Source organism: Pseudomonas sp. NPDC090208, from assembly GCF_044746785.1.
GTDB lineage: Bacteria > Pseudomonadota > Gammaproteobacteria > Pseudomonadales > Pseudomonadaceae > Aquipseudomonas.
The window spans coordinates 1-115,343 of the sequence record NZ_JBIVCU010000007.1; the positions used below are offsets into that span (position 1 = coordinate 1).

At 62.0% G+C, this 115,343-nt stretch carries 97 protein-coding genes (1 of these 97 running past the window's edge); 14 read left to right on the forward strand and 83 right to left on the reverse strand.

Going from position 1 to position 115,343, the window contains the following annotated elements; translation table 11 throughout:
- Positions 1 to 156 precede the first annotated feature (156 nt).
- The 52 genes from flhB to ACIPL0_RS13685 all read right to left on the reverse strand — a co-directional run bounded on the left by flhB (position 157) and on the right by ACIPL0_RS13685 (position 60,989).
- A complete protein-coding gene (gene flhB / locus ACIPL0_RS13430) occupies positions 157 to 1,296 on the reverse strand; it encodes a flagellar biosynthesis protein FlhB (protein ID WP_400597410.1) in 1,140 nt (379 codons plus the stop codon).
- A 1-nt stretch (position 1,297) separates the two neighbouring features.
- Complete coding sequence (gene fliR / locus ACIPL0_RS13435; RefSeq protein WP_400597409.1) at positions 1,298 to 2,083, reverse strand: flagellar biosynthetic protein FliR; 786 nt, start codon at positions 2,081 to 2,083, stop codon at positions 1,298 to 1,300.
- Positions 2,084 to 2,090: 7 nt separating this feature from the next.
- Positions 2,091 to 2,360 carry a flagellar biosynthesis protein FliQ gene (fliQ, locus tag ACIPL0_RS13440; protein ID WP_400597408.1) on the reverse strand — a complete coding sequence of 90 codons (270 nt, stop codon included), beginning with the start codon at positions 2,358 to 2,360 and terminating at the stop codon, positions 2,091 to 2,093.
- Between the two features lie 25 nt (positions 2,361 to 2,385).
- Complete coding sequence (gene fliP, locus ACIPL0_RS13445; RefSeq protein ID WP_400597407.1) at positions 2,386 to 3,129, reverse strand: flagellar type III secretion system pore protein FliP; 744 nt, start codon at positions 3,127 to 3,129, stop codon at positions 2,386 to 2,388.
- Entirely contained in the window at positions 3,129 to 3,656 is a 528-nt protein-coding gene (gene fliO / locus ACIPL0_RS13450) for a flagellar biosynthetic protein FliO (protein ID WP_400597423.1), read from the reverse strand. The genes fliP and fliO overlap by 1 nt, the downstream gene beginning before the upstream one ends.
- A gap of 60 nt (positions 3,657 to 3,716) precedes the next feature.
- The gene (gene fliN, locus ACIPL0_RS13455) at positions 3,717 to 4,184 is read right to left on the reverse strand and encodes a flagellar motor switch protein FliN (RefSeq protein WP_400597406.1); all 468 of its coding nucleotides are present in this window, start codon (positions 4,182 to 4,184) and stop codon (positions 3,717 to 3,719) included.
- Positions 4,185 to 4,245: 61 nt separating this feature from the next.
- Entirely contained in the window at positions 4,246 to 5,214 is a 969-nt protein-coding gene (gene fliM / locus ACIPL0_RS13460) for a flagellar motor switch protein FliM (protein WP_400597405.1), read from the reverse strand.
- Between the two features lie 9 nt (positions 5,215 to 5,223).
- Entirely contained in the window at positions 5,224 to 5,733 is a 510-nt protein-coding gene (gene fliL / locus ACIPL0_RS13465; RefSeq protein WP_400597404.1) for a flagellar basal body-associated protein FliL, read from the reverse strand.
- Positions 5,734 to 6,062: 329 nt separating this feature from the next.
- A complete protein-coding gene (locus tag ACIPL0_RS13470; RefSeq protein WP_400597402.1) occupies positions 6,063 to 7,526 on the reverse strand; it encodes a flagellar hook-length control protein FliK in 1,464 nt (487 codons plus the stop codon).
- Positions 7,527 to 7,606: 80 nt separating this feature from the next.
- Positions 7,607 to 7,996 (reverse strand): Hpt domain-containing protein, encoded by a 390-nt coding sequence (locus tag ACIPL0_RS13475; protein ID WP_400597401.1) that lies wholly within the window; start codon positions 7,994 to 7,996, stop codon positions 7,607 to 7,609.
- Between the two features lie 30 nt (positions 7,997 to 8,026).
- Complete coding sequence (locus ACIPL0_RS13480) at positions 8,027 to 9,736, reverse strand: SpoIIE family protein phosphatase (protein ID WP_400597399.1); 1,710 nt, start codon at positions 9,734 to 9,736, stop codon at positions 8,027 to 8,029.
- Entirely contained in the window at positions 9,736 to 10,038 is a 303-nt protein-coding gene (locus ACIPL0_RS13485; protein WP_400597397.1) for an STAS domain-containing protein, read from the reverse strand. Before ACIPL0_RS13485 ends, ACIPL0_RS13480 begins: the two co-directional genes overlap by 1 nt.
- A gap of 1,612 nt (positions 10,039 to 11,650) precedes the next feature.
- Positions 11,651 to 12,100, reverse strand: coding sequence for a flagellar export protein FliJ (fliJ, locus tag ACIPL0_RS13490; RefSeq protein ID WP_400597396.1), 450 nt, complete (start codon positions 12,098 to 12,100; stop codon positions 11,651 to 11,653).
- A gap of 6 nt (positions 12,101 to 12,106) precedes the next feature.
- Positions 12,107 to 13,462, reverse strand: a complete 1,356-nt coding sequence (gene fliI / locus ACIPL0_RS13495) for a flagellar protein export ATPase FliI (RefSeq protein ID WP_400597395.1) — start codon at positions 13,460 to 13,462, stop codon at positions 12,107 to 12,109.
- Positions 13,452 to 14,267: a flagellar assembly protein FliH gene (fliH, locus tag ACIPL0_RS13500; RefSeq protein WP_400597393.1), complete on the reverse strand. Its 816-nt coding sequence runs from the start codon at positions 14,265 to 14,267 to the stop codon at positions 13,452 to 13,454. Before fliH ends, fliI begins: the two co-directional genes overlap by 11 nt.
- Before the next feature lie 15 nt (positions 14,268 to 14,282).
- Entirely contained in the window at positions 14,283 to 15,299 is a 1,017-nt protein-coding gene (gene fliG, locus ACIPL0_RS13505; protein ID WP_400597392.1) for a flagellar motor switch protein FliG, read from the reverse strand.
- Positions 15,292 to 17,067: a flagellar basal-body MS-ring/collar protein FliF gene (gene fliF, locus ACIPL0_RS13510; protein WP_400597390.1), complete on the reverse strand. Its 1,776-nt coding sequence runs from the start codon at positions 17,065 to 17,067 to the stop codon at positions 15,292 to 15,294. The genes fliG and fliF overlap by 8 nt, the downstream gene beginning before the upstream one ends.
- Before the next feature lie 14 nt (positions 17,068 to 17,081).
- Positions 17,082 to 17,411 (reverse strand): flagellar hook-basal body complex protein FliE, encoded by a 330-nt coding sequence (gene fliE, locus ACIPL0_RS13515; RefSeq protein ID WP_400597388.1) that lies wholly within the window; start codon positions 17,409 to 17,411, stop codon positions 17,082 to 17,084.
- A gap of 304 nt (positions 17,412 to 17,715) precedes the next feature.
- Positions 17,716 to 19,143, reverse strand: a complete 1,428-nt coding sequence (locus tag ACIPL0_RS13520) for a sigma-54-dependent transcriptional regulator (protein WP_400597386.1) — start codon at positions 19,141 to 19,143, stop codon at positions 17,716 to 17,718.
- Positions 19,140 to 20,351: a sensor histidine kinase gene (locus tag ACIPL0_RS13525; RefSeq protein ID WP_400597385.1), complete on the reverse strand. Its 1,212-nt coding sequence runs from the start codon at positions 20,349 to 20,351 to the stop codon at positions 19,140 to 19,142. The genes ACIPL0_RS13520 and ACIPL0_RS13525 overlap by 4 nt, the downstream gene beginning before the upstream one ends.
- 140 nt (positions 20,352 to 20,491) lie before the next feature.
- A complete protein-coding gene (locus ACIPL0_RS13530) occupies positions 20,492 to 21,967 on the reverse strand; it encodes a sigma-54 dependent transcriptional regulator (protein WP_400597383.1) in 1,476 nt (491 codons plus the stop codon).
- A 169-nt stretch (positions 21,968 to 22,136) separates the two neighbouring features.
- The gene (gene fliT, locus ACIPL0_RS13535; RefSeq protein ID WP_400597381.1) at positions 22,137 to 22,433 is read right to left on the reverse strand and encodes a flagellar protein FliT; all 297 of its coding nucleotides are present in this window, start codon (positions 22,431 to 22,433) and stop codon (positions 22,137 to 22,139) included.
- Between the two features lie 12 nt (positions 22,434 to 22,445).
- Positions 22,446 to 22,841 carry a flagellar export chaperone FliS gene (fliS, locus tag ACIPL0_RS13540; protein ID WP_400597380.1) on the reverse strand — a complete coding sequence of 132 codons (396 nt, stop codon included), beginning with the start codon at positions 22,839 to 22,841 and terminating at the stop codon, positions 22,446 to 22,448.
- Positions 22,842 to 22,963: 122 nt separating this feature from the next.
- Positions 22,964 to 24,388, reverse strand: a complete 1,425-nt coding sequence (gene fliD, locus ACIPL0_RS13545; protein WP_400597379.1) for a flagellar filament capping protein FliD — start codon at positions 24,386 to 24,388, stop codon at positions 22,964 to 22,966.
- 77 nt (positions 24,389 to 24,465) lie between these two features.
- On the reverse strand, positions 24,466 to 24,846 hold the full coding sequence (locus ACIPL0_RS13550) for a flagellar protein FlaG (protein ID WP_400597378.1): 381 nt from the start codon (positions 24,844 to 24,846) through the stop codon (positions 24,466 to 24,468).
- A gap of 72 nt (positions 24,847 to 24,918) precedes the next feature.
- A complete protein-coding gene (locus ACIPL0_RS13555; RefSeq protein WP_400597377.1) occupies positions 24,919 to 25,767 on the reverse strand; it encodes a flagellin domain-containing protein in 849 nt (282 codons plus the stop codon).
- A 292-nt stretch (positions 25,768 to 26,059) separates the two neighbouring features.
- Positions 26,060 to 26,908, reverse strand: a complete 849-nt coding sequence (locus tag ACIPL0_RS13560) for a flagellin domain-containing protein (RefSeq protein WP_400597376.1) — start codon at positions 26,906 to 26,908, stop codon at positions 26,060 to 26,062.
- Between the two features lie 287 nt (positions 26,909 to 27,195).
- The gene (locus ACIPL0_RS13565) at positions 27,196 to 27,456 is read right to left on the reverse strand and encodes a hypothetical protein (RefSeq protein WP_400597375.1); all 261 of its coding nucleotides are present in this window, start codon (positions 27,454 to 27,456) and stop codon (positions 27,196 to 27,198) included.
- On the reverse strand, positions 27,453 to 28,748 hold the full coding sequence (locus ACIPL0_RS13570) for a motility associated factor glycosyltransferase family protein (RefSeq protein ID WP_400597374.1): 1,296 nt from the start codon (positions 28,746 to 28,748) through the stop codon (positions 27,453 to 27,455). The genes ACIPL0_RS13565 and ACIPL0_RS13570 overlap by 4 nt, the downstream gene beginning before the upstream one ends.
- Before the next feature lie 85 nt (positions 28,749 to 28,833).
- Positions 28,834 to 29,766 (reverse strand): ketoacyl-ACP synthase III, encoded by a 933-nt coding sequence (locus tag ACIPL0_RS13575; protein WP_400597373.1) that lies wholly within the window; start codon positions 29,764 to 29,766, stop codon positions 28,834 to 28,836.
- A gap of 1,842 nt (positions 29,767 to 31,608) precedes the next feature.
- Complete coding sequence (gene pseI, locus ACIPL0_RS13580) at positions 31,609 to 32,661, reverse strand: pseudaminic acid synthase (protein ID WP_400597372.1); 1,053 nt, start codon at positions 32,659 to 32,661, stop codon at positions 31,609 to 31,611.
- The gene (gene pseG, locus ACIPL0_RS13585) at positions 32,654 to 34,156 is read right to left on the reverse strand and encodes a UDP-2,4-diacetamido-2,4,6-trideoxy-beta-L-altropyranose hydrolase (RefSeq protein ID WP_400597371.1); all 1,503 of its coding nucleotides are present in this window, start codon (positions 34,154 to 34,156) and stop codon (positions 32,654 to 32,656) included. Before pseG ends, pseI begins: the two co-directional genes overlap by 8 nt.
- Entirely contained in the window at positions 34,153 to 34,854 is a 702-nt protein-coding gene (pseF, locus tag ACIPL0_RS13590; protein ID WP_400597370.1) for a pseudaminic acid cytidylyltransferase, read from the reverse strand. Before pseF ends, pseG begins: the two co-directional genes overlap by 4 nt.
- Positions 34,851 to 35,471: a pseudaminic acid biosynthesis-associated methylase gene (locus ACIPL0_RS13595; protein WP_400597369.1), complete on the reverse strand. Its 621-nt coding sequence runs from the start codon at positions 35,469 to 35,471 to the stop codon at positions 34,851 to 34,853. Before ACIPL0_RS13595 ends, pseF begins: the two co-directional genes overlap by 4 nt.
- A complete protein-coding gene (gene pseC, locus ACIPL0_RS13600) occupies positions 35,464 to 36,651 on the reverse strand; it encodes a UDP-4-amino-4,6-dideoxy-N-acetyl-beta-L-altrosamine transaminase (RefSeq protein ID WP_400597368.1) in 1,188 nt (395 codons plus the stop codon). Before pseC ends, ACIPL0_RS13595 begins: the two co-directional genes overlap by 8 nt.
- Positions 36,648 to 37,649 carry a UDP-N-acetylglucosamine 4,6-dehydratase (inverting) gene (gene pseB / locus ACIPL0_RS13605; protein ID WP_400597367.1) on the reverse strand — a complete coding sequence of 334 codons (1,002 nt, stop codon included), beginning with the start codon at positions 37,647 to 37,649 and terminating at the stop codon, positions 36,648 to 36,650. The genes pseC and pseB overlap by 4 nt, the downstream gene beginning before the upstream one ends.
- A gap of 24 nt (positions 37,650 to 37,673) precedes the next feature.
- Entirely contained in the window at positions 37,674 to 40,616 is a 2,943-nt protein-coding gene (locus ACIPL0_RS13610; RefSeq protein WP_400597366.1) for a TIGR00180 family glycosyltransferase, read from the reverse strand.
- Positions 40,617 to 40,673: 57 nt separating this feature from the next.
- A complete protein-coding gene (locus ACIPL0_RS13615; protein ID WP_400597365.1) occupies positions 40,674 to 41,408 on the reverse strand; it encodes a cephalosporin hydroxylase family protein in 735 nt (244 codons plus the stop codon).
- Entirely contained in the window at positions 41,401 to 42,498 is a 1,098-nt protein-coding gene (locus ACIPL0_RS13620) for a class I SAM-dependent methyltransferase (RefSeq protein ID WP_400597364.1), read from the reverse strand. Before ACIPL0_RS13620 ends, ACIPL0_RS13615 begins: the two co-directional genes overlap by 8 nt.
- Positions 42,488 to 43,354 carry an NAD-dependent epimerase/dehydratase family protein gene (locus ACIPL0_RS13625; RefSeq protein WP_400597363.1) on the reverse strand — a complete coding sequence of 289 codons (867 nt, stop codon included), beginning with the start codon at positions 43,352 to 43,354 and terminating at the stop codon, positions 42,488 to 42,490. Before ACIPL0_RS13625 ends, ACIPL0_RS13620 begins: the two co-directional genes overlap by 11 nt.
- Positions 43,351 to 44,574 carry a methyltransferase domain-containing protein gene (locus ACIPL0_RS13630; protein WP_400597362.1) on the reverse strand — a complete coding sequence of 408 codons (1,224 nt, stop codon included), beginning with the start codon at positions 44,572 to 44,574 and terminating at the stop codon, positions 43,351 to 43,353. The genes ACIPL0_RS13625 and ACIPL0_RS13630 overlap by 4 nt, the downstream gene beginning before the upstream one ends.
- Positions 44,571 to 45,131 (reverse strand): dTDP-4-dehydrorhamnose 3,5-epimerase family protein, encoded by a 561-nt coding sequence (locus ACIPL0_RS13635; RefSeq protein ID WP_400597361.1) that lies wholly within the window; start codon positions 45,129 to 45,131, stop codon positions 44,571 to 44,573. Before ACIPL0_RS13635 ends, ACIPL0_RS13630 begins: the two co-directional genes overlap by 4 nt.
- Positions 45,128 to 46,213 carry a CDP-glucose 4,6-dehydratase gene (gene rfbG, locus ACIPL0_RS13640; protein WP_400597360.1) on the reverse strand — a complete coding sequence of 362 codons (1,086 nt, stop codon included), beginning with the start codon at positions 46,211 to 46,213 and terminating at the stop codon, positions 45,128 to 45,130. The genes ACIPL0_RS13635 and rfbG overlap by 4 nt, the downstream gene beginning before the upstream one ends.
- Positions 46,195 to 46,968 (reverse strand): glucose-1-phosphate cytidylyltransferase, encoded by a 774-nt coding sequence (rfbF, locus tag ACIPL0_RS13645; protein WP_400597359.1) that lies wholly within the window; start codon positions 46,966 to 46,968, stop codon positions 46,195 to 46,197. The genes rfbG and rfbF overlap by 19 nt, the downstream gene beginning before the upstream one ends.
- 1,818 nt (positions 46,969 to 48,786) lie before the next feature.
- On the reverse strand, positions 48,787 to 52,401 hold the full coding sequence (locus tag ACIPL0_RS13650; protein WP_400597358.1) for a glycosyltransferase: 3,615 nt from the start codon (positions 52,399 to 52,401) through the stop codon (positions 48,787 to 48,789).
- A 123-nt stretch (positions 52,402 to 52,524) separates the two neighbouring features.
- Complete coding sequence (locus tag ACIPL0_RS13655; RefSeq protein WP_400597357.1) at positions 52,525 to 54,120, reverse strand: flagellar hook-associated protein 3; 1,596 nt, start codon at positions 54,118 to 54,120, stop codon at positions 52,525 to 52,527.
- 13 nt (positions 54,121 to 54,133) lie between these two features.
- Entirely contained in the window at positions 54,134 to 56,185 is a 2,052-nt protein-coding gene (gene flgK / locus ACIPL0_RS13660) for a flagellar hook-associated protein FlgK (protein ID WP_400597355.1), read from the reverse strand.
- 10 nt (positions 56,186 to 56,195) lie between these two features.
- On the reverse strand, positions 56,196 to 57,473 hold the full coding sequence (gene flgJ / locus ACIPL0_RS13665; protein ID WP_400597354.1) for a flagellar assembly peptidoglycan hydrolase FlgJ: 1,278 nt from the start codon (positions 57,471 to 57,473) through the stop codon (positions 56,196 to 56,198).
- Positions 57,474 to 57,483: 10 nt separating this feature from the next.
- Positions 57,484 to 58,596 (reverse strand): flagellar basal body P-ring protein FlgI, encoded by a 1,113-nt coding sequence (locus ACIPL0_RS13670; RefSeq protein WP_400597353.1) that lies wholly within the window; start codon positions 58,594 to 58,596, stop codon positions 57,484 to 57,486.
- Between the two features lie 13 nt (positions 58,597 to 58,609).
- Positions 58,610 to 59,323: a flagellar basal body L-ring protein FlgH gene (gene flgH / locus ACIPL0_RS13675; RefSeq protein ID WP_400597352.1), complete on the reverse strand. Its 714-nt coding sequence runs from the start codon at positions 59,321 to 59,323 to the stop codon at positions 58,610 to 58,612.
- A gap of 88 nt (positions 59,324 to 59,411) precedes the next feature.
- Positions 59,412 to 60,200: a flagellar basal-body rod protein FlgG gene (flgG, locus tag ACIPL0_RS13680; protein WP_400597351.1), complete on the reverse strand. Its 789-nt coding sequence runs from the start codon at positions 60,198 to 60,200 to the stop codon at positions 59,412 to 59,414.
- 48 nt (positions 60,201 to 60,248) lie between these two features.
- On the reverse strand, positions 60,249 to 60,989 hold the full coding sequence (locus tag ACIPL0_RS13685) for a flagellar basal body rod protein FlgF (protein WP_400597350.1): 741 nt from the start codon (positions 60,987 to 60,989) through the stop codon (positions 60,249 to 60,251).
- A gap of 272 nt (positions 60,990 to 61,261) precedes the next feature.
- Here ACIPL0_RS13685 and ACIPL0_RS13690 point away from each other — a divergent pair, with 272 nt between their 5' ends.
- On the forward strand, positions 61,262 to 61,441 hold the full coding sequence (locus ACIPL0_RS13690; RefSeq protein WP_400597349.1) for a hypothetical protein: 180 nt from the start codon (positions 61,262 to 61,264) through the stop codon (positions 61,439 to 61,441).
- Between the two features lie 888 nt (positions 61,442 to 62,329).
- Here the strand turns inward: ACIPL0_RS13690 and ACIPL0_RS13695 are convergent.
- The 7 genes from ACIPL0_RS13695 to ACIPL0_RS13725 form a co-directional block, all read right to left on the reverse strand.
- Positions 62,330 to 64,063 carry a flagellar hook protein FlgE gene (locus ACIPL0_RS13695; protein WP_400597348.1) on the reverse strand — a complete coding sequence of 578 codons (1,734 nt, stop codon included), beginning with the start codon at positions 64,061 to 64,063 and terminating at the stop codon, positions 62,330 to 62,332.
- A gap of 417 nt (positions 64,064 to 64,480) precedes the next feature.
- Positions 64,481 to 65,809: a flagellar hook protein FlgE gene (gene flgE / locus ACIPL0_RS13700; protein ID WP_400597347.1), complete on the reverse strand. Its 1,329-nt coding sequence runs from the start codon at positions 65,807 to 65,809 to the stop codon at positions 64,481 to 64,483.
- A gap of 28 nt (positions 65,810 to 65,837) precedes the next feature.
- The gene (flgD, locus tag ACIPL0_RS13705; protein ID WP_400597346.1) at positions 65,838 to 66,536 is read right to left on the reverse strand and encodes a flagellar hook assembly protein FlgD; all 699 of its coding nucleotides are present in this window, start codon (positions 66,534 to 66,536) and stop codon (positions 65,838 to 65,840) included.
- A 15-nt stretch (positions 66,537 to 66,551) separates the two neighbouring features.
- Complete coding sequence (gene flgC, locus ACIPL0_RS13710; RefSeq protein WP_400597345.1) at positions 66,552 to 66,995, reverse strand: flagellar basal body rod protein FlgC; 444 nt, start codon at positions 66,993 to 66,995, stop codon at positions 66,552 to 66,554.
- Between the two features lie 3 nt (positions 66,996 to 66,998).
- Positions 66,999 to 67,406 carry a flagellar basal body rod protein FlgB gene (gene flgB, locus ACIPL0_RS13715; protein ID WP_400597344.1) on the reverse strand — a complete coding sequence of 136 codons (408 nt, stop codon included), beginning with the start codon at positions 67,404 to 67,406 and terminating at the stop codon, positions 66,999 to 67,001.
- A 1,141-nt stretch (positions 67,407 to 68,547) separates the two neighbouring features.
- Positions 68,548 to 69,375 (reverse strand): protein-glutamate O-methyltransferase CheR, encoded by an 828-nt coding sequence (cheR, locus tag ACIPL0_RS13720; RefSeq protein ID WP_400597343.1) that lies wholly within the window; start codon positions 69,373 to 69,375, stop codon positions 68,548 to 68,550.
- 38 nt (positions 69,376 to 69,413) lie between these two features.
- The gene (locus ACIPL0_RS13725; protein ID WP_400597342.1) at positions 69,414 to 70,346 is read right to left on the reverse strand and encodes a chemotaxis protein CheV; all 933 of its coding nucleotides are present in this window, start codon (positions 70,344 to 70,346) and stop codon (positions 69,414 to 69,416) included.
- A gap of 75 nt (positions 70,347 to 70,421) precedes the next feature.
- Between ACIPL0_RS13725 and flgA the strand changes: the two genes are divergently transcribed.
- The 4 genes from flgA to ACIPL0_RS13745 all read left to right on the forward strand — a co-directional run bounded on the left by flgA (position 70,422) and on the right by ACIPL0_RS13745 (position 73,090).
- Entirely contained in the window at positions 70,422 to 71,183 is a 762-nt protein-coding gene (gene flgA / locus ACIPL0_RS13730; RefSeq protein ID WP_400597341.1) for a flagellar basal body P-ring formation chaperone FlgA, read from the forward strand.
- Positions 71,184 to 71,433: 250 nt separating this feature from the next.
- Positions 71,434 to 71,751 (forward strand): flagellar biosynthesis anti-sigma factor FlgM, encoded by a 318-nt coding sequence (gene flgM, locus ACIPL0_RS13735; RefSeq protein WP_400597340.1) that lies wholly within the window; start codon positions 71,434 to 71,436, stop codon positions 71,749 to 71,751.
- A gap of 49 nt (positions 71,752 to 71,800) precedes the next feature.
- Positions 71,801 to 72,268, forward strand: coding sequence for a flagella synthesis protein FlgN (locus tag ACIPL0_RS13740; RefSeq protein WP_400597339.1), 468 nt, complete (start codon positions 71,801 to 71,803; stop codon positions 72,266 to 72,268).
- Between the two features lie 81 nt (positions 72,269 to 72,349).
- Positions 72,350 to 73,090 (forward strand): flagellar brake protein, encoded by a 741-nt coding sequence (locus ACIPL0_RS13745; protein ID WP_400597338.1) that lies wholly within the window; start codon positions 72,350 to 72,352, stop codon positions 73,088 to 73,090.
- A 225-nt stretch (positions 73,091 to 73,315) separates the two neighbouring features.
- On the opposite strand, the gene ACIPL0_RS13750 is transcribed toward ACIPL0_RS13745, so the two are convergent.
- Together ACIPL0_RS13750 and ACIPL0_RS13755 are read right to left on the reverse strand one after the other, a co-directional pair.
- Positions 73,316 to 74,266, reverse strand: a complete 951-nt coding sequence (locus tag ACIPL0_RS13750) for a GlxA family transcriptional regulator (RefSeq protein ID WP_400597337.1) — start codon at positions 74,264 to 74,266, stop codon at positions 73,316 to 73,318.
- 108 nt (positions 74,267 to 74,374) lie between these two features.
- Positions 74,375 to 75,121 carry an SDR family oxidoreductase gene (locus tag ACIPL0_RS13755; RefSeq protein ID WP_400597336.1) on the reverse strand — a complete coding sequence of 249 codons (747 nt, stop codon included), beginning with the start codon at positions 75,119 to 75,121 and terminating at the stop codon, positions 74,375 to 74,377.
- 236 nt (positions 75,122 to 75,357) lie between these two features.
- On the opposite strand from ACIPL0_RS13755, the gene ACIPL0_RS13760 reads away from it, so the two are divergent.
- Positions 75,358 to 75,810, forward strand: a complete 453-nt coding sequence (locus ACIPL0_RS13760; RefSeq protein WP_400597335.1) for an SDR family NAD(P)-dependent oxidoreductase — start codon at positions 75,358 to 75,360, stop codon at positions 75,808 to 75,810.
- A 190-nt stretch (positions 75,811 to 76,000) separates the two neighbouring features.
- Here ACIPL0_RS13760 and ACIPL0_RS13765 read toward each other — a convergent pair whose 3' ends face one another.
- The 5 genes from ACIPL0_RS13765 to ACIPL0_RS13785 form a co-directional block, all read right to left on the reverse strand.
- The gene (locus ACIPL0_RS13765) at positions 76,001 to 77,473 is read right to left on the reverse strand and encodes an MFS transporter (protein ID WP_400597334.1); all 1,473 of its coding nucleotides are present in this window, start codon (positions 77,471 to 77,473) and stop codon (positions 76,001 to 76,003) included.
- A 54-nt stretch (positions 77,474 to 77,527) separates the two neighbouring features.
- A complete protein-coding gene (locus ACIPL0_RS13770; RefSeq protein WP_400731545.1) occupies positions 77,528 to 78,772 on the reverse strand; it encodes a glutamine synthetase family protein in 1,245 nt (414 codons plus the stop codon).
- 240 nt (positions 78,773 to 79,012) lie between these two features.
- Complete coding sequence (locus ACIPL0_RS13775) at positions 79,013 to 79,735, reverse strand: TylF/MycF/NovP-related O-methyltransferase (RefSeq protein WP_400597333.1); 723 nt, start codon at positions 79,733 to 79,735, stop codon at positions 79,013 to 79,015.
- A complete protein-coding gene (locus tag ACIPL0_RS13780; protein WP_400597332.1) occupies positions 79,732 to 80,598 on the reverse strand; it encodes a hypothetical protein in 867 nt (288 codons plus the stop codon). The genes ACIPL0_RS13775 and ACIPL0_RS13780 overlap by 4 nt, the downstream gene beginning before the upstream one ends.
- Before the next feature lie 123 nt (positions 80,599 to 80,721).
- On the reverse strand, positions 80,722 to 81,747 hold the full coding sequence (locus tag ACIPL0_RS13785; RefSeq protein ID WP_400597331.1) for an AraC family transcriptional regulator: 1,026 nt from the start codon (positions 81,745 to 81,747) through the stop codon (positions 80,722 to 80,724).
- 193 nt (positions 81,748 to 81,940) lie between these two features.
- Between ACIPL0_RS13785 and ACIPL0_RS13790 the strand changes: the two genes are divergently transcribed.
- A complete protein-coding gene (locus ACIPL0_RS13790; protein WP_400597330.1) occupies positions 81,941 to 83,125 on the forward strand; it encodes an acetyl-CoA C-acyltransferase family protein in 1,185 nt (394 codons plus the stop codon).
- Positions 83,126 to 83,139: 14 nt separating this feature from the next.
- Positions 83,140 to 83,991, forward strand: coding sequence for a 3-hydroxybutyryl-CoA dehydrogenase (locus ACIPL0_RS13795; RefSeq protein WP_400597329.1), 852 nt, complete (start codon positions 83,140 to 83,142; stop codon positions 83,989 to 83,991).
- A gap of 251 nt (positions 83,992 to 84,242) precedes the next feature.
- Here the strand turns inward: ACIPL0_RS13795 and ACIPL0_RS13800 are convergent, their stop codons facing one another.
- The 10 genes from ACIPL0_RS13800 to ACIPL0_RS13845 form a co-directional block, all read right to left on the reverse strand.
- Positions 84,243 to 86,624 carry an RND family transporter gene (locus ACIPL0_RS13800; protein WP_400597328.1) on the reverse strand — a complete coding sequence of 794 codons (2,382 nt, stop codon included), beginning with the start codon at positions 86,622 to 86,624 and terminating at the stop codon, positions 84,243 to 84,245.
- 27 nt (positions 86,625 to 86,651) lie between these two features.
- Entirely contained in the window at positions 86,652 to 87,638 is a 987-nt protein-coding gene (locus ACIPL0_RS13805; protein WP_400597421.1) for a WD40/YVTN/BNR-like repeat-containing protein, read from the reverse strand.
- Positions 87,639 to 88,089: 451 nt separating this feature from the next.
- Positions 88,090 to 89,055 carry an omptin family outer membrane protease gene (locus tag ACIPL0_RS13810; RefSeq protein ID WP_400597327.1) on the reverse strand — a complete coding sequence of 322 codons (966 nt, stop codon included), beginning with the start codon at positions 89,053 to 89,055 and terminating at the stop codon, positions 88,090 to 88,092.
- Positions 89,056 to 89,959: 904 nt separating this feature from the next.
- On the reverse strand, positions 89,960 to 92,626 hold the full coding sequence (gene pepN / locus ACIPL0_RS13815; protein ID WP_400597326.1) for an aminopeptidase N: 2,667 nt from the start codon (positions 92,624 to 92,626) through the stop codon (positions 89,960 to 89,962).
- 16 nt (positions 92,627 to 92,642) lie between these two features.
- Complete coding sequence (locus ACIPL0_RS13820) at positions 92,643 to 93,473, reverse strand: DUF2797 domain-containing protein (RefSeq protein WP_400597324.1); 831 nt, start codon at positions 93,471 to 93,473, stop codon at positions 92,643 to 92,645.
- Complete coding sequence (locus tag ACIPL0_RS13825) at positions 93,470 to 93,730, reverse strand: YeaC family protein (protein WP_062380693.1); 261 nt, start codon at positions 93,728 to 93,730, stop codon at positions 93,470 to 93,472. The genes ACIPL0_RS13820 and ACIPL0_RS13825 overlap by 4 nt, the downstream gene beginning before the upstream one ends.
- 29 nt (positions 93,731 to 93,759) lie before the next feature.
- The gene (locus ACIPL0_RS13830; protein ID WP_400597323.1) at positions 93,760 to 94,632 is read right to left on the reverse strand and encodes a rhomboid family intramembrane serine protease; all 873 of its coding nucleotides are present in this window, start codon (positions 94,630 to 94,632) and stop codon (positions 93,760 to 93,762) included.
- Positions 94,629 to 95,600, reverse strand: a complete 972-nt coding sequence (locus tag ACIPL0_RS13835; RefSeq protein ID WP_400597322.1) for a metallophosphoesterase — start codon at positions 95,598 to 95,600, stop codon at positions 94,629 to 94,631. The genes ACIPL0_RS13830 and ACIPL0_RS13835 overlap by 4 nt, the downstream gene beginning before the upstream one ends.
- The gene (locus ACIPL0_RS13840; RefSeq protein ID WP_400597320.1) at positions 95,600 to 96,490 is read right to left on the reverse strand and encodes an NAD(+) kinase; all 891 of its coding nucleotides are present in this window, start codon (positions 96,488 to 96,490) and stop codon (positions 95,600 to 95,602) included. The genes ACIPL0_RS13835 and ACIPL0_RS13840 overlap by 1 nt, the downstream gene beginning before the upstream one ends.
- Before the next feature lie 94 nt (positions 96,491 to 96,584).
- Positions 96,585 to 97,304 carry a DUF3592 domain-containing protein gene (locus tag ACIPL0_RS13845; RefSeq protein WP_400731543.1) on the reverse strand — a complete coding sequence of 240 codons (720 nt, stop codon included), beginning with the start codon at positions 97,302 to 97,304 and terminating at the stop codon, positions 96,585 to 96,587.
- A 993-nt stretch (positions 97,305 to 98,297) separates the two neighbouring features.
- On the opposite strand from ACIPL0_RS13845, the gene ACIPL0_RS13850 reads away from it, so the two are divergent.
- A complete protein-coding gene (locus tag ACIPL0_RS13850; RefSeq protein WP_400597419.1) occupies positions 98,298 to 99,281 on the forward strand; it encodes a DUF1853 family protein in 984 nt (327 codons plus the stop codon).
- On the opposite strand, the gene ACIPL0_RS13855 is transcribed toward ACIPL0_RS13850, so the two are convergent.
- The 5 genes from ACIPL0_RS13855 to ACIPL0_RS13875 all read right to left on the reverse strand — a co-directional run bounded on the left by ACIPL0_RS13855 (position 99,244) and on the right by ACIPL0_RS13875 (position 106,952).
- Positions 99,244 to 100,542, reverse strand: a complete 1,299-nt coding sequence (locus ACIPL0_RS13855) for an arsenic transporter (RefSeq protein ID WP_400597319.1) — start codon at positions 100,540 to 100,542, stop codon at positions 99,244 to 99,246. The genes ACIPL0_RS13850 and ACIPL0_RS13855 overlap by 38 nt on opposite strands.
- On the reverse strand, positions 100,542 to 101,747 hold the full coding sequence (locus tag ACIPL0_RS13860; protein WP_400597318.1) for an MFS transporter: 1,206 nt from the start codon (positions 101,745 to 101,747) through the stop codon (positions 100,542 to 100,544). The genes ACIPL0_RS13855 and ACIPL0_RS13860 overlap by 1 nt, the downstream gene beginning before the upstream one ends.
- Positions 101,748 to 102,026: 279 nt before the next feature.
- Positions 102,027 to 103,367, reverse strand: coding sequence for an MFS transporter (locus tag ACIPL0_RS13865; protein WP_400597317.1), 1,341 nt, complete (start codon positions 103,365 to 103,367; stop codon positions 102,027 to 102,029).
- A 277-nt stretch (positions 103,368 to 103,644) separates the two neighbouring features.
- A complete protein-coding gene (locus ACIPL0_RS13870; protein WP_400597316.1) occupies positions 103,645 to 104,565 on the reverse strand; it encodes a 1-aminocyclopropane-1-carboxylate deaminase/D-cysteine desulfhydrase in 921 nt (306 codons plus the stop codon).
- 347 nt (positions 104,566 to 104,912) lie between these two features.
- Positions 104,913 to 106,952 carry an FAD-dependent oxidoreductase gene (locus ACIPL0_RS13875; RefSeq protein WP_400597315.1) on the reverse strand — a complete coding sequence of 680 codons (2,040 nt, stop codon included), beginning with the start codon at positions 106,950 to 106,952 and terminating at the stop codon, positions 104,913 to 104,915.
- A gap of 263 nt (positions 106,953 to 107,215) precedes the next feature.
- Between ACIPL0_RS13875 and ACIPL0_RS13880 the strand changes: the two genes are divergently transcribed.
- Complete coding sequence (locus ACIPL0_RS13880; RefSeq protein ID WP_400597314.1) at positions 107,216 to 107,965, forward strand: creatininase family protein; 750 nt, start codon at positions 107,216 to 107,218, stop codon at positions 107,963 to 107,965.
- Between the two features lie 702 nt (positions 107,966 to 108,667).
- On the opposite strand, the gene ACIPL0_RS13885 is transcribed toward ACIPL0_RS13880, so the two are convergent.
- Complete coding sequence (locus tag ACIPL0_RS13885) at positions 108,668 to 109,564, reverse strand: LysR family transcriptional regulator (protein ID WP_400597418.1); 897 nt, start codon at positions 109,562 to 109,564, stop codon at positions 108,668 to 108,670.
- Between the two features lie 140 nt (positions 109,565 to 109,704).
- On the opposite strand from ACIPL0_RS13885, the gene ACIPL0_RS13890 reads away from it, so the two are divergent.
- The 3 genes from ACIPL0_RS13890 (at position 109,705) to ACIPL0_RS13900 (ending at position 113,037) form a co-directional block, all read left to right on the forward strand.
- Positions 109,705 to 110,814 carry a Gfo/Idh/MocA family protein gene (locus ACIPL0_RS13890; protein ID WP_400597313.1) on the forward strand — a complete coding sequence of 370 codons (1,110 nt, stop codon included), beginning with the start codon at positions 109,705 to 109,707 and terminating at the stop codon, positions 110,812 to 110,814.
- 54 nt (positions 110,815 to 110,868) lie between these two features.
- Complete coding sequence (locus tag ACIPL0_RS13895; protein WP_400597312.1) at positions 110,869 to 111,954, forward strand: alkene reductase; 1,086 nt, start codon at positions 110,869 to 110,871, stop codon at positions 111,952 to 111,954.
- A gap of 90 nt (positions 111,955 to 112,044) precedes the next feature.
- Complete coding sequence (locus tag ACIPL0_RS13900; protein ID WP_400597311.1) at positions 112,045 to 113,037, forward strand: zinc-dependent alcohol dehydrogenase family protein; 993 nt, start codon at positions 112,045 to 112,047, stop codon at positions 113,035 to 113,037.
- Positions 113,038 to 113,257: 220 nt separating this feature from the next.
- Here the strand turns inward: ACIPL0_RS13900 and ACIPL0_RS13905 are convergent, their stop codons facing one another.
- Positions 113,258 to 114,367, reverse strand: coding sequence for an alkene reductase (locus ACIPL0_RS13905; protein ID WP_400597310.1), 1,110 nt, complete (start codon positions 114,365 to 114,367; stop codon positions 113,258 to 113,260).
- A 422-nt stretch (positions 114,368 to 114,789) separates the two neighbouring features.
- Here ACIPL0_RS13905 and ACIPL0_RS13910 point away from each other — a divergent pair, with 422 nt between their 5' ends.
- Positions 114,790 to 115,343: the 5' end (the start) of a carbon-nitrogen hydrolase family protein gene (locus tag ACIPL0_RS13910; RefSeq protein ID WP_400597309.1), read on the forward strand. 598 nt of this gene lie beyond the right edge of the window; only the first 554 of its 1,152 coding nucleotides appear in the window; it begins with the start codon at positions 114,790 to 114,792; its stop codon lies beyond the right edge, outside the window.

Genomic DNA, 115,343 nt, shown 5'->3' on the forward strand with positions numbered 1-115,343 from the left:
AGTAACTCGCCGTCAGGCGAAACAGGCTGCGTTAGCAGACTCAGCAATCAAAATGACACACCGCGTGCACAGGTTTTACGACGACTTCGTCGCCGCTCGCAGGGCAAGCCAGCTCCTACAGGTCCACGAAACCCCGGCTGCGTCAGCAAGCCTACCTTACGAATCCCGCCTCAAATCCGGCGGGATCGGCAGGTTGTCGCTCAGCGGATCAGGCCGCTTGCCGCGTCCGGCGCGGAACTGGCGGATCTGGTAGACGTAGGCCAAAACCTGCGCCACCGCCAGGTACAACCCCGCCGGAATCTCGTGCTCCAGCTCTGTGCTGTAGTAGATCGAACGCGCCAGCGCAGGCGACTCCAACAGTTGAATCTGATGCTGCGTGGCAATCTCGCGGATCTTCAATGCAATGAAGTCAGTACCCTTGGCCAGCAACACCGGCGCCCCGCCCTTGTCCGGGTCGTACTTGAGCGCCACGGCATAGTGCGTCGGGTTGGTGATGACCACGTCGGCATCGGGAATCGCCGCCATCATCCGCCGCTGCGACATCTCGCGCTGCAACTGACGAATCCGCTGTTTGACCTCTGGCCGACCTTCATTGTCCTTGTGCTCGTCGCGCACTTCCTGCTTGGTCATCAGCAACTTGTTATGGGCTTCCCACAACTGCACCGGCACGTCCACGGCCGCGATGATCACCAGACCGAACGCCATCCACAGCGTGCTCCAGCCCACCAGTTGAAGACTGTGCACCACCGCCATTTCCAGCGGCTCATGGGCAATCGATATCAGGTCGGCCTTGTCCTTGTTCAGCACCACCAGCGCCACGATCAGCACGATGAAGAACTTCGCCAGCGACTTGAGCAGTTCGATGATCGCCTTGAACGAGAACATGCGCTTGATGCCCGCCGCCGGGTTCAGACGGCTGAACTTGGGCGCCATGGTGCCGGCGGCGAACAACCAGCCGCCAAGGGAGATGGGGCCGATGATCGCTGCCAGGGTCAGCGCCACCAGCAATGGCGTCACCGACAGCAGCGCCGCCTTGCCCGAGACCATCAGCATCAGCCCCATGCTGCGCTCGTCGAGCAGCGTCTCGCGGGTGATGGTGAAGTTGTCCCGCATCAGGTGCATCATCATTTCCGCCATGGAACCGCCGAATGCCAGCAGCCCGGCAGCGCCGACGATCATGATGATGACGGTGTTGAGTTCCTTGGACCGGGCGATCTCGCCCTTCTCTCGCGCCTCTCGCTTGCGCTTGTCCGTGGGGTCTTCTGTCTTGTCCTGACCGCTCTCGCTTTCTGCCATGTCAGCGCGCCTTGACCATTTCCTTGAGCAACTGCAGGGCGTCGACCGCCAGCGGTTGATACTGGTTGAGGATGTCGCCCAGGGAGATCCACAGAATCCCCATGCCCAGCACCAGGGTCAACGGGAAACCGATGGAAAAGATGTTCAGTTGCGGCGCGGCGCGGGTCATCACGCCCATGGCAATGTTGACAACCAGCAGCGCGGTGATCGCCGGCAGCACCAGCAGCAGCGCAGCGCCCAGCACCCAGCCCAGGCGCAGCACCAGCCCCCAGAAGTTGGCGGTCATCAGGCCCTCACCCACCGGCAGCGTGGTGAAGCTTTCGATCAGCACCTCGAAAACCACCAGATGGCCGTTCATGGCCAGGAACAGCAAGGTCACCAGCATGGTGAAAAACTGCCCGATCACCGCCACCGAGACGCCGTTGACCGGGTCGACCATGGACGCGAAGCCCATGCCCATCTGGATCGCGACGATCTGCCCGGCGATCACGAACGCCTGAAAGAACAATTGCAGGGACAGGCCCAACGCGGCGCCGATGAGGATCTGCTGAGCGATCAGCAGCAGCGCGCTGAGGTCCAGCGCGTGAACGGACGGCATCGGCGGCAGGCTCGGCGCCACCACCACGGTGATCGCCAGCGCCAGGTACAGGCGCACCCGCGTCGGCACCAGGGTCGTGCCGAACACCGGCATGGTCATCAGCACCGCAGCGATGCGAAACAGTGGCAGCATGAACGCCGCCACCCAGGTGCTGATCTGTGTGTCGGTCAGCGCCAGCACAGGTTCCATGGACAGATCAGCCGATGACTTGAGGGATGCTGGTGTACAGCGAAATGATGTATTCCATGAAGGTGCGCACCAGCCACGGACCGACCACGATCAGCGTCACCAGCATCACCAGCAGGCGCGGCAGGAAGCTCAGGGTCTGTTCGTTGATCTGCGTGGCGGCCTGGAACATCGACACGATCAGGCCGACCACCAGACTCGGCACCACCAGAATGGCGACCATGCAGGTGGTCAGCCACAGCGCTTCGCGAAACAGGTCGACGGCGACTTCCGGGGTCATGCTGCGCACTCCTCGTCAAACAGGTTCATACGCCACCGAAGCTGCCGGCCAGCGTGCCGATGATCAGCGCCCAGCCGTCCACGAGGACGAACAGCATGATCTTGAACGGCAGGGAAATGATCAGCGGCGACAGCATCATCATACCCATCGCCATGAGCACGCTGGCCACCACCAGGTCGATGATCAGGAACGGGATGAAGATCATGAAGCCAATCTGGAACGCGGTCTTCAACTCGGAGGTGACGAACGCCGGGACAATGATGGTCAACGGCGCCGCATCCGGGGTCGGGATGTCGGTGCGTTTGGACAGGCGCATGAACAGATCGAGGTCGCTGGAGCGGGTCTGCGCCAGCATGAAGTCCTTGATCGGCACTTCGGCCTTGGCCACCGCATCCTGCGCGGTGAGTTTTTCCGCGAGGTACGGTTGCAGGGCGTCCTGATTCACTCGGTCGAACACCGGGGCCATGATGAACAGGGTCAGGAACAGCGCCATGCCGGTGAGGATCTGGTTCGACGGCGTCTGCTGCAGGCCCAGGGCCTGACGCAGGATCGAGAACACGATGATGATCCGCGTGAAACTGGTCATCAGCATGACGAACGCCGGGATGAAGCTCAGCGCGGTCATGATCAGCAGGATCTGCAGACTGACCGAGTATTCCTGCTGGCCGTTGGCGCCGGTGCCCAGCGAGATCGCCGGGATCGACAGCGGATCGGCGGCCAGCGCCATTGGCGCCGCCAGCATCAGCAGGAGGGTCAAAACGATGCGCATCAGTTCTTGTCCTTCTGACCCGGATTGCCGAGGCCTTTGCCAGCCATGCCTTTGTTGCCCAGCGCTTCCATCAGGCGCCGGGCGAATTCCGGCGTGGCGTTCTGGGTTTCCGGCACGTCGACCGGCTCGTTCATCACATGCAACGCGGTGATGCTGCCGGGGGAGACGCCGAGCAGCACCTGCTCTTTGCCGACCTGCACCAGCACCAGCCGGTCACGCGGCCCGAGCGCGCGGGAGCCGACCAGTTCGATGACCTGATTGCCCGCAGGCCCTGCGCGCTGAACCCGGCGCATCAGCCAGCCGAGCACGAAAATCAGCCCGACCACCAGCAACAGGCCCAGCACCAATTGCAGCAATTGACTGCCGACGCCGCTGCTCAGCGCACTGCCGACCGGCGGCACCACGACGGCTTGTGTCGCGGGTGCCGCCGCCGTGACGGCAGGTGCAGCAGCGGGAGCAGCAGCCGTCACAGCCGGAGCAGCAGGCGCAACCGTCGTTGCCGCCGGGGCTGCCGGATCGGCGGCCATGACCACGTCCGACAGCGCCAGCAGCGCCCATCCCGCCAGGCCTTTCATCAACCGCCTCACTCAGCGCAGCTTCTTGATACGTTCACTCGGGCTGATCACGTCGGTCAGACGGATGCCGAACTTCTCGTTGACCACCACTACCTCGCCGTGGGCGATCAGGGTGCCGTTGACCAGCACGTCCAGCGGCTCGCCGGCCAGACGATCGAGCTCGATCACCGAACCCTGGTTGAGTTGCAGCAGGTTGCGGATGTTGATGTCGGTGCTGCCCACTTCCATGGAAATCGACACCGGGATATCGAGGATCACGTCCAGGTTCGGACCGTCCATCGCCACCGGGCCATTGGTTTTCGGCACGCTGCCGAACTCTTCCATGGCCATGCGATTGCCGACGGCGTTGTTGCCGGCATCGGCGGCGAGCAGCGCGTCGATGTCCGACTGACCACCCTCTCCGGATTCACCCAGGGCCGCAGCCCACTCGTCGGCCAGTGCCTGATCGTCGGTGGAGTTCATTTCGTTTTCATCAGCCATGGTTGTCCTCGGCGAGCATTGATTCGTTTACGCAGTACATGGAGTTGCTGACGGCAAACGGTCAGCGGCGTTCTATCGGTTCGATGACCTGCAGGGCCAGATTGCCCTTGTGCGAGCCGAGCTTGACCTTGAACGACGGTACGCCGTTGGCACGCATGATCAGGTGATCTTCCATTTCCACCGGGATCACATCGCCCGGGGACATGTGCAGGATGTCGCGCAGTTTCAGTTGACGACGGGCCACGGTCGCGCTCAGCGGCACGGCCACGTCCATGACGTCCTGTTTGAGGGCGTTGACCCAGCGCTCGTCCTGATCGTCCAGGTCCGACTGGAAACCGGCGTCGAGCATTTCCCGTACCGGCTCGATCATCGAATACGGCATGGTCACGTGCAGATCGCCGCCGCCGCCGTCCAGTTCGATATGGAAGGTCGACACCACGATGGCTTCGCTCGGGCCGACGATGTTGGCCATGGCCGGGTTCACTTCCGAGTTGATGTACTCGAAATTGACTTCCATGATCGCCTGCCAGGCTTCCTTCAGATCGATGAAGGCCTGATCCAGCACCATGCGCACCACGCGCAGTTCGGTCGGGGTGAATTCGCGACCTTCGATCTTGGCGTGACGGCCGTCACCGCCGAAGAAGTTGTCCACCAGCTTGAACACCAGCTTGGCGTCGAGGATGAACAGCGCGGTGCCGCGCAGCGGTTTGATCTTGACCAGGTTCAGGCTGGTCGGCACGTACAGCGAGTGCACGTATTCGCCGAACTTCATCACCTGCACGCCGCCCACCGCCACGTCGGCGGAACGACGCAGCAGGTTGAACATGCTGATACGGGTGTAACGGGCGAAACGCTCGTTGATCATTTCCAGGGTCGGCATGCGTCCGCGGACGATGCGGTCCTGGCTGGTCAGGTCATAACTCTTGACGCTGCCCGGTTCGATAATGCTTTCGGTCTGCACCAGACCATCGTCCACGCCATGCAGCAGCGCGTCGATTTCATCCTGGGACAGCAGGTCTTGCACGGCCATGTCGTGGTCCTACTGCAGTACGTAGTTAGTGAAAAGCAACTGTTCGATGACGCTCTTGTTCAGTTCCTTCTGGCCGACTTCCTGAACCACCGCAGCGGCTTTCTGACGGAGCATTTCCATGCCCACCGGCGTTGCGATGGCATCGAACGGCTGACCGGCGAACATCATCACCAGGTTGTTGCGGATGACCGGCATGTGCACTTTCAGCGCTTCCAGGTCGGCGTGATCACGGGCCAGCAAGGTGATGCTGACCTGCATGTAGCGCTGGCGACCGTTGACGTTGTAGTTGACGACGAAAGGTGGCGTCAGCGGCTCGAAGATCGCCTCTTTCTTGACGTTCACCGCCTCGGCGGCTGCCACGGCCGGATCAGGCTTGCTCTCGGCCTTGTGCATGATGAACCAGGTCGCACCGACCGACAGACCGATAGCCAGCAACAGACCGACCACCACGAGGATGATGATCTTCAGTTTGCCTTTCTTCGCCGGGTCTTTAACTGCTGCGTCGTCGCTCTTCGCCATGCCAATAATCCGTCACTATCCAGAGGGTTCGATGTTGCGTGACAGAGGGTGAGCAAGGTGTGTGCCAGAACGGCTGAGACGAGGTAAAGATGCCTGTAGCAGCATGGCTTGCCAGCGGCGGCGTCAGTCAGACCGCTACCGCCGGCAAGCCGGACTGCTACGGATCAGGTTATGGCTGCTTTTGATTCTGGCCGAAGGCCGTGGGAGCCGGCTTGCTGGCGAATGCACTGCGCCAGCCGCCATCATGAGTGACTGCCCCACCGCCTTCGCCAGCAAGCCGGCTCCTACGCCCCGGGGACGCACGCAAGAGCCGGGAAACAGTCACGGAATCAGGCGTAATAATCGACCGCGCTGGAACCCACCACGGTCAGTGGTGCGCTGGCCGCTGCGGTGGCGGCATCCACCGGGGCGCCGTCGGCGATCAGGTCGCTGCCGCCGACACCGTTGGCGCTGCCGCTGCCATTGCCGCGCTGGCCGTCACCACCGGACTGCTGCTGGGCCTGTTGCTGCCAGCCGCGGGACTGGTCGGAGACGTTGACGTCGACCTGGCCCATGCCCTGCTGAACGAAGGCATCGCGCAGGCGTGCCATCTGGCTTTCCAAGGCATCACGCACGCCGACGTGGGCGCTCATGAAGGTGACCTGGGTCTGCTGGTCCGCCGCCATATTGACGCGAATGTCCAGACGCCCCAGTTCTGCTGGCTGCAGCTGGATATCGGCCTGCTTGAGGTTCTGGCTGGACAGGTACATCACGCGGTTGACCACGCCTTCGGTCCAGCCGTTCTGGTTCATCGCCAGAGGCTGATTGAGCAGCGGCGTGGCAGGCGTCGAGGCCGGCTTGGCCTGGGCTGCCTGAGACAGCGCCGCCAGACGCTCGGCGAAGTTGTCGACACGGGTGTCGCTGGTGGCGCCCTTGACGTCTTTCAGGCCGTCAGCGATCAGGCCACCAAAGGCCTTGTCGCCACCGCCTTCTGTGGTGCTCTTGTCCACCGGCTGGTCGCCCAGCGCGGCGAGATTACCCGCCAGCATCTGCGCTGGATCGGCGTCGGCGTCCTGCTTGCCGGTGGTCTTGCTCGCGTCGGTGGTAGTCGCAGTATTTTTCGCCGTCTGCTGCGCCTTGTTTTCCAGGGCGAACTGCACGGCGGTCAGGCCATCCAGCGGGTCAGCGTGAGGGTCGAAGCTGTCGTCGACCGCCTCGGTCGCATCAGTCGGCGCCTGCACGACCGGCAACGGAACCACCGACTGCTGGGCACTGAGCAAGGTGGCCGGATCCACCGCCACCTGCTGCTCGACCACGGTCGGCGCAGGTTCAGGGGTCGGCGTGGTGGCGACCAGTGTCGGGTCCACGGTCGGATCTTGCGGCGCGCTCTGGGTGTCGGTCACCAGCGTGTCGACCTGCGACGAATCGCTGGACGCATCGGCACTGTCGGTGCTGTCGTCGGTGTCGTCGTCGCTGTCGTCTTTATCCGTGCTGTTGTCGGATTTATCGGCCTTGCCGTTGACCTGCCTGGCAGGCAAGCCATTGCCGTTATCGGCAACCTTCTTGTCATCGGCGGCAGACGACTGGCTGGCGTCGGCCTTCTTGTCCGCTGTCGAACTCTTGGCGCTGGCGACTTTTGTCGGCGCGTCATCGGTCGCAGGCGACTTCGGCGTGGCCTGCTTGGCGAACACGCTGGAGAAGCTGGAAGCCTTGTCCTTGACCGGGTCTGGGGCCTTCGCCGCCGGGGTGGAGGCGGACTTCTGCGCTTTGGCAGTGGCCAGCGCCGTCAGTAAGGGATTGTTGGCAAGGGCCATTTTGATCTCCGCAAGAGCACGATTGCACAGAGACTTAGCAAATGGCGGGCCAGTTCTGCAAAAACCGGCATGGGAGGGATTCAGTGGCGGGTCAGGCTGCGTTGCAGTTCGGCATGGAACACCACGTGGACCAACTGGTATTCGTCGTCGATGGCGCGGATCAGCACAGCGGCCTGTGTGGCGTTCGGCACCGCAGTGCGGGCGAGGTCTTCAAGCTGCCGACACAGGTCGGACAACGGCCCTGCACCCATGTTGGCGCTGCTGCCCTTGAAGCTGTGGGCCAGCATGCCCAACTGCTGCCACTGCTCAGCCGAACCCGGCAGGGTGTCAGGCGCGGCAAGGAACTGCCGGAGGTCGTCGACGCGTTTTTCCGAGTCCTTGATGAACACATCCAGCAAGACCGGGTATTCGCCTTCCATTACGTCACGCAAGGTACTCAGCACAGTGCTGTCCACATGGTCGTTCGACACTTGTTCACTCCCTTGATCAAGAACGGCGAATTATGCCAGAGCCTCCCAGGCAAATTCCACGCGCGCGGTGCGGCCATCCGCCGACCAGTGCGATTCATCACACAGCTGACGGACCAGGCAAAGCCCGCGTCCCGACAGCTCATTCACGGCCTGCGGGCGCGCCAGCACCGTTTCGGCGTCGAAACCGGCCCCGCTGTCCTGCACCTTGACCACCAGACGCCCGCCGCTGCCTTCCGGCACCACCTGGAAATCCAGCCGCACGAAACCGTCCTGCAATGCATCCAGACGCTCGGCGCGCTGCTGGTAATACCGGGCGAAGCCTTCGGCATCGCGCTTGAGCGAAGAATCGAGGCCGAGCACACCGTGTTCCAGCGCGTTGCTGTACAGCTCGGTCAGGACGATATACAGATCGCCACTTTGCAGGCGCAGGCCGTGTACCTCCTGCAGCAGCTGCAACAGGTACGGCAGCGGGTTGAAGCGCTTAAGGGTCGCGCCACGGAATTCGAACGCGGCGCACCAGTCCAGCGGGCTGGAGTCACCGCTGTCGGTGTAGATCACCGAAGGCGGCCCGAGTTGTTCCGGCTCGCGGTACACCACTTCGACCATGCTCACGTCATCCCGCGCCTGCCCGCGAAAACGCGCCAGCGCCCACTGCACTTCTTCGATCAGCAGCGCCGGGTTACGGTTGCCGACCAGCACGTTCTGCAAGCGCCGAGTACCGAACAGCTCACCGTTTTCGTCGGCGCTGTCGACCACGCCGTCGGACAGCAGAAACACCCGATCGCCGGGGCCGAACGGATAGACCTGGGTTTTCACATCGAAACTACCCGCGCCCAGCACCCCCAGCGGTACATGACTGGACACCAGCGGCGTGTGTTCACGGCCGTCGCCGTGGAGCAGATAACCATCCGGCAAACCGCCGTTCCAGACCTCCAGCAACTGCTGCTTGAAGTTGACGCACAGCAACGTCGCGCAGCAGAACATGTCTACCGGCAGGATCCGTTTCAGCTTGGCGTTCATCTCACGCAGGGTTTCCGCCAGACCATAGCCCTTGGCGGTCATGCCGTAGAACACCTCGGCCAGCGGCATCGCCCCGACCGCTGCCGGCAGGCCGTGGCCGGTGAAGTCGCCGAGCAGCAGGTGCATGTTGCCGGAAGGCGTCCAGGCCGCCAGGAGCAGGTCGCCATTGAACAGCGCGTAAGGCGATTGCAGGTAGCGGATGTTCGGCGCACTGAGGCAGCCGGAGTGGGCCACCTGATCGAACACCGCCTTGGCCACGCGCTGTTCGTTGAGCAGGTATTTGTGGTGACGGGCGATCAGGTTGCGCTGCTGCAGCACGGTTTCCTGCAACAGGCGCAGGCGGTTCATGGCATTGATCTTCGCGGCCAGTACCACCTGGTTGTAGGGTTTCGCCAGAAAATCGTCGCCACCGGCGTCCAGACAGCGGGCCAGGCCTTCGTCTTCGCTCAGCGAGGTCAGAAAGATGATCGGCACCAGCGATTCGCCGGCCAGCTCCTTGATTCGTCGGGCCGCTTCGAAGCCGTCCATCACCGGCATCATCGCGTCCATCAGCACCAGTTGCGGGCTGAATCGCTCGAACACCTCCACGGCTTCGGCGCCGTCGCTGGCGGTGAGCACTTCATGGCCCTGACGGCTGACGATGGCGGACAGCAGCATGCGGTCGCTGGCATTGTCGTCAGCGACCAGAATGAGCAGGCGCTCGGGTGACGTGACCGACATCAGCCGATCTGGAAGAGTTTGGAGAAGTTGGAGATGGCGAGAATTTTGACGACCTCGGCGCTGCAGTTGACCAGTCGCACATCGGCACGATCGCCGCCGGCGTGATCGCGCAGCAGCAGAAGCATGCCCAGCGCCGAGCTGTCGAGATACGTGGTGCCATGCAGATCGACGACAAAACGCTGCGCGTCGTCAACGCCTTCGTAGGCTCCGCGGAAGTCCTGATGCGCCGAAAAATCGAAGCGCCCCCGAATATTGATGGTCAGTTGCTGCCCGTCGGAAGAACGCTCGGAGGTTACTGACATAGCAAATCCCTTGTATGAAACGTCGTCGAACGCTGTGAGTTTTAGCACTGCTTGTGCGGCGCGGCAAATGGAAGGTGATGAGTCATGGGTGAAAAACGAAACATGCCGCGCTTCTGCGCGGGGTATTGCATCCGTGTAGGATGCTGGCTTGTCCTGCGACCGGCTGTAGGAGCTGGCTTGCCCTGCGACCGGCGACGCAGTCGTCGTAAAACCTGTGCATGCGGTGTGCCTGATGTATTGCTGGTCTGCTGACGCAGCCTTGTTTCGCCTGACGGCGAGTTACGCGGCCCCTTGTAGGAGCGTGGCTTGTCCCGCGACCGGCGACGCAGTCGTCGTAAATCCTGTGCATGCGGTGTGCCTGATGTATTGCTGGTCTGCTGACGCAGCCCTGTTTCGCCTGACGGCGAGTTACTTGGAAAAGCCCCAAGTAACCAAGGGCTCTTTACCCCGCCATACGGTGCCTCGCCTTGGCTCGGCATGCCCTCACTCCGGCGACGCTTCGTGGGCACTCCGCGAATGGGCCATCCATGGCCCACGCGGCTCTCGCGACATCCTGTCGCTCGGCCCACTGCGCATCGCCTGCGTTCGGCCTTCTGGGACGGGGCCCCAAAATCAAAAGCTCGCCGAGGCGACCGACCGGTCGGCCTGGCTCTGAATCAACGCGTGCCTGCATGACAGATTGCGGATTTTTGTGGGAGCGGGCTTACCCGCGAAAGCGGAGGGTCAGGCGATGCGGCATTGTCTGCACTGACGCCATCGCGAGCAGAGCTCCCTCCCACGGTTTTTGTAGTGTTTGGTGAATTCGGGCATGGCGCCAAACCTGTAGGAGCTGGCTTGCCTGCGAAAGCGGTGGGTCAGGCGATGCGGCATTGACTGGACTGACGCCTTCGCGAACAGAGCTCCCTCCCACGGGTTTTGTGGCGTTAGGTGAATTCAGGCATGGCGCCAAACCTGTAGGAGCTGGCTTGCCTGCGAAAGCGGTGGGTCAGGCGATGCGGCATTGTCTGAACTGACGCCTTCGCGAGCAGGGTTCCCTCCCACGGGTTTTGTGGCGTTAGGTGAATTCAGGCATGGCGCCAAATCTGTAGGAGCGGGCTTGCCCGCGAAAGCGGTGGGTCAGGCGATGCGGCATTGTCTGAACTGACGCCATCGCGAGCAGAGATCCCTCCCACGGTTTTTGTGGTGTTTGGTGAATTCAGGCATGGCGCAAAACCTGTAGGAGCTGGCTTGCCTGCGATAGCGGTGGGTCAGTTAATTCGGCACTGACTGGACTGACGCCTTCGCGAGCAGAGGTCCCTCCCACAAGGGGTTAGTGGAGGCCTCGACGTTTTCCGCATACCCACAAATCCCCGCAGCTGTCCGGTTTGCCGTTGATTCTGGCCGCAGGCCGTGGGAGGGATCCGAGGTTACGAGGGTCGCGAAAGCGATGTGTCAGGCAAACCACTTTCGTCCGGCCTCCTGACGTCCGATCCATCCTCCCACAGGGAATTTGCAGTGGTTTCGCAAAGCAGGTTGGCTCACCGAAATCCTACAACCATCACAAAACCCCTGTGGGAGGGAGCTCTGCTCGCGATGGCGTCAGCACGGGCAAACGATGATGAATGAACCTGGCTCAGAACGCTTCATGCCGCGGCAAGCGCTGGGACAGTTCGTCGAGCAGTTTCTGTTCGCGCTTGTCTTCCAGTGCGCGGGCTTCGTCGATGTAGCGCTGCACCAGCTTGCGCAGGCCTTCGACGCGGGCATAGGCCTTTTGCCATTCGCCGCGGGATTTGTTGAGGTTGTTCTGGTGCCAGACCAGGCTCTGGCGCTGTTGGCTGACTGCCGTTTCCAGCTGGTTGAGGAAGCGCTGGTAGTTCATCAGCCACTGGCCGGAGACGCCGTGGGCGCCTTTGTCGATCCACTGTTGCTGGTAGTCGGAGCGGAATTTCTCCAGTTCGGCAAGTTTGCCCTCGGCCACCCTCACCTGCCCCTGGAAATGACCGAGGCGCTGGGCAGCGGTCTTTTCCGCGCTTTCGGCCATGTCCACCACTGGCGCCAGACGCGCCGCTCGACTCTGTGCCATGGCCTATCAGCCGCCCGCCGGGTTGAAGATCTTCGCCAACTGCGCTTCGCTGCTCTGCATGCTTTCGTTGTCATGCAGACCCTGACGCAGGTACTGCACCAGTTGCGGTTGCAGGGCGATGGCGGTGTCGGTTTCGCGGTCGCCGCCGGCCACGTAGGCGCCAACGCTGATCAGGTCGCGGCTCTGCTGATAACGCGACCACAATTGCTTGAAGTACTGCGCCTGGACCATGTGTTGCGGCCCGACCACAGACGGCATGACCCGGCTGATCGAGGCTTCGATGTCGATGGCCGGGTAATGCCCCTCCTCCGCCAGCCGCCGTGACAGCACGATGTGGCCGTCGAGCACGCCCCGTGCCGAGTCGGCAATCGGGTCCTGCTGGTCGTCGCCTTCGGACAGCACGGTGTAGAACGCGGTGATCGAACCGCCACCGGCTTCGGCATTACCGGCACGTTCGACCAGCTTCGGCAGCTTGGCGAACACTGACGGCGGATAACCCTTGGTCGCCGGCGGTTCGCCGATGGCCAGGGCGATTTCCCGCTGGGCCTGGGCGAAACGGGTCAGCGAATCCATGAGCAACAGGACGTTCTTGCCCTTGTCGCGGAAATATTCGGCGATGCGCGTGCAGTACATGGCGGCGCGCAGGCGCATCAGCGGCGCATCGTCCGCCGGCGAGGCGACGACCACGGAACGCTTGAGGCCTTCTTCGCCGAGGATGTGCTCGATGAATTCCTTCACCTCGCGGCCCCGCTCGCCGATCAGGCCGACGACGATGATTTCAGCTTCGGTGAAGCGGGTCATCATGCCCAGCAGCACACTCTTGCCCACGCCGGTACCGGCGAACAGGCCCAGACGCTGGCCGCGCCCCACCGTCAACAAACCGTTGATGCAGCGAATGCCGACGTCCAGCGGCTGGCTGATCGGGTCACGCTTGAGCGGGTTGATGGTCGGGCCGTCCAGCGGTACCCAGTCTTCGGCCTTCATGCCGCCCTTGCCGTCCAGCGGACGACCGGCGCCATCAAGCACGCGACCGAGCATGGTCATGCCCATGGGCAGGCGGCCGGTGTCCGGCAGCGGCACCACGCGGGCGCCCGGGGCGATGCCGGCGACGCTGCCGACCGGCATCAGGAACACCTTGCCGCCGGCAAAGCCCATGACTTCCGCTTCGACCTGCACCGGGTGCTGGCTGTCGTCGTTGATCACCACGCAGCGGCTGCCCATGGCAGCGCGCAGGCCTTCGGCTTCAAGGGTCAGGCCAACCATGCGCAGCAGGCGGCCTTCGACCACCGGTTGCGCAGGCAGCTCAATGGCGTCGGCGTAGGTGCTCAGGCGCTTGCCGAAGCTGGTGCGCTCAAGACGCATGGGTGACGTCCGCTTTCTGGCGGACCTCTTCGGCGCTCTTGATCGCCGCGTCCAGATCGACGCTGACGTCCGGCAACGCCGGGTGCAGCGCCTGTTCGTGCAACTGGTCGAACATCTTCGCCAGCGCCACGCTGATGCGGGTTTCGACGCTGGCATCGATGCGGCTGTGTTCGGTTTCGACGCGGCAACCGCCCGGCTGCAGGGTGTCGTCTTCGAGAATCCGCCAGTTTTCTTCGTGGCGGTCACGCAGCGCCTTCACCTGGGCGAAATCCTGAGAGTTGACCAGGATGCGCACGTTGTTGGCGCCCATCGGCAGCATGCGCAGGGCATCCTGCAGCACCTTGCCGATCTGGCTGGAGTCGGTTTTCAGTTCGCGCTGGATCACCTGCCGGGCGACATGTTCGACCAGCATGATCAGCGACTTTTCGATCTGTGCGTCCTGCTCGGCAATCGGCTCCAGCAGATGGCCCATCAGGGTTTCCAGGCCTTCCAGCTTGGCCGCCAGCGCGACTTCAGCTTCCTGGCGAACCTTGAGCTGGGTGCTGTGGAAGCCCTCTTTCTCACCGATGGCGAAGCCTTCGTTGTAAGCGTCCTGGCGGATGCTTTCCAGCTCTTCCAGGGTCAGCGGCTGGACTTCTTCCAGCGGCACTTCTTCGCTTTCCACCGGCTCCGGTTCTTCGATCACCGGTTCCGGTTCGGGCTCTTCCACATGCGGATCGAAGCTGGGCAATGCCCAGACATCGAGACCGCTGACATCCCGGGCGCGGATGAGGTCGCTGTGCCCTTCTTTATCGGAGCTGAACATCGACTGCACCTGCCGTTAAATCATTTCCTCGCCACCTTTGCCGCCGAGAACGATCTCCCCGGCCTCCGCCATACGACGGGCAATGGTGAGAATCTCTTTCTGTGCAGCTTCCACGTCGCTGACGCGAACCGGGCCTTTGGCTTCCAGGTCGTCGCGCAGCAGTTCGGCGGCACGCTTGGACATGTTCTTGAAAATCTTTTCCTTGATCGCGTCGTCCGAGCCCTTGAGTGCCAGTACCAGCACGTCGGAGGAGACTTCGCGGAGCAAGGCCTGAATGCCACGGTCGTCGACGTCGGACAGGTTGTTGAAGACGAACATGAGGTCTTCGATCTGCGTCGACAGGTCTTCGTCCACTTCGCGGATGGAGTCCATGAGCTGGCCTTCGATCGAACTGTCGAGGAAGTTCATGATGTCCGCCGCACGCTTGATACCGCCCAACGTGGTACGCGAGGTGTTGGCATTGCCCGAGAACTGCTTCTCGAGAATCTGGTTCAACTCTTTCAGCGCCGCCGGTTGCACGGTGTTCAGCGAGGACACGCGCAGGATGATGTCCAGCCGGACCTTGTGGTCGAAATGGCTGAGCACTTCACCGGCCTGGTCGGCGTCCAGATAGGCGACGACGATGGCCTGGATCTGCGGGTGCTCGTAACGAATGACGTCGGCGACCGCGCGCGGTTCCATCCACTTGAGGCTGTCCAGACCGCTGGTGTTGCCACCCAGCAGGATGCGGTCGATCAGGCCGTTGGCCTTGTCTTCGCCCAGGGCCTGAGTGAGCATCTTGCGGATGTAGCCGTCCGAGCCGATGCCCACGCCGGTCTGGTCGCCGACCAGATCGACGAACTCGCCCATCACCTGCTCGACCTGTTCGCGGTGCACATTGCGCATCTGCGCCATGGCCACGCCGACACGCTGGACCTCTTTGGGGCCCATGTGGCGCAGGACTTGTGCGGCGTCGGTCTCACCGAGGGTGAGCAACAGGATCGCAGCCTTATCAACGCGGGTCAGTTTGACCGCTGCACGACTTTCACTCATCTGTGTTGATCCACTCTTTTACGACCTGAGCCACACGAGCCGGGTCTTCAGCCACCAGGCTCTTGATTGCGTTGAGCTGCGCGTCATAACCCTCGGTCGGGCTCGGCAGCAGGATGCTTTGCGGGCCACCCAGGCTTACCCGGTCATTGGCCAGCTCGCCGTCCAGACCGACCATGCCGCCGAGTTCGACGTCACCGTCCTGACGGCCTTTCGGATTGGTGATGCTCTTGAGCACCGGACGCAGCACGCCGAACACCAGCACCAGGATGAAGATCACACCCATGGCTTGCTTGATCAGGTCCCAGAACCACGGTTGCGAGTAGAACGGGATGTCCGGAATCACTTCGCCACGGTCGGCCGAGAACGGCACGTTGATCACGCTGACACTGTCGCCACGGCTGGCATCGAAGCCCACGGCGTCCTGCACCAGACGGGTAAAGCGCGCCAGTTGGTCGGCGGTCCACGGCACCATGGTGGTTTCACCGTTGGCCGGGTTGACCTTGACCTGATCGTCAACCACCACTGCCACCGACAGGCGATTGATCTTGCCCTGCTGTTGCTTGGTGTGGCTGATGGAACGGTCCAGCTCGAAGTTCTTGGTCGACTGGTTACGCTTGTCCTGCGGATACGGCGCCAGCATCGGCTGGCCGGTGGCCGGGTCCATGATCTGCTGACCGTTGGCGTCCAGCAGCGGTTGGCCTGGGGCGATCGGACCTGCGGCACCGCCGGCGGCACCACCGGTGGTCTGCGGCGCGGTGGCCGGGCCTGGAGGCTGGTTGCTCAGCGCGCCGGGAACACCTTGCGGGCCGCTGCTGCTGGAGCGTTGTTCGTTGGTGGTCTGCTCGCTGCGCAGGGCCGGTTGATCCGGGTTGAAGCTTTCGGCGGTGGACTCGACCGCGCTGAAGTCGACGTCGGCCGACACTTCTGCCTTGTAGCGGTCGTTGCCCAGCACCGGTTGCAGGATGTTCTGCACACGCTGGGTCAGCATGCTTTCCATGCGACGGGTGTAGTCGAACTGCTTGCCGGCCATGGTCAGTTCGGAATTTTCCGCCTGATCGGACAGCAGGTTGCCTTTCTGGTCGACCACGGTGACCTGGGATTTGGTCAGTTCGGGAACGCTGGTCGCCACCAGATTGACGATGGCAGCCACCTGACCTGGCTCAAGGGTGCGACCGGCGTACATTTCTACCAATACCGAAGCGGTCGGCTTGCGGTCGTCACGGACGAACACCGAGCTCTTTGGAATGGCCAGATGTACACGGGCAGCCTTGATGTTGTTCAGTGCAGAGATGGTCCGCGCCAGTTCGCCTTCCAGACCACGGCGATAGCGCGTGGCTTCCATGAACTGACTGGTGCCCAGGCCCTGATCCTTGTCGAGGATCTCGAAACCGACGTTGCCGTCGTTCTGTGCGATGCCGGCGCCGGCCAGCTTGATGCGGGCACGGGCCAGGTCTTCGGACTTGACCAGCAGCGCGCCGGAATTCGGTTCGACGGTGTATGGAATGTCGGACTGAGCCAGAGTGTCCATCACCTGTTTGGTGTCCATGCCCGACAGGCTGCCGTACAACGGCTTGTAGTCCGGCTGTTGTGACCAAAGCACGACGGCAAAACCAATCGCCACGCTGGCCGCCAGACCGACCATCAGGCCGACCTGCCGCAGCATGGTCATCTCGGACAGATTTTGCAGGAACGCCAGACCGAACATCGGTGGTTTGCTTCCTGTCGCACCCGCTTTGGCAGGTACGTTCTCGGCGACGGCTTCAGCCATGACTTAAATCGTCCTCAAACCGGCATTTGCATGATGTCTTGGTACGCCTGAACCAGCTTGTTGCGTACCTGGGTCAAGGCCTGAAACGAGACGCTGGCTTTCTGCGAGGAAATCATCACGTCGGTCAGGTCCACGCCGCTCTTGCCCATTTCAAAGGCGTTGGCCAGTTGGTTCGACGCCTGCTGGGTGTCGTTGACCTTGTTCACTGCCATGCCGAGCATGTCGGAGAAGCTGGTCGCCCCTGCCTGCTCCGGGGCATCGATGGCTTTCGGCTTGGCCATGGCGTCCATCTGCATGGCGCGCATGTCCAACATCAAGCGATTAAATTCAACACCTTGGCTCATGGACTTCTCTCTCAAATGGGCCGCAAATTTTTGACACCGATTCAGCGGTTACCCATGTATTAGCAACAACGGTGCCAGACCAATGGCGGCACAGTGCCACCTTTTCATGAAAGTATTCGGATGGGTACAGATCCGTACCGCACGCAAGAAACCTGTAGGAGCTGGCTTGCCCTGCGACCGGCTGCGCAGCAGTCGTAAATCCGTCAAACGCGGTGTGTCTGATATGGCCAATGCGCATGGATTTACGACTGCTGCGCAGCCGGTCGCAGGACAAGCCAGCTCCTACAGATGAGCGCAGGGCGTATCAGGACGCGAACAGATAACCCTCGACATCCATCCCCGCATCACGCATCTGCGCCAACTTGTAGCGCAATGTACGCGGGCTGATACCCAGGCGTTCGGCGGCTTCCTTGCGGCGGCCGCGCTCGGCACGCAGGGTGTCGATGATCAGCTGAAACTCGCGGCGACGCAGGTCTTCGCCCAGAGCGCCAGCCACCTCGCTGCCCGCGATGTCGAATGACGCCTCCGCAACAGCCGGGGTTGTCGGCAGCGATGGCTGAATCTGAAGCGGTGCCGCTGCCACGGGCGCTGCGGCGAAGGTCACGGGACCGGCCAGGCAGAAATCCTCGGCCTGAATCACCCCGCCCTGCTGCAGGATCAGCGCCCGCTGCACGGCGTTGTCCAGTTCGCGCACGTTGCCCGGCCAGCTGTATCCGATCAGACACTGTTGCGCCTCGGCAGACAGCCGCACCGGGGCATGCTTCATTTTATTGACGTGACGGGCGAGCAAACGCTCGGCCAGCGGCAGAATATCGGCGGGTCGTTGACGCAGCGGATGCCAGGCCAGCGGAAACACCGACAGGCGATAGAACAGGTCTTCACGGAAACGCCCCGCCGCCACTTCACCGGCCAGATCGCGGTTGGTGGTCGCCAGCACGCGGATATCCAGCTCGATCGGCTTGCGCGCGCCGACCCGCTCCACTTCCCGCTCCTGCAACACCCGCAGCAGCTTGGCCTGCAGGCCCATGGGCATTTCCGAAATTTCATCGAGCAGAATGGTGCCGCCGTCGGCCTGTTCGAACTTGCCCGGCTGGGCCGCAATGGCGCCGGTGAACGAGCCCTTCTCATGGCCGAACAGCGTGGCTTCGAGCATATTGTCGGGAATCGCCGCGCAGTTGATGGCAATGAACGGCTTGCCAGCCCGTGGCGACTGCTGATGAATGAAACGCGCCAGCACTTCCTTGCCGGTCCCGGACTCGCCGGAAATCAGCACGGTGGAATCGCTTTTCGCCACCCGCGTCGCCAAGTTCAGCAGTTGCACGCTGGCCGGCTCGACCGCGATGGGCCCCTCGCCGTCCGCTGGGCCAAGCCGCCCCAGCGCATGGCGGGCGACCAGCGCCAGCAGCGCCTTGGGCTCGAAGGGCTTGACCAGATAATCCGCAGCGCCGTCGCGCATGGCCTGCACCGCGCGCTCGACCGCACCATGGGCGGTCATCAGCAGCACCGGCAATTGCGGATAGCGGCTGCGCAGTTGAGCCAGCAATTGATGGCCGTCCATGCCGGGCATGTTGACGTCGCTGATCACCAGGCTGAACGACGTCTGCGCCGCAGCCAGCAGCGCATCTTCCGCCGAGCCGACAGCCTGATAGTCATGCCCGGCCAGCTCCAGCGTGTCGCCCAGCGCTTCACGCAGGGAACGGTCGTCTTCGACCAGCAAGACCTTGATCGTCATGGCTGACCACCTGCTGCGCCAGCCTCTGGAACCAGAGGCAGGGAGACAACCGCACAGGTGCCACGCCCCGGACGCGAACGGAATTGCACCTGCCCTTGGTGAGCGCGCGCCACCGCCGTGACCACCGCCAGACCCAGACCGGTGCCGGTGGTCTTGGTGGTGAAGAACGGTTCGCCGATACGCGCCAGCGCCGCAGCGTCGATGCCGCTGCCGTTGTCACTGACGCACAGCCGCAGGGTATTGCCGCGACCATACGCATGAATTTTGACGCGGGCATTGGCCGCGCTGGCCTGCACCGCATTTTCGATCAGATTGAGCAGCGCACCGACCAGCGTGTCGCGGTTGCACAGCAACTCGCCGTCCAGCGCATCGCACTGCCAGCGCACCGTCACATCGCGAACATGGGTCTGCGCCGCCGACTCCAGCGCCTGCACCAGACCGGCCGGGCTGACCCGGTCGGTCAGCGGCAGCTCGCCACGGGCAAACACCAGCATGTCGCGCACCTGATGCTCCAGCTCGTGCAGACGCTCTTTCAGACGCCCGGCAAAACGCTGCTGGGTTTCCACGTTCAGCGCCTGCTCGGTCAGGTGACTGGCGTAAATCATCGCCGCCGACAACGGCGTACGAATCTGGTGGGCCAGCGAAGCGACCATACGGCCCAGCGAGGACAGCCGCTCGTGACGCGCCAACTGGCTCTGCAGCTGGCGGGTTTCGGTCAGGTCGTTGAGCAGCACCAGCTGCCCCGGTTCGGCATCCAGCGAACGGGTGGAGATCGACAGACGACGACCGTCTTTCAGGGAGATTTCATGGCCGTCGTCTTCCCGTGGCGCGAAGCAGCGGGTGATGACGTGGCGCCAGAGCATACCGATCAACGGCTCGCCGAGCAGGTCTATGGCCGCCGGGTTGGCTTCGCGGACCACGCCGGTACCGTCGATGACGATCACGCCGCCGGGCAGCAGGTCGAGCAGGTTCTGCAGGCGATTGGCCAGGCGTTCCTTCTCCGCCAGTTCCTGCATGCGCTGGGCGCTGACCACCGCCAGCTCACCCTTGAGTTCGGTGACCCGCGCTTCCAGCAGGCTGTAGGAATCAGTCAGTTGCGCCGACATCTGATTGAACAGGGCGAATGCCTGCTCCAACCCTTGTCGACTTTCCAACTCCGGGGACGACTGCACTTGCGAACCTTCTGTCGAAACAGGTCCGGAAGACATCTGAGCGGCCTGGGGCATAGTTGATCTCTCGCATGACGAACCGTCAGTTAAACGGTGTGTTGCAAGAGACTTAGCAATCCCCGTGCCGAAAAAAAACCGCTGAAAAATCAGCGGTTTGTTTTTGACGCGTCAATCGGGTGTCACTCGTCGCCCTGGTCATCGCCTTCGCGACGGCTCATGCCGTACTTGCGCATCTTCTCCACCAGCGTGGTGCGGCGGATACGCAAACGTTCAGCTGCACGGGCAACGATACCGTTGGCATCGTCCAGAGCCTGCTGGATCAGGCCCTGCTCCAGACCACCGAGGTAGTCCTTGAGGTCCAGACCTTCCGGCGGCAGCATCGCGCTGTTGGCGAAGTTCGGCGTATGGCCGTTGATGGCCACGCGCTCTTCCAGATCGCTGCGCAGGCTGTCCACCAATTGCTCGTCTTCGTCATCGACGTACCGGAATTTCTTCGGCAGCTCGGCCACGCCGATCACCCCGTACGGGTGCATGATCGCCATGCGCTCCACCAGGTTGGCCAGCTCGCGGACGTTGCCCGGCCAGCCGTGACGGCACAGCGACATGATGGCGGCCGAGTTGAAGCGGATCGAACCGCGCTTCTCGTGCTCCATGCGCGAAATCAGCTCGTTCATCAGCAGCGGAATGTCTTCCACCCGCTCACGCAGCGGCGCCATCTCGATCGGGAACACGTTGAGGCGGTAGTACAGGTCTTCGCGGAAGCCACCGGTCTCGATCATGTCTTCGAGATTCTTGTGAGTGGCTGCGATGATGCGCACATCAACGCTCTGGGTCTTGTTGCTGCCCACGCGCTCGAAGGTACGCTCCTGCAGGACGCGCAGCAGCTTGACCTGCATCGGCAGCGGCATGTCACCGATTTCATCGAGGAACAGCGTGCCACCGTTGGCCAGCTCGAAACGCCCGGCCCGGCTGGTGATCGCACCGGTGAACGCGCCCTTCTCGTGACCGAACAGTTCGCTTTCCAGCAGCTCGGCCGGGATCGCACCGCAGTTGACCGGTACGAACGGCGCGTCGCGACGCTTGGAATGGTAATGCAGGTTACGCGCGACCACTTCCTTGCCGGTACCCGACTCGCCGAGGATCAGCACGCTGGCGTCGGTATCGGCCACCTGCTGCATCATCTGGCGCACGTGCTGGATGGCACGGCTGGTACCGACCAGGCTGCGGAACAGGTTGGGTTCGCGCTGGCGACCACGCTCACGGGCCTGGTCGTACATTTCGCGATAGACCTGGGCGCGGTGCAGGGAGTCCAGCAGTTTGCTGTAGCTGGGAGGCATTTCGACGGTGGACAACACACGTCGACGCAAGTCTTCGGACAGTTCGCCCAAAGAATTTTCGCCCATTACCAGAACAGGAAGGAACTCATCCCATGCAGCGATGGTCTTAAGCAGCCCTTGAAGACTGCCCGGGGCATTGATGGTGCCGACCAGCACGCAAAGGACTTCCCGCGTGGACGCCAGAGAACCGACAACTTGCTGCCAGTCAGTACTGGAGCAGGACAGGTTCTCGTCGCCGAGGAAATTCAGAATGACCGCCATGTCACGGCGGCGCTGGCTATCGTCATCGATCAGCAGAATCTTGATTTCACGCCACATGCAATAGCAACTTCCCTAGTCAACTCGATGCCCATTCAGGGGCAAGCTTGGCCTTGTATGGTCCGCAGAGACGCTACAACAACCAGAAATTAGTGAACATCACTAGTTAAGTCAAAAAACCGTACACAGTCAATTTTATGGCGCACATTTTTTTTCGTTCAACCGAGCGTCAACCGAACAGATGGTAAACCTTTGCCGCGCTTTTCGCTCGCTGGATCTGCGACATTTCATCGACAATTGCCTGACGCTCTCCTACAGCAATATCTATCAGTTGCCGATAGACACCCAACAACTCTTCCAGATTGCTGCGTAACTCGGGCTCATCGTCGCTCGCCTCACGAATGACTTCGTCGACGCAGGCACGGCAGGCCAGATCGAGCTTGCCGATCGCCTCCCAGTCGCGCTGAGCCAAGGCATCGACCAAGGCTTCGCGGGTTTCTTCGATTCGCTTGAGTGCAGCACTCATGGTGTTCTCCTTTTACAGCGCTGGCGGTTGATCGCCAATCGCATCCCAACCTTCCTTGACGGTGGTCAACAGACCGGTGACTTCGTCGAGAATTTTCGGGTCGGTCTTGATGTTGGCTTCCGCCAGACGCTTCATCATGTACATGTACAGGTTGTCGACATGGGCCAGGGCTTCACCCTGCTTTTCCATGTCCAGACCTTCACGCAGACCACCGACGATCTCGATGGCCTTGCCGATCAGCGTACCCTTGGCCGAAATATCCTTGCGCTCGATGGCACCCTTGGCCTGGGCAATACGGTCCAGGCCGGCTTCCATCAGCATCTGCACCAGACGGTGCGGCGTGGCCACGGCGGTCTGGGCATGTGAGTTGACCTTCTGATACTGCCGAAGGGCTGCCATTCGATTCATGTTCTTACCTCGTACAACTCGAAGTTCGTATATTCAGGGTATCGACACAGCCTTGCAAAACTTTAAGGCCAGATGCCAAAAACCCGGCACTCTGGCCGGGTCTTTGTTTTCACGCTCAGGCGTCAGCTCGACTTCTGCGCATTGAGCGAATCGAAGAACGAAGTGATGCTGCTGGCAGACGCTTTCAGCTGGCCGACCAGCAAGTCCATGGCGTTGTACTTGGCGGTCAGGCTCGCGGTCAGGGTTTCGACGCGCAGGTCCAGCGCAGCCTGTTGATCCTGCAGATCGTTCTGTTGGGTGGTCAGGCTGGATTTGCGGGTGTCGAACATGCCGCCGGTCTGGGTGAACGGGTCCAGCGCCGAGTTCATCCGCGCCAGCAGGCCGTTGGTGTCGGTGGTGCCACTGAACATCTGCTGCACGTCACCGGCCAGGCCCTTGTCCATCGCTGCCTTGAACTTGGTGTCATCCAGCGACAGCGTACCGTCGGTCTGCGAGGTGGTGATGCCCAGCTGCGACAGCACCGACAGGTTACCGGCGGCGCCGGTGGTGACCAGCTCGTTGCGCATCGCCGACAGGATCGAACGCGGCATCGAGTCGCCAGTCAGTGCAGCCGGGGTCACGGTGGCACCGGTGTCCGGGTCGGGCGTCGAGCTGATGGTGGCCTTGGTCACGGTCGACACAGCGGACACCACGGCGTTGTACGCGGTGATGAACGACTGCAGCGAGGTTTTCAGGCCGTCGGTGTTGGTGGTGACGTTGACCGTGGAGGTGCCTGGAGCTACCAGGTTCATGGTCATGCCACCCACCGTCGAATCCAGCTTGTTACTCTTGCTGGTGATAGGCATGCCGTTGATGGTCAGGGATGCATCGATAGGCTGAGTACCGACATAACCAGCAGAGGTCGCAGAAGTCGTATCCAGTTTGGTATTGGCATTAATGGTGAAGCCGGTGATATCACTACTGGTCGTGATATCCGAACCCGCACCAGTAATGGTCGAGCCCAGCACCAGACGCGAGCCATTGGCATCAGTGATGATGTTGGCGCTGATATTGGTGCTGTCGGTATTGGCGTTGATCTGCTTCATCACCGACGACAGCGTTGCGCCGCTCGGAATGGTGTAGCTGGTGGTAATGCCATTTTGAGTGATGCTCAGGTTACCACTCGGAATGGCACTGCTGGCGCCGCCGGAAAAGGCAGCGGTAGCGACACTGGAACTGGTCGCGATCTTGTCGACGACGATGGTGTAGTTGCCCGGCACCGCGTTGTTGTCAGAGGTGACTGTCAGCGCGTTTTCATTGGACGACTTGGCCGCATAGCCATTGAACGCAGGATTGTCCTTGTCACCCAGGGTTTTCAGCGCAGTCTGAAACGCAGCCACAGCCGACTGCAGGGTACCGATCCCGGACAGTTTGGTGGTGACTTGTTTGGTCTGCGTGGTGATCTGGGTCTGCTTGGCCAGCTTGTCGGCATTGACCAGCGCAGTAACGATGTCTCCGATCGCCAGGCCCGATCCGAGGCCGGTGGACGGAGTGATTGGACTAGCCATGTGTATCTCCCTTCAGTTTGAGTCGGTCTTTTGACAACAGCGTGGCTCAAAAGAACCGCGTTCACGTTTCATGCCACTTAGACTTTTGCGTCGAACAGCAGGCTGTGCGCATTCTGCAGGCTGTCGGCAATTTTCAATGCCTCAGCCGACGGCAACTGCCGCACCACTTCGCCGGTTTCACTGGCAATCACTTTAACGACGACTTTCCCGGACGCCTCGTCAATCGAGAACTCCAGGTTACGCCGTACCGACTGAACGAATTTCTGGATTTCCTGCACAGCGGCTTTCAATGCCTTATCGTGATCTTCAGGATTGGAATCCTTTTGGGTCGCCGTGTCCGTTTTGGCAGCGGGCTGCGTTTCGGAAACGACTTGAGGTGCCACAGCCGGCTTTTCCGCGACCACTGGCACCGGTTGCACCGCTGTGTAAGACAAGTTCAGCTTGGCGCTCATGTCCATGTCCACTCACCTCTCAAGTGAAAAAGCGGGAGAGTACGCAAGCACACTCCCCCGCCAAACTTCAATCCGAGATTACTGAAGCAGTTTCAGTACAGCGGATGGCAGTTGGTTAGCCTGGGCCAGAACAGCGGTGGAAGCCTGTTGCAGAGTTTGCTGTTTGGTCAGGTTAGCGGTTTCAGCTGCGAAGTCGGTGTCTTGTACACGGCCTTGTGCAGCAGTGGTGTTTTCCACGATGTTCTGCAGGTTGGAGATGGTGCTCGACAGACGGTTTTGAGCAGCACCCAGGTCAGCACGGGTAGCACCGATTTTAGCGATTGCTGCGTCGATTGCAGTGATCGCGTTGTCGATGTTGCCGCTGAAGTTGGCGCTGGTACCGGAGATCGCGATGGTACCGCTGCCAGCCGACAGGGAAGCGGAGTCAAACTTGCTGCTCAGCACGATGTCGATGTGGTTCGCGGAACCAGTGTCAGCACCGACTTGCAGAGTCATGGTACCGGCCGAACCGTCCAGCAGGTTTTTGCCGTTCAGGTTGGTCGAACCAGCGGTACGGTCCAGTTCCGATTGCATTTGCGAGAATTCTTTCTGCAGTGCGTCACGGTCAGCCGAGCTGTTGGTACCGTTACGGGCCTGAACAGCCAGTTCACGCATACGCTGCAGGATGTTGGTCGATTCTTGCAGAGCGCCTTCAGCGGTCTGAGCGATCGAGATACCGTCGTTGGCGTTCTTGATAGCTACAGTCTGACCACGGATTTGCGAAGTTTCGCGAGTGGCGATCTGCAGGCCGGCGGCGTCGTCTTTAGCGCTGTTGATTTTCAGACCGGAAGACAGGCGAGTCATCGAAGTCGAAAGAGCGTCCGAAGCACGGTTGAGGTTTTTCTGAACGGCCAGGGAAGTGGTGTTGGTGGTAACGGTTAAAGCCATGATGAATTCCTCGTTAGTTGGGTGCTGCGGCTATCCGGCCCTGGCAACTGCCGGTGGTGGCCTAGAGAACCTTCGTAATGTTTATCGTCGTATCTGCAAGGAGCTTGAGGGCTTTTTGAAAATTTTTTGCCACCAGAGCGCCACCCCTGCTTTTGACGGGGGATACCCAGCTTTTCGGCGCAAACCGCCCAAGCTTTAATCACCTGATCAAGCCCTTGATTCCCGGGCTTTTTTAGCCGGACGCGCCACTCGACGCGCCCGGCTCACGCCTTCGCCATAGACGAAAAAAACGTTATTGCAGCAGTTTCAACACCGCCGACGGCAACTGATTGGCCTGCGCCAGGATCGCCGTGGAGGCTTGCTGCAGGGTCTGCTGCTTGGTCAGCTCGGCGGTTTCGGCGGCGAAGTCGACGTCTTGAACGCGACCTTGCGCTGCCGTGGTGTTCTCCACGATGTTCTGCAGATTCGCGATGGTGCTCGACAGGCGATTCTGCGCAGCACCCAGATCCGCACGTGTGGCACCAATCACGGAGATGGCGACGTCGATTGCGGTGATCGCGTTATCGATGTTGTCGGCGAAGTTGGCACTGGTGCCGGAAATGGCGAGCGTACCGCTACCCACCGCGAGGGAAACGGAGTCGAATTTGCTGCTCAGCACCATATCGATATGGTTGGCAGACCCCGTATCGGCGCCCACCTGCAGGGTCATCGAACCGGCAGTACCATCCAGCAGATTCTTGCCGTTCAGGTTGGTGGAGCCCGCGTTGCGATCAAGCTCGGCCTGCATCTGCACAAACTCTTTCTGCAGTGCGTCACGGTCAGCCGAACTGTTGGTGCCGTTCCGGCCCTGAACAGCCAGCTCGCGCATACGCTGCAGAATGTTGGTCGACTCTTGCAAGGCACCTTCGGCAGTCTGGGCGATCGAGATACCGTCGTTGGCGTTTTTGATGGCCATCATCTGACCGCGAATTTGCGATGTTTCGCGGGTTGCAATCTGCAGACCCGCCGCATCGTCTTTGGCACTGTTGATGCGCAGGCCGGAGGACAGACGAGCCATGGAAGTCGACAAGGCGTCGGACGCACGTCCAAGATTTTTCTGAACGGCCAGCGAGGTGGTATTGGTATTAACGGTTAAAGCCATTTTCGAGATCCTTCTTTGATAAAAAAATGCAGGCTCTCGTTAACCGGGGAAGTCCATTTCTCCCGCGGAACCTACAGTTTCGTTATCGTCGAAGGGACAGTCGGCTTTAACCCACAAAGCCATTCAAATCAGAGAGATACCCGACAGATGACGGGGTATTTCAGCGCTAACCCATTCATATTCCAGCACTTTGAAAAAACATGAAAAAACGGCCCGAAAGGACCGTTTCAACTCCACCGTTTCAATTTGCGTGTCAGACGTTTCTTCAATTAACGCCAAACTGGAAATCAACTTTCCGCACACAATCCCACAAACTCAACGTCCAGCCAGTCGGCCAGTCCGATCCAGTCTTGCCGCTCCTGGCATTGCAGGATTTCGCTCAAGACGTGGGTCCACTGCGCCTGTTCCGCTGCCGGACGGGTGCTGATTAATGGCATGGCAGCGTCGATGATCTCGACCATGTTCAACGCCGCTTCGATGTCGCGACCCAGACGGAACAGGTGGGCGCAGTGTTGCGCATCTTCAATGAGGTGAGCGTTGGCGGTCATGGCGCTGTCCATTGCGGGTCGAATTCGGTGCCGGCGATCAGTGCGCCGTCGCGGCTGGTGTTGAAGAACTGCACGTCGGGATGCCGGGCGATGTAGCGCTCCAGCTCGATCAGGTAGCTGCGGAAATTGAGCTGGGTCTTGACCTTATTGCCATGGCCGTCGCGCACCCAGTGACGGGCGATGTTCGCCCCCGGGCCGAGGTCGCCGTCCTGCCAGCCGGTGTGGGTCTTGTCGCCTGGAAAGGCGAAATCAGCGCCGAACAGGGTGATGCGCGAGGCGCCCATTTTCACCGCCAGATCGATGGCCGGATGAATCACACTACCGGCCACATGAAGTGACGCCCGCGGAATCTCCTGACGGATCTGTGCGTACATCGGGCTCGATGAATACGCCACGTAGCGCGGCCCCTGCCAGGCCTCCAGCATCGCAGCGTCCTGGCGCGGCAGATAGACCAGCGCGATACCGGCGGAGTTATCCGGCGGCAAGTGGCGGGAGGTGATCTGATGGTCGATGCTGACCACCAGATCCGGCCGGATGCCCTGCTTGCGCAATGGCACGTACGCGGTGTCGACACAGATCAGCAGCGGCCGCTGCGGATCTTTGGAGACGCTCAACAGACGCGGCAGATGCTGCTGCAAGGTCGGCCCCGTCGCGATGACAAACGCCTCGCGCCCCGGCTGGCTGCCGAACAGCTCAGCGACATCGGTATCGCGCTGCAACAACGCCCTGCCCTGCTCCAGATGGCGAAGGTTGTCGGGGCTGTCGGCGGCAAACGCCTGGTTGTTGAACGCCAGATGCACCTCACTGACCAGCCGATCACGAATGCGCGCATTGGCATCGTCGGCCAGCACCAGCTCGGCCGGCAGGGCGAAGAACGGCAGCTGGATTTCCGCCTGATCGGCCGCATACGCGAGATGCACCCGAGGGTCGCTCAGCCAGTCCTGCTGTTCCAGCAAGCGCAACATCAGGGCAAACAGGGCACCGTTGAGGACATGCACGTGCAATTGCTGTACGCGCTCATCGGCCAGCAGTACCCGCTGCAGATCGCCCAGGCCGGTGCCATAGACGTGTACGCAGGCACGCTCTGCCGGCAGGCTGTCGGCCTGCATGCGGGCTTCGGCCAGGCGGTCATGGCGGCTGGTGAGTTGAATGCCGTCGACACTCAGTGTCGAACCCTGGCCTTCGACCAGTTGAGCGGGAATGTCATCGGCGTTTTCAGCCGAGAGTCGGCGGGCGACCTCAGGCCAACGCCGCTCGATGACGGCCCGGTTGTCCCGAAAAATATCACCCATGGCAACAGTCCTTAATGCACGTGGAAAGCACAATGAAAAACGGCGACGTGAAGATCAGCGTCGCCGTTTTTCAAGTGACTCAGGGTCAGGGACGATAAAGGATCGCCGAGCCCCACGACAAGCCCACGCCGAAGCCACTGATGGCCACGCGCTTCCAGGTCGCGTCGAGCATGTGTTTTTCCAGCAGCAGCGGCACGCTGGACGACACGGTATTGCCGGTTTCCAGCATGTCCTTGACAAACTTCTCCGCCTGACCGCCTTCTTCAAAACGCTTGGCGACCGAATCAACAATCGCCGCGCTGCCCTGGTGGATGCAGAACGCATCGATGTCGGAGGATTGCAGGCCCGACTCTTCCATCAGTTCATTGAGGTGCGCCGGCACCTTGATCAGGGCGAAGTTGAACACCTGACGGCCGTTCATGAAGAAGTTGCCGTTGATGGTCTTGAGGAACTCGGCACCGGAACCGTCAGTGCCGAACTTGGATTTGCCCAACTGCCAAGGCGCATCTTCGCCCATCCAGGTGGCGGTGGCGGCGTCACCGAACAGCATGGTGGTGTTGCGGTCTTCCGGATCGACGATTTTCGAGTACGGATCGGCGGTCACCAGCAGGCCGTTTTTCAGACCGGCGGCTTCCATGAAGCCCTTGAGTGCGTAGATGCCATAGACGTAGCCGGAGCAGCCCAGCGAAATGTCGAACGCCGCGATGTGGGTCGGCAAGCCGAGCTTGTGCTGAACGATGGCAGCGGTGTGTGGCAGGCCTTCTTCGTCGCCGTTCTGGGTGACGACGATCAGTGCGTCGATGGAGTCGCGCGACAGCTCAGGGTTGTTGGCGAACAGTTTGTTCACGGCTTCGACGCAGAGGTCGGAAGTTTCCTGGGTGTCGTCCTTGCGCGGCAGGAAGGTGGAACCGATCTTGCCGAAAATGAAGTCTTCGTCCTTGCCGAATTTTGCGCCTTGCGCGTAATTGTCGACGCCGGCGGCAGGCACGTAACTCGCTATGCTTTTTATGCCAATCATCATGGCTTCCCGATAAAAAACGCTGAACATTACCCGGCGCCAACAGGCGGGGCATGGAAATCCGGGGCTTGAGGCCGAAAAAGTGGCAACGGGAAGGGTGTCGCGTGACCAGAAAGTCTCTGAAATCAGCCTGATGCCTTCACTGCCTGCAAGCACGATACAGTGAAGATGCCCGTTATGACTCACAGGTCACCAAAAGTTTTACAAGCTTTTAGCTGACCGACGGGTGCTGTGCAAGGGTGGATTGGCTTTCAGACAGGTAATTGACATGGTTTCGCCTTCGCGGACCTGTAGAAGCGCGCTTGCCCGCGATCGGCGGGGAACCCGTCGTAAAGCCTGCGCACTCGGTTTGTCTGAAGGATCGCATGGTCTGCTAACGCAGCCCTGTTTCGCCTGGCGGCGAGTTACGCGAACGCCTGTAGGAGCTGGCTTGCCCTGCGACCGGCGACGAAGTCGTCGTAAATCCTGCGCATGGGGTGTGCCTGATGTATTGCTGGTCTGCTAACGCAGCCCTGTTTCGCCTCGCGACGAGTGACGCGGTCAAATGTAGGAGCTGGCTTGTCCTGCGAGCGGCGACGCAGTCGTCGTAAATCCTGCGCACTCGGTGTGTCAGTTACTCCGCCGAGTCTGATAACGCAGCCTTGTTTCGCCTGACGGCGAGTTACTTGGAAAAGCCCCAAGTAACCAAGGGCTTCTTACCCCGCCATACGGTACCTCGCTAATGCTCGGCATACCCGCACTCCGGCAATGCTCCGTGGGCCCGCCGCGAATGGGCCATCCATGGCCCACGCGGCTCTCGCGACATCCTGTCGCTCGACCCACTCCACATCGCCTGCGTTCGGCCTTCTGGGACGGGGCCCCAAGATCAAAAACCCGCCGAGGCGACCGACCGGTCGGCCTGGCTCTGGATGAACGCGTGCGGTCTTGCGGACCACGGATACCTGTGGGAGCGGGCTCGCCCGCGAAGGCGTCCTCAAGATCGCCACCGCCAGCAAGCCGGACTGCTACAGATCTGCGCATGCAATCTGCCTTGGCTTCTGGCCGAAGGCCGTAGGAGCCGGCTTGCTGGCGAAGGCGGCGGGTCAGGTAAACCGCTTTCGCGACCCTCGTAACTCCCACAGTGTCCGTGCTGGCTCCATGGACTGTGTTGCCATGCCGAGATCCTGCAAACACCAAATACCTGTGGGAGGGAGCCGTGCTCGCGAAAGCGTCAATTCAGACGATGCTGTGCCACCTGACCGACCGCCATCGCGAGCAGAGCTCCCTCCCACAATGGTCTGTAGTGACCTCAACCTGGTTTGGCGTCCACACATCTGTAGGAGAGCGCAAAACCACCCGTAGCAGTCCGGCTTGCCGGCGGTGGGGATCTTGAGGACGCCTTCGCGGGCGAGCCCGCTCCCACAGGGAATGCGCTCGCTTGGCTTTTGCTTTTCAGCTTTTGATCTTGGGGCCCCGTCCCAGAAGGCCGAACGCAGGCGATGCGCAGTGGCGCCGAGCGGCATGGATGCCGCGAGAGCCGCGTGGGCCATGGATGGCCCATTCGCGGCGGGCCCACGGAGCATTGCCGGAGTGAGGGCATGCCGAGCCTGGGCGAGGCACCGTATGGCGGGGTAAAGAGCCCTTGGTTACTTGGGGCTTTTCCAAGTAACTCGCCGCCAGGCGAAACAGGGCTGCGTTAGCAGACCAGCAATCCAAATGACACACCGCGTGCACAGGTTTTACGACGACTTCGTCGCCGGTCGCAGGACAAGCCAGCTCCTACATGCGATCGCGGGCAAGCCAGCGCCTACAAGGGTTGGCGTAACGTGCCGGAGGTGAGACACGGCAAGCCAAGGAAACCTGTTACCCCACCACGTCCCAACTCAACGGCGTACCCCGCCGCAGCGTCTGGCGGGCGGTGCGGCCCAATACGCGGTCGATGTGTTTCGGGGCCAGGCCCATGCCTGGGCGGATGGCGCGGACGTTGTCGCGGGTGAAGGCTTCGCCTTCGGCAATATCGCGGGTCACGTAAAGCGAGCGGCGGTATTGCAGGGACTTTTGCTCGGCCTGGGTAACCCCGTAATGCACCTGCCCCAGCCCCTGCCAGGCACGCTCGGTTTCGATGACCAGACTGGCCATCTCCGCCGGTTCCAGTGAGAAACTCGCATCCACCCCGCCATCGGCGCGGTCGAGGGTGAAGTGCTTTTCGATCACCGTCGCGCCCATCGCCACGGCCGCCACCGAAACGCCCACGCCCATGGTGTGATCGGACAGGCCGACCTGACAGCCGAACAACCCGGCCAGGTGCGGGATGGTGCGGATATGGCTGTTTTCCGGCGACGCCGGGTAGGTGCTGGTGCACTTGAGCAGCACCAGATCCCTGCACCCCGCCTCGCGGGCCGCGCGCACGCTTTCGTCGAGTTCGGCGACGCTGGCCATGCCGGTGGAAATGATCATTGGCTTGCCGGTGGCCGCCACCTTGCGGATCAACGGAATGTCGGTGTTTTCAAAACTGGCGATCTTGTACGCCGGCACGTCGAGGCTTTCGAGGAAATCCACGGCGGTTTCGTCGAACGGTGTCGAGAACGCCAACAGTCCCAGCTCTTTGGCGCGAGCGAAGATCGGCGCGTGCCATTCCCACGGTGTGTGGGCCTGTTCATACAGGGCATACAGCGACGAACCGGCCCACAGGCTGTTCGGGTCCTTGATGAAGAACTCGCCCTCGGCGATGTCCAGGGTCATGGTGTCGGCGGTGTAGGTCTGCAGCTTCAACGCGTGAGCGCCGGCCTTGGCGGCGGCCTCGACGATGCGCAGCGCCTGGTCCAGTGACTGGTTGTGGTTGCCGCTCATTTCGGCAATGACGAACGGCGCAGCGTCCGGGCCAATGGTTCTGGAACCGATCTTGAAGCTATTCATCGTCGAGCACTCGCTGAAAATGACACTCGGCCCGCGCGTAGCCGGCCTTTTGAAAGAGAGACACCGATGCCGCATTGTCAGGCAGCACCTGCGCATGAAGGGTCCGCACCTGCGGCCAGTGACGGCGCAGGAAGCGCTCGCCGCCGGCCATGAGCACCGCGCCCCAGCCGACACCCGTCTGGCCTTCGAACAGATAGATCGACACTTCGGCCTGCTCACCCTTGCGGTCATACCGCAGCATGCCCACCGGCCCCCGAGTCGTTTCGCCGACCAGGATCAGCCGCTGTGGATCCTGCAAGCTACGGGCGAGCCAGGCCACATGGCCGTCCCAATCGATCAGGTCGCTGTTGAAGGCCCAACGCCGAACATGTTCGGCATTGCGTCCTTCGAACAACAGCGTCGCATCCAGCTCGCTGGCCGGCCGCAGTTCCAGCACCGGTGCCAACAGGGCCGCCACCAGCCGCTGCGCGCCCTTGCCGTCGACCAGCGCACGGGAGCGTTCGGCGAAGCTCTGGCGCAGGGCCGGATTGTCGCGCAGCAGGTTGACCGCCTCGGTCAGCCGTTGCGAATCGACGCTGTCGTGGGCGCCCAGATACAGATGCGCGCCCGCCTCGCCGAGCAACCGCGCATTGAGCTGCTGATTGTGGGCGACGGTGATACAGACGGTCGGCAGGCCCAGCGCCGCACGCTCCCAGGTGGTGCCGCCGCCCGCACCGATGAACAGGTCGGCGCGGCGCATCAGGTCGGAGAAGTCGCTGACCAGGGTGTACAGGTTCCAGTTCGGACGAGACTCGGCCAGGCGAACCATCGCCACCCATTCCGGGTTGTGCAGCCCGGCGACGAAATCCACCTGCAGGTCATCGAAGTCCTGCAACGCCAGCATCGTCGTGTACACCTGGCGCGCCGCATCGAAGCCGCCGAAATTGACCAGCACCCGTTCGATCCGAGGCTTGATGACGATGGCGTCGATCTGGAACTCGTCACGCATCAGCGCGAAACGCGGGCCGAGCAAGGTCCGGCAGTGCGGCCCGATCCATTTTGCGTAGGGCTGATCCTGCACCTGCGCGCTGTAGTTCTGATCAAGCAACAGGTCGGCGGCGTGGGGCCGGTTGGCCAGATCGTCGATGACCATGATCCGCGTGGCCAGTTGCCGCGCAGCGGTTTCCCAGCGGGCATCAAGGCCGTAGTGATCGACGATCAGCCAGTCGAAGCAGGCTTCATCGGCCAGTTGCTCGCCCAGCGCATCGATGTCCTGCTGCCAGGGCAGGCAGGCTTCGATATCGGCACTACCCGATTCCTCGGCATAGTGCTCGGGCAACGCCCAGCTGACGAAACCCTCCTCGCGCAGACGCTGCAACGAATGACCGGGCAAGCGCCGACAGGCGAACTGCACCTCGGCACCGTCGTTGCGCAGCGCCTGGGCCAGGGTCAGGCAGCGGGCGATATGGCCGCTGCCGATGGCCGTCGAGGCATCCGCCCGGATCAACACCCTCACGGCTGCAGCTCCCCGCCCGCCTTGAGCGCGGCGTACAGATACTCGGCGCGCAGCCAGTCTTCTTCGGTGTCGATGTCCTGCACCAGATGCCGGGGCAGGATCACCGGCAGGCTGACGTCGGAGAAAATCACGTCGCCGCGCAGCCAGGCCTCGCGGCGCCCCCAATAGAACTGCCCGGCGTCCTGCCAGGCTGCCGGCAGGTCCTGCGAGCGCACGTTGCGATATTCGGGGTGCATGGCGTCCAGGCTGCCGTCGGCATTGATCTTCAGCGCACGCTGGATCGGAAAACCGAAGCTGCACACGGAGAACGCGTAGGACTTGTCCGGCGCCGCCTTGAGTGCTTCCAGGCCTTGGCGCAGATACCGCGCCTGCAACAGCGGCGCGGTGGCGTAGATGCAGCAGACAAAATCATAAGGCCGCTCCAGCGCGGCGATGCCGTGCTGGATCACCGCGGCGGTGCCGGTGTAGGCGTCGGCCAGTTCGGCCGGGCGCATGAACGGCACGCTCGCACCGTGGGCACGCGCCACCTCGGCGATTTCTTCATCGTCGGTGCTGACCACCACCGCATCGAACACCCCGCTGTCCAGCGCCGTACGGATCGAGCCGACGATCATCGGCTCGCCATTGAACGGCTTCAGGTTCTTGCGCGGTATGCGTTGACTGCCACCGCGTGCGGGGATGATCGCGACGCTGCTCATGGACGCTTTTCCAAGAGGAACCAAGTGACGTCATCGGCCGGGAACTGCGGATCGCGGCGATAGACGAAGCCGTAGTCGAGCAATTGCAGGTCGGCGAAACGGTCGAGCATCTCGCCGGCAAAATCGCGCTTGAACAGCTTGCCGCTGTTGCCGCGGTAGGAAACCTCCATCGGCGCCGGGTTGTAATACTCGGCGATCAACACGTAGCGCGCGCTGAGGTGATACAGCTGATCGTAGGCCTGATTCAGCAACTCGGGGGCCAGGTGAATCAGCACGCCCTTGCTCAGGGTCAGGTCGTAGCGACGCTCGCGGGGGAAATCCAGCAGCGAGCCGTGCCAGACGTCAGCGATCTCCAGCGCCTGCGCCTGGGCGTGGGCCTTGGCGTTGATCTCTACGCCATTCAGCCCACAGTTCGGCAACAGTTGCTTGAGCGCCAACAGGTTGTTGCCGGTGTTGGTGCCCAGTTCCAGCACGCTCTCAAGCGCTTGCACGCGGCTCAGGGCCTTGCCGAACAGGGCGACGTTACTGGCGATCAGTCCGTGGCCCTGATTGCGCTCCACGTACTCATCACCGAAATCGCCCTGCCAGAACCGTTCTTGTTCACTCAACTCACGCATCGTTTGCATCCATCCGCTCGGAGAGGACCAACAGCCGTCGCAGCTGTTCGATCACAAAATCTTGTTGCCCATCGGTCATCGCCGGGAACAGCGGCAGACTGATGGCTTGGGCGTAGTAGGCCTCGGCTTCGGGGAAGTCCCCGGCCTTGAACCCCAGGTCCCGGTAATACGGTTGCAGGTGCACCGGAATGTAATGCACGTTGACGCCGATGCCGGCCGCCCGCAGCCCCTCGAAAATGGCCCGGTGGCTGGCTTGCAGGCGCTCGGTCTGCAGCCGCACCACGTACAGGTGCCAGGCCGATTCGGCCTCGGCCTGCAGCGTCGGCAACGTCAGCGGCAGATCGGCCAGCAGAGTCTGGTAACGCGCGACCAGCACCCGGCGCCGGGCAATGAATTCGTCCAGCTTGTTCAACTGCGACAGGCCCAGTGCTGCCTGCATGTCGGTGATGCGGTAATTGAAGCCCAGCTCGACCTGCTGGTAATACCACGGGCCATGGCTCGCTTCGTCCATCTGCACCGGGTCGCGGGTCATGCCGTGGCTGCGCAGGCGGCGCAGACGCTCGGCCAGCTCTGGCCGGTTGGTCAGCACCAGACCGCCCTCGCCGGTGGTGACGATCTTCACCGGGTGAAAGCTGAACACGGTCATGTCGGCAAACTCGCCGCAGCCCACCGGGCGGCCGGCATAGCGCGCACCGACGGCATGGGAGGCGTCTTCGATCACGGTAAAACCGTAGCGCCGCGACAACTCGCCGATGGCGCGCATGTCGCAGCTCTGTCCGGAAAAGGCCACCGCCACCAGCACCTTCGGCAGCCGGCCTTCGCCCTCGGCGATGTCCAGCTTGCGCGCCAGCGCGTCGGTGTCGAGGTTCCAGGTCAGCGGATCGATGTCGACGAAGTCCACCCCGGCACCGCAGTAACGTCCGCAGTTGGCCGAGGCGAGAAAGGTGTTGGGGCTGGTCCACAGCCAGTCGCCCTCCCCCAGTCCCGCCGCCAGACAGGCGATGTGCAAGGCGGCGGTGGCGTTGCTCACGGCAACGCCGAACGCGGCTTCACAGCGTTCGGCCAGTGCCGCTTCGAAGCGCTCGATGGTCGGTCCCTGGGTCAGCCAGTCCGAGCGCAATACCTCGACCACGGCGTCGATGTCCGCCTGATCGAGACTCTGCCGGCCGTAGGGAATCATGCCTTGACGCCAGCGTGCAGATCGCCGATCTGGCGGATCGAGAGGAAGTCCGGGTTGGTGTCGGAGCGGTACTCGAAATCGTCGCTGACCGGCCGGCCCTTGGCGCCCGTGGCGTCGACGGCGAAATCGCTGTCGACGTTGTTGAAGCGGATCGACGGCACGATGGTGTAGTGGTCGTCGAACTCCAGGGTCATGCGCGCATCGTCCTGCGGCACCATCAGTTCGTGCAGCTTCTCGCCCGGACGAATGCCCACCAGCTTGTGCGGCAGATCGGCGGCCATGGCCTGGGCCAGGTCGACGATGCGCACCGACGGGATCTTCGGCACGAACACTTCGCCGCCGTGCATGCGCGCAAAGCTCTGCATCACGAAATCGACACCGTGATCCAGGGTGATCCAGAAGCGGGTCATGCGCGCGTCGGTGATCGGCAACTCTTTCGCGCCGCCGGCGATCAGCTTGTTGAAGAACGGCACGATGGAACCGCGCGAACCGGCCACGTTGCCGTAGCGCACCACGGCAAAGCGGGTCTGCTCTTCGCCGCCGATGTTGTTGGCGGCGACGAACAGCTTGTCCGACAGCAGCTTGGTGGCGCCGTACAGGTTGATCGGGCTGGCTGCCTTGTCGGTGGACAGCGCGATGACCTTTTTCACGCCGTTGGCGATGGCCGCAGCGATGATGTTCTCCGCGCCGTTGACGTTGGTGCGGATGAACTCGGTCGGGTTGTATTCCGCGGCCGGCACATGCTTGAGCGCGGCGGCATGTACCACGTAATCGATGCCGCGCATGCCAAGCTTGAGACGCTCGGCATCGCGCACGTCACCGAGGAAATAGCGCATGCACGGCGCGTTGAACTCCTGCTGCATCTCGTACTGCTTGAGTTCGTCGCGGGAAAACACCACCACGCGGCGCGGCTGATAGCGCGCCAGCAGGGTGCGAATGAACTGCCGACCGAACGAGCCGGTGGCGCCAGAGATGAAAACCGATTTGCCGTTGAACATGACTGCGTCCTTTACCTGTCGCGCTTACGCCAGGAACTCTTGCCAGTGAGTGCCGCCGGCTTCACCGAGGGCGTAAGCCTTGCCCGTGAGGGCCAGGTTAGCGTTGTAGGCCTGATCCTGGGCGAACGCGCCGGCCCACTTTTGCAGCAGCGCGGCCAGCGCCTCGGCGTCGTCAGGCAGCACACCCGGATGGATGATCTGCACCTGCGGCGTCCACACCAGCAGCAAGCCGGCAGCGGCGATTTTCAGGCTCAGGTCGACATCACCGAAGGCACTGGCGAACGCCGACTCGTCCAGACCGCCGAGGGCGTCGAACACCTCTTTGCGCACCATCACGCAGGTGCCGGACAGTGCCGAATGGTTCTGCTCGACCACGGCACGGAACAGGTAGCCGTCGTCTTCCTTTTTCAGGCCGACGAAAGGCGAGCCGACAGCGCCCTCGAAGCCCAGCAACAGACCGCCCTGAGTGACCTTGCCGTGCTCGTCGATGAGCTTGGCACCCACCGCGCCGACTTCCGGGCGCAGTGCCTGGTTGAGCAGCGAGCCTACCCAGTTCGGGCTGACCACCTGGCTGTCACCGGCCAGCAGCACTAGGTAGTCGCCATTGGTGTGGGCGGCAACGTCGTTGATTAACGCACCGTGGCTCAAGCCGTCGCGGTTGGCGACCACTTGCACCTGCGCAGCGTCCTTGCCCTGCTCCGCCAGCCAGGCGTTCAGCGGTGCTTCCAGCGCCGGCGACACGGCGACCAGCACTTCGTAGAGGCTGTAACGGGTGCGCTGCAGCACGCTGGTCAGGCAGGCCTGCAAGGCCACGAGGTCGTCGCTGCCATTGACGATGATCGACACCAGCGGACGGGCGCTGTGGCGATAGTCGATCTGGTAGACACCCGGCTGCGACGAGCTGATCAGCGCCTTGTAGCCACGGGCAGCCAGATGACGGCTCAGGGCCAGTCGCTCATGCTCGTTGTCCTGCGGCGGCTGCGCACGGCAGACCAGCAGTGGCTCATCGAGATGGGCCAGACCGTTCATGCCGCCGTCTTCGATGATGCGCAGCAGCAGGTCGAGTTCCATTGCATCGGCGAAGTCCGCCGAATAGCCGCCGACGTCCAGCAGCACGTCGCGACGCACCAGCCAGTGACGAGACATCAGCGACGGCACGCTTTGCAGCAGATCGAGGTTGAAGCCCGGGCGGAATACATCGGCCACCGCATGGGTGTCCAGACGCTGAATCTCGTCCACCGACACTGCACGGCAATCCGGTGCCCCTTGCAGCTCCAGACTGGCGCGAATCAGGCCGCCAGAGGTGAACACGTCGCCGACCTCGGCCAGCATGACCCAGTCGCACTCGGTCTGACGGATCAACTGGTTGAGCTTGTCGACGTGGTTGCTGCGGGTCACCTTGACGAAATGCAGGGTGTTGTTGACCGTCGTCGCCGCTGGCGGCTCACCAGTGGTCAGCACGACGATCTTGAAGCGCTTGCAGTAGCCTTCGACCAGACTGTCGAGGGTCACCTGCAGACGCTCCATGTCGTCGTCCATGTTGAGCAGGAACAGACCGAACTGCGGGCCACCGCCCACCTCGGCCAGACGCTGACTCAGGGCCACGCCTTGCGCCGCATCAGGGCTGCGGCTTTCCAGCCACTTGAGCACGCGGCCGGAGCCCATGCCTTCAAAGGTCTTGCGATAGTCGTAGGCCGGCGCTGCCGCCAGACGTGCCGCCCAATCCGCCATGCGCTGCGCGTCGTCGGCGAATTCTTCAAGGCCGGCTTCGACCTGCTGGGACAGGCGCAACGCCAGAGCGTTGACCACCTCGCGGTTGAACGGGCTCAGCTCCGCCGCCTGCCACAGGCGGTTGAGGATGGTTTCCGGCACATCGTTGTCGTGGATCTGCAACAGCGCCTGCTGACGCACCCACACGCCTTCCAGTTCGGAGAGTTGCAGGTAACCGGCCGGCATCGCGTGCAGCAGGTATTCGATCTCGGTCAGGGTGTCGAAAAAGGTCTGGTTGTAGAACGGCATCTCGACGTACTGACGCGGCCCGAAAATGCGCTCCGGGTTGCTCAGCGGGTCGGTCCAGATCGAGCGAAAAATCGGCTCGATGGTCAGCGACGCGCGGTCACGCAGGCCCTGGGCCATGGCTTCGAACGCCACCAGCGCGAACTGCTTGCGCTGCTCGGCGCCTTCGGCCAGTTGCGTCGGCTGCGCGGCGAGAAACTCGGCGAACGCCTCACGCTCGGCAACGGTCTTGGGGTCCAGATAGCTGAGCTTGTGGTAGACCTCGGTGTTGTGTTCCGAGTTACCGATATTGACTTCGCGCACCACGTACGGGATCGGCAGGACACGTGCCTTGCCCCGTGCCAGCAGGTAGAACACGTGGCCGATTTCCATCCACTCGAACCCGTTGTCCGGCATGGCGTTGAAGAAGTCCTTCAACACCTGGCTGCGGGTCACGGCGTAGAACGGCGGCAGGTACTGGCCCATGTAGGAGACGATGCGGTCTTCGGCGCGCTCGTCGTCATAGTCTTCGCGGACTTTCTTGTCGCGGCGCAGATAACCGACGCTGTTGGCCTGGGACGCATACATCATGCAGTAGCCATGGCACATGCTGTAGTCGGGCTGTTCTTCAAGGAACGCCACGGCCTGACCCAGGGATTTCTGCACGATGAAGTCGTCGTCGGCAGCGAGCACCATGTACGGCGTCTCGACCAGACCGACGCCGTAGCCCACCTTGGCCTGGAAGCCCCAATAGGCGTACTGCGGCAGGTGCCGGTAGTCCACCGACGGCAGCCGGGTTTCGACGCTGTCCAGCGCCTGGGCCGAAGAGTCGAGCACCAGCACCTTGCAGGAGAACGCGCTGTAGTACGCCAGCGCCCGGCGCAGGAATGCCGGGCGGTTGTGGCTGAGCACCACCACGGTCAGCAATTCATTCAGCGGTGCTGCGCCGTCCAGACTGTTACGAACTTTCATATCTTCTTCCTGATGCTGACGAGCCGCTCGACTACGCGAAGACTCTGAATGCTTGGGTTAACGAACGCGACGCAGATAACCGTCCGAGGCGACAGTAATCAGAAGCTTGTTCTGCACCGACTTGTCGATCGCGAAATCGTCGTTTTCCTTGAGGTACTGCCACACGGCGGTCTTCGGGTTATCACCCTTGCCCCACGGACGGTCCGGGAAGGCGTCTTCAGGCATGTCCTCGACCACGGTGTCCATCACCACGCAGTAGCTGTCGACCGACACCAGCGGGCCGTACAGACGCAGCTCTTCAAGCACGTGTTCGTGGGTGTGGTTGGAGTCCAGCACCACCATCACTTTCTTGCCGGCAACACGCTCGCGCACCTGCGCCACCAGTTCAGGATCGATGCTCGAACCCTGGATCATGCTGAGCCGGTGGCTCATCGGATGCGCTTCGATGGCTTCGCGGTTGTGCTGACGGATGTCGATGTCGATGCCGATGACTTCACCGTGGCCGATCAGTTGCAGCAGCGAGGCGTAGTACAGGATCGAGCCGCCATGGGCGATGCCGGTTTCGATGATCACGTCCGGACGCACCGACCAGATCAGCTCCTGCATGGCGATCATGTCTTGCGGCGTCTGGATGATCGGGCGGCCCATCCACGAGAAGTGGTAGGTGTATTTGTGCCGCGCAGATTCGTTGTAGAACTGCTGACCCAGCGCGACCAGCGCCTTGTCCTCGCCTTGCGCGGCCACTTCGGCCTTGCACTCTTGCTGGAACTGTTGAGCGGGGTTGTTAGTCATTGTTTGCTGCCTCGATCCGGGAATGGAAAACGGCATCGTCGACGGCGTGATACACACACTCGCCGGCCGTCATCCGTTTGATTTCGTCTAGGTAATTGGAATTCATCACGAACAGGTGGGTGCCCTTGGGCCAGCGGCTCATCGCCTCTTCGGGCGACGACACGCGCAAGCCGCTGAGGGGCAGGAACTGGCCCTGCTTGAGCGGGTTGATGTCGATCACGTAATCGACCTCGATGCCCATGCGTTGCAGGAACAGCGAGAAGATCACGCCCTTGGACGCTCCGCCCCACACCGCGACACCGTTCTGCGGCGCCGACTTGATCACGTCCAGCGCCCGCGTGAGGCTGCCGTCGAAGTCGGCAGGAATCTGCACCGGCCTGATCTGTTCGGCGTCCGGCTGACGCAGGCTGGCGAGGTTGGCCACCACATACAGGAACTGCCCGTTGAACAGGTAGCCCGACTCGTGGATGTTGGCGAACATCTGCCGCAGGTCGTCGAGGCGGAAATAATTGACGTGCTCGTAGAACAGGTCGAACCAGGCGCGATGCTCCAGAATCCAGTCGAAGCACGGCACCTCGATGTAGATTTGCCCGCCATGGTTGGCGGCGGCGATCTCGGCGAGAAACGCGACCGGATCGGGAATGTGTTCCAGCACGTGGCGCAGGATCACGCCATCGGCGCTGATACCGATGCCGGGGCGGAAGTAGTCCTTGATCACCGCCGGGTTGTCGCCCTCGTACGCCGGGTCGACGCCGGTCACGGCGTAGCCCTTGTCGCTGAGCATCTCCAGAAAGTAACCCTTGCCGCAACCGACTTCGATCAGGGTCTTGCCCTTGAAATGCCGGGCCAGAATGCCTTCCACCACCTCCAGATGCTGTTTGAACGGCGCCGAATGCGCCTGCTCGTTCTGGTAGTGACGGTCATAGACCAACTTGGCCGGATCGAACGCCTGGTTGTAGATCAGTCCGGTGGTGGCGTCCTGCACCAGCACCAGATCGGCACGCCCCGACTGCCTGGCTTGCTGCGCGTCGGCGAACGTGCGGTTCTGCAACACCGGCAGGTCGGTCGCCCGATACAACTCATGCAACATCATCATTCCCCATCAACTGCAGCAGCCGATCATTGATGCCCCAGAAAGCCATCGGTTCGTGCACCGAATAACCGTAATGCCCCAGATTCAGCGTCATCTGCACGCCACGGGCGGCGAGGTAATCCTCGACCAGCGCGCGCACCGACACTGGCCGACCGCTGCTGCAGTTGACGATGCCGGCGAACTCGCGCTGCTGAAGAATCGTCACCAGGCAGTCGGCGGCCTGCTCCACGGCCAGGTAGTCGCGCAACTGATCGCCCCTGGACATGTTGAATTGCGTATCGCCCGCGTCGATGGCCCGCTCCAGGCTGGCCAGCAGGCTTCTCGGGTTCTGCCCTTCGCCATGCAGATAAAACATCCGCGCCCATTGCAGGGTGAACGGCGTGACCCGGTTGAGCGCCTCCAGAAAGGTGCGCAGGGTGTTTTTCGCCAGCCCGTAGGGGTTGGTCGGCTGGGCCGGGGTCGACTCGCTCAGCGGACCGCTCTGCAAGCCGTACTCGAAGCAGGTGCCGGTGACCAGCACCTGCGGCACGCCGCTTTCGACCACGGCCTTGATGAAGGCGTAATCCGCCGGCAGCGTGGTTTCGAAATGGAACAGGCCGGCGTAATCCGGCAACCCTGGCCAGGCCAGATGCACCAGTGCGTCGACACCGTCGCTCAAGCCGCGGACATCGACGTCAGGCCCATGGATGTCAGCGGCAACGAACTCGACCGCGTCGAACCACGGCAGCGCCCGCGCCTTCTGCACATCACGGGCCACGGCACGCACGGCGAAGCCACGGGCCAGCAGGGACTTGACCACATGGCGACCGATGAACCCGGTGGCACCGGTGACCAGTACTTTTCGCTGATTCACAGGAAGGTCAACTCCGGCACGGCAATCACGAAGCGACCGCCCCAGCTGTGTACCTGGCTTTGCTGCCCGGCGATTTCCCGCAGCAGGTTCCACGGCAACACCAGCACGTAGTCCGGCTTCTCGATGGCGATGCGCTCGGTGGACACCACCGGAATGCGGCTGCCCGGCAGGAACTTGTCCTGCTTGTGCGGGTTGGCATCGGCGACCCAGGCCAGCAGGTCGGGTTTGACCCCGGCGTAGTTGAGCAGCGTGTTGCCCTTGGCCGCAGCGCCGTAACCGACGACACGCTTGCGTTCGGCCTTGGCCTTGAGCAGAAAGCTCAGCAACTCATGCTTGATGCGCTCGGCAGCCGGCGCCAGCGACGCGTAGAACTGCGGCGTTTTCACCCCGGCGTCGAGTTCGGCCTGCAACTGCTGTGCAACGGCAGGCTGCACCGTCTGCGGACCGTTGGCACGCTGCACGAACACCCGCAGCGAGCCGCCGTGGGTCTGCAGTTGTGCGACATCGAATACCTGCAGGCCGTTGCGCTTGCACAGGGTCTGCACGGCGGTCAGCGACAGGTAGGAATAGTGTTCGTGGTACAGCGTGTCGAACTGCTGCCCGGCGATCAACGACAGCAGTTGCGGAAATTCGAACGTCGCCACGCCGCTCGGCGCCAGCAAGGTGGCGAAACCGCGCAGGAAATCGTTGATGTCCGGCACATGGGCCAGCACGTTGTTGGCAGCCATCAGATCGGCCGACCAGCCTTCGCCGACCAGCGCCTGGGCCGTCGCCTCGCCGAAAAACACTTCGCGGATTTCCAGCCCCTTTTCCCGCGCCGCCTGCGCAGTGCTGCGGGTGGGTTCGATGCCCAGGCACGGAATGCCGCGCCGGGCCACGTACTGCAACAGGTAACCGTCGTTGGCGGCGATTTCGACCACCCGGCTTTCATCGTTCAGGCCGAAGCGCTCGACCATCTCGCCGACGTACTGCTCGGCGTGAGCCAGCCAGGAACTGGAGAACGAACTGAAGTAGGCGTAATCGGCGTCGAACAGCGTTTCTGCGCTGGTGTAATCGTCGGTCTGCACCAGCCAGCATTGCTCGCACACATCGACCTTCAGCGGCACCCACTGCTCGGCCTGCGTCAGTTGTTCGGCACGCAGGTAGGCGTTGGACGGTGGCGCAGTGCCCAGATCAATCAGCGGCAGCGAAAGCTTCGCGCCACAGCCACGGCAATTCATAAACGCACTCCAGCAAAAGTCGAATGCAGCAAGGGATGGCCAGCGTCGCGTGCCGACAGATTCTTGACAGGCAGCGGCCAGTCGATCTGCAGACGCGGGTCGTTCACCGACAGCCCGGCTTCATGCTCGGCCGAATAATCGGCGCTGTGCAGGTAGAGCAGCTCGGCATCGTCGGTCAACGCCTGAAAACCGTGGGCGAATCCGGCGGGGATCAGCAGGCTGCGGCCATCGCCGGCTTCCAGGCGCTCGGCATGCCAGTGCAAGAAGGTTGCCGACTCCGGGTTCAGGTCCACCGCCACATCCCACACCGCACCGCGCAAGCAGGTGATCAGCTTGGCTTCCGGCGCTTCGGCCTTCTGGTAATGCAGGCCGCGCACGGTGCCACGCTCGGCGGTGCAGGAGTGATTGATCTGACGGATATGAAAGGTCTGGCCGAAGGCCGCCAGGCTGCCTTCACAGAAGATCCGCGAAAAATGCCCACGCTGGTCGGCATGGCGACGGTGCGCCACGCTGAACAGGCCGTTGAGCGGCAAGGCAGTCAATTGCATTTCGCTCATGGGCGCTCCGTGTACTGGCGCAACTGGCCAAGGGTAAAGGCGTGCATGTCCTCGCCGGCCTGCCACGCCAGGTGCCAGTCCAGGGTGTTCTGCAGGCACTCTTGCAGCGACCAGCGCGGCTGCCAGCCCAGCAGTTGCCGTGCGCGGCTGCTGTCCAGGCGCAACAGACCGGCCTCATGCAACTCACTGCGCTCCACGCGCAGACCGGCGGACTGTTGCGGCCAACGGCTGGCGAGGGTCGAGACCACGTCGCCGACGGTGCACATGTCGCTGTCACCGGGGCCGAAGTTCCACGCACCGGCCAGCGCCGGGCCTTCGGAGTACAAGCCCTGAGCCAGCAACAGATAACCGGCCAGCGGCTCCAGCGCGTGCTGCCAGGGGCGCACGGCCTGCGGATAACGCAGGGTCACAGGCTCGCCCGCCGACCAGGCCTTGAGCACATCGGGAATCAAGCGGTCGGCAGCAAAATCGCCGCCGCCCAACACATTGCCGGCCCGCGCCGTGGCAACTGCCAGGCCGTGCTCGGCGTATTTGTCGGGATGAAAGAACGACGCCGCGTAGGACTGCGCGAGCAATTCGCAGCAGGCCTTGCTGCTGCTGTAAGGGTCATGCCCACCCAGCGGCTCGTTCTCGCGATAGGGCCAGGCCCACTCCTGATTGGCGTAGACCTTGTCGGTGGTGACCAGCACGCAGGCGCGCACGCCGCCGACCTGACGGATCGCTTCCAGCAGGTTGAGGGTGCCCATGACATTGCTGGAATAGGTGCCCAGCGGATCGCGATAGCCTTCACGGACCAGCGGTTGCGCGGCCAGGTGCAGGACGATCTCCGGTTCGACGTCGGCCAGCACTTCCATCAGCGCGCCGAGATCCCGCAGATCGCCGCGCCGGTCATCGATGCCCTCGCTCACTCGCGCCAGTTCAAACAGCGAAGGCTCGGTACCCGGATCGAGGGCAAAACCACTGACCTCGGCCCCGAGGCTTTTCAGCCACAGCGCCAGCCAGCTGCCCTTGAAACCGGTGTGCCCGGTAAGCAGGACCCGTTTGCCCTGCCAGAACGCGGGGCTCAGCTCCATTGCTTCCATGGAGCCTCCCCGCTCTGCCACAGTTCTTCGAGCTGATTCTTGTCGCGCAGGGTGTCCATCGGATGCCAGAAACCTTCGTGCTGGAACGCCCGCAACTGGTCCCTCGATGCCAGTTCGGCCAGCGGTTCGGATTCCCAGGAAGTCTTGTCGTCGTTGATGAACGGCAACACCTTCGGCGACAGCACAAAGAAGCCGCCGTTGATCCAGCCGCCGTCGCCACGGGGCTTTTCGGTGAAACCGAGCACGCGATCACCGTCGCGGTTCAGCGCGCCGTAGCGTCCAGGAGGCTGCACGGCGGTGACGGTGGCCAGCTTGCCGTGGCTGCGGTGGAAATCCACCAGCTCACCGATATTCAGGTCCGACACGCCGTCGCCGTAGGTGAAGCAGAACGCCTCTTCATCTTCGACATAACGCTTGGCCCGGCGCAGGCGGCCACCGGTCATGGTGTCGTCGCCGGTGTCGATCAGGGTGACGCGCCATGGTTCGCTGTAGTTCTGGTGAACGTCCATGCGGTTGTTGCGCATGTCGAAGGTGACGTCGGAGGTGTGCAGGAAGTAGTTGGCGAAGAAGTCCTTGATCGCGTAGCCCTTGTAGCCCAGGCAGATCACGAAGTCGTGGATGCCGTGCGCCGAGTACTGTTTCATGATGTGCCAGAGAATTGGCTTTCCGCCGATCTCGATCATGGGCTTGGGTTTCAGATGCGACTCTTCGCTGATCCGGGTCCCGAGACCGCCCGCCAGAATTACTGCTTTCACTGCACTTCCCCTCATGTTCCGTTCAGGGCTCAAGCTGGCGCTGTTGGCGCTTCGCGGGCCACCTGGATAATCCACGCCACCGACCGGCCTGCATCCCGGCTCAGCGCCCGGAATGCACGATTTATGGCGATATACAGGGGTACTTGCAGGAAGCGCGCCAGTTTTGCGGCGGCGGCAAAGTGACGGTTGCGGGGTGTGGCAGGACCGATTACACGGCCCCCTTGCAGGAGCGCGCTTGCCCTGCGACCGGCTGTAGGAGCTGGCTTGCCCTGCGACCGGCGACGAAGTCGTCGTAAATCCTGCGCACTCGGTGTGCCTGATGTACTGATGGTCTGCTAACGCAGCCCTGTTTCGCCTCACGGCGAGTTACTTGGAAAAGCCCCAAGTAACCAAGGGCTCTTATCCCCGCCATACGGTGCCTCGCCTTGGCTCGGCATGCCCTCACTCCGGCGACGCTCCGTGGGCACGCCGCGAATGGGCCATCCATGGCCCACGCGGCTCTCGCGGCATCCATGCCGCTCGACCCACTCCACATCGCCTGCGTTCGGCCTTCTGGGACGGGGCCCCAGATCAAAAACAGATCAAAAGCCAGATCAAAAGCCGGCGAAACACACACTCCCTGTGGGAGCGGGCTCGCCCGCGAAGGCGTCCTCAAGATCGCCACCGCCGGCAAGCCGGACTGCTACGGGGCGGTGTGCACCATCTGCCTTTGATTCTGGCCGAATGCCGTGGGAGCGCGGCTTGCCCGCGAAGGCGTCAGGTCAGACAACGCGATGTCGACTGCCCGCCATCTTCGCGGGCAAGCCCGCTCCCACAGGGTCTGTGGTGATTCTGCAGATTGTGCTGCCGTGCCCAGATCCAATAAGCATCATCATCCGTGGGAGGGAGCTCTGCTCGCGATAGCGCCAGTCCCGCCAATACCGTGTCGCCTGTCCCACCGCCATCGCGAGCAGAGCTCCCTCCCACAGGTTTTGCCGTGGCCTCACACTTCTTTGTTGCACGCTACGGGGTTGAGTGAAGTGCTGAAATTTGCCGGGCACTGGAACAAGGTGTGGGAGCGAATTCATTCGCGATGCGGTGTCATGAGCAACAGATTTGCGTCGGTCGGGATGCCTATCGCGAATGAATTCGCTCCCACAGTGGATCATTGCTTGTTCAGGGCCATGGCGGCGTCAACCCGCACGCCATCGCGGGCAAGCGCGCTCCTACAGGTACAACGCAAAACCACCCGTAGCAGTCCGGCTTGCCGGCGGTGGCGATCTTGAGGACGCCTTCGCGGGCAAGCCCGCTCCCACAGTGTGCGTGTTTCGCCGGCTTTTGATCTTGCTTTGGATTTTGATCTTGGGGCCCCGTCCCAGAAGGCCGAACGCAGGCGATGCGCAGTGGGCCGAGCGACAGGATGTCGCGAGAGCCGCGTGGGCCATGGATGGCCCATTCGCGGCGGGCCCACGGAGTGTCGCCGGAGTGCGGGTACATCGAGCCTAGGCGAGATGCCGTATGGCGGGGTAGAGAGCCCTTGGTTACTTGGGGCTTTTCCAAGTAACTCGCCGCGAGGCGAAACAGGGCTGCGTTAGCAGCCAATGCAATCTGTCAGACACACCGCATGCACAGGATTTACGACGACTTCGTCGCCGGTCGCAGGGCAAGCCAGCTCCTACATTTGACCGCGTAACTCGCCGCGAGGCGAAACAAGGCTGCGTTAGCAGACTCGGCGGAGTGTCAGACAAGCCAAGGACACAGGTTTTACGACGACTTCGGTCGGACGCGACCCCGGCGCGCTCGCAGGGCAAGCCAGCTCCTACAAGGGGCCGCGCACCCTCAATCTGCCAGCCACCCATTGACCCAATGCTGCAAATTGTCATCACGCAACATGAAATCACGCAGCACCGCCTCGCGCAGCGCGTCGCCCTGGCGGTAGCTGGCCTCAGGGTTGTCGAGGTGGCTGCGGATGGCGGCGAGCCATTCTTCCGTACTGTTGGTGTAGATCCGCGTGCATGGCAGGTAGCCGCGATACGCCAGCGTGTCGGTACAGATCACCGGATACCCGCACGCCCCGTACTCCAGCAGACGCAGGTTGCTCTTGCAGTCGTTGAAGATGTGGTGCTCCAGCGGCGCCAGCGCCAGATCCAGATTCAGGCTCGCCAGTTTGGCCGGGTACAGCGCCAGGTCGACGATGGTGTGGAACTCGCGCACGTATGGGCGCAGCGCCTCCGGGCACATGCCGAAGAACACCCAGTCGACCTCGTCGGCCAGCAGGCGGACCACCTCGGCGATGATCTCCAGGTCACCGGAGTGACTGGTGCCGCCACCCCAGCCCACACGCGGCTTGATCGAAGTGCGGCGCTGGCTGCGCAGCCCCGTCCACCAATGGGGCGAGAGCATGTTCGGCACCACGCGGATGTCGTGGTGCATCTCGGACAGCGCATCGGCCAGCGGCTGGGTCGAGACCACGACCCGGTCACACAGGCTGATGCCACGGCGCACCAGGCGCTCCATTTCCAGACGGTCCGGCATGTTGCGCACGTGGGCGTTTTTCTTCGGCACGTGGATGACGTAGTCGTCCAGCTCGAAGATGCGCCGTGCCTTCGAATAAGTTTTCAGGCCGACGATTTCGTCGATCGGCGCTTCGCTGTAGCGGCCCTGTAGCACGATGATGTCGGGCGACTGGCGCTCGATGTCGATGATGCTCGGCAGGTTGTAGTTGATCACGCCGACCGCCCGCCCCGCCGCTTCCAGTTCGATCAGCGGTTGGGTCACGCGGTAATGGCCGATGGCCGAAGCGTTGATCGGCAACGCCAGGATGCGCGGCAGGGTCGTGCTGGAGAACGGCGACCAGCCGGTGGTCAGGCCCGGTTCCAGGTTGAAGCTGGTGCCGCCCAGGCTGTTGAGTGCCAGGTTGGGGTTGTAGGCCGGATCACGGGCGATGACCGGCAGCCAGCGCAGGTAGAAACGCTCCTGCTCCAGCGCTTGCAGCTCACGCAGTTCCGGGGTCGCACTGACCGGCGGTTGCACGCCCAGCGCCAACAGCGCGTGGGGCGTCCACACCACCAGATGTCCGCTCTCGCGAACCCGCAGGCACAGGTCGACCGGGCTCAGGCCCTTGCCATACTCGGCCTCGTCCAGGCCGCCGAGGTCGGCAAACAGACGCTTGCGGATCATCAGGCAATCGCCACCCACGGCGCTCAGGTCGCTGACCACTTGCAGCCGTTGCAAGTAGCCACTGGCGTGCAGGTCTTCACCGTGGAACGGCACGCCGGCCGGTCCGTGCAGACCGAGAATCAGGCCGGCATGCAGCACCTGCCCGCTGGCGTTGAACAGCTTGGCGCCAACCACACCGACTTCCGGGCGCTGGGCCTGGCTGACCAACTCGCCGAGCCAGTCACCATAGGTGATCATCGCGTAGGGGTTGAGCAGCAGCAGGTAGTCGCCCAGCGCATCGCTGGCCGCTTCGTTGTACAGGGTCGCCACCGGCACGCTCTGCGGATGACGCAACACCCGCAGGCGGTCCGGGTCGAGTTGCGCCATCGCCGCCAGCCAGGCACGGGCTTCGGGGGTCTCACTGCCGTTGTCGACGATCAACAGTTCGTAACGACCGTAAGTTGTCTTCTCGAACAGGGTCTCGATGCAGCGCTGCACGGCTGCCAGTTGGTCCTTGACGATCAGGATGATCGACACCAGCGGCTGCTCGCGATGCCGGTATTCGATGCGGTTGAGCAGGGTCAGTTTTTCACCTTGGCGAATCTCGTGGGCGATGCCGCAGCGCTGCAGGTGCGCCTGCACCACGCGGATGTTCTGCTCGGCCACTTCCGGCAGCGCCAGCCACTTGGGCAAGGCGAAGGCCGATTCCAGCAACAGTTCGCTGACATGGCCGATGGCGCCGTCACCGCCGTTTTCAAACAGGCGCCAGAGCGCATCGTGGGGCGCCAGCACGCCGAAGTCTGAATCGAAACCGCCGGCTTCCAGCAGCGCCCGCCGGGAAAACGCCAGGGCACGGCCGACATAGGGATAGCTGCGCAGCAGGTCGAGGTTGAAATCCGGCTTGAACACCGGGTCCGCCGACTCGCCTTCACGCAACGCGCCCTCGTCGCTGTAGACGCACTGCAGCGCGTCGTTCATGGCGATGCGTTCCGCCAGCATCAGCAGCGCCGGGGCCACCAGACGGTCGCCGGCCTGGAGCAGATAGCACCACTGCGCGCCGTCGAGCTGCGGCAACAGCGCGTTGAGCTGCGCGTAAGGATCGTCCTGCAGCGGCAAGGTGAAGACACGCTCTTCAAGGCGCGCCTCGGTGCAGGCGCTCGACAGCACCAGCACCAGCTCCGGCGAATACAGTTGTTGATCGAGGCTGTCCAGGGTCGCGGCCAGGCTGGCGCGACGACCATCGGCATCGATGATCACCGGGACGATTTTCGGCCGGGACGGCCACTGGCTGATGACGTTGGGCAACTGGCCCTGCTGCACCGGCGTCAGTGTCCGGCAACTGAGCCACTGGCCGTACAGTTCGGCGAAGCTTTCACTGGTGATCCCCACCCGCCACTGCTGAGTGCTCTGCTTGGTGCCCAGTGAGCGGCTCAGCGGCAGCTCGTCCCAGGCCCGTGGCAACGCAGGGCCACCGGTCAGTTCTTCATCGGTCAGCGGCTGATAACGCACCCAGCCTTTTGCCGGTGCCTGTTCGCTGCTGCGTGCCTGGAGCATCTGCACCAGCCAGTCGCGCTCTTGCAGCGCGGCGTCCTTCATCGATTGCTGATGGCTGAGGCGATCATGATGCAGGCGCTCGACGCTCAACACGTTGTTGAGCACCACCACGTTGCCACGGTTCATCAGGCAGATGTACAGCGCCAGGTCCAGCGACGCGACGAAGCGGTGCCCCGGCTGGGTCAGCGCCGGCAGCAGTTCCAGCAAATCGGCGCGGCGGAACATCGAGCTGCTGAAGCCGCCGACGAAGTTGATCGGAAACGCCTCGAAAATCCCCAGCAGGTCCGAGCCCTTGTACACCGCGCCGCGCGGCGCCAGTGCGCTGTTCTCCAGGCGCGCCGGCAGTTGCACGTCGTCGGCATCCCAGAACAGCCGCAGCCCCAGCACCAGATTCACATCAGGGTGCATCTGCAGTTGCCGGGCCTGCATCTGCACGGCCTGAGAAAACAACTGATCGTCATCGCAGAGGAATTTGACGTACTCGCCCCGCGCCTGCGCCAGACACGCATGCAGGTTGTCGACGAAGCCCAGACGCTGCGGGTTGCGCACGTAGCGCAGCTCGACCCGAGTGACTTCGGCGAACGCCTCGACCATCCGTTGGATCTCGTCGCCGCGCGAGTCGTCGCAGACGATCACCTCAAGGCTGGCATGGCTCTGACTCAACGCGCCTTGCAGTGCGCGCTGGAAGAAACGGGGGTTGTAGGCAGGAATGACGATGCTGACGAGGGGAGCTGAATTCACGGGCGGACTCACGAGCGGCGTGCCGCCCAGGGCTGAAGGGGTCGGCGTAACCGCTGACAAAAACGGTTGATGCTCGGCGGTGGCGGCGCCGAAGAATTTCGGCGCCGCCGTCCGGTGAGGCGATTACAGCTTGCTGAACAGGTTCAACGAAGACAGTTGGGTGAACACCAGTTGCGACGCCTGCAGCATGTTCTTCTGCAGGGTCAGGCGGGCAATGGCATCGACCGGGTCGGAGGCCGTGATGGTGCCCGACTCGGTGGTGTTGTTGTCGATCATGTTCTGGTTGGTGGTGTCCTGGGCAATCGCCGTGGCCTGACGCGAACCGCCGTCGGCAATGGCCGCACCAATCTGGGTGGCAGCGCTTTGCAGGTTGCCGATGGCCGACGTCAGGCTGGCCTGCAGTTTCTGCAGGGCAATCGGATCACCGTCGACCTTGCCGTTGAGCGAGCTGATGATCGAGCCCAGGGTGTTGAGGATGTTCTGGTTCTGCTGGGTCGACGACTGCGCAGTGAACTGGTCACCGGTGGCCGGCGTACCGCTCAGATTGAACGTGACACCCGCGGCCGTGGCCGTGGCATTCGGCGGCGTGCCGACCAAGGTACCGCTGTCTACTGGCTGGCTGGTGGCCGGATCGTACGGCGCAGCATACATCTCGAACGTGGTGGCGCTGGTGAAACGCAGGATCGCGCCGCCTTCCGGGAAGGTGCTGTCGAACTTCGACTGGTCGGTGACCGACGAGCCGGTGATCACCGTGGTCGACGGGTTGTTGGGCAGGCGCGCAGTGCTGATGGTGCTTGGCGATACGCCCAGCTGGAACGAGTGACCGGCAATCGCCGCGTCGGCCAGAGCGGAATCCCCATACTGGGTTTCGCTCAGGTTGACGTTCAGGGTCAGTTCCAGGCCGCGGAAACCGATGCTCTGGCCGGTGGCGTTTTTCGAGGTGAACTGGCCGGCCGAGGTGGCTTCGGCGGTCACGTCAGCACCGCTAGCATCGAGAATCTTGTACTGCGTGCTGCTCTGGAAGGTGATGCTGTAGGGCGCCCCGGAAAGGAACTTGCTGTTGTACGTGGTGCTGTTGTTGACGCTGCCACCGGACAACGAGAGCACGCCGTCGTCCACCGCCGGCGAGGTCAGCGTAGTGCTGGTGCGAGTGGTGTTGACCGCCTGCTCGAAGGCATCCCAGCCGGTGGTGTTGCTGGCCATGCTGATGCCGGTGCCGATGTTGAGCAGGTTCCTGGTCTGGTCGCCCTGGTAGCTGTAGGTACCATCCGGGTTGATCGCGTACGGCGGGGTGCTGGATTTCGAACCGGAGAACATGTAGTTGCCGGCCGAGTCCTTGGAATTCATCAGGCCGAGGATCTGGTCCTGCAACTGCTTGAGTTCTGACGCCGAAGCCTGACGGTTCAGATCGTTGTTGGTGCCGTTGGCAGCCGACAGCACCAGCTCCTGAGCGCGCTGGATCGCCGAGGTGATCGCATTCAGTGTGGTTTCGCTGTTCACCACGTTGGTGCTGACAGTGTTGATGTTGGTCTTGTACTGGTTCAGCAGGCTGCTCTGCTGTTGCAGTTCCAGCACGCGAGCCGCACCCACCGGATCATCACCGGCGGTGTTGAGTTTGACCTGGCTGGACACTTCATTGCCGGTCTTGACCACGTTGGCGTAAGTACGCGAATAGTTCGCAGCGCTGGTCTCGTAAAACTGGGTAGTGGAAATACGCATGGATTACGACTCCTTAAAGGCTGTTGATCAGCGTGCTGAAGATGGCCTGAGCCGCCTTGATGATCTGCGAAGACGCCGTGTAGTACTGCTGGTACTTGACCAGGTTGGCGGCTTCTTCATCCAGCGACACGCCCGACACGCTGTCGCGCGCGGAAGTGGCCTGATCGAGCACGGCCGAGGTCGCGGTGGCATCGTCCTTGGCCTGCGCAGCCTGTGCACCGACGGTGGAAATCAGCTTGCTGTTGGCACCGCTCAGGCTCATGCCGGTGCCGTTGCCGGCGGCGGTGTCGACGGTCTGCTTGGTCTGCAGATCGAGGGCGACCTGAGCGTTGCGGTTGTCCGTGGAGCCAGCGCCGGTCATGGCGATGTTGTAGGTGTCGCCGGAAGTCGGTGAACCGGAAATCGACATGCCGATGGAGAACGATTGCGACGCGCCCGAGGAGTCGGTGTAGCCGACTTCCAGGGTCAGGTCATTGTTCTGACCAGGCACGATGCTGCCGGTGATCGGGTTGCCGTTCTTGTCGTTGACCGGCTGGCCCTGCGCATTCACCAGCGAGTAGGTCTGCGAACCGTCCGGCTGCACATCACCCATCTGCAGACGCATTGGCGTCTTACCGGTAATGGCATTGCGCAGATCGGTCGTGGCAGTGGTGTTGTAGATATCCGCCTGGGTTTTCAGCGTCGGCTGGCTGAACACACCGGTGCCCTTGTTGCTGGCGCCAATCGTCCCGGTCAGCGGAGCCGCCACACCGATGGTTTTCGGGTCGGTCATGACGGTCTTGATGCCGTCGGCGCCGGACTTGGTCGGGCTGACCTTGAAGCTGTCACCGGCCGCGACCGCGCCGCCGTTGAGCTTGAGCGAGAAGCCGTCGATCACCGGTGGCGGCGTGGTCGACAGGTCGTAGCTGCCCATGTCCTTGCCATCCGGCAGGCGCTTGACGCTGTAGCCGGTGGTGCTGGTGAAGGTCACCTGATAGTCGTTGGTGGTCAGCGCGCCCGTGTTGGCGATGGTCACGTCGAGGTTGCCGGAGCCTGCGCTGTTGTTCTTGTTGGCGGTGCTGCGCTGGCTGACCAGGCTCGGGTCGTTGATGCTGGTGAACATGTTCGCGCCGAACTCGCCATTGGCGTCGACACCCTGGTTCAACTGGCTGTTGACCTGATCGGACACGACCATGGCCAGACGGCCCAGCTCGTTGGCCGCCGGTTGCAGCACGTCACTGCGATAGCGCAGCAGGCCGCCAAGGGTACCGCCGGTCACGACCGACGACACGTCGACACTGCTGTTCTGGTAGTTGAGCTTGAGCGCGTAGGTGCTCGGGTCGTTGTCGCTCGGCCCTGCCGTCAGGGTATTGGCGGTGCCGCCGGTGACCAGTGGCTGACCGGTGCCGATGTAGACGTCGTAGTTGCCGTTGGTGTTCTGCACGACCTTGGCGCCGACCAGATCGTTGAGCTGGCGCACGGCCTCATCGCGGGCGTCGAGCAGCGAGTTCGGCGTGCCACCGGTGGACTGGGCCTGGGTGATCTGGGTGTTGAGGCTGGCAATCGACGACGCCAGCGAGTTGACCTGCCCGGCGACGGTGGTCATCTGGCTGTTGATGCTGGAGTTTTGCTCCTTCATCTGCGTCGACAGGGCGTTGAAGCGCGACGACAGCGCCGAGGCGCTCTTGAGAAACGCGGCACGCTCGGCCGAGCCGGTCGGCGCCGAAGACAGATTCTGAAGGCTGGTGAAGAAGTTGGCCATCACCGTGCTGATGCCGGTCGCACTGTCGGACAGCAGCGAGTCCAGCTTGCTCGCCTGGCCCAGATAAGCCTGGGCATCGGAGTTGAGCGACGTACTGGTTTGCACTTGGGTGTTCAGAAAGCCGTTGTAGATCCGACGCACGTCGGACAGCGTGGTACCGGTGCCGATGAAACCGACCCCGATGTTCTGCTGTGCGCTGGCTGTGGTCATCACCTGCTGGCGCGAATAGCCCAGCGTGTCGACGTTGGCAGTGTTGTTGCCGATGGTGGTCATCGCTGCACTGCTGGCGTTCAGCCCTGAAAGCCCAATAGAAATCAGTGACATGGTTCAAACCTTATAAAGTCGTGGAAGAGTCCGACGCGGCTGCGTAGTTCTGGTAGCTCTTCATCTGTTTCGCGATTTGAGAGATCTTGCTGGCGTAGCCCGGATCCGTGGCGTAGCCGGCCTTCTGCAACTCTTTTACAAACTGTTCAGGGTTATCGGCCGATTTCAGCGTGGCTTGATAGCGATTGTTGTTCTGCAGGAAGCTGACCAGGTCGTGGAAGCTGTCCGCATAGGAAGCGTAGGAACGGAAGTCCGCCGTCTCCTTGACCATCTTGCCGTCGCGGAACTCGCTGGTGATCGCCCGCGCTTCAGGCCCCTGCCAACCGCCCTGGGCCTTGATGCCGAACAGGTTGTGACTGCTGCTGCCATCGGACTGACGCATGATCGATTTGCCCCAGCCGGTTTCCAGCGCCGCCTGCGCCACCAGCACGGTCGGATCGACGCCGATTCGCGCGGCGGCATCCTTGGCCAGCGGCAACATGGTGGCGACGAATTCGTCGGCGTTGGCGAACGCGGCCTTGCCCGGCGCCAGCGGGGTCTGCACCCGGGTGCGCACATAAGCATCGGAAGCTGCGGTGTATTCCGGGCCGATGGTCCAGTCGCCATTGCCCTGGCTGCCGGCTTTCTTCGCGGCATTCACGGCATTGGAGACCGCAATGCGATTCTTCAGTGTGGTGGCGCCGCTGGCAGCGTCCTGCCCACCGGCAGTGTTCGGCACGATGCCGGCCATGATCCGGTCGGCCAGCTTGCTTGGCAGCGCCAGACGCCGCGCGTTGAGCGCAGCCACATCGTTGTGCGGCGTGCCGTCGGCACCGGTCGCCGGCGCCACCGAACGGGTGGCCCACAGCGGCCGCTGGGCAATGCGCGTGGCCAGACCGTTCTGCCCTTGCGCGGCCTGAGCAGCAGCACCCGGATGCAGATCATGGGTCGCCGCAGTCGTCTGGCCACTCTTGTTCTTCGAGAGCTGGCGCATCAGCACGTCTTGCAGACCGATGCCGCCGCCCTCGCGGGACATGCTCACGGCCAGCTGCTGGTCGTACATGTCCTGATACTGCCGCGTCGCCGCGGTGTTCATCGGGTTGTCCTTGGCCAGCACTTCGTTGGCCGAACGCATGGCCTTGAGCATCTGGCTGACGAACAGCGACTCGAACTCCTGAGCCACCTTCTTCAGGTTGGCCTCGCTGTCGCGGTCGCCGTTTTTCATGGCGGTCAGACGATTGAGGTCGGTATACGCCCCCGAATCGGCTGCTGCAGTTGCAGACGTCGCACCGCCACTTGGGATATTCATTCCAGCTTCCTTAAATCACGATCAGGTCGGCTTGCAACGCGCCGGCCTGCTTCAAGGCTTCGAGAATCGCCATCAGGTCGCCCGGTGCCGCGCCGACCTGGTTCACCGCACGGACGATCTCGTCCAGCGTGGTTCCCGGGCCGAACTTGAACATCGGGTGCAGTTCCTGCTGAGCATTGATCTTCGAACGCGGCACCACGGCGGTCTGGCCGTTGGAGAACGCGCCCGGCTGACTGACCACAGGGTCTTCGGTGATGGTCACGGTCAGGCTGCCGTGGGTGACGGCCGCTGGCGACACCTTGACGTTCTGGCCGATGACGATGGTGCCGGTCCGCGAGTTGATGATGACCTTGGCCGAGGTCTGGCCCGGATCGATTTCGAGGTTTTCCAGTACCGACAGATAATCGACGCGCTGGTTGGGGTCCAGCGGCGCGGTGACACGCACCGAACCACCGTCCACGGCCTGGGCGACGCCAGGGCCAAGCATGTCGTTGATCTTGTCGACGATGCGCTTGGCGGTGGTGAAGTCGTTGCGGTTGAGGTTCAGGGTCAGAGTGTTGCCCTGATTGAAACCGCTCGGCACTGCACGCTCTACCGAAGCACCGCCAGGGATGCGGCCCGACGACGGCACGTTGACGGTGATCTTCGAACCGTCACGACCTTCGGCGTCGAAACCGCCGACTACCAGGTTGCCCTGAGCCACGGCATAGACGTTGCCGTCGATACCCTTGAGCGGGGTCATCAGCAGGCTGCCGCCGCGCAGGCTTTTCGAGTTACCGATGGACGACACGGTGATGTCGATCTGCTGGCCGGGCTTGGCGAACGGCGGCAGGTCGGCGTACACCGCCACGGCCGCGACGTTTTTCAGCTGCACGGTGCCGGAACCTGCCGGCACCTTGATGCCGAACTGCGACAGCATGTTGTTGAAGGTCTGCAGGGTGAACGGCGTCTGGGTGGTCTGGTCACCCGTGCCGTTCAGCCCCACCACCAGACCGTAGCCGATCAATTGGTTGGTGCGCACGCCGGAAATGCTGGCGATGTCCTTCAGACGCTCGGCCTGTACCGCGCCGACTGCCGTCAGAGAGAGCAACGCTGCCGCTATCAGTTGCTTGAACGTGATCATGGCTATCCCGCTATCAGAAAGGGAACAACGGGCTGAGGAAGAATCGGTCGAACCAGCCTGGCTGACTGGTATCGGCGAACGAACCTGTACCGGAATAAGTGATGCGCGCGTCGGCCACGCGGGTCGACGACACGGTGTTGTCGGTGGCGATGTCATCGGCACGGATCAGACCCGCGATGCGCACCAGCTCGTCGCCGGTGTTGAGGGTCATCCACTTCTCGCCGCGCACCGCCAGAATGCCGTTGGGCAACACGTCGGCCACGGTCACGGTGATCGAACCGGTCAGGCTGTTGCTCTGTGCCGCCTTGCCATCACCCTTGGTGGCGCGGTCGCCGTTGTAGCCGGCATCCAGGCTCAGGCTGCCGCTGCCGACCGGGTTGTTGGTGCTGACACCAGCACCGAACAACGAGGTCAGACCCAGCGTGGTCTTGCTGGTCTTGCTCAGGCTGGAGTTGGCCGCCTTGCTGGCCGCCATCTTCTCGGACAGGGTGATGGTGATGATGTCACCGACCCGGTAAGCCTTGCGGTCACCGTACAGATTCTGCTCGAAGCCGGCCTGATAGATCGAACCGTTGTTGGCCGATGACGGCAGCGGCGTTCGTGGCAACACCGGCGCGTAGTAAGGGTCATTGGGTTTGGCCGAAGGCGCAACGCAACCGGTCAGCAGCGCGAGACCGCAGAGCGGTGCTGCCAACAGGGAAAGCCGCAGTACAGAAAGCCGTTTCATGACACTTAAAACCTCGCGGTGTAGCAATTGATCAGGTGTTGCCCTTGCAGATGATTCAGTACGGGTCATCAGGCGTTTCAGGTTCCGATTACAGGTTCTGAGTCACGTATTGCAGCATCGAGTCGGCGGTGGAGATGACCTTGGAGTTCATCTCGTAGGCACGCTGGGTGGTGATCATGTTCACCAGCTCTTCTACGGTGCTGACGTTGGAGTTTTCCAGGGTGTTCTGACGCACCACGCCCAGACCGTTCAGGCCTGGCGTACCGACCTGCGGCGCACCGCTGGAAGCGGTTTCCAGGTACAGGTTGCCGCCCTGGGATTGCAGGCCGGCCGGGTTGATGAAGTCAGCGGTCTGGATGTTGCCGATGACCTGCGGCGTCGCGGTGGCGGCCGACGTGGTGATCGACACGGTGCCGTCTTCGCCGACGGTGAAGGTCTGCGAATCCTGCGGCACGACAATGGCCGGCTCCAGCGCGTAACCGTTGGAGGTCACGATCTGGCCGTTGCTGTCCAGGTGGAACGTACCGTCGCGGGTGTACGCCAGGGTGCCGTCAGGTTGACGGATCTGGAAGAAACCACGGCCATTGATCGCCATGTCCAGCGGCTGGTCGGTGGTCTGCAGGCTGCCGGCGGTGAAGTTTTTCTGCGTGCCGACGATGCGCACACCGGTACCCAGTTGCAGGCCCGATGGCAGCTCGCTGTCCTGCGTGGACTGCGCGCCTGGCTGACGCTTGATCTGATAGAGCAGGTCCTGGAATTCGGCGCGATCACTCTTGAAACCGGTGGTCGAAACGTTGGCCAGGTTGTTGGAAATGGTCGTCAGGTTCATGTCCTGAGCGGCCAGACCTGTCTTGCTTACATAAAGTGCCGGAAGCATTGCTTCAATCTCCTCGAGCGCCTGTTTATCGGCGCAAGCTGTCAGTCATTAGCCCATTTGCAAGACGCGAGCCATCGACTCGTCATCCTGCTCGGCGGTCTTCATCATCTTGATGTGCAGCTCGAACTGACGGGACAACGCCAGCACCGAGGTCATTTCCTCGACGGCGTTGACGTTGCTCGACTGCAGGAACCCGGATTCGACCTGCACGCTGGCATCCACCTGCGCAGGCTTGCCGTCCTTGGTGTGCATCAGACCGTCGGGGCCTTTTTCCATGTTGCCCAGGTCCGGCTTGACCAGCTTGATGCGGTCGATTTCAGCCATCACCTGCGGGCTTTCGCCAAGGGAACGAACGCTGATCGTGCCGTCGGCGCCGATCTCGATCTGTTGTTGCGGCGGCACGGCAATCGGCCCGCTATTGCCCATGACCGGCAAACCATTGCCATCGCGCAACACGCCGAGGGCATCGATGTTCATGCTGGAGGTGCGGGTATAGGCTTCGCCGCCATCGGCTGTCTGCACGGCCATCCAGCCGTCGCCCTTGACGGCAACGTCCAGGTCGCGGCCGGTGTCGATCATCGAACCGGGGCTGAAGTCAGTGCCCGGGCGCTCGCTCATGGCGTAGGCGCGGGACGGCATGACCTCGCCAAACACCGGCATCGAGCGGGCCTGTTCGAGGTCGCGCTGAAACCCGTTGGTCGAGACGTTCGCCAGGTTGTTGGCATGGGCCTTTTGCGCAATGGCGTTTTCCGACGCCCCGCTCATGGCCACGTAAAGCAACTTGTCCACAGTCTTCCTCCTCTGACAGACGCTTGCCGCCTGTAGCTGTACTGAGGAGGTCTTAGCAATGATCGCGCCAGTTTTTCCTGACTGATACAAAGCGCTGATTTGCCAATGGTTACGGGGGTGGCAGGCCGATACGTTTGCGCGACAATGGCGGCGGTGACGGCGGACCGCCGCTTTGCCGCCAATTCGTTGCCAGCGCCGCCAAAAAAACTGTCAGCCCGGAGCGATAATTGCAGCGGGTTGGTCGATCACGTCTTTTGCAACAGGAAACCGTCATGCGTCTGCGCCCCGCTCTGCTCTTTGTCTTCGCTGCGCTGCCTTTGTTGGCGGGTGCGGAGCCGGCACGTTATTACTGGTGGCAGGGCAAGGACCGGACGGTGTGCGCACAGACCAGCCCGGGCAAGGGCTGGACGCGGGTCAGCGGTGCATTTGTCAGGCCGGATTGTTCGTTTTGAAGCCGGGTGGGTTTCGCGCTTCTTGTAGGAGCTGGCTTGTCCTGCGACCGGCGACGCAGTCGTCGTAAATTCTGTGCACTCGATTTCTCTGATACTCCGCTGAGTCTGCTAACGCAGCCCCGTTTCACCTCCGGCACGTTTCGCGCATTTTGTAGGAGCTGGCTTGCCCTGCGACCGGCGACGAAGTCGTCGTAAAACCTGTGCACTCGGTTTGTCTGGCTGATCGCTTTAGCTGCTAACGCAGCTTGGTTTCGCCTGACGGCGAGTTACTTGGAAAAGCCCCAAGTAACCAAGGGCTTCTTTCCCCGCCATACGGCACCTCGCTAATGCTCGGTGTTCCCTCACTCCGGCAATGCTCCGTGGGCCCGCCGCGAATGGGCCATCCATGGCCCACGCGGCTCTCGCGACATCCTGTCGCTCAACCCACTGCGCATCGCCTGCGTTCGGCCTTCTGGGACGGGGCCCCAAGATCAAAAGCTGAAAAGCAAAAGCCAAGCGAGCGCATTCCCTGTGGGAGCGGGCTCGCCCGCGAAGGCGTCCTCAAGATCGCTACCGCCGGCAAGCCGGACTGCTACGGGGTTTTGGCGGGGTGCTGAATTCTGCAAGACACCCTGAACAACTGTGGGAGCGAATTCATTCGCGATGCGGTGTTCCTGACGATGGTTTCGTGTCGCCTGGACGATCATCGCGAATGAATTCGCTCCCACAATGGTCTGCGGTGCTTCTACAGATTGCATTGCCATCCCAAGACCCAGCCAACATCACATACCCGTGGGAGGGAGCCCTGCTCGCGATGGCGTCAATCCAGTCAATGCCGTATCAACTGCCCCACCATCATCGCAAACAGAGCCCCCCTCCCACAGGTTTTTCATGACGACCTCAACCTCATCACGTCGCCCGGATCAATGTCTGCAATATCTCCGATTCGGCTGACAGGGTCTTGGAGTTGGCCTGGTACGCCATCTGCGCCTGGATCAACGTCACCAGTTCTTCACTCAAGTTGACGTTGGAGCCTTCCAGCGAGCGGCTGACGATGCCGCCCATGGTGCCGACGCCCGGTTCTTCGTAGTTGGCGATGCCGGATTCGTAGGTTTCCACCCAGCGGGTGTCGCTGACCGGCTGCAAGCCCTGGTCATTGGCAAAGCTGGCGAGGACAACCTGGCCGATGCCGCGGCGCAGGCCGTTGGTGAATCCGACGCTGACCATGCCGTTGCGGTCGACGGAGACTTCGTTGGCCTGGCCGGCCGCATGACCGTCCACCACCACGTTGAGGCTGGCGGTATCACTGCGGTGCTGGGTCAGTTTGCTCAAGTCGAGCACGATCCCCTCGGCGTTGCCGGTCGCGCCGTTGCCGATCCACGGTCCGCCCTTGCCTCGCTCTCCAGGCTTGGCAGGCACCCAGTTGTCGAGCGTCAGTTTGCCGTCAGCGCCAACTAGCCCTTGCCCGGCGGTCAGGGCCTGCAACGAGCCCTTGCCATCGAACAGCATGCTGGCGGTCAGTGGGTCGGTGCGCGCCGGGTCTTGCGGGTTGCGACCGTCGATCAGCACATGCATCTTCCAGCTATTGCTGCCGTCCTTGACGAAGTACTGAGACATCTCGTGCCGATTGCCGAGAGTGTCGAACATCGCGTAGGTGAATGCCTTGTTGTACGTGGTGACATCCTTAGGATCGAAAGCCGGCACAGGACGCGGAATCAAGGCATCCGCCGGGTCGAGCAAGGGCGCCCCACCCTCCTCCAGTGATAGCGAAACCGGCCCCGGCGCGGCAGACGGGCTGGCGGTCCAGCTACCATTGACCTTGACCGCCGGCTTCCAGCCTTCCAGCGATAACTCGGTGTCGGAGTTGATCTTCACGGCGGCCTCGGTGCCGGTCATCGACAGCTTGCCGGTGGGCGATACCCGCAGGCCGACTTCCAGCGCCGACGTCATGCTCGGATTCAGCGGATTGAGGCCGTCGACGAGAATGTACGAGGTCCAATCGTTGTCGTTGGCCTTGACGAAATACTGCTTGAGTTCGTGGTCCTGCGGCGGGGTGGCTGCGTCCTGAATGGTGCGGGTGACCATGCGCGTGTAGGTGGTCGGATCATCGGGATTGAAACGGCGAATGGCCGCCAGCGACGACGCGCCAGCATCGAGGTTGAGCGTCTGTTCCAGCTTGCTGGTGGCCTTGGGCGAGATATTCGCCAGATCCAGCTTCAGGTCGCCACGCACACCACTGATCACCTGGCCATCAGCGTTCACGCCATAGCCCTGCAACCGGCCGCCATGGGCATCGACCACCACGCTTTCAGCATCCAGATGAAACGCCCCGGCGCGGGTATAGCTGATCGTGCCGCCGTCGTTCATCACGAAGAAACCCTTGCCCTGAATCCGCATGTCCAGGGGCCGACCGGAGGTAGACTCGACGCCGCCCGGCGCAAAATCCTGCGAGACATTGGCCAGGCGGACACCATCCCCCACCGTCGACCGACTGCCATCGAGAACCGACGAGGAATACACCGCGGAAAACTCTGCCCTGGAGGATTTGAAACCGGTGGTGCCGACGTTGGCGATATTGTTCCCGGACACTTCCATACGTTTGTGCGCAGCATTAAGACCGGATACCGCGATATTGAATGACATGAACTCTCCCTGCGTCGCTCATGCGACACTTTCGTCAGTGCATCGAATGTTTTCGCGGACAAACGACTGCAATCGAACAAGGCTGTTCAATGACAGTTATTTATCAGCGAGTTTTATTCTCCCACTGACGAAAGTAGGAAGTTTCTAGTTATAGAGTGGGATCGCTCTCGTTATTTTCAAAGTGCCGTATATATCAAATTCCGAAGCCATCCGGAGTTACACCAATAGCCACAGGAACGCGCTTTCCCGCGATTGCGGTGTGTCAGCCAGTGAAGATGCAGCCTGAATAATCGCCTCGCGGGCAAGCGCGCTCCCACGGGATGATTCACGGCGGGATGAAATAAAAGATAAAAACACCGGACATAAAAAAAGCCCCTCAAAGAGGGGCTTTAAACCAACACGTTCAATTGACCGATATCAGGTCATTTGAATCGTGGTTTGCAGAATGGTGTTTTCAGTCGAAATCGTTTTGGCGTTCGCCTGATAGTTACTTTGCGCCTTGATCAGGTTGACCAGCTCACCGGTCAGGTCGACGTTGGATTCTTCCAGCGCGGAACCGGTAAGGTATCCCAGCGTACCCGACTGCGGAGCACCGGTGACCGGGATGCCCGAAGCGTAAGTTTCACGCCACATGGTGCCGCCCGCAGGAGCCAGACCGTCGACGTTGCCGAACGAGGTCAGTGCAACCTGGCCGATGGTGCGCGATTCGCCGTTGGTGTAGGTGGCAAACAGGTTGCCGCTGGCATCGACGTTCATGGCGCTGATTTCGCCAGTCGCGTTGCCGTCCTGATCCTTGGCCGATGCGCCGCTCGCCGCGTTGGTCTGGGTGGTCGCCAGCATGTTCAGCTTCATGCCGTTGGCCGATGCGGCCGCGCCGTTGGCTGCCCAGGTCGTGGTCGAACCGACGGTCTTTTTCTGCGCCGGCACCCAGTTGTTGATGTTGAAGGTACCGTCGGCGTTGATCGCAACGTTGGCGGTGGATGTCGGAGGCGGTGTGGTCACCAGGTTGCCCGACGAGTCGAAGGTCAGGTCGGTCGAATCCGGCACGACCGGGTCGGTGGCCGGGTCGGAAATGTTGCGGTTGTCGATCAGGCTGTACATGGTCCAGGAGTTGGTACCGGTCTTGCGGAAATACTGATCCAGCGTGTGCTCGTTGCCCTGGCTGTCGTAGATCTTGGTGCTGAACGAGGTGGAATAGGTCGACACGTCGGCCGGGTCGAACGCAGCACCGGTCACCACTTCCTTGGAGGAATCCAGGTTGGAAGTGATGGAAATGCTCGACGTCGCGCGCGGCAACATGTTCGAGGTGTCCACTTTCAGGTCGGTCAGCACGCCATTGGCAACGTTGCCGTTGGCATCAACGCCATAGCCCTGCAATTTGTTGCCGTTGTTGTCGATGATGTTGCCGGACTTGTCGGTGTGGAAGCTGCCCGCACGGGTGTACAGCTTCTCGCCGTTGTTGCTCAGCATGAAGAAGCCGTTGCCGTTGATCGCCAGGTCCAGGTCACGGCCGGTGCCGGTGGTCAGCGAACCCTGGGTGAACTGCTGGGTCACCGCGGCGGTGCGCACGCCGCTGCCGACGTTGGTCGAACCGGAAGTGCCGCGAATCGATTGCGAGTACTGGTCGGCGAATTCCGCACGGGAAGCCTTGAAGCCGACCGTCGCGACGTTGGCAATGTTGTTGCCGGTCACGTCGAGACTTTTGTTCGCTGCGTAGAGCCCACTAAGACCGATGTTGAAAGACATATTTCACTCCTGCGCCGTCTGGTCGGCTCTAGATTCCGATTTGTTGAACTTTGGACAAGGCAATGTTGGTGCCGTTGGCCAGGTTGAGTGTCATGGCGCTGCCCGCCGTGCCCATGGTGACGCTGCTCACGGTAGCCGGCAGATAGGTCGTCAGGCTGGTGGCCTTGCCGTTCAGGGTGCCGTTGGCGACGAAGCTGTAGTTGCCCGTTTCGAGGGTTTCGCCCGCGTCGTTCTTGCCGTCCCAGGTGAAGCTCTGGGTGCCGGCCTTCTGCTCGCCCATGTCGATGGTGCGCACCACGTCGCCGTCCGCGTCGTAGACCTTGACCGTGGTGATGGTGCTGTTCGATGGCAGCACGACCTGACCGGTCATGTCCTTGCTGGTGTCGACGTTGGTGGAGCCGGAGTCGACGATCACGTTGCGGCCAACCAGCGAGGACGCCTGCAGCGCTTGCGAAGACTGATACATGCCGCCGATCGCATCGACCGAGGTGCTCAGGTTCTGCATGGTTTCCAGGCTGCTGAACTGCGCCAGCTGCGCCACGAACTCGCTGTTGTCCTGCGGATCGAGCGGGTTCTGGTTCTGCATCTGGGTGACCAGCAACTGCAGGAACGCATCCTTGCCCAGGGAGTTGGCGCCGGTGGAGGTATCGCCAGCCTTGGTGCTGCCGATGCCCTGCAGCGATTTGACGAAATCGCTGGCTGTACTGTTATCGACGGAAGTGGTCATCTTGAACGCCCCTTATCACTGACCCAGGGTCAGTACCTTCTGCATCATTGTTTTCGCGGTGTTCATGATTTCCGCGTTGGTCTGGAACGAGCGGCTGGCCGAGATCATGTCTGCCATTTCATTGACGACGTTGACGTTCGGGTAATAGACGTAGCCGTTCTTGTCCGCTGCCGGATGGTTCGGCTCGTAGCGCGCTTCCAGGTTGGAAGGGTCTTCGACGATGCCGGAGACCTGCACGCCGGTGCCGGCCTGACCCTGGTCTTCGAACAGCGAGGCGCTACCCCCGGACTCCTGCCCCTGGAACACGGTGGAGAACACCGGGTGACGGGCGCGGTAGGTCTTGTCGAGGCTCGACGAGACGGTTTCGGCGTTGGCGATGTTACTGGCCACCGTGTTCAGGCGAGTGTTCTGCGCACTCATGCCGCTACCGGCAATATTGAAAACATTGGATAGGGACATGAATTACTCTCCGCGCAGGGCTGACACCAGCCCTTTGAATTTGCTGTTGAGCAAGGTGAAGCTGGCCTGGAAGTTGATGGCGTTTTCCGCGTAGTTGGCGTTCTCGACCTGCGCGTCGACGGTGTTCTGGTCGAGCGACGGTTGCGACGGTGTGCGGTACATCAGCGCGGCATCGCCGGTGCTGGCGCCTTCGGCTTCGATGTGACGGCTGTTGGTCATGTTCAGGGCGAACGTGCCGTTGTTGGCCTTGTCGCTTTCCGCCGCCAGGACCTTGGAGAAATCCAGGTCACGCGCCTTGTAGTTCGGCGTGTCGGCGTTGGTGATGTTGTTGGCCAGCACTTCGGCACGTTGGGCGCGGAAGTTCAGCGCCTTTTCGTGAATGCCCAGTGCCTTGTCGAAGCTGATGCTCATGTCGGGAACCTTTACCGGTTGAACCAGATGTTCGTGACAGTGAGATAGCAAGTGGCGTGCCAGTTTGTTCCAGGCCCGTATTCCGGGCGTTTCAGGCGGGTTTGGCAAAGGGCATGACAGAAAAGCGGCAAGGGATTTCCGCTATGGAAGAGGAAAGCGGCAATGGGCGTGCCGATTTTTTGCCGTTTCTTTTGGTGGGGCGGCGTTTGTTGGTTTGTTGTAGGGGTACGGTAAGAGCGGATTTTTGTTGGCTGTGGGGTTTGTGGGCATATCCGTTTTTTTGGGTGGCGAGGATTACGGTTCCGCTCTTACAGCGGGTCACTTTTGGAAAAGCGCCAAAAGTAACCAAAAACGCTTTGCTCCTGGTTTGGTCCTCCTTCGTCGGATTCCCTCACTCCGACGACGCTCCGTGGGCACGCGCCGAACGGACGTCCCTGTCCCGGCGCTCTCGCGGCATCCTGCCGCTCGGCCCACTCCGCATCGCCTGCGCTCAGCCTGCACCCAAGTCGCGTTTGCGGCGTCTGGACGGGCGCGTCCCAAAAGCAAGATCAAAAGCTGTAGGAGCCGGGCTTGTCCCGCGACCTGGCGCGAAGCGGCAGCCAATCCGGTAAATGCGTTGTGTCAGACAGGCATAGTCGCCAAGGTTTACGACGGGTTCCCCGCCGGTCGCAGGGCAAGCCAGCTCCTACAGGGGCCCGCGCATGCCCCTCGCCGTTGCCGTTGCCGTTGCCGTTGCCGTTGGATTTTCTTGCGCGATCTTCCAGACGCCGCCGAACGCGACTTGGGTGCAGGCCGAACGCAGGCGGCGCGGAGTGGGTCGAGCGGCATGGATGCCGCGAGAGCCGCGTTGGGCCAGGGATGGCCCTTTCGCGGCGGGCCCACGGAGCGTCGCCGGAGTGAGGGAACCCGACGCAGTCGGGCCAAACCAGGAGCAGGGCCTTTTTGGTTACTTTTTCGGCTCCTGGAAAAAGTGACCCGCTGTAAGAGCGGAACCGCCAGCCGCCATAACCGAAGAAACGGATATGCCCCCCATCGCAGAAAAAAACAGATCTGCTCTTCAGGTACCCAACCACCAAACCACCAAACCACCACAAACAAAAAAGCCCGCCAAAGCGGGCCCTTCCTGACCAACCACCAAACCTCACTTGGCCTGATAAATGATCCCCGGACTGCACTGCACCATCTGATAATGATCCGGCAACCCGTTCAACGCCTCCGAAGCCCCCAGGAACAGATACCCCCCAGGCTTGAGCGTCGCATGAATCCGCATGAGGATGTCTTTCTTCACCTCGGCCGAAAAATAGATCAACACGTTCCGGCAAAACACGATGTCGAACTTGCCTAACGCTGCGTAACTGTCCAGCAGGTTGAACGAACGGAACTCCACGCGACTCTTGATCGGTGCCTTGACCGTCCAGCGCCCCGGCGTCTTCTGATCGAAATACCGCTGCAGACGATCCGGCGACAACCCCCGGCCAATCGCCAGGCTGTCGTACTCACCCGTCTTGCAGTTGTTGAGCATGCTGCCCGACAGGTCGGTCGCCACGATCTGCACCCCGGACTTCAACTGCCCCGGATTGCTGCGCTCGAACTCATCGATCGACATCGACAGCGAATACGGCTCCTGCCCCGACGAACAGGCGGCCGACCAGATCCGCAGACGCTGACCAGGGCTGGCCTTGATCTGCTCCGGCAACACCTTGCTCTTGAGCACCTCGAACGGATACGTATCGCGAAACCACAGGGTTTCGTTGGTGGTCATCGCATCCACCACCTGCTCGCGCAAACCGCTGCGCGGCTGAGTCTGGATGCGTTGAATCAGCTCGCCCAGGGACTTGATGCCCTGCTGTTCCATCAGCTTGTTCAGGCGACTGGAAACCAGATATTGCTTGTTTTCACCCAGCAAGATGCCACAGGCTTTTTCCAGGAAGACCCGGAACTGTTCAAAATCCAAATTACCTGTAGACATGCCGCCTCTCAAATCATGTGAACAGCTGAAGGTCCGCTTCAGCTGATATCCGCCGCCCTGATCCGATCCACCACTCTCGCGGCAAGATCGTCCGGCCGGAACTTGGCCAGGAAATCGTCGGCTCCAACTTTTTTCACCATTGCCTGGTTGAACACCCCGGACAACGAAGTGTGCAGGATGATGTGCAGCTTCTGCATGCGCGGATCGTTACGGATCTCGGCAGTCAAGGTGTAGCCGTCCATCTCCGGCATTTCAATGTCGGAGATCATCATCAGGAACTCTTCTTCCGGCTTTTTGCCTTCGTCCACCAGTTTGCGCAGATATTCCAGTGCCTGACGACCGTCATTCAACGCCGTCACTTCGACACCCACGGTCTGCAGGCAACGGGTGACCTGCTTGCGCGCCACCGACGAGTCATCCACCGTCAGCACCCGCAGCGACAACGCCTTGTGCTGCACTTCGGCATCCACCACACCGGCGGAAATGTTTTCCGAAACCGGCGCCACCTCGGCGAGGATCTTCTCCACGTCGATGATTTCCACCAACTGGTTGTCGATGCGCGTCACTGCCGTGAGGTAGTGATCGCGACCGGTTCCCTTGGGTGGCGGATGAATGTCTTCCCAGTTCATGTTGACGATGCGCTCCACCGAATGCACCAGAAAACCCTGAATCTTGGTGTTGTACTCGGTGATGATCACGAACGCGTTGCCGATGTTGGCCAGCGGCGCTGCGCCGGTTGCCATCGACAGATCGAGAATCGGGATCGTCCCGCCACGAATATTAGCCACTCCGCGCACGATCGGACTGGATTTGGGCATGAGGGTAAGTTTCGGGCACTGAAGCACCTCTTTTACCTTGAACACGTTGATCCCGTACAACTGCTTGCCGTCCAGACGGAACAGCAGCAATTCCAGGCGGTTCTGCCCTACCAGTTGAGTGCGCTGGTTCACTGAATCCAAAACACCAGCCATGCACCACACCTCCCCAAACGACCAATTGCGCACTGCCGGATCGGCAAGCGGCACGGGCCTTGCTATTTACCCGTCATGAACACACTAACGACAGTATCCCGACACTTCCAACGCGCAAGCCGCAACTTGTTGCGCGTGCTGGCTGCCGTGTGTCTGCTGGGCACCGCGGGCCTGGGCCGCGCGGACAACGTGACCATGCCTGAACAACTTATCGGCGTCACCCAGGGCTTTCTTGAATTCACCGTGGAAGACTATCTGGCGACCAGCCAGACCCAGGGCCGCTATGAAATCGAAGTCAAGCAGCTCGACCCGCGCCTGCGCATGCCGCATTGCGACAAGGAATTGACAGCCAGCCTGGAAAGCCCGGCCCAACCGGTCGGTCGCGTGACGGTACGCCTGCGCTGCGAAGGCAGCTCACCGTGGACGGTGTTCGTGCCCGCGCAGGTACATCTTTATCGCAACGTGGTGACCGTGGTGCGCCCGATGAAGCGTGATGCCATCGTCAGCGAAGGCGACGTCGCCATGCGTGAACGCGATGTCGGCCTGCTCGGCCAGGGCTTTCTCGATTCGCTGGATCAGGCGGTCGGGCAGAAAGTTGTCCGACCAACGGTCATCGATCAGATTCTGACACCGGTTCACCTGGCGCAACCGCAGATGGTGCGCAAGGGCGATCAGGTGGTGATCAGCGCGCGCAGCGGTTCGATGAGTGTGCGCATGCCCGGCGAGGCCTTGTCCGACGGCGGTTTCAACGAACAGATACGGGTCAAGAACCTGAACTCCAAACGGGTCATCAAGGCCAACATCGTTGCCCCCGGGCAGGTCGAGGTGCCCATGTAAACCTGTCGAACCTCTGGCGCTACGCTTGCGCTTTTTCTACACTCGGAACCGTCACGCCCCCTGCGAAGTCAATGGACGACTGTTTTCGCACTGGCCTTGGGGTTTGTACGAAAGTCCGCGAGCGCATGTCAGGCAAGGCCGTATTCAATGCCGCCTGTCCGAGCGCAGCCACTTTTCGTACAAAGCCTAAAGTTATTCCGGGCTTGGTCGAAACAATGGCAAGCGTCCAAGAACCCAGAGGTTTTCAATCATGGTCATCGACTTCAGTCGTTTGAATAGCGCCACTACCGTTGGAGGTACTTCGCGTACCGCCGGCAGCAAGGAAGCAGGCAAGACCGAGGCAACCGCCACGGCCGACACTTCCGCGAACGTCAGTGGCAGCGGTGAGAAAGTACATTTGAGCAGTGAAGCTCAACAGTTGCAGAAGATCACTGACTCGTTGCGTGATCAGCCCGCCGTCAACAGCGCCCGTGTGGCCGAGTTGAAGCAGGCGATCGCCGACGGCAGCTACAAGGTCGACAGCAACCGTGTTGCGAACAAACTGCTTAATTTCGAAGCCCAGCGCTAGCCCCCGGTCTGCGCAGGGGCTTCTGGACGCTTGAATCCCAGGGCATGCGATGCAAGACACAACGTTGCTTCAACTGATCACGGACGATATTGCGCCGACCCGGCACCTGCTGGAGATCCTGAAGGCTGAATCGATCGCCCTTCACGGTCGCAATATGGTCGAAATGGAACACATCCTGGCGCAGAAACAGGCGTTGGTGATCGTGCTCGAACAGCACGGACGCAGACGTAGCCAACTGATGACCAGCCTGGGCCTGCCCGCCAATCGCGCGGGACTCGAAGACGTGGCCAGGCATTCGTCGGTAGGCGACGCATTGTTGAAAGCGGGCGACGAGCTCAGCGCACTGATGGTCGAATGTCAGGCAGCCAACGAACAGAATGGCAGTCTGATCCAGCTGCAACAGCTGACCACGGCCCAGCAACTGAGAATCCTCAACGGTGGCGACACGCCGGCGCTGTATGACAGCCGCGGATCGACATCGGGAAGAGCCAGACCACGTCCGCTTAGCCAGGCGTAAGTTCTTGTATCAAGGTGTGCAACATGATGGCAAAATGCCGCAGTCGCACGCTGTCGTTTTTTGCCTGGAGATGGATGAACCGTGAATGCATTAAGTGCGGAAGATACTCCGCAGCCCCCAAAGGTACTTACCACGCCTTTGGAAATTGCCTCCACCCTGCGACTGCTGATGGAAAGCCATGATCCGCTGATCATCACCTTCCACGAACGCAGCCAGCGCTTCCAGAGTTACGTCATCGAAGTCGACCGTGACACCAACGTCGTGGCGCTGGACGAGATGATCCCTCGCGACGGCGAGCGTTACATGGCCAATGGCGAGTCGTTTCGCGTCGAAGGCTTCCATGAAGGCGTGCGCGTGGCCTGGGAAGTCAAATCCCAGATGACCATCATCGAAGACCCGCACAGCTATCGCGGCCCGCTGCCCGAAGAAGTCGTCTATCACCAGCGCCGCAACGCATTCCGCGCTGCGTTGAAACTGGCTTCGCTGGTCGACATCGAACTGGCGGGCGACAAGCTCAAATCGCCGCTCAGAGGCAAACTGCTGGACATTTCCGCCACCGGTTGCAAGCTGCGTTTCGAGGGCGACGTGTCCGACCGCATCCAGCTGGGTCAGGTGTACGAGCGCTTCATGGCGGCCCTGCCGATCGGCAGCATGACCACCTCGGTGGAACTGCGCCATCTGCACTTTGAAGAGAAGTTCAACACCACCTTTGCCGGTGTGCGCTTCCACAACATGACGGGGCTGGTGCAGCGTCAGGTCGAGCGTTTCGTCTATCACCTGCAACGCGAAGCCCGCCGTTTCGACAAAGACGACGACTATTGATTCGTCTTGGGTAGCCCGGCTTGCCGGCGTCGGCGGTCTCAGGATCGCAGACACTGGCAAGCCAGGCTGCTACAAATCCGGCAACACCGATTATTTGTGGGAGGGAGCCCTGCTCGCGAAGACGGTATGCCAGCCAGCCTCGCCGTGTCGGCCATGACGCTTTCGCGAGCAGGGCTCCCTCCCACGGCCTTCGGCCAGAATCAAAAGCTGCTCCACTCCCCCGCCCTAAAACACCTCCACCGTCGGCCCCGAACTGCGACGCAGTGACTGCGGTGACTGCCCGTAAACCCGCAAGAAGGCCCGGCGCATGCGTTCGCGATCGCCGAAGCCGGTTTCGCTGGCCACGGTTTCCAGTGGCAGCCGCCCCTGCTCCATCATCAGCCGTGCCGCCTCCAGACGCAGGTTCTCCACGGCCTTGGCCGGCGAAGTGCCGGTCTGCGCGCGGAACGTGCGACTGAACTGGCGCGGGCTCAGGCACGCTGCATCGGCCAGTTCTTCCACCGACAGTTCGCGACGCAGGTTTTTCCGCGCGTAGTCCAGCGCCATCTGCACGCGGTCGGAGCTGGGGCTCATTTCCAGCATCGCCGAATGCTGCGACTGACCGCCGGCGCGGCGATGGTAGAGCACCAGGTGTTGCGCCACTTTACGCGCCAGTTCGGCGCCGTGGTCCTTTTCCACCATGCCGAGGGTCAGGTCCAGCGCGGCGCTCATGCCGGCCGACGTCCAGATCTTGCCGTCGATGATGTAGATGCGGTCTTCCTCGACCTTGATCGCCGGAAACTTCCGCCGCATTTCCTGCGCCCGGGCCCAGTGCACCGTGGCCCGACGGCCATCAAGCAGGCCGGCCTCAGCCAGTGCGAACGCGCCCACACACAGCGCTCCGACCCGCCGACAACGGGCGTAGGCCTGCAGCAGGAAGGCGTTGATGGCCGGGGTCGCATCCGAGCGGTCCATGGCGCCGCTGATGAGCACCGTGTCGTATTCGGCCTTGTCCAACGCCTGGGTCGACACCGAGGTGTACAACGCACTGGCTGCCACCAGCCCGCCGTGCTCGGACAGCAGATGAATGTCGTAGAGCCGCTCTTCAGCGGCCACATTGGCGAATTCGAACGCCGAGAGCGCCGCCAGGCTCATGACCTGAAAGTCGGGCCTGACAATGAGAGCAACGGTTTGCATGAACAGGCTGTCCGTCAGAAAAAATCGATTCTAGGTCCAATCGGCGACAGCGAAACAAAAAGTTCGACGGCGACAGCGTCAAATGACACCGCCGCCGTCGCTGTTATTTCAACCCGCTGCGAACGCGTCGTTGAAACCGTTGAAAAACGCCCGTTCGTCCGGGCCCGCGGCAGTGCGCAACGGTACGGCACGCTCGACGAGGATTTCGTCGGCATCGCTGGCCAGCACAGCCAGGGTTTCCTCGATGAACTCGCCCAGCGGCATGGCACGCGGCTCGTCATTGCTGTTGAGCAGATCGGTCTGCGTCCATGGCGGCGCGATTTCCAACACGCGAACCGAGGTGTTGCGCAGCATGTAGCGCTGCGACAGGGTGTACGAGTGCAAGGCCGCCTTGCTGGCGCTGTACACGGCAGTAAAGGCCAGCGGCACGAACGCCAGCACCGAAGACACGTTCATGATCACCGCGTCGGGCTTGCCCTTGAGGTGCTCGATCAGGCCCGAGGTGACGCGGATCGGGCCGGAGACGTTGGTGGTCAGGGTGTCGATCAGCAGTTGCTCGTCAATGGCCCCGCTGGCGTCGTCGATCTGCATGATCCCGGCGTTGTTGATCAACACGTTCAGGCCAGGGAAACGACGCACCACTTCGGCGGTCGCCCGAGCGATATCGGCGGCATCGCTGACGTCCAGGGTCACCGCTTCCATCCCCGGATTGGCCGCCGTGATCTGCTCCAGCAACGCGGCGCGACGACCGGCGATGATCACCTTGTTGCCACGTTGATGAAAGGCTTCGGCCAGTGCGCGGCCGATACCGGAAGTCCCGCCGGTGATGAAGATGGTGTTGTTGCTCAAATTCATGTCGCAGTCTCCGCAAACAAGGGTTGGCACGTCGCAGGGCGGTCGGGCCGTGCTGCGTCGTGCATGTCGAAACCGATGTTAGAGAGATGAACGCTGTCATATGAGTCGTAAAAACATCGATTCCGGCCATTCGTGGCATGGCCGGAAAACACGTCTGGAATGGTGGGTTTTATGACCGGCACCCGCGTGACCAGCGCCCTACCCTGACGCCCGATGAAGCCGATGGCAGACACGAGATGCTCAGACACAAGGGAACAGCGGTGATCGTCGGGGCGATGTCAGGCCGTAGCCTGATCTATGCGCGACGCCTGGCCGCCCGGGGCTATGACCTGATTCTGGTGGCGAAACAGCGCGAACGGCTGCAAACCGTAGCCAGACGCATCACCGACAGCTCCGGGCGCTGCGTGGAAGTGCTGGCCGCCGATTTGCGGCAGGCAGAGGCGCTGGCGCAGATCGAAAGCCTATTGATGTGCGATGCCAGTATCGTGCTGCTGGTGAACCACGCGGAGACGCGGGATGCCTGCCTGTGCCGGGCGGCCCAGCGGTTGGGCGAAGCATTGGCCACAGGCTTTGCCGCACGACAGGCCGGCGCCGTGGCTCACATCACTGGCAAGGCACAATACCCGCTGGACGACGCGCTGTGGACCGAGCGGTTGATGGAACTGGAGAACGCTGGGGCCATGCATTGATCCCCACGCGGGCGCCACCTGTAGGAGCGTGGCTTGTCCCGCGACCTGTCGGGAACCGGCAGCAGAACCTGACGACTTTGCATTCCTGACGTACCGCATGTACCGGATTTACGACTGCTGCGCAGTCGGTCGCGGGACAAGCCACGCTCCTACAGGAAATCGCAGCCATCCCACAATGGCTTAGCGACCGTCATAACGGCCGATCCACCCCCACATCGCGGGAAGCCTCATGCGCAGGGTCGGGCCGGGCGTCCTGGGACTCGGTGCTGGCCTCGCCATCGACCACCGCTACCGGCCGCACCACGCCTTCGCCCGAGGCCACGACCCGCTCCGGCGCTTCCGGCTCGGCTGTCGCAGCAGCATCGTCGGCAGTCTCGGAAGGCTGCTCAGGCGCCGCAGCCGCTGTGTGCATCTGATCGTGCACCACCTGCTCGTCGACCCGTGGGTCGAGGGCGACTACCAGCGGCGAACTGGCCATGCTTTCCGGCATGGCGATGTGGTGCAACGGCGCGTCTTCGACCTGGTGCAGGTTGGTCACGGCTTTCGGCCGGATGCGCACCACCAGAATCAACGCGACGAAGCAGACAAAGGCGTACAGCATGTTGCTGCCGAAGCTCTTCATCAGCACACCGGCAATCAGCGGCCCGATACTGGCGCCCACGCCGTAGGTCATCAGCAACATCGCCGTCAGCGACACCCGCCGCTCGCCTTCGACGTGGTCGTTGGAGAACGCCACCGCCAGCGGATACAGGGCGAATTGCAGCAACGAGGTCACGAAGCCCATGGCGAACACCGCTTCCATGGGCAGGCCGGGAAAGATCGCCAGCGGCAGACCGGCCAGCACCAGCAGTCCGGCAAAGCCACGGATCAGCCAGGCACGGTCATAACGGTCGGACAACTTGCCCAGCGGCCCCTGCACCAGCAGGCCGGCGCCGATACACGTCGCCATGTACAGACCGACATGCTCGGTCGACAGCCCCTGCTGCGCGGCAAACAGTGGCGCCAGACCGTAGAACGAACCGATGATCAGGCCGGCGCTGAGCACCGTGGTCAGCGACTGCGGCACCCGACGCATGAAGAACAGCGGCTCCAGTGGCGCCGGGCGCAGCGGTGCCGGGTGAATGCTGCGGGTCATCGCCACCGGCACCAGGCACAGGGTGAAACACATGGCGACCAGCATCAGCAACTCGGGCCCCAACTGTGGATGCACCACCAGAATCAGCTGGCCGAGCACCAGGCCCAGGTACGACGCGATCATGTAACCGCTGAATACCGTACCGCGCTGCTTGGGCGAGGCCTGCTCATTGAGCCAGCTCTCGATGACCATGTACTGGCACATCATGCCGAGGCCGACAATCATGCGCAGGAAGATCCACGCCGGCAGGTAATTGATCATCCCGTGACCGAGCACCGCCGCGCCGACGATACCGGCACATGTGGCGTAGGCACGGATATGCCCGACCCGGCCGATCAGCCGGTGGCCGACCTTGCCGCCCAGCGCCAGGCCCACGTAGTTGGCCGCCATCAACGCACCGACCCACAGGCCGTCGACCTTGTCGGCGGCAAGACGCAATGCCAGGTAAGTACTCAAAAGGCCCGAGCCGATCAGCATCATCAGCGAGGCGAAATACAGCGCACGAAAGGACTTCCAGATCTGGCGCATCGGCATTCCAAAAACGGAAACCCTCCTGCGCGGAGGATTTCCGAAGCACGGTTCTTAAGCCTGGGCGGCCAGCACGCGACGCTCCCAGGGAGTGATTTCATCAAAGAAACTGGTCAGCTCCAGGGTCTTCGAAGCAACGTAGCCTTCGATGAACTCGGCCCCGAACAGTTCCTTGGCCAGCGGGCTGCGCTTCAGACGCTCCAGCGCCGCATGCAGAGTGCATGGCAGCGAAAGATGATCCGGTACGGCGAATTCCCCCTGAATCGGTGCCGACGGTTGCAGTTGTTGCTCGATGCCGTACAGCCCCGCTGCAAGACTAGCTGCAATGGCCAGATACGGGTTGGCATCGGCGCCCGGCAAACGGTTTTCCACTCGCCGCGCTTCCGGGCCGCTGGCGGGAATGCGCAGGCCGGCGGCGCGGTTGTCGTGGGACCAGCAGGCGTTGTTCGGCGAGGCGAAAGGATGACACAAACGCTGGTACGAGTTGACGTTGGGCGCGAACAAAGCGGTGAAATCGGCCATCGCCGCCTGCTGACCACCGATGAAGTGATGGAACGCCGCGGTCGGCTCGCCACTGGCGTCGCTGAAGATGTTCTTGCCGCTGGTCGCGTCGACCACGCTCTGGTGAATGTGCATGGAGCTGCCCGGCGTGTGTGCCAGCGGTTTGGCCATGCAGACCACGGTCAGGCCGTGCTTGAGCGCGACTTCCTTGAGCAGGTGCTTGAACAGGAAGGTCTGGTCGGCCAGCACCAGCGGATCGCCGTGCAGCAGGTTGATCTCGAACTGGCTGACACCCATCTCGTGCATGAAGGTGTCACGGGGCAGGTCCAGCGCCGCCATGCATTTGTAGACTTCGCTGAAGAATGGCCGCAGGCCGTTGTTGGAGCTGACGCTGAATGCCGAGTGACCATCTTCGCGGCGCCCGTCCAGCCCGACTGGCGGTTTGAACGGCTGCGTCGGGTCGGTGTTGGGTGCAAAGACAAAGAATTCGAGTTCGGTGGCCACCACCGGCGCCCAGCCGTGGCGGGCATAGCGGGCAATCACCGCCTTGAGCTGACCCCGGGTCGACAGCGCCGAGCTTTCGCCGCTCAACTCGTCGGCATCGCAGATCGCCAGCGCCCGAGGCTCCTCGTCGCACCAGGGCAGACGGTAGACCTGATCGGGATCGGCATTGAGCGCCAGATCGCCGTCGTCGCTGCCGTAGAATTTCGCCGGCGGGTAGCCGCCCATGATGCATTGCAGCAGCACGCCACGAGCCATCTGCAGACGGCGGCCCTCAAGGAAACCCTGGGCCGTCATCACCTTGCCACGCGGCACGCCGTTGAGATCCGGGGTGACGCATTCGATTTCATCAATGCCCATCAATCGCTGCGCGAGTGAATTGTGGCCATCGCTCAACATGACTCAGTCCTTTTTCTTTTTTTGGCAGGCCGCAGAAGCGGCAAGGCGTACAAAATAAGCAGCAGGCGTTCGGAATATCAAGCGCCATAAAAAAAGCCCCGGCTGAAAACAGACGGGGCTCGGTGCAGACAGTCTCGATCAGACGCGGAAATAACCGACGCAGGAATCGAACGGCAGGCGCTTGAGTTCGACCTTGTTCAGGTCCAGAACCTCGCGCAGCGCGCTGGTTTCGCCAGGGAAGTTGCGGTAGGCCACTTCGTCCAGCACCACGATGGCGCCTTTTGGCATGTACGGCAGGAAGGTTTCCAGCGCGACCTTGGTCGACGCGTACAGGTCGGTGTCGAGGATCAGCATGGCCACGACCAGGTCCGGACGGGTTTTCGGGAACGCCGGCACGGTTTCCATGATGTCGCCCTTGATGATTTCGCAACGCGGGATCCGGTTGACCGGACGCACCAGATCGTTGGCATCGATCATTTCCTGAATGATCGACTCATCGGTGTCGGAGAACATGGTTTCGTTGATGTCGGCCGGGTCTTCTTCGGCGTCGATGCTGCGGAAGCCCGAGAAGGTGTCGAAACCGATGATCGAACGGTTGATCGCGTACGGCTCCAGAATCATCGACAGCTGCATGTACAGCATCAACGAGTTGCCCTTGTACACGCCGCATTCGATGATCGCGCCGGGAATGTCCTGAACCATCTTGAACAGTTCGATGCGCGACAGCGCGGCGGTGACCGCAATCCGGTTGGCGAACACGAACGGCGCGTCGGCGACATATTGCGAGTCCACGCGCTTGAGCAGGTTGGCGCGTTTTTCGGCGTATTCGGCCTCAGGCCCCGTCAGACGGCGCTTGGTCATTGGCTAACTCCCTGGAATTGCGAAAAGTCGTTGAGATGGAACAGATCTTTGTAGCCGGCTTCGACGTCTTTGGCACCGCTGTCGACGTTCGGCGCGCCACGGCCGTTGAGCAAGTCCTGCAGGTTCAGCAGACGGAAGTCGATGCTGAAACGGGTCTTGTCGGTGAAGTTGGCGACCGTGCCGTGCAGGTGCGAGCCGGAGAAGGTGATGACTTCGCCTTCGTTACCGGCAATGCGGATTTCCGACGAGGTCTGGATGTCTTCCTGCGGCACCGGGTGAACACGGGTTTCTTCGGTGATGTTGGTCTTCGCCGCCGGACGCTGCACGTTGATCCACTCGGCCAGGCTCCAGTCCACCGACGAGTTCTTCACCGGCGTGCTGAAATAGCCCGGGTTGATCATCATGGTCTGTTCCGGCTGGATGGTGTAGACCGGCATCCAGGTGTTGATCTGGCAATCGGCGTTGCCGTACCAGGTGTCACGATGCGGTTTGTACGCATAGCTGACGCCGGCATGCAGGTAGTTGTAGTTCGGCACCACGCGGATGCGGGGCACGTCGAACAGGTATTCGGTAGGGTCGATGCCGATTTCCAGCGCGAACTTGTGGATCATCTCCTTGACCTCAAGGCAGTTGGTGAACTGCCGCTTGAGGGCGGTGACGCGCTCCACGAACTCGGTGACCGGCATCATGGTGTGCAGTGCCTGATGGTCGGTCTCGCCATCGAATGCCGCCGTGATGCTGTCCTTGGCGAACCGGCACAGATCATGGGTCGCCTGCAGGTTGGTGTTCAGGTAGATATCACCTGCATAGATCGAGCTCTTGAAGTCGTGTTTGCTCTGCAGTTGGTTGAGATACAAATTCACGATGACACTCCTAAACTTGGTACTGACCACGTCATCGGCAGCGGTGCAGCGAACTGAAGAAAATCGAGACGCCGTTCACGAAAATTCTTTTGCCTGACGACGGGCTGCGTACTGGCTATTTGCCTAGTCAGCCATCTCGGTGTCGACCTGACGCCCGCGCCGGTATCCGCCAGGGCTCTCCCCCGTCCATTTCTTGAAGGCCCGGTGAAAGGCGCTGGGTTCCTGAAAGCCGACGAGCTCGGCGATGTCCACCACGCTCATGTCGGTCTCGCGCAGTTTCTGCTGGGCGATGCCGCGCCGCACATCGTCCTTGATCCCCTGAAAGGCGCAACCCTCGCGCTCCAGCCGGCGACGAAAGGTGGTCGCACTGAGTTTCAGTTCTTCGGCCATCTCCAGCAGCGTCGGCCAGTGTCCGTAATGGCTGCCGCGCAGACGCTGATAGACCTGCGCCGCCAGCCCGCGCTGGTTGCGGAAGCGGATCACCAGCCACTGCGGCGCGGTGCGCAGAAAGGATTTCAGCGACGGCAGCGACTGCACCACCGGCAGGCGCAGATAATGGCTGGAAAACTCGATCTCGGTGCGCGCCTCGCCAAAGCTCAGGTTGAAGCCCCAGAGCAACGAGTCGTCGCTCAGGCGCTCGCGGCGATGGCGAAATTGCGCACGGTCGATGGTGATACGCCGCCCGCCGAGCCAGCACAACAGGCTGATCATCAGCAGGAGAAAGGTTTCCTCGCCGAAACGCTGCTTGAGCGGGTCGGCGGCATGGGTGTCGACGCTGATCACCGCCCGCTGCCCGCGCACGCTCAGGCTGCCGCGAAAGTCGCGCAGAAACAGGCTGAAATTACTCAGGCACTGGCGCAGGGCCTTTTCCAGGTTGGGTTCCTGAATCAGCCCGCGACAGATCAGGGCGAAGCTGCCCAGCGGCATGCCGTGGGAATCGAGGTCGAAGAACTCGTCGCCCAGTTCCTTGATCTGAATCAGCCACAGCGCCGCGAAGGCGCTGGCCGGCACCCGCGCCGTCGGATCGCTCAGCAGCGCCATGTCGATGCCTGCCGCTTCCAGCACCGATTGCAGGCGCAGCGGCTGGTCGCGCAGGGCCTGCACCACCAACTGGACGAAGTAGATCGACACCGAATCCTTTTCCCGCATGAGCCGCCTTTCCTCTTTCGATGGGTGCCACACCCCCGTTCAGGCGCTGATGGTAAAGAACGCCAGCGGATCTGGACAGTTTCGGCATAGGCCGCCCGCGTACCGGCGATCTAGACTTGCCGCCACCGTCCCTTGGCCGAAATGGCGTTGCCGCTGCGGCCCACAATAAATTCAACAGCTTTCAGGAGTCGACATGAGCCAACCAGAAGTTTTCGTCGTCAGCGCGCTGCGCACCGCCATCGGCGGGTTCGGCGGTTCCCTCAAGGACGTCTCGCCCATCGAGCTGGGCACCCAGGTCAGCCGCGCCGCGCTGGAGAAATCCGGTGTCGCTGCCGAGCACATCGGCCATGTGGTGATGGGCCATGTGATTCCCACCGAAGTACGCGACGCCTACCTGTCGCGGGTCGTTGCGCTGGAAGCCGGCCTGACCAAGGAAACCCCGGCGATGAACGTCAATCGCCTGTGCGGTTCGGGCCTGCAGGCCATCGTTTCCGCCGCGCAATCGCTGCAACTGGGCGACGCTCGCGCGGTGCTGGCCGGCGGTGCCGAATCCATGAGCCGCGGTGCCTACATCATGCCGCAGGCCCGCTGGGGCGCGCGCATGGGCAACGTGCAGGCCTATGACTACATGCTCGGTGCGCTGCACGATCCGTTCGCCAATATCCACATGGGCATCACTGCCGAGAACATCGCCGAACACTACGGCATCACCCGCGCCGATCAGGATGCCCTGGCCCTGAGCAGCCAGCAGCGCGCCGCTCGCGCCATCGCCGAAGGGCGCTTCGACGGGCAGATCGTGCCGATCGAAATCGCCACCCGCAAAGGCACCGTGACCTTCGCCCAGGACGAACACGTGCGCGGCGACGTGACCGCCGAGCAACTGGAAAAGATGAAGACCGCCTTCAAGAAGGACGGCACGGTCACCGCCGGCAACGCCTCGGGCCTCAACGACGGCGCAGCCGCGCTGATCATGGCCAACGGCGATCTGGTACGTGAACAGGGTCTCAAGCCGCTGGCCCGTCTGGTGGCCTACGCCCACGCCGGTGTCGAGCCGTCGATGATGGGTCTGGGGCCGATTCCGGCCAGCCGCAAGGTGCTGCAACGTGCCGGCCTGACCGTCGCCGATCTGGACGTCATCGAATCCAACGAAGCCTTCGCCGCCCAGGCCTGCGCCGTGGCCCGCGAACTGGGCTTCGACCCGGAAAAGGTCAACCCCAACGGTTCGGGCATTTCCCTCGGCCACCCGGTCGGTGCCACCGGCGCGATCATCGCCACCAAGGCCATCCATGAGCTGCACCGCATCCAGGGCCGCTACGCGCTGGTGACCATGTGCATTGGTGGCGGTCAGGGCATCGCCGTCATCTTCGAACGCGTCTGAGCGGGGAATTTTTCATGAGCATGCAACACATCGCCGTGATCGGCGCAGGGACCATGGGCAACGGCATCGCGCAGGTGTGCGCGGTGGCCGGTTTCGACGTGACCCTGGTGGACATCGCCGACGCCGCGCTGGAACGCGGTCTGGCGACCCTGCGCAAGAACCTTGAGCGTCAGGTCAACAAGCAGGTCCTCAGTGCCGAAGACGCCGCAGCGGCCGTGCAACGGATTCGCTGCACCACCGACTACGCCCAGCTGGACGGCGCGCAACTGGTGATCGAAGCGGCCACGGAAAACCTCGACCTCAAGCTGCGCCTGCTCAAGCAGATCGCCGCCCATGTCGGCCCGGATTGCGTGATTGCCTCGAACACCTCGTCGCTGTCGATCACCCAACTGGCCGCCAGCGTCGACAAGCCGGAGCGTTTCATCGGCCTGCACTTCTTCAACCCGGTGCCGATGATGGGCCTGATCGAAGTGATTCGCGGCCTGCAGACCGCCGACACCACCCACGTGGCGGCGATCAAACTGGCAGAACGCCTGAACAAGACCGCCATCACCGCCGGCAACCGTCCGGGCTTCGTGGTCAACCGCATTCTGGTGCCGATGCTCAACGAAGCGATTCTGGTCCTGCAGGAAGGCCTGGCGACCGCGCAGGACATCGACGACGGCATGCGCCTGGGCTGCAACCAGCCCATCGGTCCGCTGGCGCTGGCCGACCTGATCGGTCTGGACACCCTGCTCGCCATCGTTGAAGCCTTCCACGAAGGCTTCAACGACAGCAAATACCGCCCTGCCCCGCTGCTCAAGGAAATGGTTGCCGCCGGCTACCTGGGGCGCAAGAGCGGCCGCGGATTCTTCGTTTACGGCTGACCGCCACCTCCCGTAGCAGTCCGGCTTGCCGACGGTGGCATCCGCAAGATTGCAACCGCCGGCAAACCGTGCTGCTACGGGGCCATCCCCTGCTTTTAGTAGGAGTGAGCTTGCTCGCGATGATGGCCGCACAGTCAACATCGCGTTTCTTCATCCAACGCAAATCGCGAGCAAGCTCACTCCTACACATCGTCATGGCCCAAAAAAAACCGCAGGCCTTTCGGGCTGCGGTTTTTTGTTGGGTCTGTCGATCAATGGGAGAACAGCGAATTCCCCACCTTGCCGGCCATCTTTTCCGGCTTGATCAGGAACCGCGCCAGCGCCGGCAGCAGCCACAGGGCACCGAACATGTTCCACAGCAGCATGAAGGTCAGCATCAGGCCCATATCGGCCTGGAACTTGATCGCCGAGAAGATCCACGTACACACGCCGATCGCCAGGCACAGGCCGGTGAACAGCACCGCCTTGCCAGTGGATTTCAGAGTTTCGTAATACGCCTCCTGCAACGGCAGGCCGGCGCGCAGGAAGCTTTCCAGGCGACTGTAGATGTAGATCCCGTAGTCGACGCCGATCCCCACACCCAGCGCCACCACCGGCAGGGTCGCGACCTTGACGCCGATGCCCATGAACGCCATCAGCGCGTTGCCCAGCACCGAGGTCAGCACCAGCGGCAGGACGATGCACAGGGTCGCTGCCCACGAGCGGAAGGTGATCATGCACATCACCGCGACGCAGATGTACACCAGAATCAGGATGGTCAGCTCGGCCTGTTTGATCACCTCGTTGGTCGCGGCTTCGATCCCGGCGTTACCGGCGGCCAGCAGGAATTCCAGGCCTTCCTTGTTGTTGGCCTTGGCGAAGTCCTGCACCGCATGCACCGCACGGTCGAGGGTTTCGGCCTTGTGGTCGTTGAGGAAGATCAATAACGGCGCCAGCGAACAGGTGTTGTTGTACAGCCCGTCGGCCCGCGAGATCGAACTGTTGAGCACGTCCTTGTTGCGCGACAGCGACTCCCACTTGAGGTTGCCCTCGTTCATACCCTTGATCACCTGCTTGGACACGGTGACCAGCGAGATCGCCGACTGCACGCCGGGGGTGTTTTCCATCTTCCACGACAACTCGTTGATCGCCGCCAGCGTCTGGTAGGCCGAGCAGCCTTCGGTCGGCGTCTTGACCATCACCACCAGCACATCGGAGCTGGTGGAGTAATTGCTGATGATGAAGTTGTTGTCCTGGTTGTAGCGCGAGTCCGGACGCAGTTCCGGCGCGCCCTGATCGAGGTCGCCGATCTTCAGGTTGTGGCCGTACCAGAGCCCGCCGGCCAGCGCCAGCAACGAAAGGATCACCGACACCCGTGCCACTTTCGGCGCGGCAAAGTTCGACAGCAGGCGCCAGAACGGGTGCTCACGATTGGCGGCTTCCTTGCTGCGGCTGATCGCCCGTTTGCTGATACCGGCATAGGAAATCGCCACCGGCAGCAGGATCAGGTTGGTGAACACGATCACCGCGACACCGATGGACGCGCCGATGGCCAGTTCGCGAATCACGCCGATGTCGATGATCAGCAGGGTGATGAAGCCGACAGCATCGGCCAGGATCGCGATCATCCCCGGCAGGAACAACTGGCGGAACGTGCGCCGTGCCGCGGTCAATGCATTGTCGGCGTCGCTGGATTGCAGGGCGATGCCGTTGATCTTCTGCACGCCATGGGAAATGCCGATGGCGAAGATCAGGAACGGCACCAGCATCGAATACGGATCGAGCCCGAAGCCCACCACATGCATCAGGCCCAGTTGCCAGATCACCGCGATCAGCGTGGTGCTCAACACGGCGATGGTGCTGCGCGTACAGCGGGTGAACCACATCAGCAGTACCAGGGTGATGAGGAACGCCACGCCGAAGAACATCACCACCATGATCAGACCGTCGATCAAGTCACCGACCTTCTTGGCGAAGCCGACGATGTGAATATCGACGTTAGGGTTCTGCGCTTCGTACTTGTCGCGGATCTTCTCTTCGAGCTGGTGCGAGAACTGCCGGTAGTCCAGCGGCAGCAGCTTGCTCTGATCGTTGGGGTCCGGGTAGAACTCCTGCAGCGGCACATCGACGATGCTGGATTTGAAGTTGTTCGCCACCAGTCGCCCGACCTGACCGGACTTGAGGACGTTGTTGCGCAGCTTGTCGAGGCTCTCCTGGGAGCCGTCGTAGCTCTGCGGAATCACCTCGCCACCGGCAAAGCCTTCCTCTGTCACTTCGGTCCAGCGCACGCTGGGGCTCCACAGCGACTTCAGCCCCGAGCGGTCGACGCCGGAGATATAGAACACCTCGTCGTTGATCTGGCGCAGGGTTTCCATATACTCGCGGGTGAAGATGTCGCCCTGCTTCGCTTCCACCGAAATGCGCACGGTGTTGCCCAGATTCGCCAGATCGTTGCGGTGTTCCATCATGTTCTGGATGAACGGATGGCCCAGCGGAATCATTTTTTCGAAGCTGGTCGACGGACGCACCAGCGTCGCCTGCCAGAACAGCACGATACTGACCAGCAGACAGATCACGATCACGGTCGGACGGTTGTTGAAGATCAACCGTTCCAGCAGGGTCGGCTTGTCGTGGTGATGTTGGAGATTTGTCATGGGAAAGCGTCCTGGCCTGATCCGTTCTTATTGTTGAGCGACGTCGACACCCGTCGGCGAGGTGACGCGAACGCCGCCCTGTCCAACCAGAATCAGATTGCCCTTGTCGTCTTCGGTCACGCCCGCCAGGGACAGCCGGTCGGGACGGTTGGAAACCGTGAAGCTTTCACCTTCGTCGGTGCTGCGCATGACGCTGCCGCCGTTGCCCACCAGCACGATGCTGTTGTCCGGCAGCAGCGAAGCGTTGGCGATGCTGAACTCCAGCGGCCCGCGCTCACCCTGCAGGGCGATCGGTTCCCAGTTGCTGCCGAAGTCGGTGGAACGGTACAGGTTGCCGCGCAAGCCGTAGGCCAGCAGCGTCTGCGGCTGGGCCGTGCCAACCACGCCAAACAATGAACCTTGATAAGGGCCTTCGAGTTTTTCCCAGGTCTGACCGTCGTCAGGGGAACGAAACATGCTGCCCATCTCGCCGACGATGAACAGGCCGGCATCCTTCACGTAACCGATGCCGTTGAGGTGGTACTGGTCTTCGTTGTCCAGGCGGTCACCGATGTCTTCCCAGTGCTGGCCGCCGTCAGTGGTTTCCAGCAGCGCGCCATAGGCGCCGACAGCGATGCCGGTGTTGAGGTCCTTGAACCACACGTCGAGCAGCGGCGCTTCGCGCTTGAGGTCTTCGAACTGTTTGCTCCAGGTCGCGCCGCCATCGCTGCTGGCGAGGATCTGCGCGTCATGACCGACCGCCCAGCCGTGCTGTGCGTCGACAAAATAAACGGCGGTGAGCAATTGCCGGGTCGGCACTTTCGCCTGGGTCCAGGTCTGGCCCTGGTCATCGGAATAGAGAATGTGGCCGCGGTCGCCGACCACCACCAGACGGTTGCCGGCGTGGGTGACGTCGAGCAACAGACTGCGTGAAGCCTTGCTGGACGGGAGCGCAAACACCGAGGAATCGCCAGCACTGGCGGGGGCATCGGCCGGACTGCTGTCGGCCGCCAGAGCGGTGCCACACAGGGTCATGGAAATGAACAGCGACAACACTGCGTTCAATGGAGCATCCCCTTCCTTTTTGTTATTGGGTTCTCCCTGAAAGCCCGTCGTACGGGGCTGGCCTGCGTACGACGCGACCTACAGAAGCGGACCCATCCTAGCCACCCTGGAAAACGTATGACAATCGACATGACGTTATCTTTTGTTAAGCACCGGCCCGGTGATTACAGCGTTATCACTGAAACTGATTGAGAACTCTAGCTGCTGGAATGGGCTGTCGGGTGACATACAAGCAAAGAGCCATCTTTTCACGATACCCGCCATTTCTTGTGTAGGAGCTGGCTTGCCCTGCGACCGGCGAGGCACTCGTCGTAAAACCTGCGCATGCGGTGTGCCTGATGTACCGCATTGGCCGAATTTACGACTGCTGCGCAGCCGGTCGCAGGGCAAGCCAGCTCCTACAAGGGTCATACGGAAGGCCTCAGAACCGATACCCGACACTCAAGCTCGACAACACCGTGCGCATCGACTGGCCGCCGGAATTGCCGCCGTACCAGTCCTGCGAGCCATCGCTCAGGTCATGGATCATCGTCCCGCCCTTGCTCTCTGCATGCACCTGATAGTCGACACCGGCCTTGAGCGACAGGTTGGGCGTGGCCTGCCAGGACAATGCCATCGCCAGTCCATGCATGCGGCCGGCATTGTCACGCTCACCGCGGAAGGTCAGGTCGCGCATATGGTGAGTGTCGAAATCGCCGGACTTGACCCACTGGCTGTATTTGAAACGCCCTTCCAGCGCCCAGTCGCCCATACGATAGGCACCGACCAGCCCGATGTAAGGCGTGCTGTAGGTCTGCTGGTAGCTGATGCCTTTTTCGTCGTCAGGAAACTCGCCCGACATGTCGCGACGCCCCGCATAGGAATAGGTATAACTACCGCCGCGGGTCTGCCAGCCAAACTCGCTGCGCTGATAGCCCAGCAGCGCGCCAAGGGCGAAGTCTTCCCGCTTCAACAGCCAGAGCGTGGCCGCCAGCTCGGCCTGCCAGGCCTTCTGCACGCGGGTGTCGGGGTGGGTCGAGTAATCGGTCCAGTCGGATGTTCGCTCGTCCAGCCAGTCGTAATCCTTCATATGGCCATTGCCGTTGGCGATACGGGTCCAGCCGCGGGCTTCCAGCGACAGCCAGTCGGTGGGGTGATACGCCAGGCCCAGATGCAGGGTCGGCTGTAGTTTGATGTCCCAGTTCAACTGACTGAGCTTGCGCCCACCCCGGTCGACGTCGTACACGGTTTCCCGCCCCTGCCCATTGAGCACGCCGACGCCCAGACTCAGATCGACGCTGCCCACCCTGAATGCTTGTTCACGGCTGATTTCTGCGGAAGCCAGCGTTTGTTGCGACATTGCCGCCAGCCCCAGGCACAGGGGTAATTGCCATCCTTTTATCAACACGGTCGTTCCTTGTTTCAAAGAGAAACGAAAGGATGAACGTCGTCGTGGGCAGGTTCTGCCAGAGGCAATCCCGGCAGTCTGCATGAATGCTAAACGCCAATACTTAGAAATGTCCTACACCGCAGTTCCCTTGTAGGAACTGGCTTGTCCTGCGAGCGGACCGAGGTCGCGCTCGACCGAAACCGTCGTAAACCCTGACGCCCCAGTAGCCCTGACACACCGCATTCACCGGATATACGACGACTGCGTCGCCGGTCGCAGGGCAAGCCAGCTCCTACAGGTTTTGCGCCATGCCGAAACTCACCAAACACCACAAAACCCGTGGGAGGGAGCTCTGCTCGCGAAGGCGTCAGTCCGGTCGATGCCGAGTTAACTGACCCACCATCATCGCAGGCAAGCCAGCTCCTACAGGTTTGGCGCCAGGCCTGAATTCACCCAACACCACAAAACCCGTGGGAGGGAGCCCTGCTCGCGAAGGCGTCGGTCCAGTCAATGCCGGGTTAGCTGACCCACCGCTTTCGCAGGCAAGCCAGCTCCTACGGGTTTGGCGCCAGGCCTGAACTCACCAAACACCACAAAACCCGTGGGAGGGAGCTCTGCTCGCGAAGGCGTCGGTCCAGTCAATGCTGGGTTAGCCGACCCACCGCTTTCGCAGGCAAGCCAGCTCCTACAGGTTTTGCGCCAGGCCTGAATTCACCCAACACCACAAAACCCGTGGGAGGGAGCCCTGCTCGCGAAGGCGTCGGTCCAGTCAATGCCGGGTTAGCCGACCCACCGCTTTCGTAGGCAAGCCAGCTCCTACAGGTTTTGCGCCAGGCCTGAGCTCACCTAACGCCACAAAACCATGAGCCCAAAAAAAGGGCCGCCCGTTTTCACGAGCAGCCCTTTTGATGAAGCCTGAACCTTATTCAGCCAGGCTCTTGCTCACCACTTCATACACATCCGCCGACAGCTGACCGGACGCACGGATGCGTTCCAGCTCGCCTTTCATCAAGGCCTGGCGCTTGTCGTCATACTTGCGCCAGCGGGTCAGCGGGGCCAGTTGGCGCGAGGCGATCTGCGGGTTGAAGCCGTTCAGCTCGATGACCAGATCGGCCAGGAAGCGGTAGCCAGAGCCGTCCGCCGCATGGAAGTTGATCAGGTTCTGGCCGGCGAAGGCACCGATCAGGGCACGCACCTTGTTCGGGTTCTTCACGGTGAACGCCGGATGCTGCATCAACGCCTTGACCCGCTCCAGACCACCCGGCAACGGGCTGCCGGCCTGGACGCTGAACCACTGGTCCATGACCAGCGCGTTGTCCTTGAAGTTCTCGGCGAACACCGCCAGCGCCTTGGCTTTTTCGGCCTCGAACGGCGAGTTGACCAGTACGGCCAGCGCGGTCAGGCGCTCGGTCATGTTGTCGGCGCTGTCGAACTGCTCGATGGCGGCTGCCAGCACTTCGGGTTTCTCGGTCAGCATCAGGTACGACAACGCGATGTTCTGCAGTGCGCGACGGGCGAAATGCTCGGACTCCGCCACATAAGCCGTCTGTTTCGACAGCTCGCGGTTGGCCTGGTAACGCTTCCACAGCGCGTCACTCAGGCTGTTCGCCAGTTGCTGACGAGCAAATTCGCGAGCAGTGTGAATCGCTTCGACGTCCGCCACTTCGCTGATTTCGGTGAGGTAGGCCTCGCCCGGCAGCGACAGCATTTCCGCGACCATTGCCTGATCGAGGCTGTCGTCGGCGAGCACGGTGCCCAACGCGGTGACCAGACGCTGGTCCATGACCAGTGGCTCGCCCTTCTGATGCTGGGCGATCAGTTCCTGCAACACCTGCACCGACAGTTGCTGACCGGCATCCCAGCGGTTGAAACCGTCAGTGTCGTGCTGCATCAGGAACATCAACTGGTCGCGGTTGTACGGGAAGCTCAGTTTCACCGGCGCCGAGAAACCGCGCAGCAGCGATGGCAGCGGCTGTTCGGCGATGTCGACGAAGGTGAAGGTCTGCTCGGCCTCGGTCACCGAGATCACCCGCGAACCACCAACGGCAGCAGACTCACCCTGCAGACGCAGCGCAATCTCGTGGCCTTGCTTGTCCAGCAGGCCCAGCGCCACCGGAATCACGAATGGCTTCTTCGCGTCACCTGGCTGACCCGGTGTGGTCGGCGCGCTCTGGCGGAAGGTCAGGCTGTAGGTTTTCGCTGCGGCGTCGTAGGACTCGCTCACCACCAGACGCGGCGTACCGGCCTGGGAATACCAGCGCTTGAACTGGGTCAGGTCGACGCCGTTGGCGTCTTCCATGGCCTTGACGAAGTCGTCACAGGTCACGGCCTGGCCGTCATGGCGTTCGAAGTACAGGTCGCTGCCCTTGCGGAAGCCATCGGCGCCCAGCAGGGTGTGGATCATGCCGACCACTTCCGAGCCCTTTTCATACACGGTCAGGGTGTAGAAGTTGGAAATCTCGATAAAGCTGTCCGGGCGCACGGCATGGGCCATGGGGCCGGCGTCTTCGGCGAACTGGTGGGTGCGCAGGTAGGCGACGTCCTGGATACGCTTGACCGTGGCCGAGTTCATGTCGGCAGAGAAGCCGGCATCGCGGAATACGGTGAAGCCTTCCTTGAGCGACAGCTGGAACCAGTCGCGGCAGGTCACGCGGTTGCCCGACCAGTTGTGGAAGTATTCGTGGGCGACGATGGCCTCGACCCGCTGGTGCGCGGCGTCGGTGGCGGTTTCGGCGCGGGCCAGCACGGCGCTGGAGTTGAAGATGTTGAGACCCTTGTTCTCCATCGCACCCATGTTGAAGTCGTTGACCGCGACGATCATGAAGATGTCCAGGTCGTACTCACGGCCATAGACCTCTTCGTCCCAGCGCATGGACTTCTTAAGACTGTCCATGGCGTGCTGGCATTTGTCGATGTTTTCCGGCTCGACGAAGATGCGCAGGGTGACCTTGCGCTGGCTCATGGTGACGAAGGTGTCTTCGACGCACCACAGATCACCGGCCACCAGCGCGAACAGGTACGCTGGCTTCTTGAACGGGTCTTCCCAGGTTGCCCAGTGGCGACCGTCTTCACCCGGGCCTGCGGCGATCAGGTTGCCGTTGGACAGCAGCACCGGGAAGTCCTGCTTGTTGCCGCTGACGGTAGTGGTGAACGTGCTCATCACGTCCGGGCGGTCGAGGTAATAAGTGATCTTGCGGAAGCCTTCGGCCTCGCACTGGGTGCAGAACATGCCGCTGGACTTGTACAGGCCTTCCAGCGCGGTGTTGGTTTCCGGGTGGATCTTCACGCTGGTGTCGAGGATGAAGCTGGCGGACGTGGGCTGCACAGTCAGGTTGTCCGGGGTCAGCTCATAGTCGCCGGGCGCCAGGTCGGCGTCGGCCAGCTTGACCGACAGCAGCTCCAGCAACTGACCGTCGAGCACCAGAGGCGGCAAGCCCGGCCCTCTTTCGGGATTGCGGCGCATGACCAGTTGCGCATGCACCAGGGTGTGGTCATCGAACAATTCGAAGGTCAGGTGCGTCTCGTCGATCAGGTATTCCGGCGCCTGATAATCCTTCAGGTAGATCATTTTCGGCTGTTCGGTACGCATGATGCCGTCCTTTTCATTACTGATGCACGGCGAGCTGATACGCCGTGTATTTGCGGATATTGATCACGCCGGTGTCGAAGATCAGGTACTGGCCCTTGATGCCCAGCAGTGTGCCTTCGGCGATCGGGTCCTTGTCCAGATTGAAGCTGACGATCTTGCCCGGGTAAGCCTGGACCGGATAACGAATCTCGATGGGTTCGACATCGAACAGCGGCTGGATCGCCTGCAGGCCGAAACGCTCTTGCAGGGCGGCAAGCCCTTCGGCGCAGGATTCAAACAACTGCTGACGCACGGCGACCAGATCCACGGCCGGCGCATCGCCCTTGAGCAGCGCGCGCCAGTTGGTGCGGTCCGGCACCTGGCTGCGGAACAGGTCTTCGACGAAACCGGATTGCTGGCGGGTGGCCACACGCACGATCGGCAACGCCTGGCTGGCGCCCTGGTCGAGCCAGCGGGTCGGCAACTGGGTGGCACGGGTGATGCCGACCTTGATGCCCGACGAGTTGGCCAGATACACCACATGGTCGGTCATGCAGAACTGCTCGCCCCAGGCCGGTTCACGACAGGTGCCCTGTTCGTGGTGGCAACGCTCCGGGCTCATGATGCAGACGTCGCACTGCGCCAGTTTCTGCATGCACGGGTAGCAATAGCCCTGGCTGAAGCTGGTCTTGGTGCGACGACCGCAGTGGCTGCAGTGGATCGCACCGAGGTATTCCAGACGCACGGTCTTGCCGATCAGCGGGTTGACCGGAATTTCCGTGTCATCCAGACGAAACGCGTATTCGACCTGCGTGGCATCGAGCCGCGCAGACATTTTGTTGACGGAGCCGCGACCAATTTCGATCAATGGATGGCATCCGACTTGAACAGGATGTTCGGCACCGGCGCCGACTTCGACGCGCATTCCTGAGGGCCCATGTAGCCGATGCGCTGCTCTTCCGGCACGTTGCGCACTTCCCAGGCGATCAGTGCCTGCAGGGACAGTTCACGCTGTTCCTGGGTCAGTTTGCGGCCATCGGACCACTTGCCGATCTCTACGGCCAGCTTCAGGCTTTCGTAGATGTCCGGGGTGATGTTTTCGATCATTTCGACAAAAGAGGACATTGGGTTCTCCCAGAATTAAGCGGGCAATTTTAATGATTACGGCGGGCCATTGCACCGCCCACAAGACCTGTTGCACAACCGATGATCAGTCCGCCGACGTGGGCACCGTTGGCAATTTCGCCAAATCCGAGCAGGCTGATCAGCCCGGACATGCACAGCACCAGCCAGCCGAGCATCATGGCCAGCACGCCGCGTGGCAGGCGATAGATGGGGTTGGGTGCCAGCCATTGAAAGAGCCAGCAGTGGCCGAGCAGCGCATACAGCACCCCGGACAGGCCGCCGAACAGGGTCGGGCCGCTCCAGAAATACTGCACGTAATTGGAGACCGCGCTGAAGGCCAGGGTCAGGCCAAGGAACTGCCAACTGCCCTGACGCATCTCGATGCGCCGGCCCAGTTCCCAGAACCACAGGGCGTTCATCACCAGGTGCAGCACGCCGAAATGGATCAGCATCGGCGAAACAATGCGCCACCACTGCCCCGCCGCCAGCGACTCGGCCACCGGGGTGAACATGGCGTAATCACCGTTGATGCGGAAATCGTTGAAGGTCAGCCAGCGCAGGGCGTCGAAGTTTTCACCCAGCAAGGTCACGCCGGCGACGATCAGGCACAGCAGCAGAATGACGCTGGTCACCGGGCTGCTACGGACCTGCACCAGCGGGCTCGGACGACTGATCGCCACCACTTCGCGACCCGGCGGCAGCTGCGCGGTGGGATCGCCTTCGGGGTATTGCTGATACAGCTGGCGCACATCGTCGGCCAGTTGCGGCGCGTCGGGCACCCACAGCACCTGTTCGCCGGATTCTTCGCTGACCCGATGGGGCACGTTGAGGCGCCGCAGCAGCTCGACGAAACCACTGAGGTCGGTGTTCAGGGGCAGGCGTAATACCGCAACCGGGTTCATTGGGCTGTCTCCGGCCGCTTGACGTCGACCCAGACGAACTTGCCGGGGTCTATTTGAGTTTCCTGGTCGAGCCGGTAGGCCACCAGTTTTCCGTACAACACCGCGCTGTAATCCAGACACGCCAGGTTGGGCCGGATCGGCGCGGGAATACCACTGCGCCAGTAATGGCCGACAAACAGCAACGGCTGATCGACGCCGTAACGCAGCAGCGCGTTCTTTTCACTGTCCGACAGCGGTCGCCGGGCCACCGGCTCAGGCAATGCGTCGGGCTGGAACACCACATCGCCGTAGGTCTGCGGGTCGTCTTCCCAGAACTTGGTGCGGAACGAGGCGCGGGTCAGGCCGTCGCCACCAGTCAAGGTCATGCCGTGGGGCAGGCGCATGTCGGTGCCGCGCAACAGGCGGTCGAACACCGCGCTGGCGAAACTGCCCTGCACCGCCGAGGCCTGGACGAAATGCTGGTCGATGCGACCGTCGCCATGGGCGCTGCGCAGCGGCTCGATCAGGCTCGGGTCCCAGCAGGCGTGAACCAGACGGAAGCGTCCGGCGTCGATGAACAGCGGCAGCTCATAGAACCACTTGAGGAAGTCTTTCCACTCATCCGGATACTGCTCGAACTGCGCCAGGGTTTCCCCCAGCAGGCGGGCATGGCGCGGGGTGTGTTCACGGACGAACTGCTTCCCGCTCTCCGGCGGAGCCGGCGTGCTCCAGCCCAGCGCGTTGAATTCATGGTTACCCATGATGCAGAACGCCTGCCCGGCCTGGACCATGTCGTGCACGATGTGCAGCGCCTCGCGAATGCGCGGGCCGCGGTCGATGATATCGCCGAGAAACAGGGCGATGCGTTCGGGGTGACGCCAGACACCGCTCTGCAAGCGGTATCCCAGGGTGGCGAGCAGGTGCTCAAGGGTCTGGGCACATCCATGCACGTCACCGATCAGATCATAGCTACGCGCGGGATCGAGCATCAGTCGCCCCTGCCGCCAAGCTTGCTGCCCCAACCCAGTTTGGTCCGGCAGACTTCGTAATAGTTGTGGTCGAGAGGGTGAATCAGGCGCAGTTTCTGTGGCTTTTTCTTCACGGTCACAGTGTCACCCGGCGCGCAGGTGAAGTGGTTCTGTCCATCGCAGGAAACCTGTGGGTAGATCGTCATGTCCTTTGAGACAACGATTTTCAGCTCACTGTTGCCGTCGACGACAATCGGCCGTCCGGACAGGGTGTGCGGGTACATCGGCACGATGACGATGGCGTCGAGCTTGGGGTGCATGATCGGCCCGCCCGCCGACAGCGCGTAGGCCGTGGAGCCGGTCGGCGTGGCGACGATCAGGCCGTCGGCCTTCTGGCTGCAGACGAACTGACCGTCGATATAGATCTCGAACTCGATCATCCGCGTCGACTTGCCGGGGTGGAGCACCACGTCGTTGAGCGCATCGCCCTGGCCGATGGCCTCGCCATGCCGGCGCACTTCGGCCTGCAGCAGGAAGCGGTTTTCCACCAGATAGTGGCCGTCGAGCACCTCGGCGACTTTCACTTCCAGTTCGTCCGGACGGATATCGGTGAGGAACCCCAGGCTGCCCCGGTTGATGCCCAGCACCGGCACGTTATGCCGCGCCAGCGCCCGCGCCGCGCCCAGCAGACTGCCATCCCCGCCGACGACGATGACGATGTCGCACACCTCACCGAGCATCTTGCGCGAAGACGTCTGCAACCCGTGCCCCGGCAGCACCTCGGCGATGGTGTCTTCGAGAATCACATGCAGGTGCCGCGACATCAGGAATTTCTTGAGTCGGCGAACAGTGTCGAGCACCTGCGTGCTGCCCAGGCGACCAATGATGCCGATGTTACGAAATTGCTCCATGGGGCTCCCGCAGGTTCGATGCATGTCAAAGAACGGGATTATGGGCGAAGGGGTCACACGCGGCAAATAACGCCGAACAGGGAGATGGCCCGGCCTATGCGGCCACCTGAGGCAAAAACGAGATATCGACGTAATACTTTTCCGGATGGCCGTGCCTGATATACACATCGATGGCCTTGCCGGCGATCAAGCGCTCGGGGTTGAACCAGATATTCTCGCTTTCGAACACATGCAACTTTTGCGTTTCCGGATTCAGCCAGTGGCAAACGATGACGAACGGATTGCGGCCATTGAATGAGAGGCTGTAATTGCAGCGCACCGACTGAAACTGCGCTGACACCAATGCCCCACTGGTTTTCAGATTCTTGTTACGACGAAGTTGATAACCACTTGCCAGAAACATGATCACGCCTACAGCAAAGAACGGCACGCCCAACCCGAACATCGCCGTTGCCACACCCCACACTTCAAGAAAGCCGTTGATCTTCGCGTCTTGCGGATGGCCACGGGGATGCAACACCTCGACCATCTCGCCTTCGTCATACGCCGGCGGGTTACTGGCAATGGTGGACAACAGGCGATGCTTTTCACCGTCATCGCCGACAAACTCGACCACCGCCTTGTAATGGGTGACCCCTTCTCCGACGCTGGTCTGGTAATCCACCACCTTGCCCTGTACCGAAAAAGCCTCCTCCACGAACCGGCTGGATTTCTGATAAGCCACGACACCACTGACCAGCGTGATCAGCCCGACAATCGAAAACCCGTACTTGATGGCAGATGACACTTTCAACCTTGAAACTCCCTGATCCATGACGATTCAAACCGCGCCTTGCCCGGCGGCGCGGACGATGAATCAATCAGATCGGCGACTCCAGAGCGGAAGCAGCGATCAGGACCGTTCCCGGCAAATCAAAGACATTTCTTACAAATTCGAGCAATAGATATCGCCACGGCTACGCTGTAGCAGTCCGGCTTGCTGGCGATGGCGCCCGTATGATCGCCACCGCCGACAAGCCGTGCTGCTACGGACGGATGTGTACAGCCTGCTTTGATTCGGGCCGAAGACCGTGGGAGCGAATTTATTCGCGATACGGTGTTCCTGACGACGGTTTCGTGTGGACTGAACGGACATCGCGAATGAATTCGCTCCCACAATGGATCTTCGCTTGTTCAGGGATGTGGTGGCGTTGGCCAAGACGTCATCGCGAGCAGAGCTCCCTCCCACAAGGTTCGCGTTGTTCAATGGACCTCCGAACGACCTGAACCCGTAGCAGTCCGGCTACGGTTTTTGATTTTGATCTTGGGGCCCCGTCCCAGAAGGCCGAACGCAGGCGATGCGCAGTGGACCGAGCGACAGGATGTCGCGAGAGCCGCGTGGGCCATGGATGGCCCATTCGCGGCGGGCCCACGGAGCATTGCCGGAGTGAGGGAACACCGAGCATCAGCGAGGTGCCGTATGGCGGGGTTAGAAGCCCTTGGTTACTTGGGGCTTTTCCAAGTAACTCGCCGTCAGGCGAAACCAAGCTGCGTTAGCAGCTACAGCGATCAGTCAGACAATCCGTGTGCACAGGATTTACGACGACTTCGTCGCCGATCGCAGGGCAAGCCAGCTCCTACAGGAAAACGCGTAACGTGCCGGAGGCGAAACAAGGCTGCGTTAGCAGACCATGCAATCCGTCAGACAATCCGTGTGCACAGGTTTTACGACGACTTCGTCGCCGCTCGCAGGGCAAGCCAGCTCCTACAGGAAAACGCGGGCAAGGGGAATTACGTGGATTGGCTCAACACCCGCTATCCTCAGCCAATGACTCCCTTCCCGACACTGTCCGCTCTACCCCGCCGCTTACGCACACCCCAGGTGCGCGATCTGGCGTGGGTGCTGTTGTCACCGCCCATGCTCGCCGTCACCGCCTGGCCCCAGCGACACCCGCTGACCGGCAGCGACTGGCTGCAGCACCCTGCGGATCTGGAAAACTTCCTGCTGCAACTGGACCAAGACGCCAGCCCCCTGCTCGACTGGCTGTCGAAAGCTTCCATCCGCCGTCTGGGCATGTATTACGAGCGGCTCTGGCACTTCGCGATCCTGCACGCACCCGGCGTGGAAATGATCGCCGCCAACCTGCAGATCCGCGTCGAAGGCCATACCCTGGGCGAGCTGGACATGCTGCTGCGCGACCGCGACGGCGTGCACCACGTCGAACTGGCGATCAAGTTGTACCTGGGCCCCCAGGCCGGCGGCGGTGAAGACCCGGCGAACTGGTTCGGACCCGGCAGCCATGACCGCCTGGACATCAAACTCAAGCACCTCAACGGCCACCAGTTGCCGATCTCGGCCCGTGTGGAAAGCCGTCAGGCGCTGGCGCAACTGGGCATCGAATCACTGACGGATGAATTGTGGCTCGGCGGCTACCTGCTCTATCCGTGGCCCGGCCAGGCCGCATCACCCCATGGCGTGCATGACGACCATCTGCGCGGGCAATGGCTGCATCAGAAGGACTGGCCGGCGTTCGCCGCCCGCCATCCTCACGGGCGCTGGCAGTTGCTGCCACGTCACGCCTGGCTGGCGCCGGCCCGCTATGAACAGGCGTGGAGCGTCGGCGAGTTTGAGGACTGGCTCGACAACCTCGACCCACTGGCCCCGGCGCAGTTGCTGGTGCGCCTGAATCAGCATGCCGAGGGTTATTGGGAGGAAGCCGAGCGACTGTTTCTGGTCTCGGATCATTGGCCCAACCTGCCCGATACCCGCGACCTCACAGGCTCAGTCGCAGCACCAGCGCCGCCAGTGTGATCAGCAACACCGGCAAGGTCAGCACGATACCGACGCGGAAGTAATACCCCCAGCCGATGCTCACGCCCTTGCGCGCCAGCACATGCAGCCACAGCAAGGTCGCCAGACTGCCGATCGGGGTGATTTTCGGGCCCAGATCGCTGCCGATCACGTTGGCGTAGATCATCGCTTCCTGCAGCGGGATACTCTTCATCGAGGCATGCGCCTGACTGGCGTCGATGGACAACAGCCCGATCAGCACGGTCGGCAGGTTGTTCATCAACGACGACAACAATGCGGTGAGCACCCCGGTGCCCATCGCTGCGCCCCACAGGCCGTATTCGGCAAAGCGGTCGAGCCAGCCCGCCAGGTACGTGGTCAGGCCCTCATTGCGCAGGCCGTAGACCACCAGGTACATGCCCAGCGAGAAAATCACGATCTGCCACGGCGCCTCTTTCATCACCTTGCGCGTGGAGATCTTGTGGCCGCGCCCGGCGATGCCCAACAGGATCACCGCACAAACCGCCGAAATCGCGCTGATCGGAATGCCCAGCGGCTCCAGGGCGAAGCAGCCGAGCAACAGAATCAGCAAGACCCACCAACCGGCGATGAACGTGGCGCGGTCGTGGATCGCCGAGACCGGATCAGCCAACTGCGTGGCGTCGAAGGTCTTGGGGATGTCGCGCCGGAAGAACAGCAGCAACACCAGCAGCGTCGCGGCGACGCTGACCAGATTGACCGGCACCATCACCGAGGCATAGCGGTTGAAGCCGATGCCGAAATAGTCGGCCGAAACGATATTGACCAGGTTCGACACCACCAACGGCAGGCTCGCGGTGTCGGCAATAAAGCCAGCCGCCATGACAAAGGCCAGGGTGGTCGCCGGCGAAAAGCGCAGCGCCAGCAGCATCGACATGACGATGGGTGTGAGGATCAGCGCGGCGCCATCGTTGGCGAACAGCGCCGACACCAGCGCGCCGAGCAACACGATAAAGGCGAACAGCCAGCGCCCTTTGCCATTGCCCCAGCGCGCCACGTGCAGCGCCGCCCAGTTGAAAAAACCGGCCTCATCCAGCAGCAAACTGATGATGATCAGCGCGATGAAGGTGGCCGTGGCGTTCCAGATGATGTGCCAGACCTGCGGAATGTCCGCCGGATGCACCACGCCGAACAGCAGCGCCAGCACCGCGCCGAACGTCGCGCTCCAGCCGACGCCCAGGCCCTTGGGTTGCCAGATCACCAGGGTGATGGTGACCAGAAAGATCAGCGCGGCGGCCAGCATCAGTGGCGGGTTTTCGGCAGGAAGATCGCGAGAATGCCCAGCAGCGGCAGGAACGAGCACACCGAATAGACAAACAGGATGCCGTAGCTGTCCGCCAGATTACCCAGCAGCGCAGCGCCGATGCCGCCAAAGCCGAACATCAGGCCGAAGAAGATCCCGGCGATCATGCCGACATTGCCCGGCACCAGTTCCTGGGCGAACACGACGATGGCAGAGAACGCTGAAGCCAGAATGAAACCGATGATCACGCTGAGCACGCTGGTCCAGAACAGGTCGGCGTAGGGCAGCGCCAGGGTGAACGGCGCTGCGCCGAGGATCGAGAACCAGATCACCGCCTTGCGGCCGATCTTGTCGCCGATCGGGCCGCCGAAGAAGGTGCCGGCGGCCACTGCGCCGAGGAACAGGAACAGGTGCAACTGCGAGCTGGCCACGGACAGGTCGAAGCGCTCGATCAGGTAGAAGGTGAAATAGCTGGTGATACTGGTCATGTAGAAGAACTTGGAGAACACCAGAAACGCCAGAATCGACAGCGAGAAGGTGACGCGGCCCTTCGACAGACCGTGGGTCGCCGCCTGACCGGCCTTGAGTTTGAACAGGTTCAGGTGCGACTTGTACCAGCGGCTGATGGCGTACAGCAGGCCCACCGAGAACAGCGCGAACAGGCCGAAATAGGCGACATGGCCTTGACCGAACGGGATGATGATCGCTGCCGCCAGCAAAGGCCCGAATGCTGACCCGCTGTTGCCACCGACCTGGAAGGTCGATTGCGCCAGGCCGAAACGCCCGCCCGACGCCAGCCGGGCGATCCGCGAGGCTTCCGGGTGGAAGGTCGAGGAGCCGATGCCGATCAGCGCCGAGGCCAGGAGGATCATCGGGAAACTGCCCACGGTCGAGAGCATCAGCACACCGATCAGGGTGCAGATCGAACCCAGCGGCAGCACCAGCGGGTTGGGATGGCGGTCGGTGTAATAGCCGACCCACGGCTGTAGCAGCGACGCGGTGATCTGGAACGTCAGGGTGATCAGACCGACCTGGGTGAAACTCAGGCCGTAGTTGGCCTTGAGCATCGGGTAGATCGACGGCAATACCGACTGGATCAGGTCGTTGATCAAGTGCGCCAGTGCCACCGCACCAATGATGCGCATGACCAGCGGGCTGGATTGAGGGGTCGCGGAAGTCGCGGTCGTGGGGCTGCTGACGGCCATCAGGGTTCATCCATCGAACGGTGAACGTGCCGCATGCAAATTGATTACAAAAGATGTCGGCACAAAGGGGTCGCCAATGTGCCATTTTTTGGGGCGGTTTCGCCATGCCCAGATACAAAATTGTGAGGTTGCTATCTATCAGCGCTTTTCATTGTAGGAGTGAGCTTGCTCGCGATGACTATCTGTCGGTGACGTCGATGTTGTCTGAACTGACATCATCGCGAGCAAGCTCACTCCTACGAAGGCGGTGGTGATTTCAAATGTCCCGGAGAGGATGTACTAGGCCACGGTCTGCGTAGCAGGCCGCGACGGATGAGCACCCTCTACCTCATGCAACGACACCTTTGAGGTTTCCGGCAGCGCCAGGCCACCAATCAACCCCAGCAACGCCACGGCAATCAGGTAGAACGCCGGCGACAGGTTGCTGCCGGTCAGGCCGATCAGCCAGGTCGCCATCAGCGGCGCGGTACCGCCGAACAGGGTATAGGCCATGTTGTAGGTGATCGCCGAGGCGGTGTAGCGGGTGCGGGTCGGGAAGGTTTCCGAGAGCAGCGCGGCAGTGACCACGTTGCACAGCACCGCGCCGGTCGCCAGCAGCAACACACCCATGATCGACGCCGAGAAGCCGCCGGAACTGGCCATCAGAAACGACGGATAGACCATCACTGCCAGCAGGATGCAAGCCGTGCCGATGGTCGCGCGCCGGCCAACCTTGTCGGAAAACACCCCGGCCAGCGGACAGATCGCCGCCGCGAACAACAGCGCGATCAGCGACACCAGCAGCGCCGTGGCCCGGTTCAGACCGCCGGCCACTTGCAGGTAAGTCGTGAAGTAGGTGGTGAACATGTAGAACGACAGCGCTGTCAGCGAGATGAACGCGCCCAGGCAGCAGATCGCCCCGCCGTGGTTGCGCAGGGTTTCCTTGAGCGGCGAATGGGCCACCGCGTGCTCGTCGGCCACCGCCTGGAACGCCGGGGTTTCGTCCATTTTCCAGCGCAGGTACAGGCCGACCAGCCCCAGCGGCGCAGCGATCAGGAACGGCAGGCGCCAGCCCCAACTGCTCATGGCTTCGGCCGACAGCGACGACTCTAGCGCATAGGCCATGATCGCCGCACTGGCGAAGGCGGCGAAGGTCGACACCGGCACGAAGCTGCCATACCAGGCGCGCTTGCCCTTGGGCGCGTGCTCCATCAGGTAGGCGCAGGCACCGGCGTATTCGCCTCCGGCGGAAAAGCCCTGGGCGCAGCGAATGATGGTCAGCAGGATCGGTGCGGTGACGCCGATGGCGGCGTAAGTGGGCAGCAACCCGATGATGGTGGTCGCCCCTGCCATCAGCAGAATGGTGAAGGCCAGCGTGCGTTTGCGTCCGATCTTGTCACCGAGCATGCCGAAGAACAACCCGCCCAGCGGCCGGAAGGCGAAGGCCACGGCGAATACCGCGAAGGTCTTGAGCAAGGCCGCGCTGGCGTCGCCACTGGGGAAGAATTCCTGAGCGATGGTAGTGGCGAGAAAGCCATAGACCGCGAAGTCGAACCATTCGACAAAATTGCCGATGCCGGCGGCAACGATGACTTTTCTCAATGTGGCAGGGTCGACCTGCTCAATGGCTGGAGTGGTCATGCAAACCTCGGCGTGCAGATGAAAGATCCGATTATCGGTACAGCGCCCGAGCCGCCAGACTCCAGAAGTGTCGTCGACATACTCAGGACCGACCTGTCGAGGTGTCTGGTCCGCAGGATTCGTGCCAGCGTGATGGCGATGCGTTCCCCTGTAGGAGCTGGCTTGCCCTGCGACCGGCGACGGAGTCGTCGTAAAACCTGTGAATGCAGTGTGTCAAAACTGCATAGTCGTCAGTATTTACGACTGCTGCGCAGCCGGTCGCAGGGCAAGCCAGCGCCTACAGGTCATCGGCGGCGTTGAGGGCGCGCTTGCCCTGCAATCCCCCGGTGTGTACGAAGATCAACCGCGTACCGCGCTTGATGTGCCCGGCACGCACCTCATCGTGCAGCGCCAGCAAGGCCTTGCCGGTGTACAGCGGTTCCAGGGGAATGCCGCTGTGCGCTTCGCTGTCGGCGATGAATGCCAGCAGCTCAGGATCGGTTCTGGCGAAACCGCCACGGCTGGCGTCGAGCAGCCGATAGTCGCTCACCGCCGGGCCGAGAATATCCGCCACGTTTTGAGCCACACCGTGATCGTCCGGCACCGCCATGGCGCCATGCACGGTGCGCGCGCCCGCTTCGGCCAGCACCAGCCCGGCCAGTGTCGCGCCGGTGCCGCAGGCCAGCCACCAACCGTGGTAATCGTCCCAACCCAGATTCGGCAATTGATCACGCGCCTGGGTAACGATATCGGCACAACCCCGTGCGCCGTCCAGCCCGCCACCGCCTTCCGGCACCGGGTGCAAGTGCGGATAAAGTTCGCGCCAGGGAACCCAAAAGTCTGCCTCATGCCGCGCGCGATAACCGGCGTAACCCAGCCAGTGCAATTCCATGCCGAACGCCTGCAGATCCTTCACCGTCGGTGTTTCGAGCGGATGCCCGCGCAACAGCCCGACCGTGGCAAAGCCGAAGTGCTTGCCCGCTGCCGCCAGTGCATGCAAGTGATTGGAATGAGCCCCGCCGAGGCTGATCAGGCCCTGCGCTCCAGCCTGTTGAGCGGCCGCCAGATGGTGTTTGAGCTTGAACCACTTGTTGCCGCTGATCAGCGGATCGATCAGGTCCAGACGCAGGATGGCGACGTCGATGCCTGCGCGAGTGAGCCAGGGAAGATCGAGGGGTTGCAGCGGCGCGGAGGGGAGCGATACGGATTGGCGAAGCATGGCAAGGGGCAATCAGCGAACGGTGCCAGAGTCTAGCACCGTTGCTTCTGGCCGAAGGCGCCTACACAGATTGGCGATACGCCGATAACAGTGTGGGAGCGAATTCATTCGCGAAAGGCCAGTACAACCGACACACATGCATCTGGCCCACCGCCATCGCGAATAAATTCGCTCCCACAGGTAGATCGCACGCAGCCCGGGGTTTGCCATGCGCCAAAACAATGTGGGAGCGAATTCATTCGCGAAGGGCCAGTACAACCGACACACATGCATCTGGCCCACCGCCATCGCGAATGAATTCGCTCCCACAGGTAAATCACTTCTACAGGAAGATCATCCTGCTGCCCTTACAACTCCGCCGCCAGCCGCGAGCCCTGGTTGATCGCGCGTTTGGCGTCCAGTTCGGCGGCGACGTCTGCGCCGCCGATCAGGTGTACGCTCTGCCCCGCTGCCTGCAGGCCGTCATACAGTTCGCGCAGCGGATCCTGACCGGCGCAGATCACCACGTTGTCCACCGGCAGCAGTTTTTCCTCACCCTCGGCGCCGATGCGAATGTGCAGACCCGCATCATCGATCTTCAAATACTCGACGCTGTTGAGCATTTGCACCCGCTTGTTCTTCAGACCCGTGCGATGAATCCAGCCGGTGGTCTTGCCCAGCCCGTCGCCGACCTTGCTGGCCTTGCGTTGCAGCAGGAACACCTGGCGTGCCGGTGCATGGGGGTGCGGCTTGATCCCGGCCACGCCGCCGCGCACCGCCAGGTTGCCGTCGATGCCCCACTCTTCCCAGAACGCATCGCGGTCCAGGCTAGTGGCGACGCCCTGATGCACCAGAAATTCCGACACGTCAAAACCGATACCGCCGGCACCGATCACCGCCACCGATTGCCCCACCGGTTTGCGCTCCAGGATCACATCCAGGTAGCTCAGCACCTTGGCATTGTCGATGCCCGGAATCGCTGGCACCCGCGGTGCGATACCGGTCGCCAGGATCACTTCGTCGTAGCCCGCACCGACCAGATCGTCGACCGCGACGCGGGTATTCAGGCGCAACTCGACCCCGGTGCTTTTCAGCTTGCGGTCGAAATAACGCAGGGTTTCGTAGAACTCTTCCTTGCCCGGAATGCGCTTGGCGACGTTGAACTGACCGCCGATCTGGCTGGCCGAATCGAACAGCGTCACGCTGTGGCCACGCTCCGCAGCCACGGTGGACGCCGCCAGCCCCGCAGGCCCGGCGCCGATCACGGCGATCTTTTTCAGTTGTTTGACTGGCAGGTAGTTCAGCTCGGTTTCGTGGCAGGCACGCGGGTTGACCAGGCAACTGGTGAGCTTGCCGCCGAAGGTGTGGTCCAGACAGGCCTGGTTGCAGCCGATGCAGGTGTTGATTTCATCACCGCGACCGGCAGCCGCCTTGTTGATGAAATCCGGATCGGCGAGGAACGGACGCGCCATCGATACCATGTCGGCATCGCCCTCGGCCAGCACCTGCTCGGCGACTTCCGGGGTGTTGATGCGGTTGGTGGTGATCAGCGGGATAGACACTTCGCCGCGCATTTTCGCCGTGACCTTGGCGAACGCCGCACGCGGCACCTTGGTGGCGATGGTTGGAATCCGCGCCTCATGCCAGCCGATGCCGGTGTTGATCAGCGTCGCGCCGACCTTCTCGATGGCCTTGGCCAGTAACACGATCTCATCCCAGGTGCTGCCGCCCTCGATCAGGTCGAGCATCGACAGGCGATAGATGATGATGAAATTCGGCCCGACTGCCTCACGCACGCGGCGCACGATTTCCACCGGCAGGCGCATGCGGTTCTCGTAGCTGCCGCCCCAGCGGTCGGTGCGCTGGTTGGTGTGGGCGACCAGAAACTGGTTAATGAAATAGCCTTCCGAACCCATGATTTCGACGCCGTCGTATTCGGCGGTCTGGGCCAGCGTGGCGCAGGTGACGAAATCCTGAATCTGCTTCTCGATGCCCTCCTCGTCCAGCTCTTTGGGCTTGAACGGGTTGATCGGCGCCTGGATCGCGCTAGGGGCAACTTGCTTGGGGCTGTAGGCATAACGTCCGGCGTGGAGGATCTGCATGCAGATCTTGCCGCCGGCTTCGTGCACGGCCTTGGTGACGATGCGATGGTGGTCGGCTTCTTCAGCGGTGGTCAGCTTGGCAGCGCCGGAATACACGCCGCCTTCGGCATTCGGCGCAATGCCGCCGGTCACCATCAGACCGACACCGCCACGGGCGCGCTCGGCGAAATAGGCGGCCATGCGTTCGAAACCACCGGGCCTTTCTTCAAGACCAGTGTGCATGGAACCCATCAGGCTGCGGTTGCGCAAGGTGGTGAAACCGAGATCCAGCGGAGCCAGCAAATGCGGGTAGTGAGCGGCGGCCATAAAACACTCCATCGGGCATTATCACGAAGGCGCGGACGCTCTAGAAGTTGTACGAAAGGGTGCTTTTCAGCGTGGGGCTTTTCGTACAAACCTTATGATGGCATCCGTCGAATTATCAGGGACTTGAACTATAGCCCTGTTCATGACGCAAACAGTAAAGACCGTCCCGGTCACGCTCAATGACCGAAAATAACAACTTAATGATCCAACTGCACAGGTATCCTCGGGTATTTGCTGTGCTTCAGCCTGAATGAGGACATGACATGCTTTTACATTCTTCCACCTGGCAGGAAATCGAACAGTTTCTGCAACGCAGCCGTACGGTCGTGGTGCCGATCGGTTCCAACGAACAGCACGGCCCGACCGGTTTGTTGGGCACCGACTGGATGTGCCCGCAGATCATTGCCCATGAGGCACAGAAGTCTGCCGATATCCTGATCGCACCGACCTTCAACATCGGCATGGCCCAGCATCACCTGGCCTTCCCCGGCACCATTTCTCTGCGCCCGTCGACGTTTATCGCGGCGATTGGCGACTGGGTGCGCTCGCTGGCGGCCCATGGTTTCGAGAAGATCCTGTTTCTCAACGGTCATGGCGGCAATATCGCGTCGATCGAGGCGGCGTTTTCCGAGTTGTACGCAGAAGCCAGTTTTGCCCGTCGCCCGGCGGGTTTCGCTTTGAAGCTGTGCAACTGGTGGGATCTGGAAGGCGTTGGTGAGCTGGCCAGGGAGCAATTCCCGGTGGGTCACGGCTCCCATGCCACGCCTTCGGAAATTGCCGTAACCCAGTGGGCGTATCCGGAGTCGATCAAGACCGCCGAGTACTCGCCACAGATCGCCAATTCCGGCCCGATCCGCGAAGCCAGGGATTTCCGCGCGCGCTACCCGGACGGCCGCATGGGTTCCGACCCGGCCCTGGCCACCCCGGAAAAAGGCGGCGCGCTGGTGGCGTTGGCGGCCAGAAGTTTGATCAGCGAGCTGGAAGCTTTCAGCGGTGAGGCAACGCCGGGCTGAAGATCAGCTTCTGCCCATAGGCGCAAAGGGTCGCGCAGGCGGTGGGTCAGACACACCGCTTTCGCGACCCTCGCAAACTCGGATCCCTCCCACAGGGTCCGTGGTGGTTTTGCAGATTGCATTGCCATGCCAAGATCCAGCAAACACCTCACATCCGTAGGAGCGCGCTTGCCCGCGATGGCGTCAGACCAGAAATGCGGTGTCGTCTGCCCCACAGTCATCGCGAGCAGAGCTCCCGCCCACATTGATTTGTGCTGATCCCGGCCTTGTGCGGTATCCGCAAGATCGCCTCCGCCGGCAAGCCGGACGGCTACAGGTCAGCACATGCAATCTGCTTCTGGCCGCAGGCCGTGGGAGGGAGCCCTGCTCGCGATGGCGTCAGTCCAGACAATGCCAAGCCCTGTGCCCCACCGCTATCGCGAGCAGAGCTCCCTCCCACATGGTTTTGTGCTGATCCCGGCCTTGTGCGGTGCCCGCAAGATCGCTGCCACCAGCAAGCCGGACTGCTACAGGTCAGCACATGCAATCTGCTTCTGGCCGCAGGCCGTGGGAGGGAGCTCTGCTCGCGATGGCGTCAGTCCGGACAATGCCAAGCCATCTGCCCCACCGCTATCGCGAGCAGAGCTCCCTCCCACATTGATTTGTGCTGATCCCGGCCTTGTGCGGTATCCGCAAGATCGCTGCCACCAGCAAGCCGGACAGTTACGGCTGCGGCACGGTGGCGATGTTCGCGCGGAAGTAGTCGATCAGCGCGCGCAGTTTCGGTGAGGCGTGGCGGCTGGAGGGCCAGAGCATCCACATTGAACCCCGATGTTCGGTGAACGCTGGCAGGACTTTTTCCAGCGTGCCGTCCCTTAGCGCCTGTTGCGTCGAGAAGTCGGCCAGGCAGGCGATGCCCAGGCCCTGGATCGCCAGGTGCGCCAAGGCATCGGTGGTGGTGCAGGTGATGACCTTGCCCAGTTCCGGATCGCTTTCGGCGTCTTCGGCCCGGACCGGCCAGCGCTCCAGCGCGCCGCTGGCGGGGAATTTGTGCATCAGGCAGGCGTGGTCGCGCAGTTGGTCAGGATGGGTCGGCCGCCCCCGTCGCGCCAGGTAATCCGGCGAAGCCACCAGTTCCAGTTTGTACTCGCCCAGCTTGCGCGCCATCAGCCGCGAGTCCGATGGCTGCCCCGTGCGGATCACCGCGTCGAAACCCTCTTCGATCACATCGACCATGCGATCCGACAGGTCCACGTCCAGTTCGATTTCCGGATAGGCCTGCATGAACCCCGACAGCAGCGGAAAGATCAGCGTGTTCTGCAACGGCACGCTGATGCGCAATTTGCCTTTGGGCACCTCGGCCAGCTGCGACAGTTCGATCTCAGCCTGCTCGACCTCCTGAATGATCCGCCGGCAACGTTCCAGAAACAGTTCGCCCTCGGCGGTCAGGGTCACGCTGCGGGTGCTGCGGTGGAACAGCCGCACGCCCAGCCGCTCCTCCATCCGCGCCACACTCTTGCCCACCGCCGAGGAAGAAATCTCAAGCAGGCGTCCGGCCTCGGTGAAGCTGCGGGTTTCGGCCACCTGCACGAAGGCGGTGATGCCGCTGAGACTGTCCATCATCGCAAGCCGCTCCAGTGGCGAGTGAAACGCCAATTTAAGCCGTTTTTGTCCGGAATGTTCGGATCTCTGCCCCGTTTTTCCACGCCAGCCCCCTCCCTAGACTCCGGACTCAATTACCCACCGTTCTGGAGTGTCCCGTGAATACAACGTCCAAGCCCATTCGCGTCGGACTGGTCGGCATCGGCAACTGGGCCCTGCATGGTCATGTGCGTGTGCTCGATCTGCTGCCGCAATATCGACTCAGCGCCATCTTCAGCCAACGCCAGCAAAGCGCGCAGGCGGCGGCCGAACAGTTCGGTATCCCTCATGTACTCAGCTCCCTCGACGAACTGGTCAATCACCCGGAAGTCGATCTGGTGGTGGTGCTGACCACCGCGCCGCAGCACGAAGAAGCGGTGCGCGCCGCGATTGCCGCGAAGAAGAACGTCTACTGCGAGTGGCCGCTGACCACCCGCACCGAGATTTCCGAAGAGCTGAGCGGCCTGGCGCAACAGGCCGGCGTGCGCAACATCGTCGGCCTGCAACGCCGCCATGCGCCACACAACCGCTACCTGCAGGACCTGCTGCAACAGGGTTACGTCGGCAAGGTCCGCTCGGTGCGCATCCACGTCAGCATGAATTACTTCCAGGCCCTGCGCCCCAACGCGCTGCGCTGGACCGTGCCGGTGGAAAACTTCTCCAGCGTGATCGCCATCTACGCCGGGCATTTCCTCGACATGCTGTTCACCGCCACCGGCTGGCCGGTCAACGTGTCCGGGCTGGTGGTCAACCAGTTCGACACCGTGACCATCCAGGAAACCAACGAGCGCTTCAGCACCACCGCGCCGGACCAGATGGTCCTCGCCGGGCAGTTGGAAAACGGTGCGCTGGTGTCGGTGCACATCGAAGGCGGCAAGCGCAACGGCTCCGGCGTGCAGATCGAAATCACCGGCCACGAAGGCGATCTGCGCATCACCAACACCTCGCCGTTCGGCGCGGAGGGTGACGATTACGTGATCGAAGGTGCCCACGGCGACAACCTGCCGCTGCAGGTGCTGCCGGTTCCGGACAGCTACTTCCGTCTGCCGCCTTCGGACCTGCCGTCGGCGGTGCTGGAACTGGCCGAGCTGTATCACGTTTACGCCCAGGATCTCGCCGAAGGCACCCACGCCGCCGCCACCTTCGAGGACGCCGTGCGCATGCACAAGCTGCTCGACGCCGCGCTGCTGTCCTCGCAGACCGGGCGCCGGGCATTGCTGGCGAGCTGAGCTCTCTTCCCTGTTCCTTTCCACCCCCCTTTTGAGAGACCGGAGTTTTTATCCATGAAACTGTTATCGAAGGTACGCGTCGGCCCCCATGCGCTGGCGCACCGTGTCGTGCACGCGCCCATGACCCGACTGCGTGCCGAGCAGGACGACAGCCCGAGCGAGATGATGCTGGAGTACTACCGGCAGCGCGCGTCGGACGGCGGCCTGATCATCGTCGAATCCACGCATCCGTCGCCGGAAAGTCGCGGCTACCTGGGCGCCCCCGGCATTTATTCCGACGAACACGTTGAAGCCTGGAAGCCCATCGTCGAGGCGATCCACGCCAAGGGCGGTCGGGTGTTCCTGCAACTCGGCCATGACGGCCGCCAGTCCCACAGCGACCTGAGCGGCGGCAAGCCACCGATTGCGCCGTCCGTGGTGCCGTTCGAAACCATGGCCTTTACCCACAACGGTTGGGTGCCGGCGTCGATGCACCGGGCGGTGGAAAAACACGAGCTGCCAGCGCTGGTGGAAAGCTACCGCGTCAGTGCCGAGCGTGCTTTGCAGGCCGGTTTCGATGGCATTGAAATGCACAACGCCAATGGCTATCTGCTCGACACCTTTCTGCAGGACGGCACCAACCAACGCAGCGACGAATACGGCGGCGCCATCGAAAACCGCGTGCGTTTTCCGCTGCAGGTGCTCGATGCGCTGGTGTCGGTGTGGGGCGCCGAACGCGTCGGCGTGCGAGTGTCTCCCAGCGGTCAGTGGGGCTCGATTGCCGACAGTAACCCGCAGGCGACCTTCGAGTATTACGTGCGCCGCCTGAATGAATACGGCCTGGCCTATCTGCACGTCATCGAACCGCGGATCAAGGGCACCGACGAAATCGAACCCGATCAACCGCCAGTGGCGGCGGCCTTCCTGCGACCGTTTTTCGACGGCCCGATCATTGCCGCCGGCGGCTTCGACCGCGCCGGTGCCGAAGCGATCCTGCAATCCGGAGCGGCGGATCTGGTTGCCTTCGGTCGGCATTTCAGCTCCAACCCGGACCTGCCCGAACGCCTGCGCCATGACCTGCCGCTGACGCCGTATGTGCGCGACGCGTTCTGGGGCGGCACGGAACAGCATTACAACGATTTTCCCGCATACAGCACCTGAGCCACTCGCCTCACGGCCTTTTCGCTGCCCCCACCTGCCCGCTGAATCCCTCAGCGGGCAGTTTCGTTCGTCCCTCAATGGAGAATTTCCATGCCTCGCGTCATCGCTGTTACCGAATACGGCGGACCTGAAGTCCTGCAATTCCAGACCGTCGAAACCCCTGTTCCCGCTGCTGACGAAGTGCTCATTCGCGTACACGCCATCGGCCTCAACCGCGCCGAATCGATGTGGCGCAGCGGCAGTTATGTCGAGCCGGTCAAGCTGCCCGCGCGGCTGGGTTATGAATCTGCCGGCGTGGTCCTGGCTGTGGGAGCGAACGTGAAACACGTCGTGCCGGGTGACCGGGTCAGCACAGTGCCGTCGTTTTCCCTCAACGATTACGGCATGTACGGCGAGCAGGTGCTGGCGCCGGCCCATGCGGTGGTCAAGCTGCCGGACACGGTGTCGTTCCAGCAGGCCACGGCGATCTGGAACGTGTTCATCACGCCTTATGGCGCCCTGATCGAAAACGGCCTGCTCAAGGCCGGCGATGTGGTGCTGGTGCCAGCAGCGTCCAGTTCAGTCGGCCTCGGCACCTTGCAGATCATCCGTGCGGCTGGTGCCATTCCAGTCGCCCTGACTCGCACCCGGGCCAAGCGTGAGCAGTTGCTGGCAGCGGGTGCCAGCGAGGTGATCGTCACCGATGAGGAAGACCTGGTGGAAGCGGTCAACCGCATCACGGAAGGCCGTGGTGCCGACATCGTGTTTGAACCAGTGGGTGGCGCGGCGTTTCCGAAACTGCTGGAGGCCTTGCGGGTCGGCGGCACGATCTTCATCTACGGCGCGCTGAGTGAGGAGCCGACGCCATTGCCGCTGCTGACCGTGATCGCGAAAACCCCGGTGATCCGTGGCTACAACCTGTTCGCCACCACCACCGACCCGGAGCGGCTGCGCAAGGCCACCGAATACGTCTTCGACGGCCTGCGTTCGGGAGCGCTGAGCACCACCATCGCCAAAACCTTCGCGTTCGATGACATGGTGCAAGCGCATCGGGAGCTGGAGAAGAACCTGCATCTGGGGAGGATTGTGGTGAATGTCGACTGATCGCGGGGGGCTCAAACAACAATTCTGTTTTTGATTCACATCGGCAATGACTGTGGGAGCGAATTCATTCGCGATGCGATGTCCAGGACAACAGAGATGTCGACTGAACGGGACATTCGCGAATAAATTCGCTCCCACAGGGTTGGCGGCAATCCAGACGAGCACACAAAAAAGCCGGCAGCGATCATTTCGCTGCCGGCTTTTTTTACGCCTGCACTCGTCAGGCGATGGCGGCTTCTTCTTCGTAGAACGCGTAATCGGTGTAACCCACTTCGGTGCCGCCGAAGAAGGTCGGACGGTCGTAGGCGTTCAGCGGCAGGCCGTCGCGCAGGCGTTTGGGCAGGTCCGGGTTGGCGATGAAATGGCGACCGAAGGCCACCAGGTCGGCGTCACCGGCTTGCAGGATCGCTTCGGCGCTGGCGCCATCGAAGCCACCGGCGGCGATGATCACGCCTGTGTAGTGCTGGCGGATCAACTGCGCGGCAATCGGTGCCGGGTTGGCGTTTTCATCCTCGACGTTGCCGAGAATCCGTGGCTCGATCAGGTGCAGATACGCCAGGTTCAACGGCGCCAGTTGCTGCGCGACGTAGCTGAACAGGCTCTGCGGATCGCTGTCGCCCATATCGCCCCAAGTGCCGCTCGGGCCAAGGCGTACGGCCACGCGCTCATGGCCCCAGACCGAGATCAGCGCGTCGGTGACTTGCAGCAGAAAACGCGCACGGTTCTCGAAGGAGCCGCCATACACATCGGTGCGCTTGTTGCTGTTGTCCTGCAGGAACTGGTCGACCAGATAACCGTTGGCGCCATGCAGTTCGACACCGTCGAAGCCGGCCTTGAGACCGCGTTCGGCAGCGCTGCGGAAGCTTTCCACAAGCCCTGCGATTTCTTCGATGGTCAGCGCGCGGTTCGGCGTGTTCGGCACCCAGCCTTCGGTGGTGTAAGCCACGCCGCCATGGGGCACTTCGGACGGGCCGACCGGAATGCTGCCCTCGGGCTGGACGTCGACGTTGGACTGGCGACCGGCGTGGTACAGCTGCAGGAAAATCTTGCCGCCCTTGGCGTGAACAGCGTCGGTGACCAGCTTCCAGCCAGCGATCTGGCTGTCATCGAACAAGCCCGGTGCGCCCAGATAACCGTTGCCGTTGGCGGCCGCGATGGTCGCTTCGCCGATCAGCAGCGCGCCTGGCGAGGTACGCTGGGCATAGTATTCGGCCATCAGCGGGCCAGGACGGGCGCCCTCTTCGGCGCGCATCCGGGTCAGCGGCGCGAGCACGACGCGGTGCTCGAAGGTGTAGGGGCCGACGTTGACGGGGGAATGAAGTTTCGACATGAACAGCCTCGATAAGAACGTGCAGGGAAATTAGGCCGGTGCGAAAGACATTGGCTTTCAGGTTCGGCGTTGCGGCGTAGTACACGGGATTTGCCCCCGCGGATAAACGGGCCGGGATTCCCAACACTTCGGACGATTCGGCTGTAATCCGTGACAACGACAGCGCCCCCTGTAGGAGCTGGCTTGTCCTGCGACCGGCTGCGCAGCAGTCGTAAAATCTGCAAACGCGATCTGCCTGACACACCGCATTCACCGAATTTACGACGACTCCGTCGCCGGTCGCAGGGCAAGCCAGCTCCTACAGGGGATTCGTGCAAGACGAAAACTCCGGCAAACACATTCTCCACACCACGGTTTTCCCGTACCCTTGCCGCAGTTTCGCCATGAATCACTTTCACCCAGGACCACGATCAATCCCCGCCATGCGCAAAGTTCTCGGTACGCTCACCGCAGCCGTCCTGATGATCCTTCTCATCAGCTACGGCCTGTGGACGAGCAAGCGCCATGTCGGCCATTTCCTCAGCGACCTGCGTATCCAGTTGGTGATCGATGATGGCCAGCCCGGTGGGCGCGGCAATCTGCTGGGGATTCAGCCCGAGCTGTTCCCTTCCGACTATTCCAGCGTCAAACGCCTGCATCGCAAGCTGGCGGCCTATCTGGAACAGGCTCGCGAGCGCGGCCTGCTCAACGACAAGACCATCGTGGTGCTGCCCGAACACGTCGGCACCTGGCTGTTCGCGGTCGATGAGAAAAACCAGTTCTACCGCGCCAGCACCATCGACGAAGCCATGAACTGGCTAGCGTTCAGCAACCCGCTGCTGTTCGCCGATGCGCTGTGGCACGCCCGTGGCGAAAGCCGTCTGGACGACGCCCATCTGCGCATGAAGGCACGCAGCATGGCGCAGGATTACCAGACCGTGTTCGGTGGCCTGGCCAAAGAGTTCGGCGTGACCCTGGTGGCCGGCTCCATCGTGCT

Bases quoted from the DNA above. Each gene is read 5' to 3' on its own strand.
- ACIPL0_RS13775 (WP_400597333.1), bottom strand. From the start codon at position 79,735: ATGACCAAGCGCCGTCTGACGGGGCCTGAGGCCGAATACGCCGAAAAA.
- ACIPL0_RS13570 (WP_400597374.1), bottom strand. From the start codon at position 28,748: ATGGGTGATATTTTTCGGGACAACCGGGCCGTCATCGAGCGGCGTTGG.
- ACIPL0_RS13795 (WP_400597329.1), top strand. From the start codon at position 83,140: ATGAGCATGCAACACATCGCCGTGATCGGCGCAGGGACCATGGGCAAC.
- ACIPL0_RS13560 (WP_400597376.1), bottom strand. From the start codon at position 26,908: ATGGCTTTAACCGTTAATACCAATACCACCTCGCTGGCCGTTCAGAAA.
- flgG (WP_400597351.1), bottom strand. From the start codon at position 60,200: ATGCTTCCGGCACTTTATGTAAGCAAGACAGGTCTGGCCGCTCAGGAC.
- ACIPL0_RS13875 (WP_400597315.1), bottom strand. From the start codon at position 106,952: ATGGCCGCCGCTCACTACCCGCATTTGCTGGCTCCGCTGGATCTCGGT.
- fliD (WP_400597379.1), bottom strand. From the start codon at position 24,388: ATGGCTAGTCCAATCACTCCGTCCACCGGCCTCGGATCGGGCCTGGCG.
- ACIPL0_RS13770 (WP_400731545.1), bottom strand. From the start codon at position 78,772: ATGACGGCCCAGGGTTTCCTTGAGGGCCGCCGTCTGCAGATGGCTCGT.
- ACIPL0_RS13725 (WP_400597342.1), bottom strand. From the start codon at position 70,346: ATGGCTGGTGTTTTGGATTCAGTGAACCAGCGCACTCAACTGGTAGGG.
- ACIPL0_RS13595 (WP_400597369.1), bottom strand. From the start codon at position 35,471: ATGCGTGAGTTGAGTGAACAAGAACGGTTCTGGCAGGGCGATTTCGGT.
- pseI (WP_400597372.1), bottom strand. From the start codon at position 32,661: ATGAATAGCTTCAAGATCGGTTCCAGAACCATTGGCCCGGACGCTGCG.
- ACIPL0_RS13530 (WP_400597383.1), bottom strand. From the start codon at position 21,967: ATGTGGCGTGAAATCAAGATTCTGCTGATCGATGACGATAGCCAGCGC.
- flgD (WP_400597346.1), bottom strand. From the start codon at position 66,536: ATGACCACTTCCGTCGATAACAGTACAGCCAGCGATTTCGTCAAATCG.
- ACIPL0_RS13635 (WP_400597361.1), bottom strand. From the start codon at position 45,131: ATGAGCGAAATGCAATTGACTGCCTTGCCGCTCAACGGCCTGTTCAGC.
- ACIPL0_RS13670 (WP_400597353.1), bottom strand. From the start codon at position 58,596: ATGATCACGTTCAAGCAACTGATAGCGGCAGCGTTGCTCTCTCTGACG.
- ACIPL0_RS13865 (WP_400597317.1), bottom strand. From the start codon at position 103,367: ATGACCACTCCAGCCATTGAGCAGGTCGACCCTGCCACATTGAGAAAA.
- ACIPL0_RS13755 (WP_400597336.1), bottom strand. From the start codon at position 75,121: ATGAATTTGAGCAACAACACCATCTTCATCACCGGCGGGACTTCCGGT.
- ACIPL0_RS13845 (WP_400731543.1), bottom strand. From the start codon at position 97,304: ATGGATCAGGGAGTTTCAAGGTTGAAAGTGTCATCTGCCATCAAGTAC.
- ACIPL0_RS13565 (WP_400597375.1), bottom strand. From the start codon at position 27,456: ATGACCGCCAACGCTCACCTCATTGAAGATGCGCAACACTGCGCCCAC.
- flgE (WP_400597347.1), bottom strand. From the start codon at position 65,809: ATGTCTTTCAACATCGGTCTTAGTGGGCTCTACGCAGCGAACAAAAGT.
- fliI (WP_400597395.1), bottom strand. From the start codon at position 13,462: ATGCGTCTTGAGCGCACCAGCTTCGGCAAGCGCCTGAGCACCTACGCC.
- fliP (WP_400597407.1), bottom strand. From the start codon at position 3,129: ATGCGCATCGTTTTGACCCTCCTGCTGATGCTGGCGGCGCCAATGGCG.
- ACIPL0_RS13615 (WP_400597365.1), bottom strand. From the start codon at position 41,408: ATGACTAACAACCCCGCTCAACAGTTCCAGCAAGAGTGCAAGGCCGAA.
- fliS (WP_400597380.1), bottom strand. From the start codon at position 22,841: ATGAATCGAATGGCAGCCCTTCGGCAGTATCAGAAGGTCAACTCACAT.
- ACIPL0_RS13885 (WP_400597418.1), bottom strand. From the start codon at position 109,564: ATGGACAGTCTCAGCGGCATCACCGCCTTCGTGCAGGTGGCCGAAACC.
- flgH (WP_400597352.1), bottom strand. From the start codon at position 59,323: ATGAAACGGCTTTCTGTACTGCGGCTTTCCCTGTTGGCAGCACCGCTC.
- fliO (WP_400597423.1), bottom strand. From the start codon at position 3,656: ATGGCCGCCGATCCGGCAGCCCCGGCGGCAACGACGGTTGCGCCTGCT.
- ACIPL0_RS13905 (WP_400597310.1), bottom strand. From the start codon at position 114,367: ATGTCGAAACTTCATTCCCCCGTCAACGTCGGCCCCTACACCTTCGAG.
- pseC (WP_400597368.1), bottom strand. From the start codon at position 36,651: ATGATTCCCTACGGCCGGCAGAGTCTCGATCAGGCGGACATCGACGCC.
- fliL (WP_400597404.1), bottom strand. From the start codon at position 5,733: ATGGCGAAGAGCGACGACGCAGCAGTTAAAGACCCGGCGAAGAAAGGC.
- ACIPL0_RS13575 (WP_400597373.1), bottom strand. From the start codon at position 29,766: ATGATTGGCATAAAAAGCATAGCGAGTTACGTGCCTGCCGCCGGCGTC.
- ACIPL0_RS13835 (WP_400597322.1), bottom strand. From the start codon at position 95,600: ATGCTCGATCCCGCGCGTAGCTATGATCTGATCGGTGACGTGCATGGA.
- ACIPL0_RS13750 (WP_400597337.1), bottom strand. From the start codon at position 74,266: ATGCAAACCGTTGCTCTCATTGTCAGGCCCGACTTTCAGGTCATGAGC.
- fliN (WP_400597406.1), bottom strand. From the start codon at position 4,184: ATGGCTGATGAAAACGAAATGAACTCCACCGACGATCAGGCACTGGCC.
- pepN (WP_400597326.1), bottom strand. From the start codon at position 92,626: ATGCGTACCGAACAGCCGAAAATGATCTACCTGAAGGATTATCAGGCG.
- ACIPL0_RS13860 (WP_400597318.1), bottom strand. From the start codon at position 101,747: ATGGCCGTCAGCAGCCCCACGACCGCGACTTCCGCGACCCCTCAATCC.
- ACIPL0_RS13870 (WP_400597316.1), bottom strand. From the start codon at position 104,565: ATGCTTCGCCAATCCGTATCGCTCCCCTCCGCGCCGCTGCAACCCCTC.
- fliG (WP_400597392.1), bottom strand. From the start codon at position 15,299: ATGAGTGAAAGTCGTGCAGCGGTCAAACTGACCCGCGTTGATAAGGCT.
- ACIPL0_RS13825 (WP_062380693.1), bottom strand. From the start codon at position 93,730: ATGTCCTCTTTTGTCGAAATGATCGAAAACATCACCCCGGACATCTAC.
- ACIPL0_RS13760 (WP_400597335.1), top strand. From the start codon at position 75,358: ATGCTCAGACACAAGGGAACAGCGGTGATCGTCGGGGCGATGTCAGGC.
- ACIPL0_RS13520 (WP_400597386.1), bottom strand. From the start codon at position 19,143: ATGACGATCAAGGTCTTGCTGGTCGAAGACGACCGTTCCCTGCGTGAA.
- ACIPL0_RS13550 (WP_400597378.1), bottom strand. From the start codon at position 24,846: ATGGACATGAGCGCCAAGCTGAACTTGTCTTACACAGCGGTGCAACCG.
- ACIPL0_RS13790 (WP_400597330.1), top strand. From the start codon at position 81,941: ATGAGCCAACCAGAAGTTTTCGTCGTCAGCGCGCTGCGCACCGCCATC.
- ACIPL0_RS13610 (WP_400597366.1), bottom strand. From the start codon at position 40,616: ATGAAAGTTCGTAACAGTCTGGACGGCGCAGCACCGCTGAATGAATTG.
- fliH (WP_400597393.1), bottom strand. From the start codon at position 14,267: ATGTTCAGCTCCGATAAAGAAGGGCACAGCGACCTCATCCGCGCCCGG.
- flgM (WP_400597340.1), top strand. From the start codon at position 71,434: ATGGTCATCGACTTCAGTCGTTTGAATAGCGCCACTACCGTTGGAGGT.
- ACIPL0_RS13805 (WP_400597421.1), bottom strand. From the start codon at position 87,638: ATGACCCTGTGTGGCACCGCTCTGGCGGCCGACAGCAGTCCGGCCGAT.
- flgB (WP_400597344.1), bottom strand. From the start codon at position 67,406: ATGAGCATCAGCTTCGACAAGGCACTGGGCATTCACGAAAAGGCGCTG.
- fliE (WP_400597388.1), bottom strand. From the start codon at position 17,411: ATGAGCCAAGGTGTTGAATTTAATCGCTTGATGTTGGACATGCGCGCC.
- ACIPL0_RS13690 (WP_400597349.1), top strand. From the start codon at position 61,262: ATGCGTCTGCGCCCCGCTCTGCTCTTTGTCTTCGCTGCGCTGCCTTTG.
- ACIPL0_RS13695 (WP_400597348.1), bottom strand. From the start codon at position 64,063: ATGTCATTCAATATCGCGGTATCCGGTCTTAATGCTGCGCACAAACGT.
- pseB (WP_400597367.1), bottom strand. From the start codon at position 37,649: ATGTTCAACGGCAAATCGGTTTTCATCTCTGGCGCCACCGGCTCGTTC.
- ACIPL0_RS13485 (WP_400597397.1), bottom strand. From the start codon at position 10,038: ATGTCAGTAACCTCCGAGCGTTCTTCCGACGGGCAGCAACTGACCATC.
- fliF (WP_400597390.1), bottom strand. From the start codon at position 17,067: ATGGCTGAAGCCGTCGCCGAGAACGTACCTGCCAAAGCGGGTGCGACA.
- fliQ (WP_400597408.1), bottom strand. From the start codon at position 2,360: ATGACCCCGGAAGTCGCCGTCGACCTGTTTCGCGAAGCGCTGTGGCTG.
- ACIPL0_RS13765 (WP_400597334.1), bottom strand. From the start codon at position 77,473: ATGCGCCAGATCTGGAAGTCCTTTCGTGCGCTGTATTTCGCCTCGCTG.
- fliR (WP_400597409.1), bottom strand. From the start codon at position 2,083: ATGGAACCTGTGCTGGCGCTGACCGACACACAGATCAGCACCTGGGTG.
- fliM (WP_400597405.1), bottom strand. From the start codon at position 5,214: ATGGCCGTGCAAGACCTGCTGTCCCAGGATGAAATCGACGCGCTGCTG.
- ACIPL0_RS13840 (WP_400597320.1), bottom strand. From the start codon at position 96,490: ATGGAGCAATTTCGTAACATCGGCATCATTGGTCGCCTGGGCAGCACG.
- pseF (WP_400597370.1), bottom strand. From the start codon at position 34,854: ATGAGCAGCGTCGCGATCATCCCCGCACGCGGTGGCAGTCAACGCATA.
- ACIPL0_RS13555 (WP_400597377.1), bottom strand. From the start codon at position 25,767: ATGGCTTTAACCGTTACCACCAACACCACTTCCCTGGCCGTTCAGAAA.
- ACIPL0_RS13895 (WP_400597312.1), top strand. From the start codon at position 110,869: ATGAAACTGTTATCGAAGGTACGCGTCGGCCCCCATGCGCTGGCGCAC.
- fliJ (WP_400597396.1), bottom strand. From the start codon at position 12,100: ATGGCACAGAGTCGAGCGGCGCGTCTGGCGCCAGTGGTGGACATGGCC.
- ACIPL0_RS13480 (WP_400597399.1), bottom strand. From the start codon at position 9,736: ATGTCGGTCACGTCACCCGAGCGCCTGCTCATTCTGGTCGCTGACGAC.
- ACIPL0_RS13740 (WP_400597339.1), top strand. From the start codon at position 71,801: ATGCAAGACACAACGTTGCTTCAACTGATCACGGACGATATTGCGCCG.
- ACIPL0_RS13655 (WP_400597357.1), bottom strand. From the start codon at position 54,120: ATGCGTATTTCCACTACCCAGTTTTACGAGACCAGCGCTGCGAACTAT.
- ACIPL0_RS13785 (WP_400597331.1), bottom strand. From the start codon at position 81,747: ATGCGGGAAAAGGATTCGGTGTCGATCTACTTCGTCCAGTTGGTGGTG.
- flgC (WP_400597345.1), bottom strand. From the start codon at position 66,995: ATGTCCCTATCCAATGTTTTCAATATTGCCGGTAGCGGCATGAGTGCG.
- ACIPL0_RS13525 (WP_400597385.1), bottom strand. From the start codon at position 20,351: ATGTCTTCCGGACCTGTTTCGACAGAAGGTTCGCAAGTGCAGTCGTCC.
- flgJ (WP_400597354.1), bottom strand. From the start codon at position 57,473: ATGAATATCCCAAGTGGCGGTGCGACGTCTGCAACTGCAGCAGCCGAT.
- rfbG (WP_400597360.1), bottom strand. From the start codon at position 46,213: ATGGAAGCAATGGAGCTGAGCCCCGCGTTCTGGCAGGGCAAACGGGTC.
- flgA (WP_400597341.1), top strand. From the start codon at position 70,422: ATGAACACACTAACGACAGTATCCCGACACTTCCAACGCGCAAGCCGC.
- ACIPL0_RS13830 (WP_400597323.1), bottom strand. From the start codon at position 94,632: ATGAACCCGGTTGCGGTATTACGCCTGCCCCTGAACACCGACCTCAGT.
- fliT (WP_400597381.1), bottom strand. From the start codon at position 22,433: ATGAGTGCTGCACTCAAGCGAATCGAAGAAACCCGCGAAGCCTTGGTC.
- ACIPL0_RS13800 (WP_400597328.1), bottom strand. From the start codon at position 86,624: ATGACAAATCTCCAACATCACCACGACAAGCCGACCCTGCTGGAACGG.
- ACIPL0_RS13900 (WP_400597311.1), top strand. From the start codon at position 112,045: ATGCCTCGCGTCATCGCTGTTACCGAATACGGCGGACCTGAAGTCCTG.
- ACIPL0_RS13630 (WP_400597362.1), bottom strand. From the start codon at position 44,574: ATGAATTGCCGTGGCTGTGGCGCGAAGCTTTCGCTGCCGCTGATTGAT.
- flgK (WP_400597355.1), bottom strand. From the start codon at position 56,185: ATGTCACTGATTTCTATTGGGCTTTCAGGGCTGAACGCCAGCAGTGCA.
- cheR (WP_400597343.1), bottom strand. From the start codon at position 69,375: ATGTCTACAGGTAATTTGGATTTTGAACAGTTCCGGGTCTTCCTGGAA.
- flhB (WP_400597410.1), bottom strand. From the start codon at position 1,296: ATGGCAGAAAGCGAGAGCGGTCAGGACAAGACAGAAGACCCCACGGAC.
- ACIPL0_RS13470 (WP_400597402.1), bottom strand. From the start codon at position 7,526: ATGGCCCTTGCCAACAATCCCTTACTGACGGCGCTGGCCACTGCCAAA.
- ACIPL0_RS13620 (WP_400597364.1), bottom strand. From the start codon at position 42,498: ATGTTGCATGAGTTGTATCGGGCGACCGACCTGCCGGTGTTGCAGAAC.
- ACIPL0_RS13855 (WP_400597319.1), bottom strand. From the start codon at position 100,542: ATGCTGGCCGCCGCGCTGATCTTTCTGGTCACCATCACCCTGGTGATC.
- ACIPL0_RS13850 (WP_400597419.1), top strand. From the start codon at position 98,298: ATGACTCCCTTCCCGACACTGTCCGCTCTACCCCGCCGCTTACGCACA.
- ACIPL0_RS13880 (WP_400597314.1), top strand. From the start codon at position 107,216: ATGCTTTTACATTCTTCCACCTGGCAGGAAATCGAACAGTTTCTGCAA.